General features: G+C 62.1%; 95 protein-coding genes and 5 pseudogenes (1 of these 100 cut by a window edge). 41 read left to right on the top strand and 59 right to left on the bottom strand.

Annotated features, from left to right (window positions below; all coding sequences use genetic code 11):
- Positions 1 to 265: pseudogene (locus QZ613_RS10935) on the top strand (hypothetical protein); the annotation flags it as partial.
- The gene (locus QZ613_RS10930; RefSeq protein WP_291982424.1) at positions 262 to 411 is read left to right on the top strand and encodes a hypothetical protein; all 150 of its coding nucleotides are present in this window, start codon (positions 262 to 264) and stop codon (positions 409 to 411) included. The pseudogene QZ613_RS10935 and the gene QZ613_RS10930, both read left to right, overlap by 4 nt.
- A gap of 20 nt (positions 412 to 431) precedes the next feature.
- On the opposite strand, the gene QZ613_RS10925 is transcribed toward QZ613_RS10930, so the two are convergent.
- A complete protein-coding gene (locus QZ613_RS10925) occupies positions 432 to 1,193 on the bottom strand; it encodes a glycosyltransferase (protein WP_291982423.1) in 762 nt (253 codons plus the stop codon).
- A gap of 257 nt (positions 1,194 to 1,450) precedes the next feature.
- On the opposite strand from QZ613_RS10925, the gene QZ613_RS10920 reads away from it, so the two are divergent.
- On the top strand, positions 1,451 to 1,936 hold the full coding sequence (locus tag QZ613_RS10920; RefSeq protein WP_291982421.1) for a hypothetical protein: 486 nt from the start codon (positions 1,451 to 1,453) through the stop codon (positions 1,934 to 1,936).
- Positions 1,937 to 2,174: 238 nt separating this feature from the next.
- On the opposite strand, the gene QZ613_RS10915 is transcribed toward QZ613_RS10920, so the two are convergent.
- Positions 2,175 to 3,359 (bottom strand): transposase, encoded by a 1,185-nt coding sequence (locus QZ613_RS10915; protein ID WP_291903873.1) that lies wholly within the window; start codon positions 3,357 to 3,359, stop codon positions 2,175 to 2,177.
- A gap of 150 nt (positions 3,360 to 3,509) precedes the next feature.
- On the opposite strand from QZ613_RS10915, the gene QZ613_RS10910 reads away from it, so the two are divergent.
- Together QZ613_RS10910 and QZ613_RS10905 are read left to right on the top strand one after the other, a co-directional pair.
- Positions 3,510 to 3,974 carry a hypothetical protein gene (locus QZ613_RS10910; protein ID WP_291982419.1) on the top strand — a complete coding sequence of 155 codons (465 nt, stop codon included), beginning with the start codon at positions 3,510 to 3,512 and terminating at the stop codon, positions 3,972 to 3,974.
- Complete coding sequence (locus QZ613_RS10905) at positions 3,974 to 4,555, top strand: DDE-type integrase/transposase/recombinase (RefSeq protein WP_291982417.1); 582 nt, start codon at positions 3,974 to 3,976, stop codon at positions 4,553 to 4,555. Before QZ613_RS10910 ends, QZ613_RS10905 begins: the two co-directional genes overlap by 1 nt.
- 25 nt (positions 4,556 to 4,580) lie before the next feature.
- Here QZ613_RS10905 and QZ613_RS10900 read toward each other — a convergent pair.
- Positions 4,581 to 6,145, bottom strand: a protein-coding gene (locus QZ613_RS10900; RefSeq protein WP_291982415.1) for an IS3 family transposase whose coding sequence is annotated in 2 segments (ribosomal slippage) — positions 4,581 to 5,704 and positions 5,704 to 6,145 — 1,566 coding nt in all. Because the reading frame shifts where the segments join, the coding sequence is not laid out codon by codon here.
- Between the two features lie 72 nt (positions 6,146 to 6,217).
- Between QZ613_RS10900 and QZ613_RS10895 the strand changes: the two are divergent.
- From QZ613_RS10895 to QZ613_RS10885, 3 genes and pseudogenes are all read left to right on the top strand, one after another.
- Positions 6,218 to 6,682: pseudogene (locus QZ613_RS10895) on the top strand (integrase core domain-containing protein); the annotation flags it as partial.
- 36 nt (positions 6,683 to 6,718) lie between these two features.
- Complete coding sequence (locus tag QZ613_RS10890; RefSeq protein WP_366144454.1) at positions 6,719 to 7,438, top strand: transposase; 720 nt, start codon at positions 6,719 to 6,721, stop codon at positions 7,436 to 7,438.
- Between the two features lie 158 nt (positions 7,439 to 7,596).
- Entirely contained in the window at positions 7,597 to 8,850 is a 1,254-nt protein-coding gene (locus QZ613_RS10885) for an ISL3 family transposase (protein WP_291982413.1), read from the top strand.
- A 284-nt stretch (positions 8,851 to 9,134) separates the two neighbouring features.
- On the opposite strand, the gene QZ613_RS21135 is transcribed toward QZ613_RS10885, so the two are convergent.
- The 3 genes from QZ613_RS21135 to QZ613_RS10875 form a co-directional block, all read right to left on the bottom strand.
- Positions 9,135 to 9,485, bottom strand: coding sequence for an acyltransferase (locus QZ613_RS21135; protein WP_366144453.1), 351 nt, complete (start codon positions 9,483 to 9,485; stop codon positions 9,135 to 9,137).
- 350 nt (positions 9,486 to 9,835) lie between these two features.
- Positions 9,836 to 10,822, bottom strand: coding sequence for an IS5 family transposase (locus tag QZ613_RS10880; RefSeq protein ID WP_042335901.1), 987 nt, complete (start codon positions 10,820 to 10,822; stop codon positions 9,836 to 9,838).
- Positions 10,823 to 10,980: 158 nt separating this feature from the next.
- Positions 10,981 to 11,748 carry a hypothetical protein gene (locus tag QZ613_RS10875; protein WP_291982409.1) on the bottom strand — a complete coding sequence of 256 codons (768 nt, stop codon included), beginning with the start codon at positions 11,746 to 11,748 and terminating at the stop codon, positions 10,981 to 10,983.
- A 419-nt stretch (positions 11,749 to 12,167) separates the two neighbouring features.
- Here QZ613_RS10875 and QZ613_RS10870 point away from each other — a divergent pair, with 419 nt between their 5' ends.
- Positions 12,168 to 13,421 (top strand): ISL3 family transposase, encoded by a 1,254-nt coding sequence (locus tag QZ613_RS10870; RefSeq protein ID WP_291982407.1) that lies wholly within the window; start codon positions 12,168 to 12,170, stop codon positions 13,419 to 13,421.
- A 483-nt stretch (positions 13,422 to 13,904) separates the two neighbouring features.
- Here QZ613_RS10870 and QZ613_RS10865 read toward each other — a convergent pair whose 3' ends face one another.
- From QZ613_RS10865 to QZ613_RS10855, 3 genes and pseudogenes are all read right to left on the bottom strand, one after another.
- Positions 13,905 to 14,225, bottom strand: a complete 321-nt coding sequence (locus tag QZ613_RS10865; protein ID WP_291982405.1) for a hypothetical protein — start codon at positions 14,223 to 14,225, stop codon at positions 13,905 to 13,907.
- A gap of 34 nt (positions 14,226 to 14,259) precedes the next feature.
- Positions 14,260 to 15,303 (bottom strand): hypothetical protein, encoded by a 1,044-nt coding sequence (locus QZ613_RS10860; protein ID WP_291982404.1) that lies wholly within the window; start codon positions 15,301 to 15,303, stop codon positions 14,260 to 14,262.
- Between the two features lie 29 nt (positions 15,304 to 15,332).
- Positions 15,333 to 16,364: pseudogene (locus QZ613_RS10855) on the bottom strand (ISAs1 family transposase); the annotation flags it as partial.
- A 38-nt stretch (positions 16,365 to 16,402) separates the two neighbouring features.
- Here QZ613_RS10855 and QZ613_RS10850 point away from each other — a divergent pair.
- Positions 16,403 to 16,576, top strand: a pseudogene (locus tag QZ613_RS10850) (transposase); the annotation flags it as partial.
- Between the two features lie 52 nt (positions 16,577 to 16,628).
- Here the strand turns inward: QZ613_RS10850 and QZ613_RS10845 are convergent.
- The 14 genes from QZ613_RS10845 to QZ613_RS10780 form a co-directional block, all read right to left on the bottom strand.
- Entirely contained in the window at positions 16,629 to 17,570 is a 942-nt protein-coding gene (locus QZ613_RS10845; RefSeq protein WP_291982402.1) for a nitroreductase family protein, read from the bottom strand.
- A gap of 40 nt (positions 17,571 to 17,610) precedes the next feature.
- Positions 17,611 to 18,741 (bottom strand): polysaccharide pyruvyl transferase family protein, encoded by a 1,131-nt coding sequence (locus tag QZ613_RS10840; protein ID WP_291982400.1) that lies wholly within the window; start codon positions 18,739 to 18,741, stop codon positions 17,611 to 17,613.
- The gene (locus QZ613_RS10835; protein WP_291982398.1) at positions 18,722 to 19,540 is read right to left on the bottom strand and encodes a hypothetical protein; all 819 of its coding nucleotides are present in this window, start codon (positions 19,538 to 19,540) and stop codon (positions 18,722 to 18,724) included. The genes QZ613_RS10840 and QZ613_RS10835 overlap by 20 nt, the downstream gene beginning before the upstream one ends.
- Before the next feature lie 28 nt (positions 19,541 to 19,568).
- The gene (locus QZ613_RS10830) at positions 19,569 to 20,534 is read right to left on the bottom strand and encodes a hypothetical protein (RefSeq protein ID WP_291982396.1); all 966 of its coding nucleotides are present in this window, start codon (positions 20,532 to 20,534) and stop codon (positions 19,569 to 19,571) included.
- A 263-nt stretch (positions 20,535 to 20,797) separates the two neighbouring features.
- A complete protein-coding gene (locus tag QZ613_RS10825) occupies positions 20,798 to 22,045 on the bottom strand; it encodes a glycosyltransferase family 4 protein (protein WP_291982394.1) in 1,248 nt (415 codons plus the stop codon).
- 174 nt (positions 22,046 to 22,219) lie between these two features.
- Positions 22,220 to 22,981 (bottom strand): acylneuraminate cytidylyltransferase family protein, encoded by a 762-nt coding sequence (locus QZ613_RS10820; RefSeq protein WP_291982392.1) that lies wholly within the window; start codon positions 22,979 to 22,981, stop codon positions 22,220 to 22,222.
- Positions 22,982 to 22,987: 6 nt separating this feature from the next.
- Positions 22,988 to 24,037 carry a nucleotidyltransferase family protein gene (locus QZ613_RS10815; protein WP_291982390.1) on the bottom strand — a complete coding sequence of 350 codons (1,050 nt, stop codon included), beginning with the start codon at positions 24,035 to 24,037 and terminating at the stop codon, positions 22,988 to 22,990.
- Positions 24,038 to 25,216, bottom strand: a complete 1,179-nt coding sequence (gene neuC / locus QZ613_RS10810) for a UDP-N-acetylglucosamine 2-epimerase (RefSeq protein ID WP_291982388.1) — start codon at positions 25,214 to 25,216, stop codon at positions 24,038 to 24,040.
- A complete protein-coding gene (gene neuB / locus QZ613_RS10805; protein WP_291982386.1) occupies positions 25,213 to 26,220 on the bottom strand; it encodes an N-acetylneuraminate synthase in 1,008 nt (335 codons plus the stop codon). The genes neuC and neuB overlap by 4 nt, the downstream gene beginning before the upstream one ends.
- The gene (locus QZ613_RS10800) at positions 26,217 to 26,834 is read right to left on the bottom strand and encodes a NeuD/PglB/VioB family sugar acetyltransferase (protein WP_291982384.1); all 618 of its coding nucleotides are present in this window, start codon (positions 26,832 to 26,834) and stop codon (positions 26,217 to 26,219) included. The genes neuB and QZ613_RS10800 overlap by 4 nt, the downstream gene beginning before the upstream one ends.
- The gene (locus tag QZ613_RS10795) at positions 26,831 to 28,006 is read right to left on the bottom strand and encodes a LegC family aminotransferase (RefSeq protein WP_291982382.1); all 1,176 of its coding nucleotides are present in this window, start codon (positions 28,004 to 28,006) and stop codon (positions 26,831 to 26,833) included. Before QZ613_RS10795 ends, QZ613_RS10800 begins: the two co-directional genes overlap by 4 nt.
- Before the next feature lie 8 nt (positions 28,007 to 28,014).
- The gene (locus QZ613_RS10790) at positions 28,015 to 29,010 is read right to left on the bottom strand and encodes an NAD-dependent 4,6-dehydratase LegB (protein WP_291982380.1); all 996 of its coding nucleotides are present in this window, start codon (positions 29,008 to 29,010) and stop codon (positions 28,015 to 28,017) included.
- A 379-nt stretch (positions 29,011 to 29,389) separates the two neighbouring features.
- A complete protein-coding gene (locus QZ613_RS10785) occupies positions 29,390 to 29,608 on the bottom strand; it encodes a hypothetical protein (protein ID WP_291982379.1) in 219 nt (72 codons plus the stop codon).
- Between the two features lie 195 nt (positions 29,609 to 29,803).
- A complete protein-coding gene (locus tag QZ613_RS10780) occupies positions 29,804 to 30,142 on the bottom strand; it encodes a MarR family EPS-associated transcriptional regulator (protein ID WP_291982377.1) in 339 nt (112 codons plus the stop codon).
- Positions 30,143 to 30,441: 299 nt separating this feature from the next.
- Here QZ613_RS10780 and QZ613_RS10775 point away from each other — a divergent pair.
- Positions 30,442 to 30,689 (top strand): annotated as a pseudogene (locus QZ613_RS10775) (type II toxin-antitoxin system prevent-host-death family antitoxin).
- 53 nt (positions 30,690 to 30,742) lie between these two features.
- The gene (locus tag QZ613_RS10770; RefSeq protein ID WP_291982374.1) at positions 30,743 to 31,120 is read left to right on the top strand and encodes a type II toxin-antitoxin system VapC family toxin; all 378 of its coding nucleotides are present in this window, start codon (positions 30,743 to 30,745) and stop codon (positions 31,118 to 31,120) included.
- A gap of 364 nt (positions 31,121 to 31,484) precedes the next feature.
- Here the strand turns inward: QZ613_RS10770 and QZ613_RS10765 are convergent, their stop codons facing one another.
- The 9 genes from QZ613_RS10765 to QZ613_RS10725 all read right to left on the bottom strand — a co-directional run bounded on the left by QZ613_RS10765 (position 31,485) and on the right by QZ613_RS10725 (position 40,018).
- Complete coding sequence (locus tag QZ613_RS10765) at positions 31,485 to 31,808, bottom strand: DUF4351 domain-containing protein (RefSeq protein ID WP_291982372.1); 324 nt, start codon at positions 31,806 to 31,808, stop codon at positions 31,485 to 31,487.
- Positions 31,809 to 32,009: 201 nt separating this feature from the next.
- On the bottom strand, positions 32,010 to 33,008 hold the full coding sequence (locus tag QZ613_RS10760) for a DUF4351 domain-containing protein (RefSeq protein WP_291982370.1): 999 nt from the start codon (positions 33,006 to 33,008) through the stop codon (positions 32,010 to 32,012).
- A gap of 624 nt (positions 33,009 to 33,632) precedes the next feature.
- Positions 33,633 to 35,315 carry an IS66 family transposase gene (locus QZ613_RS10755; protein ID WP_291982368.1) on the bottom strand — a complete coding sequence of 561 codons (1,683 nt, stop codon included), beginning with the start codon at positions 35,313 to 35,315 and terminating at the stop codon, positions 33,633 to 33,635.
- The gene (locus QZ613_RS10750; RefSeq protein ID WP_291982365.1) at positions 35,312 to 36,190 is read right to left on the bottom strand and encodes a DUF4338 domain-containing protein; all 879 of its coding nucleotides are present in this window, start codon (positions 36,188 to 36,190) and stop codon (positions 35,312 to 35,314) included. Before QZ613_RS10750 ends, QZ613_RS10755 begins: the two co-directional genes overlap by 4 nt.
- Before the next feature lie 39 nt (positions 36,191 to 36,229).
- On the bottom strand, positions 36,230 to 36,577 hold the full coding sequence (tnpB, locus tag QZ613_RS10745) for an IS66 family insertion sequence element accessory protein TnpB (RefSeq protein ID WP_291982363.1): 348 nt from the start codon (positions 36,575 to 36,577) through the stop codon (positions 36,230 to 36,232).
- Positions 36,574 to 36,993 (bottom strand): hypothetical protein, encoded by a 420-nt coding sequence (locus tag QZ613_RS10740; RefSeq protein WP_291982361.1) that lies wholly within the window; start codon positions 36,991 to 36,993, stop codon positions 36,574 to 36,576. The genes tnpB and QZ613_RS10740 overlap by 4 nt, the downstream gene beginning before the upstream one ends.
- A gap of 386 nt (positions 36,994 to 37,379) precedes the next feature.
- Positions 37,380 to 37,826 carry a transposase gene (locus QZ613_RS10735; RefSeq protein WP_043563271.1) on the bottom strand — a complete coding sequence of 149 codons (447 nt, stop codon included), beginning with the start codon at positions 37,824 to 37,826 and terminating at the stop codon, positions 37,380 to 37,382.
- A gap of 58 nt (positions 37,827 to 37,884) precedes the next feature.
- Entirely contained in the window at positions 37,885 to 38,403 is a 519-nt protein-coding gene (locus QZ613_RS10730) for a transcription termination/antitermination NusG family protein (protein WP_291982359.1), read from the bottom strand.
- A gap of 82 nt (positions 38,404 to 38,485) precedes the next feature.
- Positions 38,486 to 40,018, bottom strand: a complete 1,533-nt coding sequence (locus tag QZ613_RS10725) for a helicase HerA-like domain-containing protein (RefSeq protein WP_291982357.1) — start codon at positions 40,016 to 40,018, stop codon at positions 38,486 to 38,488.
- A gap of 140 nt (positions 40,019 to 40,158) precedes the next feature.
- On the opposite strand from QZ613_RS10725, the gene QZ613_RS10720 reads away from it, so the two are divergent.
- Entirely contained in the window at positions 40,159 to 40,887 is a 729-nt protein-coding gene (locus tag QZ613_RS10720; RefSeq protein ID WP_043563265.1) for a YebC/PmpR family DNA-binding transcriptional regulator, read from the top strand.
- Positions 40,888 to 41,266: 379 nt separating this feature from the next.
- Here QZ613_RS10720 and QZ613_RS10715 read toward each other — a convergent pair whose 3' ends face one another.
- On the bottom strand, positions 41,267 to 42,625 hold the full coding sequence (locus QZ613_RS10715) for a hypothetical protein (RefSeq protein WP_043563264.1): 1,359 nt from the start codon (positions 42,623 to 42,625) through the stop codon (positions 41,267 to 41,269).
- A gap of 490 nt (positions 42,626 to 43,115) precedes the next feature.
- Positions 43,116 to 45,017, bottom strand: coding sequence for a potassium transporter Kup (locus tag QZ613_RS10710; RefSeq protein WP_043563263.1), 1,902 nt, complete (start codon positions 45,015 to 45,017; stop codon positions 43,116 to 43,118).
- Positions 45,018 to 45,368: 351 nt separating this feature from the next.
- Between QZ613_RS10710 and QZ613_RS10705 the strand changes: the two genes are divergently transcribed.
- Positions 45,369 to 46,754, top strand: coding sequence for a CorA family divalent cation transporter (locus tag QZ613_RS10705; RefSeq protein ID WP_291863502.1), 1,386 nt, complete (start codon positions 45,369 to 45,371; stop codon positions 46,752 to 46,754).
- Between the two features lie 67 nt (positions 46,755 to 46,821).
- Here the strand turns inward: QZ613_RS10705 and hemL are convergent, their stop codons facing one another.
- Genes hemL through QZ613_RS10690 form a run of 3 tightly spaced genes read right to left on the bottom strand, consistent with a single transcriptional unit; the run spans position 46,822 to position 49,586 of the window.
- Entirely contained in the window at positions 46,822 to 48,102 is a 1,281-nt protein-coding gene (gene hemL / locus QZ613_RS10700; RefSeq protein ID WP_291982354.1) for a glutamate-1-semialdehyde 2,1-aminomutase, read from the bottom strand.
- Positions 48,074 to 48,742 (bottom strand): thiamine phosphate synthase, encoded by a 669-nt coding sequence (gene thiE / locus QZ613_RS10695; RefSeq protein ID WP_291982352.1) that lies wholly within the window; start codon positions 48,740 to 48,742, stop codon positions 48,074 to 48,076. The genes hemL and thiE overlap by 29 nt, the downstream gene beginning before the upstream one ends.
- On the bottom strand, positions 48,735 to 49,586 hold the full coding sequence (locus QZ613_RS10690) for a hydroxymethylpyrimidine/phosphomethylpyrimidine kinase (RefSeq protein WP_291863507.1): 852 nt from the start codon (positions 49,584 to 49,586) through the stop codon (positions 48,735 to 48,737). Before QZ613_RS10690 ends, thiE begins: the two co-directional genes overlap by 8 nt.
- Before the next feature lie 119 nt (positions 49,587 to 49,705).
- On the opposite strand from QZ613_RS10690, the gene QZ613_RS10685 reads away from it, so the two are divergent.
- The 6 genes from QZ613_RS10685 (at position 49,706) to QZ613_RS10660 (ending at position 58,999) form a co-directional block, all read left to right on the top strand.
- The gene (locus QZ613_RS10685; protein ID WP_043563259.1) at positions 49,706 to 49,894 is read left to right on the top strand and encodes a rubredoxin; all 189 of its coding nucleotides are present in this window, start codon (positions 49,706 to 49,708) and stop codon (positions 49,892 to 49,894) included.
- Between the two features lie 90 nt (positions 49,895 to 49,984).
- The gene (locus QZ613_RS10680; protein ID WP_043563257.1) at positions 49,985 to 50,380 is read left to right on the top strand and encodes a response regulator; all 396 of its coding nucleotides are present in this window, start codon (positions 49,985 to 49,987) and stop codon (positions 50,378 to 50,380) included.
- Positions 50,381 to 50,394: 14 nt separating this feature from the next.
- Positions 50,395 to 50,757 carry a response regulator gene (locus tag QZ613_RS10675; RefSeq protein ID WP_042330025.1) on the top strand — a complete coding sequence of 121 codons (363 nt, stop codon included), beginning with the start codon at positions 50,395 to 50,397 and terminating at the stop codon, positions 50,755 to 50,757.
- Between the two features lie 14 nt (positions 50,758 to 50,771).
- A complete protein-coding gene (locus QZ613_RS10670) occupies positions 50,772 to 51,281 on the top strand; it encodes a chemotaxis protein CheW (RefSeq protein WP_043563256.1) in 510 nt (169 codons plus the stop codon).
- Positions 51,282 to 51,351: 70 nt separating this feature from the next.
- Positions 51,352 to 53,517 carry a methyl-accepting chemotaxis protein gene (locus tag QZ613_RS10665; protein WP_043563254.1) on the top strand — a complete coding sequence of 722 codons (2,166 nt, stop codon included), beginning with the start codon at positions 51,352 to 51,354 and terminating at the stop codon, positions 53,515 to 53,517.
- Between the two features lie 40 nt (positions 53,518 to 53,557).
- Complete coding sequence (locus QZ613_RS10660) at positions 53,558 to 58,999, top strand: Hpt domain-containing protein (RefSeq protein WP_291982350.1); 5,442 nt, start codon at positions 53,558 to 53,560, stop codon at positions 58,997 to 58,999.
- On the opposite strand, the gene QZ613_RS10655 is transcribed toward QZ613_RS10660, so the two are convergent.
- Positions 58,977 to 60,428 (bottom strand): deoxyribodipyrimidine photo-lyase, encoded by a 1,452-nt coding sequence (locus QZ613_RS10655; RefSeq protein WP_291982348.1) that lies wholly within the window; start codon positions 60,426 to 60,428, stop codon positions 58,977 to 58,979. The two genes, QZ613_RS10660 and QZ613_RS10655, sit on opposite strands and share 23 nt — an antisense overlap.
- A gap of 44 nt (positions 60,429 to 60,472) precedes the next feature.
- Here QZ613_RS10655 and QZ613_RS10650 point away from each other — a divergent pair, with 44 nt between their 5' ends.
- Genes QZ613_RS10650 through QZ613_RS10630 form a run of 5 tightly spaced genes read left to right on the top strand, consistent with a single transcriptional unit; the run spans position 60,473 to position 64,219 of the window.
- On the top strand, positions 60,473 to 61,033 hold the full coding sequence (locus QZ613_RS10650; protein WP_043563251.1) for a YqgE/AlgH family protein: 561 nt from the start codon (positions 60,473 to 60,475) through the stop codon (positions 61,031 to 61,033).
- Positions 61,026 to 61,517, top strand: a complete 492-nt coding sequence (ruvX, locus tag QZ613_RS10645) for a Holliday junction resolvase RuvX (RefSeq protein ID WP_043563250.1) — start codon at positions 61,026 to 61,028, stop codon at positions 61,515 to 61,517. Before QZ613_RS10650 ends, ruvX begins: the two co-directional genes overlap by 8 nt.
- Entirely contained in the window at positions 61,504 to 62,010 is a 507-nt protein-coding gene (gene pyrR, locus QZ613_RS10640) for a bifunctional pyr operon transcriptional regulator/uracil phosphoribosyltransferase PyrR (protein ID WP_291982346.1), read from the top strand. Before ruvX ends, pyrR begins: the two co-directional genes overlap by 14 nt.
- Positions 62,003 to 62,962: an aspartate carbamoyltransferase catalytic subunit gene (locus tag QZ613_RS10635; RefSeq protein ID WP_291982344.1), complete on the top strand. Its 960-nt coding sequence runs from the start codon at positions 62,003 to 62,005 to the stop codon at positions 62,960 to 62,962. The genes pyrR and QZ613_RS10635 overlap by 8 nt, the downstream gene beginning before the upstream one ends.
- 3 nt (positions 62,963 to 62,965) lie before the next feature.
- Positions 62,966 to 64,219, top strand: a complete 1,254-nt coding sequence (locus QZ613_RS10630; protein WP_043563247.1) for a dihydroorotase — start codon at positions 62,966 to 62,968, stop codon at positions 64,217 to 64,219.
- A 3-nt stretch (positions 64,220 to 64,222) separates the two neighbouring features.
- Here the strand turns inward: QZ613_RS10630 and QZ613_RS10625 are convergent, their stop codons facing one another.
- From QZ613_RS10625 to QZ613_RS10610, 4 genes are read right to left on the bottom strand one after another with little or no spacing between them, the layout of a single operon-like run.
- Positions 64,223 to 64,483 carry a DUF167 domain-containing protein gene (locus QZ613_RS10625; RefSeq protein ID WP_291863523.1) on the bottom strand — a complete coding sequence of 87 codons (261 nt, stop codon included), beginning with the start codon at positions 64,481 to 64,483 and terminating at the stop codon, positions 64,223 to 64,225.
- Positions 64,484 to 64,516: 33 nt separating this feature from the next.
- Positions 64,517 to 65,056 (bottom strand): YggT family protein, encoded by a 540-nt coding sequence (locus QZ613_RS10620; RefSeq protein ID WP_043563243.1) that lies wholly within the window; start codon positions 65,054 to 65,056, stop codon positions 64,517 to 64,519.
- Positions 65,056 to 65,871 (bottom strand): pyrroline-5-carboxylate reductase, encoded by an 816-nt coding sequence (proC, locus tag QZ613_RS10615; protein ID WP_043563242.1) that lies wholly within the window; start codon positions 65,869 to 65,871, stop codon positions 65,056 to 65,058. Before proC ends, QZ613_RS10620 begins: the two co-directional genes overlap by 1 nt.
- Positions 65,868 to 66,557, bottom strand: a complete 690-nt coding sequence (locus tag QZ613_RS10610) for a YggS family pyridoxal phosphate-dependent enzyme (protein ID WP_043563240.1) — start codon at positions 66,555 to 66,557, stop codon at positions 65,868 to 65,870. The genes proC and QZ613_RS10610 overlap by 4 nt, the downstream gene beginning before the upstream one ends.
- Before the next feature lie 69 nt (positions 66,558 to 66,626).
- Between QZ613_RS10610 and QZ613_RS10605 the strand changes: the two genes are divergently transcribed.
- Both QZ613_RS10605 and QZ613_RS10600 read left to right on the top strand, forming a co-directional pair.
- The gene (locus tag QZ613_RS10605) at positions 66,627 to 67,673 is read left to right on the top strand and encodes a type IV pilus twitching motility protein PilT (protein WP_043563236.1); all 1,047 of its coding nucleotides are present in this window, start codon (positions 66,627 to 66,629) and stop codon (positions 67,671 to 67,673) included.
- 27 nt (positions 67,674 to 67,700) lie between these two features.
- On the top strand, positions 67,701 to 68,837 hold the full coding sequence (locus QZ613_RS10600; RefSeq protein WP_291863528.1) for a PilT/PilU family type 4a pilus ATPase: 1,137 nt from the start codon (positions 67,701 to 67,703) through the stop codon (positions 68,835 to 68,837).
- A gap of 104 nt (positions 68,838 to 68,941) precedes the next feature.
- Here QZ613_RS10600 and QZ613_RS10595 read toward each other — a convergent pair whose 3' ends face one another.
- Genes QZ613_RS10595 through QZ613_RS10585 form a run of 3 tightly spaced genes read right to left on the bottom strand, consistent with a single transcriptional unit; the run spans position 68,942 to position 71,430 of the window.
- Positions 68,942 to 70,105, bottom strand: coding sequence for a THUMP domain-containing protein (locus QZ613_RS10595; RefSeq protein ID WP_291982426.1), 1,164 nt, complete (start codon positions 70,103 to 70,105; stop codon positions 68,942 to 68,944).
- A gap of 9 nt (positions 70,106 to 70,114) precedes the next feature.
- On the bottom strand, positions 70,115 to 70,531 hold the full coding sequence (locus QZ613_RS10590; RefSeq protein WP_291982343.1) for a CopD family protein: 417 nt from the start codon (positions 70,529 to 70,531) through the stop codon (positions 70,115 to 70,117).
- Positions 70,522 to 71,430: an NAD-dependent epimerase/dehydratase family protein gene (locus QZ613_RS10585; protein ID WP_291982341.1), complete on the bottom strand. Its 909-nt coding sequence runs from the start codon at positions 71,428 to 71,430 to the stop codon at positions 70,522 to 70,524. The genes QZ613_RS10590 and QZ613_RS10585 overlap by 10 nt, the downstream gene beginning before the upstream one ends.
- Before the next feature lie 39 nt (positions 71,431 to 71,469).
- Here QZ613_RS10585 and QZ613_RS10580 point away from each other — a divergent pair, with 39 nt between their 5' ends.
- Both QZ613_RS10580 and QZ613_RS10575 read left to right on the top strand, forming a co-directional pair.
- Positions 71,470 to 72,540 (top strand): CDP-6-deoxy-delta-3,4-glucoseen reductase, encoded by a 1,071-nt coding sequence (locus QZ613_RS10580; RefSeq protein WP_291982339.1) that lies wholly within the window; start codon positions 71,470 to 71,472, stop codon positions 72,538 to 72,540.
- Complete coding sequence (locus QZ613_RS10575) at positions 72,537 to 73,703, top strand: HDOD domain-containing protein (protein ID WP_291982337.1); 1,167 nt, start codon at positions 72,537 to 72,539, stop codon at positions 73,701 to 73,703. Before QZ613_RS10580 ends, QZ613_RS10575 begins: the two co-directional genes overlap by 4 nt.
- A gap of 79 nt (positions 73,704 to 73,782) precedes the next feature.
- Here the strand turns inward: QZ613_RS10575 and QZ613_RS10570 are convergent, their stop codons facing one another.
- From QZ613_RS10570 to ilvD, 7 genes are all read right to left on the bottom strand, one after another.
- A complete protein-coding gene (locus tag QZ613_RS10570) occupies positions 73,783 to 74,487 on the bottom strand; it encodes an ABC transporter ATP-binding protein (protein ID WP_043563225.1) in 705 nt (234 codons plus the stop codon).
- 15 nt (positions 74,488 to 74,502) lie between these two features.
- Positions 74,503 to 75,279, bottom strand: a complete 777-nt coding sequence (locus tag QZ613_RS10565) for an ABC transporter ATP-binding protein (RefSeq protein ID WP_043563224.1) — start codon at positions 75,277 to 75,279, stop codon at positions 74,503 to 74,505.
- A 2-nt stretch (positions 75,280 to 75,281) separates the two neighbouring features.
- The gene (locus QZ613_RS10560) at positions 75,282 to 76,358 is read right to left on the bottom strand and encodes an ABC transporter ATP-binding protein (protein WP_291863539.1); all 1,077 of its coding nucleotides are present in this window, start codon (positions 76,356 to 76,358) and stop codon (positions 75,282 to 75,284) included.
- On the bottom strand, positions 76,355 to 77,278 hold the full coding sequence (locus QZ613_RS10555; protein WP_291982335.1) for a branched-chain amino acid ABC transporter permease: 924 nt from the start codon (positions 77,276 to 77,278) through the stop codon (positions 76,355 to 76,357). Before QZ613_RS10555 ends, QZ613_RS10560 begins: the two co-directional genes overlap by 4 nt.
- 161 nt (positions 77,279 to 77,439) lie before the next feature.
- On the bottom strand, positions 77,440 to 78,681 hold the full coding sequence (locus QZ613_RS10550; protein WP_291982332.1) for a branched-chain amino acid ABC transporter substrate-binding protein: 1,242 nt from the start codon (positions 78,679 to 78,681) through the stop codon (positions 77,440 to 77,442).
- A gap of 168 nt (positions 78,682 to 78,849) precedes the next feature.
- Positions 78,850 to 79,152 (bottom strand): c-type cytochrome, encoded by a 303-nt coding sequence (locus tag QZ613_RS10545; protein ID WP_291982330.1) that lies wholly within the window; start codon positions 79,150 to 79,152, stop codon positions 78,850 to 78,852.
- A gap of 249 nt (positions 79,153 to 79,401) precedes the next feature.
- Entirely contained in the window at positions 79,402 to 81,258 is a 1,857-nt protein-coding gene (gene ilvD, locus QZ613_RS10540; protein ID WP_291982327.1) for a dihydroxy-acid dehydratase, read from the bottom strand.
- Positions 81,259 to 81,340: 82 nt separating this feature from the next.
- Here ilvD and lgt point away from each other — a divergent pair, with 82 nt between their 5' ends.
- From lgt to ppk2, 4 genes are all read left to right on the top strand, one after another.
- On the top strand, positions 81,341 to 82,138 hold the full coding sequence (gene lgt / locus QZ613_RS10535) for a prolipoprotein diacylglyceryl transferase (RefSeq protein ID WP_291982324.1): 798 nt from the start codon (positions 81,341 to 81,343) through the stop codon (positions 82,136 to 82,138).
- Positions 82,139 to 82,177: 39 nt separating this feature from the next.
- Positions 82,178 to 83,560 carry a malonyl-CoA decarboxylase gene (locus tag QZ613_RS10530; RefSeq protein WP_291982322.1) on the top strand — a complete coding sequence of 461 codons (1,383 nt, stop codon included), beginning with the start codon at positions 82,178 to 82,180 and terminating at the stop codon, positions 83,558 to 83,560.
- Between the two features lie 50 nt (positions 83,561 to 83,610).
- The gene (locus QZ613_RS10525; protein WP_042330078.1) at positions 83,611 to 84,087 is read left to right on the top strand and encodes a VOC family protein; all 477 of its coding nucleotides are present in this window, start codon (positions 83,611 to 83,613) and stop codon (positions 84,085 to 84,087) included.
- A 1,009-nt stretch (positions 84,088 to 85,096) separates the two neighbouring features.
- Complete coding sequence (gene ppk2, locus QZ613_RS10520; RefSeq protein ID WP_043563348.1) at positions 85,097 to 85,900, top strand: polyphosphate kinase 2; 804 nt, start codon at positions 85,097 to 85,099, stop codon at positions 85,898 to 85,900.
- Positions 85,901 to 86,075: 175 nt separating this feature from the next.
- Here the strand turns inward: ppk2 and QZ613_RS10515 are convergent, their stop codons facing one another.
- Positions 86,076 to 86,519 (bottom strand): cache domain-containing protein, encoded by a 444-nt coding sequence (locus QZ613_RS10515; protein ID WP_043563204.1) that lies wholly within the window; start codon positions 86,517 to 86,519, stop codon positions 86,076 to 86,078.
- Positions 86,520 to 86,734: 215 nt separating this feature from the next.
- Between QZ613_RS10515 and QZ613_RS10510 the strand changes: the two genes are divergently transcribed.
- From QZ613_RS10510 to QZ613_RS10485, 6 genes are all read left to right on the top strand, one after another.
- Positions 86,735 to 87,673 carry a pyridoxal-phosphate dependent enzyme gene (locus QZ613_RS10510; RefSeq protein WP_291982320.1) on the top strand — a complete coding sequence of 313 codons (939 nt, stop codon included), beginning with the start codon at positions 86,735 to 86,737 and terminating at the stop codon, positions 87,671 to 87,673.
- A 76-nt stretch (positions 87,674 to 87,749) separates the two neighbouring features.
- Positions 87,750 to 90,530 (top strand): phosphoenolpyruvate carboxylase, encoded by a 2,781-nt coding sequence (gene ppc / locus QZ613_RS10505; protein WP_291982318.1) that lies wholly within the window; start codon positions 87,750 to 87,752, stop codon positions 90,528 to 90,530.
- Between the two features lie 307 nt (positions 90,531 to 90,837).
- On the top strand, positions 90,838 to 92,061 hold the full coding sequence (locus tag QZ613_RS10500) for an efflux RND transporter periplasmic adaptor subunit (protein WP_291982316.1): 1,224 nt from the start codon (positions 90,838 to 90,840) through the stop codon (positions 92,059 to 92,061).
- The gene (locus tag QZ613_RS10495) at positions 92,058 to 95,126 is read left to right on the top strand and encodes an efflux RND transporter permease subunit (RefSeq protein WP_291982314.1); all 3,069 of its coding nucleotides are present in this window, start codon (positions 92,058 to 92,060) and stop codon (positions 95,124 to 95,126) included. The genes QZ613_RS10500 and QZ613_RS10495 overlap by 4 nt, the downstream gene beginning before the upstream one ends.
- A 219-nt stretch (positions 95,127 to 95,345) precedes the next feature.
- The gene (locus tag QZ613_RS10490; protein WP_291982312.1) at positions 95,346 to 96,707 is read left to right on the top strand and encodes a DUF3300 domain-containing protein; all 1,362 of its coding nucleotides are present in this window, start codon (positions 95,346 to 95,348) and stop codon (positions 96,705 to 96,707) included.
- 34 nt (positions 96,708 to 96,741) lie between these two features.
- Entirely contained in the window at positions 96,742 to 97,704 is a 963-nt protein-coding gene (locus QZ613_RS10485) for a DUF2950 domain-containing protein (protein WP_291982310.1), read from the top strand.
- A 436-nt stretch (positions 97,705 to 98,140) separates the two neighbouring features.
- Here QZ613_RS10485 and rlmD read toward each other — a convergent pair whose 3' ends face one another.
- Complete coding sequence (gene rlmD, locus QZ613_RS10480) at positions 98,141 to 99,451, bottom strand: 23S rRNA (uracil(1939)-C(5))-methyltransferase RlmD (protein WP_291866353.1); 1,311 nt, start codon at positions 99,449 to 99,451, stop codon at positions 98,141 to 98,143.
- A 212-nt stretch (positions 99,452 to 99,663) separates the two neighbouring features.
- Between rlmD and QZ613_RS10475 the strand changes: the two genes are divergently transcribed.
- Entirely contained in the window at positions 99,664 to 100,143 is a 480-nt protein-coding gene (locus tag QZ613_RS10475; protein ID WP_043563186.1) for a hypothetical protein, read from the top strand.
- A 133-nt stretch (positions 100,144 to 100,276) separates the two neighbouring features.
- On the top strand, positions 100,277 to 101,191 hold the full coding sequence (locus QZ613_RS10470) for a DMT family transporter (RefSeq protein WP_291982307.1): 915 nt from the start codon (positions 100,277 to 100,279) through the stop codon (positions 101,189 to 101,191).
- Between the two features lie 26 nt (positions 101,192 to 101,217).
- Here the strand turns inward: QZ613_RS10470 and QZ613_RS10465 are convergent, their stop codons facing one another.
- The 5 genes from QZ613_RS10465 to QZ613_RS10445 all read right to left on the bottom strand — a co-directional run.
- The gene (locus QZ613_RS10465) at positions 101,218 to 101,982 is read right to left on the bottom strand and encodes an amino acid ABC transporter ATP-binding protein (protein WP_291866359.1); all 765 of its coding nucleotides are present in this window, start codon (positions 101,980 to 101,982) and stop codon (positions 101,218 to 101,220) included.
- A gap of 12 nt (positions 101,983 to 101,994) precedes the next feature.
- Positions 101,995 to 102,753, bottom strand: a complete 759-nt coding sequence (locus tag QZ613_RS10460; RefSeq protein WP_043563183.1) for an amino acid ABC transporter permease — start codon at positions 102,751 to 102,753, stop codon at positions 101,995 to 101,997.
- A 15-nt stretch (positions 102,754 to 102,768) separates the two neighbouring features.
- The gene (locus QZ613_RS10455; protein WP_043563182.1) at positions 102,769 to 103,542 is read right to left on the bottom strand and encodes an ABC transporter substrate-binding protein; all 774 of its coding nucleotides are present in this window, start codon (positions 103,540 to 103,542) and stop codon (positions 102,769 to 102,771) included.
- Between the two features lie 295 nt (positions 103,543 to 103,837).
- Positions 103,838 to 105,457 carry a PAS domain-containing sensor histidine kinase gene (locus QZ613_RS10450; protein ID WP_291866364.1) on the bottom strand — a complete coding sequence of 540 codons (1,620 nt, stop codon included), beginning with the start codon at positions 105,455 to 105,457 and terminating at the stop codon, positions 103,838 to 103,840.
- Positions 105,458 to 105,461: 4 nt separating this feature from the next.
- On the bottom strand, positions 105,462 to 106,404 hold the 3' portion of the coding sequence (locus tag QZ613_RS10445) for a transporter substrate-binding domain-containing protein (RefSeq protein ID WP_291901840.1). 560 nt of this gene lie beyond the right edge of the window; the window shows 943 of its 1,503 coding nt (coding positions 561-1,503); its start codon lies off the right edge, out of view; the stop codon is at positions 105,462 to 105,464.

Raw genomic sequence — 106,404 nt, 5'->3', positions numbered from 1 at the left:
CGACTTCGTGCGCTGGTACAACACGGAGCACCGCCATAGCGGCATTCGCTACGTCACCCCAGAGCAACGTCATGCCGGCGACGATGAGCCACTCTTGGCGGCCCGTCATTTACTCTACCAAGCAGCGCGTGCGAAGCACCCAGCGCGCTGGAGTCGACACACTCGGAACTGGTCACCCATCGCTGCCGTGACGCTCAACCCGGAACGGGATGGCGTGGTGGCTGCGGTCACCACTACTAGCAAGAGTATGCCATTGGCAGCATGAACTCAGGCGACAACTGTCTTGACATCTACCGCTATCGCCGCGTCGAAAACTTCATCGCCATGGCCTACCTCATCGCTGGAAAGCTCACTCATTTGCCCGCCTCGCCCTTCGCCCCATTCTTGCCCGTTCCACAGAAAACGACCTAAACCCTCATTTGATCAGCGTTTTACCGAATAACAGCTCGAACGGCATAAAATAAAAAACAACGGAAACTCTTTACGAAAGACAGGCCTTCCAGTTTCCGGTATATCTCCCATTGCCGTTTTGCTTTTTTTAACTTGTTTCTAGATATGGAATTTGGCGTAATTCGATAGTGCGTTAGTGCTTCAGGAAGCAAGTATGCATTCTTCCCAGATTTTAGAATTTTAAGCCAAAGCGCATAATCTTGCCCCGTGCGGACCAAAGGCATCTTCAAATTGGCAAATTGACTTCGTCGCAACATGACCGTTGAACAACCAAGCGTGGCAGCTTTACACAGCATATCCTCATACGTAAAAAAACGAACACGCTGCTTATCGACAATCTTGCCAATGCTCCCACCTACATTGTCTATAATCTCATAGGCAGTAAATGAAAAGTCTATTTCCGCCCCCATAAAGTCGATCTGCCTTTCCAATTTATCCGGCATCCAAATGTCGTCGCTATCAATAAAAGCAACAAATACCCCGCTAGCGTTTGCGATCGACAAATTTCTCGATACCGCAGCACCTGAATTAGTGGGGTTTTTGAGAACTGTGATCCTCTTATCCCGCATTACTAAATCTTCAAGAATAGAAATTGTGTTATCGGTTGAACAATCGTCAGTTATTAGCCACTCCCAGCATTCGTGTGACTGATTCGCAATTGACCGATATGTCTCAAGAATATAATTCGCCGAATTATACGTCGGAGTAATGATTGAAACGAGACTCGTTCTGTATGAATCCATTATTTTAGGCTCTATGTCGTTTCGTATGGAACCGGCGATGGGTTTCGCGTTTTGAGGGAGCGGCGATGTCAAGGGCGGACGCAGTCCAATCCTCTCAACTTAGCATAAATGCATAGCGGCGATCGTGGCTTGAATGGCGTTCATTTTAATTGCATAATTGAGGTGTAACGTATTGTTTATAAATGGTAATTGCATGACGCCCTTCATATGCGAAAGTAATTAACGGGCTTGCCAACTATCTGTTTTCACAGGAGTTATTGGAAGGCGCCCGTCTCAAGCCGAAGTATTTCACCCGCGACCGCACGCTCAGCTTCCCAACCGTCCTGACGTTCTTGCTGTCCGGCGTACAAGGTGCGGTCCAGGCTGAACTGGACCAGTTCTTTGCCAACCTGAGAAATCGTGCGGACTCGGTCCGCTTGGTGAGCGCCCAGGCTTTCTGCAAGGCGCGCTACAAGATTAGTGCTTTGGTGTTCGGTGACGTCAATCGAAAGTTGATGGACCTGGTCGAGGAGCATCTGCCGGTGCCGCGATGGCAGGGTCTGCGGATAGTGGCTAGCGATACCGCGGCGGTCCGGCTGACGACGATGAAAGAAAGTGTACGTTCGATCGTCACGGGCGTGGCGTTTGGCCTGTACTTGCCGGGAATTGAGATGTTCCTTCACTTCGCGTTGCAGCAGGGCGCGTGTGACGAGCGCCAGATGCTCTTCGAGGTGATCGAGCGGCTGCCCCCTGTGCCAATATGACCTGAGACACCTACCCCTGACGAATTAGAGTAGAAAGGTAGGTTTCCATCATGAGCCTCTTGCAAAACTCCCCCGCGGGAACTGCTGAGCCGCGGGATTCGCTCTCTGGGAGCGATTTTTGTCGCGAGGGAAGCTGCCTTGGCCGAGCGGCTAACCTGATGGCATTATTTGTCTCATTGGGGGCAACGACCGCCCTGCATCATCGGATGCACCGCGGTCGGAGAGGAAACACAGGCGGTCATTCTCGTAATCGCATCAACTGGTCGGCGGTCAGAGCCAGGATACCGAACATCAAGTGTGCCATCACCTTGGCGTCGCCCTTGACCATGATGGTGTTGCCGCCGAATTCGTCCTTGAGCCGCGCATTGCTGCGCTCGGCGACGGTGCGTTCGTTGTAACGAATGGCCTCGGCCGGTGCGAATTCGATCTTCTCGCCGCGACGCGGGTTGTGATCGATCAGCGGAACGTGGCCGAGACTCCGGCAGTGCTCACGCAATTCGGTGCTGCAATAGGCCGCATCCATGACATCGTAGAGGTTGGTCACCCGCTCGGCACTGATCAGTGATAGCGGGATGGCGGCACGGCTGTCGTGCATCGAGGCGCTTGAAAGCAGCGCCGCGATGGGCACGCCACAGTCGGCGGTGTCGAGATGCAGCTTATAGCCGTTCCAGCTGACCTTGTAGCCTTGGGCGTTGCACTTCGTGCCGCGATCACACGCCGTCGGAATCTCATCGAGCATTTGCGCCAACGTCTGCCCGCGTTGGCGCTGGATCGGCGACTCCTTCGCGGGTGGTCGTGTCTCGCCGCGCCGAGGGCGGCCACGTCTCTTCGCCGGTGGCGGCGTTTCTGCCGCTGGCGCACTCGCTTCGGAAGGGCTCTCTTCCTTGGGGAGCACCGAGGGCTGCGCCGCCGGGACCTCTTCGGGCACGGCCGCCTCGCTCCGGGACGGATGTTCGCGTGCTTCAATGGCCGTGCCGTCGCGGCTGATATGTCCGATCAGTTCATCCCCGAGATGTGCCTTGACGAGGGCTTCATGAACTCGCAGGCCCAACTCCCCCTGGGCAAACTCGTCGAAGGCACGCGAGAAGGTGGCTTCAGAAGGCAGTTTCTTGCACAGAGGAAAGCCACAGATGCGTCGCAGCGCACGGTCTATCGTCAGGCGCTCAATCAGCCCTACCGTGGTATTCAGCCCCAATACCGACTTGGCCACGAAAGCGTTCGCCAGCCACGCCCGCTCTACCGGCGGACGCCCCACGCCACACCAGTTTGATCCCGTGAATTCCTCAATGCGCACCCATTCCAGGATGTGCACGACCTTCTCCAACTTCGGTGTCAGCGGACCTTCAGCCCTTAACTCGGGCAGCAGTTCGTGCTGAATCACGTTCCATCGTTGCATGATCAGGTCGCGTTGGGTAGTATCCATTTTGCAGGCGTTATGATGTTGGTCTTGAGAAACCCATCATGCCAGAAATGGCCGCCTGCGTCCTCCGCTTTCGCCCCCAGCGGCAAAAAAATCAGCCCTGCAGTGTCAGTCTTGCAAGAGGCTCTCATGACAAACGACACGAAGGATCTGATGAACGGACAAGCCGCACAGGCGATGGATGACGCGTTGGAAGGAGCCCGTAGGGCGACTGGAAACGCGTCATCCATCGCGCCGCCGAACCCCGAGGTGGTGGCGACGGCGCGCCGCCGCCAGTTCTCCAGCGCTGACAGGCTGCGCATCCTGGCACTCGCCGACGGCTGCACGAACGTGGGCGAGATTGGCGCCCTGTTACGCCGGGAGGGCATCTACTCCTCCCTGCTCGCCACCTGGCGCAAAAAGCGCGCGGCGATCGAACAGGCCGCACTCGAACCGCAAAAGCGTGGGCGTAAGGCCGACCCGGCGCTGGCCGAGGCGCGGCGGCTGGAGCAGCTCACCCGGGAGAACGACCGCTTGCGTCGCCAACTCGCCCAGGCCCACACCATCATCGATGTCCAAAAAAAAGTTTGTATGCTGCTGGGGCAGCTGACGGACGACGCGCCGGACGGGAGATCCTGATGCGCGCGGTCAATGTCCTGGCGTCCGAGGTGGGGCTGGCACCCGCCTGCTCCGCCCTGCGTATCCCTCGCAGCACGGTCTATCGGGATGATGCGCGTCGGCGGTGCTTGAGCGTTTCGCCGCTGACGTCATCGCTGCGACCGGCGCCACCGCTGGCCTTCAGCCCTGCTGAGCGGCAGGCGCTGCGCGACGTGCTGTGCAGCGAGCGCTTTGCCGACTGCGCGCCGCCGAGCATCTACGCCACCCTGCTCGACGAAGGCCGCTACCTGGGCTCGGTGCGCACCATGTACCGCCTGCTGGCCGCCGATGGTCAAGCACGCGAAAGGCGTAATCAGCTTACTCATCCTGCCTACTTCAAACCCGAACTGCTGGCCACCGGACCGAATCAGGTCTGGAGTTGGGACATCACGAAGCTCAAGGGGCCGCTCAAGTGGACTTGCTTCCAGCTGTACGTGATCCTCGACATCTTCAGCCGCTATGTCGTCGGCTGGTTGATCGCGCCGCGTGAGAGCGCCGAACTGGCCAGGCAGTTGATTGCCAAGACCGTCGCCAAACAGGGCGTTGAGCCACGAACGCGGTAGATGTCAAGACAGTTGTCGCCTGAGTTCATGCTGCCAATGGCATACTCTTGCTAGTAGTGGTGACCGCGGCCACGACGCCATCCCGTTCCGGGTTGAGCGTCACGGCAGCGATGGGTGACCAATTCCGGGTGTGTCGACTCCAACGCGCCGGGTGCTTCGCACGCGCTGCTTGGTAGAGCAAATGACGGGCCGCCAAGAGGCCCTCATCGTCGCCGGCATGACGTTGCTCTGGGGTGACGTAGCGAATGCCGCTATGGCGGTGCTCCGTGTTGTACCAGCGCACGAAGTCGCGACCCCAGACGCGTGCTTGCTCGATGCTCGCGAAACCCCGTGCCGGGAATTCCGGCCGGTACTTCGCCGTGCGAAAGAGCGCTTCGGCATAAGCGTTGTCGTCGGACACGCGCGGTCGCGAGTAGGACGGTTTGATCCCCAGCCAATGCAGCATCGCCAGGACCGTGGTGGCCTTCAGGGTTGAGCCGTTGTCACCGTGCAGAACCGGTTTGGACGCCAGGGAGTGAATACCCTCGGCCAAGGCCGTGCGTTTGACCAAGTGTGCGGCATGGTCAGAATCGTCCTTGGTCTCGACCGTGAAGCCGACGATCTTGCGGCTATACAAGTCCAGGATCAGGTAGAGATAGAACCACTGCCCGATGACCTGGGTGGGCAAATAAGTCATGTCCCAGCACCAGACCTGACGCGGGCCGGTAGCGATCTGCGTCGTGGGCGGCTTGGGGCTGGCCGTTGGCGCCTGAGCGCGACCGCGGTGGTGCACTTGATCGTGTTCACGCAAGACCCGGTAGAAGCTTGATTCGCTGGCGATATAACGCCCTTCGTCGGCCAAGGCGGGGACGATGCGGGCAGGTGGCAATGCCGCGAAGCGGGGCTCATTGGCGACGCTGACGATCTCAGCACGCTCGGTATCGGTCAGTGCGTGCGCCGGGATGGGGCGCTCCGCCAGTGGCCGACCATCACCGTCTTGCAGGCCGGCGCCCGCCTTCCAGCGCTGGCAAGTGCGCGCATCAATGCCGACAATCTCGCACGCCTTGGCGAGCCGAGCGCCGGCCTGGCGTGCGCTGTCGATGTGGGCCACGAGGGTTCGGCGATCTTCCAGGCGGATCATTCGTCCGCGCCCCCCGGGAAGATCGCCGAGAGCTTTTTTGAGAGCACCAATAGCGCGGCGGTTTCGGCCAGGGCCTTGTCCTTGCGCAACAGCTCTCGTTCCAGTTCCTTGATGCGCTTCCTGTCGGCTCGAGTTTCGCCGTGGCTGGCCCGTGCTTCGCCCGGCTCGGCGAGTGCTTCGGTGGCGCCTTGCCGCCAGCGTTCAAGTTCGCTGGGATACAGTCCGTGCTCCCGGCACCAGGCGTTCTGTCCCACCTTATCCAGCGCCGCCGTGGCCACTACCGCCTCCAGCCGGGCGGCCGCTGACCAGGCCCGCTCGCGAGCGGGCCTGGTCAGCGCCTCGCTCCGCCAGCGTTCCAGCGTCGTCACCGAGATGCCTACCTCTTGCGACAAGGCCTCTATCGCCAGACTCTCCGGCGGCAGCAACCTCGCCACCACTCGATCCTTCATCGCTTGTCCGTATCGTGCCATTTCGCTACCTCGCTATCGCCCCCAAGTTTCAGATTCTATCGAGGCGGCAACTACTCTGACACAGGGGGAACGCTCACGGTCCATGCCGACCGCGGGACCAGCATGCGATCCAAGCTTGTGGCAGAACTGCTGGTGGACCTCGATGTGGCCAAGTCCCACAGCCGCCCCTACGTCTCCGACGACAACCCCTTCTCGGAGGCGCAGTTCAAGACCTTGAAGTACCGCCCTGACTTCCCCGAGCGCTTCGGCAGCATCGAAGAAGCCCGCGCTCACTGCCAGCGCTTCTTCCAGTGGTACAACGAACAGCATCGCCATTCCGGCATCGGCTTCATGACTCCGACCGCGGTCCACCATGGCCAGGCTGCACAGCTGTTCGAGCAACGGGCCGACACCCTGAACACTGCCTTCGCTGCTCACCCGAGGCGATTCAAGGGCCACTGCCCGCAACCTCCAACGCTGCCCAGCGCCGCCTGGATCAACCCACCCAAGCAGGAGAACTCGCCGACGAAAACACCCGATCCATGCTCACTAAATTAATGTGCATCGGTGTCTCAAAGTCATTGACACGTTCCGCTGCAGGTCGACGACCTGCTGGTCCTCGACCGCGGCTTTCCTTGCCGCTGGCTGGCGGCAGCACTCACCGCGCGCGGGATCCCTTTCTGTATTCGCTGTGACATTTCCCGTGGATTCAGGGTGGTACGCGAGTTCATGCGCTCGGGGCAGAGCGAGCAGCTGGTGAGCCTGCGTGCGCCGAATGCGCGCGATGCGCAGGACTACGAGTGCCCGGCGACGCCGACAACGGTTCGCTTGGTGCGGGTGACCACGCCGAACGGGCGGCAACATGTGGTGATGACTTCGCTGCTTGACGCCGTCGCTTTCCCGGCGGCCGTCTTTGGCGCCTTGTACCACGGCCGTTGGCGGATCGAAGAAGCGTTTCGCCGGCTCAAGCATCGCTTGGGGCTCGAACATACCTCCGGCTTGTCCTGGCAAGCGGCCAATCAGGATTTCGGTGCCAAGGCCGTCTTCGACAACCTCAATGCCCTGGCTGCCTACGTCGCCACCGACGCGCATCTGGACGCCGATTCGCCATGGAAGATCAACCGTACCTTGGCGATCGACAAGATCAAGCGCCAGATCGGCCGTTGGTTGCTCGCCGCCGGTGCGACGACGCGGCGATTGAAGCCCCTCATTCACGAGATTGCCGCCAACCTTCAGAAGTTTGTCGCTGGCCGCTCCAAGCCTCGAACGCCGCAGCGAAAACCGCATCGCTACCACGCCTACAAGCCGGTATGACGGAATGCTAAGTTGAGAGGATTGGGACGCAGTCCGGGCGCAGCCGAACCCTTTACATCGCCACCCCCTCGCTTACGCTCCCTCTGGGCCGAGGAAGGCAGTCTGCCGCCCTCGGCATGAAGGACAATGGCGGCCTTTCCTCTCGCGGCTGCTTCCTCATGATTGAAACGCTGTTCACCCAGGCTCTGGGTCTCGTTGCTCCTTGGCAGGTCGATGAAGTCATCTTCAAGCCAGAGAACGGGCGGATCGACTTCCAGGTCCGATTTGGCGCGGCCGTCCATGCCTGTCCGGCCTGTGGTGCGGCGGCGCAGCCGCTCCACGACCGCTTGGCGCGCTCTTGGCGCCATCTGGATTTCTTCCAGTACGAGGCCCACCTGCATGCCGAGGTGCCGCGAGTGGCCTGTGCCGGTTGCGGCAAGGTGACGCAGATCGCCGTACCCTGGGCGCGTGAAGGCAGTCGCTTCACCCTGCTGTTCGAGGCCTTGACGCTGATGCTGGCGCCGACCATGTCGGTCCTGGCGGCCGGCCGACTGCTGCGTGTGCGCAGTCGCCGACTGTGGCGCGTGATCAATCATCATGTGGGCCGGGCGCGCGCCCGGGAAAGTCATGCCAGGGTTCGCGCGATCGGCGTCGATGAGACCGCGAGCAAGCGCGGCCAGACGTACCTCTCTGTTTTTTATGACCTCGACGCACAGCGTCTGCTGTTTGCGACGCCGGGCCGGGACAAGGCCACGCTCGGGAAGTTCGCCAGCGACCTCAGGGCGCATGGTGGCCAGCCCACCGCGATCACCCATGTCAGCATGGACATGAGCGGCTCGTTTCAGGCCGGCGCCGCCGAGCACTTTCCAGCAGCCGAGGTCTGCTTTGATCGCTTTCACGTCGTTGCTCTGAGCAGCACGGCGCTGGACGAGGTGCGACGCGCCGAGGTCAAGACCGCGCCCGAACTCAAAGGCACCCGCTGGGGCCTGCACAAGAAACCCGCCGACTGGACCGTCAAGCAAACCGACACCATGTACTGGTTGCAGCGCTCGAACCTCAAGACCGCACGGGCCTGGCGGATCAAGCAGGCGCTGCGCTCCATCTACGCCACCGCCACGACACCTGACGAGGCCAACCCCCTGCTCAAGCGCTGGCTCAGTTGGGCCAGCCGCTGCCGACTCGAACCCTTCAAGCGCCTCGGCCGGACGATTAGCAAGCATCTTCCTGGCGTCCTCAACGGTTTTCACCCCGGCAAGCACAATGGCCGGGTCGAAGCGATGAATCGAGCGCTCCAGGAGGCGCGCGCAAGGGCACGTGGCTATCGCCGCGTCGAAAACTTCATCGCCATGGCCTACCTCATCGCTGGAAAGCTCACTCATTTGCCCGCCTCGCCCTTCGCCCCATTCTTGCCCGTTCCACACGAAACGACCTAAACCCCAAATTGCGCCTGCGGCATGAAGCAGGACGGGGATAGGGAGAGTTCGCGCCAAAACCGGTGGGAATAGTCATATTGTCTATTAGTATTTACTAATAGTACACCAACGCCTTTTTCCAGCTATAGATCCGCCGGCAGCTCCTTCAGCCACTCCTCGTCCATCTGGAAAAGTCATATTTGTTTAGGCGCATCCCGTCGTAGCTATCGCGCATCGTCAAGCCCAAGAATTCCGCCGCGCAACCATGTCCGCGGCCGTCTTTCTGAAGCAAACGTTAACGTTACCTAACCCCGTTTAATCTGCTCTTCCTTCAGACGATAGTAATGAGCAGAATCACGTGTCTTGAAGGACAAAGCAGGGTTGCCTCCTGCTATTGCAAGTGGAGCGATGTCGCGAGAAACAACGGATCCTGCTTGAATTATTGCCCCCTCACCAATCTTGACGCCGCCCAATATGATAACTCGATCACCAATCCATACATTCTCTTGGATATGCACCTCCTTATCAACATTCAAGTTGCCATAGGGAAGTTTGTTCGCCCGTCGGTAGTCATGAAATGCCGAAATTATTAGGCAGCCTTGCCCAGAGTGGAAGTGACTTCCAATCGTAACTCTGCCACTTCCTCTGACTCGCATTCCATTGAAATGCGTATCATGTCCCAAATGCGTATTCCGACTGAAGATGGTGAAACCATTAACCGTTGGCCTCGCCGCGTATGAGCCAAGACGTGCCATCGCTATCGATGTGAACAAAAAGCGGACTATCACCCTAACGAGCTTCACTTCGATATACCTTTCGATATCCGTACGAGATACCCATCATAAAATTCGTCCGAGTTAGGGAAGCGCTGATCAATCAACCGCCGATGCGTCACCGACCCGCTCGGCAGTGTTTTTTTTGAATCCCGCCGCGATTTTCGTCAGACTGGCAAAAAATTCCGCGGTTTTCTACCCTTTTTGGCCCATTTCCGGGCCTTTCGTCCTATTCAGGACGCAACTTGGCCATCAAGTGCCAATAGCTTTCGCTTCGCAATCATGAGATTGGCCAAAGCGAACAGCGTGTGCAGCTGTGCCGTGTTCTTGTCCAGCCCCTTGTAACGAACCTTCTTGTAGTGAAAGAGGTTCTTCACGATGTGGAAAGGATGCTCGACTTTGGATCGGATGCTGGCTTTCAGCGATTCCAGTTTGCGTAGCAGCTGACCAAACCCGCTCTCTTCCGAGACGGCCTTGCGCTTGCCGCGCTTCATGGCGATCTCCCAGTTGACGTCCCGGTCCTTCAGCTCTTCCCGCTTGTCGGCGTCGACATAGCCCGCATCCAGAAAGACGTCCTTCTCCTCGCCGTGCAGCAGATGTTCGGTCTGCGTTACGTCCGCTTCGTTCGCCGAGGTGCCGACGACGGTATGTACCAAGCCGCTCTCGGCATCGACACCAATGTGGGCCTTCATGCCGAAGTACCACTGGTTGCCTTTCTTGGTCTGGTGCATGTCGGGGTCACGGGCATTGGCCTGGTTCATGACCGACGGCGGGGCGGCGATGATCGTGGCGTCGGCGATGGTGCCTTCGCGCATCATCAGTCCCGCTGCAGCCAGCACAGTGTTGACCGCCTCGAGCAGCTTCTTCGCCAGTCCATGCTGCTCCAGCAGGTGGCGGAACTGCAGCACGGTGCTCGCATCCGGAGCCGCCTCTCTGGACAGGTCGATTCCGACAAATCTCTGTAACGCCTGACTGTCGGTGATGGCGTCTTCGACACCTTCATCCGACAGCCCATTCCACTGCTGTACGAAGTACATCCGCAGCATTCGCTCCAGTCCTACCGGCGGCCGGCCTCGCTTGCCCTTCGGGTAGTGCGGCTCGACCACCGCGAACAATTCTGCCCATGGCATGACCTGTTCCATCTCGTCGAGAAAAACCTCGCGTCGCGTCCGTCGCTTCTTCCGTTGAAACTCGGCCTGGGAAAAACTGATCTGCTTCATCTGGGGTGGCTCGCGCAGGATTGATGGGTGAATTATACCATACATATATCTGGCGATTAAATCAGCGTTTCCCTAGGGCCACAAAGCGTTGGTCGCCGTTAGTAAAACCTAACCTACTATTAAATTAAGCCCGCCATTTTTGGCTGTACCCTATCAGGTCACAAGTTATCTATATAATAATCATATACCGCAAGAATGCTCGCCCTGTGCTTTTGAGGGTCAATCCTTATGTACTTAACCTGACATCCATATATTTTTTTTAAAGTGTATAATGCGGTCGAATAAAATGATATCACCTCTCCTGGGCACTTTCCTTCGTTAAACGCATATAACTCTATTGGGTAACTTATTGGTTTAATGCTCACACCCCAAATACCGCTAATCAAATCAAGCTTTAAAGCCGATTCATTTCGGTGAGGTATATAAATCAGCACTTTTCCCGGGCAGGCATCCGCAGCTTTTTTTACATGCGAAATATACTCAACCTCAGATATTATGTCATTTTCTGACAATGGGCACCCAAGAAACATTTGGCCCGCCAATTTGCCAATATTTGCCTCATTTTGAATCGCCATTTTCAGCTGCGCAAAAGTATTTTCGACGAAACTTTCTTCTCCCACTTTCCATGGCAACTTAAATACCGTAAATATTGTGGCTGGACTCTCTAGATTGTCTCTAGCGTTGCCAGCACGCAATTTAGAGAGCGTCTTTGTTCCGTCATCTACAAATATGAGCTTTCTTTTTGGCGTCCATAAACAGACAAGGCTCAGAAGACGTGACTCCCGGTTTCCAATAATTACCTTGTCGCAATTTATGGTCTTTAAAAACAAGAACATAGAGTAGACCGGGGCAATCATTTTTTCTGTTATTGTGTTTCCCACAGTGATGATGCAAATCTTGGCCAACGGTATGTTCAGCAGCTCCACCGTTCTCTTTATTTGCCGATTATTTTCACGAAATGAATTTAGTCGACAAACGATTTGCCATCTTTCGAATCCAAAATGCTGTATAGCCTCGATCGCGCATAGTAATTGAAATGGCGATTCTATAAATGCGATGGCGGATTGTTCATATGGCGGTTTATTCAAGTCCTTCATCCCCTAGTGCATCTCGTTATACACAACTCGCTCAACATAACTTGGGGGTCTATGCCGTTTTGTGTGGAACGGGCGCTGGTTTTGTCAGTTTGAGGGGACGGCGATGTCAAGGGCGGACGCAGTCCGGGCGCAGCCGAACCCTTTACATCGCCACCCCCTCGCTTACGCTCCCTCTGGGCCGAGGAAGGCAGTCTGCCGCCCTCGGCATGGAGGACAATGGCGGCCTTTCCTCTCGCGGCTGCTTCCTCATGATTGAAACGCTGTTCACCCAGGCTCTGGGTCTCGTTGCTCCTTGGCAGGTCGATGAAGTCATCTTCAAGCCAGAGAACGGGCGGATCGATTTCCAGGTCGGATTTGGCGCCGCCATTCACGCTTGCCCAGCTTGCGGTGCAGCGGCGCAGCCGCTCCACGACCGCTTGGCGCGCTCTTGGCGCCATCTGGATTTCTTCCAGTACGAAGCCCATCTGCATGCCGAGGTGCCGCGAGTGGCCTGTGCCGGTTGCGGCAAGGTGACGCAGATCGCCGTACCCTGGGCGCGTGAAGGCAGTGGCTTCACCCTGCTGTTCGAGGCGTTGACGCTGATGCTGGCGCCGACCATGTCGGTCCTGGCGGCCGGCCGACTGCTGCGTGTGCGCAGTCGCCGACTGTGGCGCGTGATCAATCATCATGTGGGCCGGGCGCGCGCACAGGAAAGTCATGCCAGGGTTCGCGCGATCGGCGTCGATGAGACCGCGAGCAAGCGCGGTCAGACGTACCTCTCTGTTTTTTATGACCTCGACGCACAGCGTCTGCTGTTTGCGACGCCGGGCCGGGACAAGGCCACGCTCGGGAAGTTCGCCAGCGACCTCAGGGCGCATGGTGGCCAGCCCACCGCGATCACCCATGTCAGCATGGACATGAGCGGCTCGTTTCAGGCCGGCGCCGCCGAGCACTTTCCAGCAGCCGAGGTCTGCTTTGATCGCTTTCACGTCGTTGCTCTGAGCAGCACGGCGCTGGACGAGGTGCGACGCGCCGAGGTCAAGACCGCGCCCGAACTCAAAGGCACCCGCTGGGGCCTGCACAAGAAACCCGCCGACTGGACCGTCAAGCAAACCGACACCATGTACTGGTTGCAGCGCTCGAACCTCAAGACCGCACGGGCCTGGCGGATCAAGCAGGCGCTGCGCTCCATCTACGCCACCGCCACGACACCTGACGAGGCCAACCCCCTGCTCAAGCGCTGGCTCAGTTGGGCCAGCCGCTGCCGACTCGAACCCTTCAAGCGCCTCGGCCGGACGATTAGCAAGCATCTTCCTGGCGTCCTCAACGGTTTTCACCCCGGCAAACACAATGGCCGGGTCGAAGCGATGAATCGAGCGCTCCAGGAGGCGCGCGCAAGGGCACGTGGCTATCGCCGCGTCGAAAACTTCATCGCCATGGCCTACCTCATCGCTGGAAAGCTCACTCATTTGCCCGCCTCGCCCTTCGCCCCATTCTTGCCCGTTCCACAGAAAACGACCTAAACCCACGAAAGGAGGTTCCCGTAACCGTTCTGTTGCCTCAGCCAAGCCCCTCTTGGCGCCACTATCCTTAGTCGGCGAGCCGACCACCCCGCCTCAAGATATTTTATGATACCGGGTAGCCGCCTGCCGGGTTTGTGTCGTTTCGTGTGGAACGGGGCCGATGCCTGTGCCGAGCCCTTCGGGCGCCCCCACCCCTGACCCCGCCCCCGAGGGCGGGGAAGTCCTCGCCGCCGGACGGGCTCGGGGGCTGGCCGCGGAAAACCGCAACCAGCCCCAAGCCCTTGAGCTTACTAGCGTTGATGGCGCAGTAAAGGGTCCGCTTCGCCGGGCTTTGCCTGCCCTTGACCGCGCCATCAACGCTCGCAACGCCGCTGGTCACGGTGGCTATGCCTGCGCAGCGGCGGAGGTCGGTCGTGGCCCGTTCCACACGAAACGACATAGACCCCGCCTGCCTTTCAACTTGACCGTTAGCCACACTCCCGCCTAAATCCCAACGGGATCTGTCCTTTTCAGAAAATAATGCGCGCATTTGAAAAGCACAATAAATACCCCCACTTCAACTACAAATTTAACCCAAACGGGGATGGCCGCAACCGCGAGAATGACGCCTACCATACCAAACAGTGACAGCCCGGTCCAGATGACAACAAGATGCAGCCTCGACAAGCCGGCATGCTCCACCGATTCGAGCGCCTTAAAGAAAGCCACTATGCTATTTACAAACAGCAAGCTCCCAACGGCACCCGTGACTCCAAAAAAATGCACACCAAAAGGGGTCGCGACAAGGTTAATCACCACCCCCATCACACTAATCCTCGATAGCTTACTCAAGCCTTGTCTATCGTAATATAGAAAAAAAAACCCAAAGCGAACCTAACCCAAGAACCGTTGCACTCAACACGAGACATGGGGCAATATATACATTTACTAAATAGGCCTTAGGCAATATAAACGGCATAACATCATTAGAAAAGGTTGCAACAGCCACGCCGACTCCCGTCAATGATATAGAAACATACACCAAAGACTTCCTTATCGCTCTCAGAACGTCCATATTACCGGAATTTTTCCTGGCGTCATAAATTCTCGGTTGCATCACGTTTACAGCAACATCCGATATGGCACTCACAACGGAGTACATATAGAGACCCGCGCCCAGCAGACCCGCCGAATAGGTCCCCAAAACACTCGCAACATAGTAGGTGGTGAAACCTACAAACCCCCACCCGACAACAGTATGCGGCACCGCAGACGATGCCTCCCGCAAAATACCTTTTACTGCCACAAAATTTGGCCGCCAGCCCCCTTTTTTTATGAAATAGACCGCCACACTGCTACCGAACACAAACTGAACAACTCCTTGGGCAACAAAATAGGCTTGAATCGATGAATTTGAATATGTCAACGCAATTAGCGCGCCACCGCCCAACAGAAAACTGTAAGAAATATTGAAAAGCGCTAACTGCGTTGTCTTATCACTTGTACGGAGTATTTTTTGAGCTATTGACACAAGCGGCGCGAACAGTACGAACACCGCGCCAAACATATACACTAACTCTAACTGGCTGGCCCTACAATACGCTGCAAGAGCCACAAATAGAACACATATACTGGTCCCTATAACATATATGCACACATATTCAGAGATCCGCAAATATCCCTCGCGTGCGCAACCCGCCAAATGATAGATTCTTGCAATGATTTCGTCTGCCGCAAATGTCACGACCAGCACCGCTAAAGACAACACCACGACAATTTGCGATATTTCACCGTATTGAGCTGGCGTTAACATCCGCATGATCAACGGCTGCACCGCCACGGAGATGAGCTTCTGAACAGCCACCAGGACGACGTATATACCGATACGTGCCGATTGGTTCATACCTGCCTTAGGGCTTCCGCACTCGGATGTCATCTTTGTGAGAGTCCTAGCATGCTGATCCAGAGATCGTCATCCCAAGCGGCGGCTTTACGCTTCAGGCGTAAGCTGCCTTTGGTCTTGTGAGTCGTATCGAGGCGGATCATGTTGAGCACGATTTTCTTCAGGAGCGAGAGGTTCTGCGGCGCGCTGTCTTTGCGGATGGTGCTGCCATCCTCGCCGAAGCTGACGTCGAGAATCCAGTGAAGCCGGTTTTCCACACCCCAGTGCGCACGCGCGGCTACCGCCAGTTGTTCGGCGGTCAATACACGCGAGCTGATGTAGTAACGCCGCTCCAGGTCCGACTCTTTGTCGCCGATCTTGCGCAGAGAGTCGATACGGCCAATGGTCTTACACTCGGGCCAATCGGCGGGAGTCACGATCCCTTGCGCAGGCAGGACCGATGCGATCTGCTCAACCAGCCGACCATGACCCTTTTGAACCTCGTGGTGACGATCGACGCCTTCGACTTGGCACTGGTCGATGAACGCCGTCTCCACGGCCTCCAGCAGCGTCGGTTGATTGCCTTTGACCGCCAGCAGGTAGTCGCAACCCTGATCCGTGATCTGCGAAGCAATCTTCTTCTGGCAACCCATGGCGTCGATGCTGACCAGGAAACCCTTGAGGTAAAGGGCTTCGAGCAATTCCGGGATGGCGGTGATCTCATTGCTCTTGCCACTCACCTTCTCCTGGCCAAGAACGATGCCCAGGTCCGCGGCGGAGGCACTGACCATGCGGCTAGCGCTCTCGCCACCACTGCCCGACCCGCGCACCGTCTTGCCATCGACAGCAATGCTGCCGTTCAAGGCACCGACAATGCCACCCACCCAGCGCCGGAAGGCACTTTCGAATTGCTTCGGGTCGAGAACCCGAAAGACGCGAAGAAAGGTCTCCTCGGAGGGAACACCATTCGTGAGCGCAAGAAATTTGCGTAACCACGTCTCCTTCGCCCGGGCCCAGTACGCCATGTCTTCGACCGTGTCGCAATCCGACACTACCGCCGAAACAGCTATCACCAGCATCTCCAGATTGGTTGAGTAACTATATGGCGTGGAATACACACAACGGCTGGGTCGAAGCCATGAATCGAGCGCTTCAGGAGGCTCGCGCAAGGGCACGCGGCTATCGCCGCGTCGAAAACTTCATCGCCATGGCCTACCTCATCCCTGGAAAGCTCACTCATTTGCCCGCCTCGCCCTTCGCCCCGTTCTTGCCCGTCCCACAGAAAACGACCTAAAACCCCTCTGTGTCAAGCCTGAATTTCCGTCTACCTACGACCTCCATAAAACCTATTCTACAAGCCGTATAATGGCATCTGGATCAGCCCTCGGCGATACAGTTACCGCGTATTTCTCTTTAAGCCACCCAAAACCAACAATCATAATAGGCACCTCATCACGGCGAAGACCCGCAGCACGCCTGAACTTCTGCGATGACGAAAGCGAAAACGCCGTATTTAATGGGCAGGTGCCGATCCCCTGTGAGTGAAGCGCATAGATCAGCGACATCGCAAATAAACCTCCATCTATGTAGACTTGATTTCTCTCCTGATTAGAGTAAGAACTCAATACCCCTACAATCAGGACCGCCTGCTCAAGCAAATGACCGAATCCTCGATTGCCGTTCTGGACCTCTAGGATCTTCCTCAAACGCTCACCCTGATACATATTAACCCGCCACGCTCTCCTATTACATACCGACGGCGATTTCATTGCAATATTCACCGCGGCCTTGAGATATGAATGGGGAATTACTCCCGGACCAAACGAACGCACTGAAGAGCGTGCATTCGCAAAAGCAGCGAAATCAAACGATAGAACAATGCCGAGAATATCAGACTTTTTAACCGTTTTTACACCGCCCCAGCTAACTGAATCGGTTTTAACATGCCTCGCCACGGCCGACAACACTTCTATTTTTTCGGTCAACGAAACCTCTAATTCAAACGAGTGCTTAATATGATACTGCCTATAGTAGTTTAGTACGCCCACTGCATTCGACACAATATCATCGACACCATACTTAATAATATAAATGTTACAGCGCTCGATCAAGAGATGGCAATTAGTGCTTCCAAAGCCAAGGCGCACATCGGGTAGGGAGAACGCTTTTTCAAGACCATGTGCCGTCCTAACGATTATAGCTCCGAGTTTTCTTTTGCAGCCTTCTGGTTTTATAGAAGTGTTGTAGACCGAAAATCTCCATAAATCTCCCGCGTAGTCGATAACCAACCGAGCTAAAGAACGGAGATATCTGTATACTCTTCTCATATTAGCCAGCCAAAGCATCTCTCAAGAACAAATAAGCTTCATCTATCAGATTCGTCATATCGGAATCTCGCTCCTCAAACCCAACGTCCGCATCAGCTACCGCAGCCTCAGGCGCGATATCCTCCGTTATTAATCGATGGTGCATTCGATAGCGCCTCATGATGGTTTCGTGTCGAGTAGAGCGGCGACTATTCGCGACAACTGTCATTTTTCTTTTGAAAATCAACCCAAAGGCAGTTGCATGAAAAGAACTCGTGCAGACGTGTTCTGCATTAGCCAGCAACCATATAAATTGCCGCGGCCCCAAGTCGGTAAATACATATTCTGAATTGTATTTATTATAAGGACGGCTATTAATGTTGACAATTGGCAGACGCGTCCTAGCCTGCAACGCCTTAAGAATAGCTCCGTAACGCTTATCACTGGCTATCTCGTAGCTAAGAATGTACTTTTGCGGAACATCAACGGGAGTCATCATGCTACGCCAATGATCTTCGCTTAACAAGAATACCGGGTCCACGACAGTCTTAACTTCCCGCCCCACATAATTTGACAATTTGCAAGCGGCCTCCTCTTCCCTCACGGATAAAGCTTTAAAACCTCGCACCCTCTCTGCAATCTCCTTGTATTGATGCTCCGATAAAATTTCAGCAATGCTAGGCGCATAAGCAACCTTTTGTATTTCTCCAGCCTTTCCAAACGGTAGATAAAATACTTCGTCGCTAAATATGTTCCGATTCCAGATTTGATCCGACCCACAGATCAAGACGTCGCACCTCTCTGCGGCTTCCCTCAACTCAGCTAACCCCACTGGCACTTTAGGATCGAGCTTGATGTAAAGATCATCAAATTCCTCAAACCTAGCTTCTCTCCGCCTCAAGGCGCTCCGATAGGAATGATTGACAATTTTTAGAATGCTATTTACTGACGACTGCAAACTTTCGAATGAATACGTTATGCCGCGCCCATGGAGTCCGGCAATAGGCTTATAGTTGAGGACAGCACAGTCATACCCCAACTCGTGTATGGCCGTCATCAGGGCGAATTCCTGCAACCTCGCACCATAGTTAACTGCAAAATTTGTGGTAACAATTCCCACTCTTCTTTGGGTATTATTCATATCGCGCATCATTAACGATATCACTCATGAGTACAAAGACGGCACCTTTTGATCTAGCATATTCCACAAACCTCAAAAGCATGTCACGCTTGCGCTGGTTATCACGCAGGTCCCAATAGTGGGTATTGATCACCATTGGAAGAGAAAATTTTGCACAGACGTTGAACAGGTGAACCAAATACTCAAGAGAATGCATGCCACAGGCATTTAGTTCGCAATGGTCGGCATACCTAAGTACACCAGGGTAAGGGTAACGATAGCGGCCACGGAAAAACCATCTCGAAAGATATTTTCTAACACTCAGCACATCGATAGTCCTGTTCAATTTCCAACCAATTATCCCTGACAAATCCATCCCGGCACAAACAACTGCGCGTACTCCCGCCCCTTCAATCTTGTTGCTCGGCGGAACAAACCATTTAACTTTACACTGAAACGTCATAGCCAAATGGTGCCGAGCGAATAGCAATTTCTCCGGAAGCGCCGGATCGCTTTCGCGCCATTGCATTTCAGCAATACGTCGGCCCGATTGGTAGCGATACTCATGGCTTATACCATGTAATAACACCTCAAAATGAGAATTTCGCACTCCATCAGAAACATACTGCACCAGGGCACAGTTATGAGAGATGTCATGTGGCCCGTCGACACCCGCACAAGCAGATTCCGGACAATCACCGTTGTTCCCAGTCACAAAGGGGATTACCGCTAGTGAAATCGGCAAACTTTCCATCCCTCTATACGCCAGTTCGATAGCGCCCGGTTCCGTGAAATAATTTGTATCGTCGTCACGAATAGCTATTTTAACCAAAAAGATATTTCTCCCGAATTAGATCGACTCAAGAGGATTTGAAGCGCAATGTCAAAGCACATGGCCGAATGGCAGAATCGCGGTTACTTATATACATCAACACATAGTAAAAGATAAACCAAGCATTGAATAAGACTGTGTTCGAGAAGTTTGCAATTACGATCATCGCAAAAAGCAGTCTCGACAATTTGGTGCTGGACGAGACGTACAATCTATAGAGAAATCCGACATATAGCGCCAAGCCCACGATCCCAAAATTGACCAGCACATAAGAAAATGTCGTCAGGTATTCAAGCAAGTGTTCAGCATCTGACCCAAGATATGCGTTGGCCCAATCAAAATCCCTGATATTGCGGACAACGTAGTCGGTTACAGTATCCATTGTTCCGAATAGTTGGGCGCGGAGAGAAAAAGTCGAAAAAACTTGCAATCCCTTCCCAGTTCTGATCGATGTTTCATAGTCGGTTAGCAAAATCTTATTTAGGGCTTGCTGGCCTAAATCCGTAAAGGTGATAGTAAAATAACCAACGGACACCATCGCTAAGACAACCAGGACAAATCGTGATTTACTTCCCGACATCAAGCCATATGCCACGATCAGCATTGCTGCGCACAATATTCCAAAACTCGAGGTCGAGACAATTAACACTCCAAATAGCAAAGCCGCCCGGAGGAAGTGACGTGAAACAAGATAATTCGCGTACATCGGCATAACAAATGAAGCATAAGCTTGCGGCTCTGTAAAAAACGATACAGGTCGGTCTAATTGTCTTGAAAAAATATCTAACTGGTCGATCGGCAAAATAGCAATCGGCGTAACGCTACCATGCGACAGAACAAGAACAAAGGAATGGTATAAAATCCCAACGCTTGTTGCAATGACTACCCACTCGTAGTATTGAAAAAATTTGCTTCGGTCAATTGTTAATGATGCCGTTGTGATTCCGATGATCATAACGAAAGGCCCAATTAATCGATTGATGGTGACACTCAAATCAATTTCTCGCGATATTAAATTGTAGCCCTCCAAGAGAGAATATACGACGACCAAAATAAATAGGTCTCGGTAGACCGAGACATATCGATTTCTAAGTATAAAAACTATCACTCCGAAATATATTATATTTAATCCATAACTTGCCAGCCCGATACTCGTACGATATTGCGCTAATATAATAAATACAGGAAAGAAAACCGTGAAGTAAGATACGCAAACTTTAGAGCTCAATAGAGCATTTGGTCGATTATCTAAGTTCACTATGTTAATTTACCGCTATGGTCGCTGGAATCAGAGTTGCCAACCACATTCCTGAATACATTCAGATATGTCTCTGCCATACGCTCTTGTGAAAACGGCTTTGAACACCTGATCGCCTCGACCCGATCCCATGATCGGTAAGAGAACGACAGCATCGCCTCGGCTAGCGCGCCGTCACATCTTTCTTTCATCAACATGACAGCCGCTTCGTCATAAATGTCCGCGACAACATCGAGATCACTGTAGAGGAGACTGGGTATTCCATACCTGAATCCTTCACACACAGACATCCCGAAACCTTCCATGTGGCTTACGACAAGCACACCGTGTGCTGCCTCATAGAACTTGGCCAAACGCTCCCGCGCCACATACCCGTGGAGTATTACCACTTTACCTAGATCGTAGTTTTTGACGTATCTTCGCAGTTCGCCATCATCGTGTTCGGCGCCTATTATATCGATGACGACTGATCGCCTGAGATTGGGCGACATTTTATTTACCGCCTTAGCGATTTGAATTTGGTTTTTGTTTCTTGTTATGTTCCCCACACAAACGAACCGAAACGGGTTACTACCGGTGCGCTGATGCTTTGCGCGTCTTTGATTAGGTACTGAATCACGTTCCGAAAACACGCCATTTGCAACCACGCTGATTCTTCCTAACCATACCGGTGCCGCCAACTGTTGTTCTAGTTTTCGCATTACCCCCGTACTGGTTACGGTAACTGCGCCACCATTTGTAAGACATGCGCGGACAACGGGAATTTCCGCAAACTCATTGGAAATATTGCCATCGCGAAGCCCATGGAGAGTCAACACGATCTTTCGACCCTGTTCGCCAGCTCTCGCTATAATTGCACGGTTCGCTTCGGTGGCGCCATGGAGATTAATCACATCGCAGCTCTCTTTTTTGCATTTTCTCAAAAACACATCCGCGAATGCTTGACTGTAAATGCATTTTATGGCGGATGGCTCTAAGCGGGTTGGCTTTACCGCGAGCATGCTAAACAATCCCCCGTGTTTAATTGCCCGCCACAGAACTTTCCATGGTTTGCATTCTTCGATGTTGACATTATCTATTGTGCACTTTGTGCCAATGCCACTAACCGTCTGCAGGTTCACGTCATGATTTCCAACGGCTAAGGCTTTCGCGATCGTCCAGACCATATAGCCCAGACCGGTACGAACTTTGGAAAATCTCTTAACGTCATCCATGCTTACGTACTGTGCAGAAATTATTATCTTCATACAACGGAGTCCGGTTGTGCTTCATAGGTACGCCAACAACAACGGCCGTAGCCATGCCTCACAGAGCGCCTGCGAGGCAGATTTGTGAAAACAGTGCGTTGAAAAACCGCAGGACGTGGCGACTCACCTTGGAGGGGTAGCGAAACACCGCCCAAGGGCTTTTCCCGGCCATCCTTAGGGGGGGGTATCAATGTGGTCATCGGTATGCGTGTAGGGCGCGTCGGTCGGCGGCGACGAAACATTGGCCGTCGCACGCCCCGCGATCGCGCGCTGAAACGCCATGAAATCCTCTCGTGTGTCGATGTCTATTGAACGGGACCGCGGCATTACATAGCCGATCGTTTCGGGAGAAATGAACGTCTTGTTGCGGTAGAACCAGTCCGTGCGGGCGAGGTAAAGGGCGCCGTTCAGCGAGTAAACCGGCGGCAATTCCTGCCGCCGGTGGGCGCTTGGGGGCGGCTCGAGCAACTTGGCCATCCGATTTTCCGCATCGACCCGGAACATCCAGTACGGCGACTCCTCAACCGGACAGAGCGATACGCAGGCCGGTGCGGCGCTAGCCATCATCGCGGCGAAGGCCGCGTCGATGTCGGCCGCGGTACGTAGCGGCGACGTGGGCTGCAACAACAGCAAGTAATCATAGCCAGGGATCTCGGCGAGGGCGTGGAGAACAACCTCTATGCTGGTAGCCTGATCGGTCGCCAACTCAGCGGGCCGCCGAAAGGGTACTTCGCAGCCGTTGGCACGTGCAGCCAAAATTATTTCATCATCGTCAGACGAAAGAATCACCCGGCTTACACATTTAGCGCCAAGCGCAGCGGCGACGGTCCAGGCGATTAGAGGTCTCCCGTCGACGAGCAGCACATTCTTGCGTGGCAAGCCCTTAGAGCCTCCACGCGCAAGGATCATCGCGAGGACGGTCGGCGTTGTTGACATGGCCACTCAGAGGGTTGCTTCGTTGGCTTGCTGCAGATCCTCTGGACGGCCCACATCCAGCCACGGCTCATGCATTGGATATGCCACGGTGCGCCTGGCACCCGCCTGAAGGCGCTCGAAAAGGGTAGGCATATCACACGGGGCATCACGATCCAGAACATTCAGCGCATCGGGATCGAGTGCATAGACACCCGCATTGATATGGCTACGGGCAACTGGCTTTTCCTCGAATCCGACAATATCCACACCGTTGATCTGAACTACGCCGAAGGGATGCTGCCATTCGTGCACCCGCACGGCCATGGTAGCCACAGCCGTATGGCGTACATGAAAATCCAGCAACTCCCCATAGTGAATATCGGTAAGAACGTCACCATTCGTCACCACGAATGGTGCATCCGGGCGCGGATCAAGAAGACCCAAGGCCCCAGCCGTGCCTAGGGGCGCCTGCTCACGCAGATAATCAATTTTCACCTGAAGGCGTGCGCCATTACCAAAATGGTCCTCGATCATATGTCCAAGGTAACGAATCGCCAACACGAAATGGGAAAATCCTTCTAGCTTGGCACGCTCGATGATATGCTCCAGCATCGGCTTTCCGCCAACGACCATCAATGGCTTAGGGCAATTTTCCGTGTGTGGGCGTAGCCGAGTACCCATGCCTCCTGCCATGATCACCATCATATTGCGTCGAACAGGTTGTGCGTGAAGTTCATCCCACAGGTGCAAACCGACAACTTGGTGTAGTTCGTTGACCACAGGAATCTGATGAATCTTGTTGGCAACCATGATCTGCCTTACCGTCTCACGGCCCATGTCTGGTGGTACAACCAGTGCACTGCGGTGGATAACGCTTGTGATCGGGCTACTAAGCGCCAGCTCCCTTAGCAGGCCACGCCGAATGTCGCCGTCAGATATCGTGCCTTGAAGCTCGCCCCTTTCATCAACCACCAAGACAATCTTGATCGCAACCTGATCGAGGTTGCGGATCGCCTGCTGTATCGTAGCATTGGCAGGAAGAAGGGCTTGCCGCCAGATCTCTTCAGCAGATTTCACTTATTGCTTCCCAAGACATACTGCCGGTAGATCATAAAAACGCTTCTTGACCAAACCGTTGATCGAATAATGCTTTATCGCGTCGACGACTTTTTCGCTGGCGCCCCCCTCCCCGTAGGGGTTACGCACATGCCTGAGGCTTCCCTGAAAATCAGCGCTATAAAGCCTTTTCAAGGCAGCTATGACGCTCAGCCGATTCGGTTCGCAATTGATCACGCTTTCGGCATGCAGCCGGCCCCGTTGGCGATCACCGATGTTGACCGTTCCCTTCTTGAAGCTAGGCACTTCCGCCAGCCCGCTGGAAGAATTGCCCACAACACCATCAACCTGAGCAATGCAAGATAAATAACGCAATTGGCCAAGCGAAGTATAAGCCCGTGCATTCGCATGCTGCGCCACGAATTGATCGACCATCTTTATGAGTGCGCGGCCCTCGGTATCAGCGTTCGGCATGGTAAAAATAAGCTGCGTATTCCGCAGCTCGGCCAATGCAGCCAACAGTTCTGTCATCTGGTCTGTAGCGGTCCCTGTCTCAAGCGTGACGGGGTGAAAGGTAATCATCAAGTTTTGCTGACGTAGCTTGACTCCAAGTGAGACCTCCAATTCTGCGCGATTGAGAAGTTTCAAGCGTTTGATGTTGTCGATACCCAGCCCACCTACCAGGAAAACACGTTCAGGCTGCTCGCCTAACTGGATCACGCGCTGCCGGTATTCTTCCGCTGCCACGAAATGCAGGTGCGACATCTTGGTGATCGAGTGCCGAAGCCCCTCATCAAAAGCGCCCTCCGTAGTCTCGCCGCCGTGCAAATGAGCAACTGGTATGCGGGCAACCAACGCGGCGGCCACTGCAGAGAAGATCTCGAAGCGGTCGCCGAGCACCACGATGAGATTGGGCTGCAGTTCCGCCAAGGCATCGGCAAAGCCGATCAACCCCAGACCCATAGATTTGGCAATGCCCGCGGGTGTGTCGGAGCTGACCAGCATTTCCACCTTGCGGTCGATGCGGAAGCTATCTTCCTCAATCTGGTGGTAGGTCAAGCCGAATTCGGGGGACAGATGCATGCCCGTGGCGATGATTTGTAGCGTCAGATCTGGATCATCCTTGATGCCTTGCATGACCCAGCGCAGCAAGCCATATTCGGCACGGGTACCGGTGATGACGCAAATCTTGCGCGTCATAGTTCGATCAACTCATCTGCCGCAAAAGCGCGGGGCGCGCGACGGCCAATGACTTCATCCCAGCGCATAGGGGAGATGCCAGTGCCGGGTCGCTTGGCGGTAACGTTCTCGGCACTGAATGCTTCTCCAGCATGAATCGCCTGGCTGGCTACCAGTGATTTTCGGGCAACGGGTTTGTTCATGGCTTCACTCGGGGTTAGACGTTTGATGCCATCACCCAATGCGACTTCTGTGTTCCGGATGGCTGCCACCATGGCCTTGAGTTCAGCAGGCTCGAGACTGGCCTTGTGGTCCGGGCCGGGCAGGTTGCGGTCCAGCGTGAAGTGCTTTTCGATGACGGAAGCGCCCATGGCCACAGCGGCAATCGCCACCTCGATTCCGGGCGTATGGTCGGAATAGCCTACGCGCACCCCGAAGGCCTGACCAATGCTTTGCATGGCGCGCAGGTTGACCTCGTTCATGGGGGTGGGATATTCCGTGGTGCAATGCAACACCGTGAGCCTGGAACGAGGGGTGCCCGCCCGTTCTAGCGCCTCGATAGCCGCTTCGATGTCGGCTAGGGTGGCCATGCCGGTAGAAAGAATGATCTCCTTTCCGTAGTGGCCCATGTTACGCAGGTAGGGCAGATTGGTGATCTCGCCTGAGGGAATCTTGAATTTGTCCTGGCCCAGGCTGGCCAGGAAATCGACGCTTTCGTTGTCGAAGCCGGTGGAGAAGAAGCCGATCCCCCGCGCCTGGCAATGAGCGATGAGTTCATGGTGCGCTTCGGCGTCCAGTTGCAGGCGATGCAGCATTTCATACTGGGTTTCACCGCCGCCGCTGTTGCGGGTCTGGTAATCAGCCTTCCGTGCCGTTGCGGTGACCAGGCGGTTGGCATTGAAGGTCTGGAACTTGACCAGATCGGCGCCGGCTTCTCCCGCCACGTCGATCAGGCGTTTGGCTATGGCGAGGTCGCCGTTATGGTTGACGCCTGCTTCGGCGATGATGAGTACGTGCTCGTTCATTGAGTGATCCGGGTATGGGCGGTGTGGCTTGTTCGCACGGCCATCCCCATGCCGACCAAGCAGTGCTCACCAAGTTGGATGCCTTCGCGCAGCACACTGCCGCTGCCGACGAAACAGCCCGTGCCGACCCGCACGCAGCCATTCACCAGTACGCCGGTGGAAATGTGGCAGTGGTCTTCGACAACGGCGTCGTGTTCGATGAGCACCTGGCTGTTGAGAATGCAGTTCCGTCCAATTCGGGCGCCGGCATTGACGATGACGCCGTGCATGACAATGCTAGCGGTTCCCAGGCTGGCATGGCGCGATACATGGGCCCGCGGGGAGACGATGTGGGGCAGGACAAAGCCGAGACCGGTCAGCAGGTCGAAGAGGCGCATGCGTGGCTCCGGCGACTTGATCTGGCCGACCGTGACCAAGGCGTTGGGACAGGTGGTCCTGAGTTCCGCCAGTTGCGCATTCGTGCCCAGAATCGGATAACCGAGAACCTCGCCGCCCATTTCTTCGGGTAGTCCGACTAGGCCGCTGATGGCATAGCACCCTTCCTGTTCGATGACGTCGATACAGGCACGCGCATGGCCCCCCGCTCCAACCAGGAGAATGGGCGGCCGTTTCATGCGCTGGTCTCCGCCAGATGCGCGCTGCTCGGCACGTTGATGATGCGCCGGGCCAACGATTCGGCCGTTTCCAGGCCCATCGCCGGGCAGTCCTGATAAGGCTGCAAGCGGTTCATCAATGTCCACGCCGGCCGCGTCATAAGCCCGGAATAATTGCTGGCTTCCAGGATGGCCGCCTGCTGGTCTGACTGCTCCGGGGAGAGCAGCAACGTTTGCAGCCAGTAGTTGCTCTGGCAGCCCTCGGGTTCCTGGAAGATGGTCGCTCCCTGGATCGGTGCGAAGGCTTCCTGGTAACGCTCGAATAAGTGGCGCTTGGCTGCCAGGAAGCCTGGCAGTTGTTCCAGTTGGGCACACCCCAGCGCCGCATTGATATTGGGCAGGCGGTAGTTGTAAGCGATCCGGTCATGCTCAAAGGCCCAGCGGTGCGGCAGCTTGGCGGTGGTGGTAAGGTGTTTGGCTGTGCGCGCCAGTTCCGAGTCGTTGGTGAGAATCGCGCCGCCACCGCCAGTGGTGATGGTCTTGTTGCCGTTGAAACTGAGCGTTCCCATCAGGCCGAAGGTGCCGGTGTGGCGGCCGTAGTAATAGCTGCCGAGCGACTCCGCCGCGTCTTCGACCAGAGCAAGCTTGAAGTCGTGTGCCAGGGCCATCATCCCATTCAGATCGACCGGGTGGCCGAAGGTATGCATCGGCACCAGGGCGCGGATGACGCGGCCGCTGGCGCGGTTGATGCACTGGCCGTTGCGCTGTTCCGTGGTCGCCACGAGATGCTCGCGCAGCTTGCGGGGGTCGACACCCAAGGTGCCTTCCTCACTGTCCACGAAGTGGCAGTTCGCGCCGCAATAAGCCACGGCATTGGCTGTGGCGACGAAGGTCAGGGCAGGAATCAGGACTTCGTCACCGGCTTCGACGCCGGCCAGTTTCAGGGCGATGTGCAGGGCGGCGGTGCCGTTGACCACGGCTACGGCATGTTTGGTGCCGGTGAAGGCGGCCAGATCGGCCTCGAAGCGATCCACGAACTTGCCGACGGAGGAAACAAAAGTGCTGTCCAGACATTCCTTCAGGTAGGCCCATTCCTTGCCGGCGAAACGCGGTTCATGGAGGGCGACGGGGGCGGGGCCAGCCACCTGGCGGATGGCCTCGACGACCTGTTCGACGAAAGCGGATTCAGCCACGGTCGCGCTCAAAGGTTGTAAATGTCGGATTTGTAGCCGCGTAGGTTCTCGGGCTGAGTAAACCATTCCGCGGTTTCCGCCAAGCCACGTTTGAAACCTTCGCGACCGCCATAGCGGGGCTGCCAGCCGAAAAGTTCCCTGGCTTTGGCGTTATCTGCCCAGAGGCGCTCGACCTCGGATTTTTCCGGACGCAGGCGCGCTTCGTCGGTGATGATTTCGATATCGGTGTTCATGGCTTCGGCGATCAATCGCGCCGTGTCGCCGATGTTGATCTCGAAATTGCTGCCAAAGTTGACCACCTCGCCCAGGCCTTGGTCGGAGTTCAGTGCGGCAATAAAGCCCGCCACAGTATCCTTCACGAAGTTGAAATCGCGTGTGGGTGAGACCGCGCCCAGCTTGATCTGGCGTTTGCCGTTGGCGATCTGCGTGATGATGGTCGGGATCACGGCGCGCGCGGATTGACGCGGACCGTAGGTGTTAAAGGGGCGGGCGATGACCACCGGCAGGCCGAAAGCGGCATAGAACGAATAGGCCAGTTGGTCCGCCGCGATCTTGGTGGCCGAATAGGGCGACTGGCCCTGCAAGGGATGTTCTTCAGTGATGGGGACGAAGCGCGCTGTGCCGTAGACCTCACTGGTAGAGGTATGGATCACCCGTTTCACACCCAACTCGCGTGCCGCCTGCAACACGTTCAGGGTACCTTTGACATTAGTGTCGACATAGGTGTCTGGGGAGTGGTAGGAGTAAGGAATCGCGATCAGTGCGGCTAGGTGCAGCACGGCATCGCACCCTTTCATCGCTTCCTTCACTCCGTGCGGGTCGCGGATATCGCCGGCGAACACATCCAGATTAGCGCGAATATCCTTGGGTGCACGATCAAGCCAACCCCAGGAGTTGAAGGAGTTATAGAGCACAAAGGGACGCGCATTGTATCCCTCGCGGACGAGGGCTTCAGTGAGATGCGAGCCGATGAAGCCATCGGCACCAGTAATGAGTACTTTCATTTGCGTTTCAACCAATGATTAATTCTGTAAAGCGTAATCGGAAACCCAGCGGCGTTCTTCCCAAGCTCAGAGGTGGCCCAGGGCCTCGTCACTTGGCTGTCATAGGTGGTTATCGCCCGATAAATCGCGCTCCTACAGGTGAGGTTCGGGGGTCATCGCTACAACTGGCGTGGGAGGCTCGACGGCTCATGAGCGTTGTGGGCGGCGCATCGGCATTCTGGCCAACGCTGGCCCGTCCGGAGGAGCCGGATTCATCTGGCAACCTTTTTTGGGCGCCTGCGCCTCATCCAGACACGCTACCGCCATACCAGAATGCTTGGGCATTCAGCATGTTGCACGGCTTCGCCGGTGGGCACTGCGCTCACCCGGGTTCGACCGATTACGGCGGGGTTCTGATCTTCTTGTTGGCTTGGGCATCAGTATCCACGAGGGCGCCCGGATGGGCTGTGACATTGAGCACGATTCTTGCGATCTGGCTGACGGCGTGCGACGGGACGGCGTTGGTGGCGTTGTACCGGGCGATGGTACCTGATTTGCTGGCGAGTGGTTTGTCGCCCGATTCATCGAGCGACCCTCTATTCACCAGACTGCGCAACATCCAGGCACGCTACCGCCATGCCAGAATGCCTGGGCATTCAGCAGATGGTGCGCCTTGCAGGTGAGCACAGCCCTCCCCGGGGTTTGGCCGCCTCCGGCGCTTCGCCGGAGCGGCGGTTTTTTCGTGCCTTGCCGCTGTTTACTTTTTCGGGCAGCCTGGCGGCTTCTTCAAGTTGGCACTACGGTTTGTCGCGGTTCAGCCTTGATCGTCCTGCGCGGCCAGCTCGGCGCGCATACCTTCGATTTCCACTTTCATCGCGACATACTCCTCTTCCTTGCGGGCAAGGTAGTCGCGGGTCAGGCACAGCCTGGCACGGATGCCTTCGGGAGTCAGCAGGTAGGCGTATTTCAGCTTGTCTTCGGCGCGAAGGAAGCTGCCGGCTTTGATGTAGCCTTTTTCGAGCAGCGCCTTGAGCAGGTAATTGGTCTTGCCCAAACTGGCGCCAAGCCGTTCAGCAAGCTGCCGCTGGCTGATCTGTGGCTCTTCCTCGACGATTCGGAGGATACGCAGGTGCACTTGCTCGGCCGGGGTCATGGTTTCTTGTTCAACAAATGAACGCGGATGATAGGGGATGTTGGCGCAAGGGGCAAGGGCGATTGCGGTTTCATGTAGGAGCCCGATTCATCGGGCGATTGGCGGGTGGGTGACCTCGGGGCGCTTCGACGGGGTGGCAGGTCGTCATCGCCCGATAAATCGGGCTCCTACAGGGGGGAGCGTGACGGCGGATCGCGCGATGACGGCGCTCGTGGCGGCTTACAGCTGGCGGGTTTTGCGATGCTGGGCTACGCACTCTGGCTCGACTAGACTCATCTCGTCATTCAACGGAGGTAGCCATGGCGACCGTGAACATGCTGGAGGCGAAGTCGAACTTGTCGCGCCTTGTTGAAGCCATCGAACAGGGCAAGGAACGGGAAATCGTCATTGCCCGGAACGGACGACCAGCAGCGCGCCTGCTTCCGCTCGCGGAGCAACCGCCAGAGCAGCGCATTGGCGTGCAAGGGGCGCTTTCGACGTCCCGGACGATATCGACGCGAACAATGAAGACGTGGCTCGGCTGTTTCTGCAGAGGATTGGATCTTGAAGCTTCTGCTCGACACCCATGTCGCATAGTAGGCTGTTGCCGATCATCCCGGCTTGTCGGCAAAAGCTCGCGAACTGATCCTCGCGCCAAAAAACACGATCTGGGTCAGTGCTGTGACGATATGGGAAATCAGCATCAAACACAGCCTGGGACGAGGTGACATGCCGGTGTCTGGAAAGCTTGCGCTGGAATATTTTCGCCAGGCGAGATACCGCCTGCTTCCTGTAGAACCCGAACATGCTGCTGCGATCGAAGGGCTCCCCGCACACCACCAGGATCCCTTTGACCGCCTTCTTGTGGCGCAGGCCCTGACCGAAACGATGCGACGGGTCACGCACGATGGCCTGGTCGCTCGTTTCAGTGATGGTTTTCTTTGCATCCGAGTTGAGAGGCAACGCCGCTGGTGGCGGCCGCCGCCGCGCTTGAGCTGACCTGGAAGCGTTGGCGGAACACCTGCCGACATGTAGGAGCCCGATTCATCGGGCGATTGGCGGGTGGGTGATCGCGGGCGCTTCGACGAAGCGACACGTCGTCATCGCCCGACAAGTCGGGCTCCTACAGGGGGATGGTCGGCTATAGCGAAGCGGGCAGGTCAGAGATCCAGCCGCGCCGCCCGGCTTCGGCAAGAGCCAACATGTAGGAGCCCGATTCATCGGGCGATTGGGCGGCTGGGTGACCTCGGGCGCTTCGACGGAGCGACGCGTCGTCATCGCCCGATGAATCGGGCTCCTACAGGGGGTGAGGTGCGTGGATGTTTTCGCCTGACGGATTGGGCGGTGGCGGTGTTTGTCTGCTTCAACCCTGATCGAAAATTTCGTCCAGCGATCGCGCGTCGAGCACCTTGATGGCCCAGCTTTCGAGCTGCTCGACGGTGGCCCCGCCCAGTCGGATGCGTACAGAGTCGGGCAGCGCACCGAAGCGACGGGCGAGAAGGCTCTGCAGGAGTGCGGCCTCGCCTTCCTGGCGGCCTTCCTGGCGACCTTCCTGGCGACCTTCCTGGCGGCCTTCCTGGCGACCTTGTTGCAATCCTTGCTGCAAGCCTTTTTCGATTCCGAAGCGTTCGGCAGAGGTGACGTAAGGCATGGTGACGTTCCTTTCCAATGTGTAGACTTCGTCCATCAGCCGCTTCTCGGGCTCGGTCGGCAACGCGCCTGCCAACATGTAGGAGCCCGATTCATCGGGCGATTGGGCGGCTGGGTGACCTCGGGCGCTTCGACGGAGCGACGCGTCGTCATCGCCCGATGAATCGGGCTCCTACAGGGGGCGAGGTGCGTGGATGTTTTCGCCTGACGGACTGGGCGGTGGCGGTGTTTGTCTGCTTCAACCCTGATCGAAAATTTCGTCCAGCGATTGTGCGTCGAGCACCTTGATGGCCCAGCTTTCGAGCTGCTCGACGGTGGCCCCGCCCAGTCGGATGCGTACAGAGTCGGGCAGCGCACCGAAGCGACGGGCGAGAAGGCTCTGCAGGAGTGCGGCCTCGCCTTCCTGGCGGCCTTGCTGGCGACCTTCCTGGCGACCTTGCTGCAAGCCTTGTTGCAAGCCTTGCTGCAAGCCTTTTTCAATTCCGAAGCGTTCGGCAGAGGTGACGTAAGGCATGGTGACGTTCCTTTCCAATGTGTAGACTTCGTCCATCAGCCGCTTCTCGAGTTCGGTCGGCAAGCGCATCAGCCAGTCGATGACGCTGAACAGGTCGATGATGCGCTGCTTGTCCCAGTTGCGTTCGTAGAGGAGCTTGGCCAGCCACCATTTTGCCGCATAACGTTGTTCAGGGTCACCTTTCGTCTTGCGGGTGAATAGGTGCGCGGCGGTAACCAGGGCAAAGGGATTGGTATCGGCCAGCAGAGCTTCGACCTGATCCGCGTAATCGAGGAGCTTTACGGTCGGGAAGCGGATACCCATTTCGCAGCCGAACAGCCGGTAGCCGAAGTGAGTGGGTTTCCAGTTTTCGCCATCGTCGGCCAGCACGGCGAGGGTGGCGACTGGCCGGCGGTAGCGGTCGTAGAGCCGGTAGTTGTAGGTAAACAGGCGCTCAGGGAAATTGGCGTCGTGCTGTCCCTGGACCTCGACGTGAATGTAGACCCACTGCTCGCCCGCGTCGCGAATACTTACCTGGACGAGGCGGTCCACCAGCCGTTTGCCGAGTTCGGCATCCTGCACGATCTGGGCGAGTTCCTGATCGAGGAAGACGTGTGCTTGCTGCCAGTCTATTTCAGCGTGGGCGAGCGGGAAATAGAAGGCCATGAACTCGGGAAAGTAGCGCGTGATCGCGTCTTTCCACGGGGTGTCGTAGTCGTCGCTCGCTGGTACCTCGTTGTCCATGGGTGGCTGCTCGACGCAAGATGATCACGATAACGCGACTGAAAGGACGGTGGGTTCCATTCGTTGCAGACATGGCGATGATGCGATTTTTTGCCTCGGAGCTCAACGATTTTCGCTACCGAGGATAGCGGTGGGTTCTCGAGCGGCTGGGTGAGCTTGGGCGCTTCGACAACATGGTGCGTCGTCATCGCCCGATGAATCGGGCTCCTACAGGGGGAGGTGCGTGGCGGTTGTGGCCTGGCAGATCGGGGCATCGGCATGTTCGTAGGCGTACGGCAACGCGCCGGCCAACCTGTAGGAGCCCGATTTATCGGGCGATTGGCGCTTCGTGTAATCGAGCGCCTTTGACAGCACGGTGCGTTGTCATCGCCCGATGAATCGGGCTCCTACAGGGGGGAGGTGCGTGACGGTTGCGGCCTGTCAGATCGGGGGATAGGCATATTCGTAGGCGTACGGCAACGCGCCGGCCAACCTGTAGGAGCCCGATTTATCGGGGTGTGCTTTCGGCAACGCTGCAACGCCCCCCCGCAACCGCGCGCACGCCGCCCGAGCGCGGGGGCAATCTAGCTTCTGGAGGATGCTCGGGCGAGCAAGAAGAGCGGCGGAACCCTGCCGCTCGGCGACTCAGTCCGGCGCCGCTTCAGCCTCGGCGTGGGCCAGCGCCTCGGTATAGTTCCAAGGCATCCACGCCGACGGATCGAGCGCAACGGTCGCCACATGGCGCTGTAGAGTGACGAGGTAGTCGAACGGCTCGATCTGGTGCAGTTCCGCGGTATGAATCAGGCTCATGAACAGATCGCCGACCCGCGCCCCATTCAAGGTCCGATAGAACAACGCATTCTTCCGATGCAGGATCGCCTTCTTGAGGATTCTCTCGCAAACATTGTTGTCGATCGGGGCGCCCGCCACGCGCAGGAAGAGCGTCAGCTTCTGCCAGTGATTCTGCATGTACGAGATTGCCTGCCCGAGCCCCGAGTGAGGCTCCACGGTGTGTTCCGCGAACTGCCGGGCCATCCAGTCCTCGAGCGCCTGCAGGCGCGGGGCGCTCTCCTGCTGGTGCAGGCGCAGGCGCTCCGGCGGCGAAAGACCTTTCCGCCGCGCCTGCTGGTCGGTGCGGAAGACCTCGCGTAGCGTCGTGAGGACGAAGGCGACTTCGTCGGGAAAGGCATTGGCCACGTCGACGTACTTGCGTCGCGCATGCGGAAGACACGAAGCGGCCAGGGTCGGATGATCGCCCGGCTTGTTGCGAGACAAACCATCGGACATCTGGATCGGCGGATCCGGCGCCTCACGGCGGTCGAGCACCTCGGCGAGGTGTTCGCCGGCATGGCAGGGCCCGGTCTTGAACAACGCGATCGGACCGTGTGCCGTCTCGGCGACCAGCCCGGAAGTGAACACCCCGGTGCGATCCGCGCGGGCGCCCGGCGGCAGCGCCTCGGTGCGCGCCTCCTGGGTGAAGTTGAGAATACGCATCGTCGTATCGTCGTTGTAGAGCACCGACCCCTCGGCCGCCTGCTCGGCCAGTTCCGCAAAGGCCGGCGTCAGGCGGGCCGCCGCTTGCTGCACGACCTCCCACTGGGTCGCCGCCGGCAACGGAATGGCCAGCGCCTTCTCGAGCCGCGCGATGCGGTGGAACGGCAAACCGCAGCCGTACTTCAGGAGCGCGATCATCGCCGCGGCGGTCTCGTCGTATTTCGCCTCGCCGACACCTGCCGGTGGCTCGGCTGTGAACACCGTGCCACAGAGTCCGCAGCGCAACCGTTCCAGTTCATAGACCTGCGCCGCCAGGGGCGCCACCCCGGTCACGCGAACCAGCAGCGCCGGCGCTCGTCGTTGCCCGTACAAGCGACCCTCACAACCCGGCTCGGGGCAGGGATCGCCGTGCTTCAAGCGCGCATGGGCGACCGCGATGCGTGGCGCGCGGGGATAGTCCTCGGCCCCGTTGCGACCGTGCCCGGGGCGCTTCTTCCTCTCGCGTCGCGGGTCCGGATCGGCCGTGCCTGTCGCCGCACCAGCGGGGGCCGTTTCGCCGGCCGCTGCCGGCGGACGCTCGCCCGTCTTCTCTTCCCCGAGAACCGCAGCGGTGCGCTCGCTCGGCGAGCCGAAGACGATCCGCTGCACCCGTGCCAGCGTGGTCTGCGTCGACTCAAGCTCGGCGGTCACCCGCGCGAGGGTGTCCACCGCCGCCTTGAGGGTGGCCTGCTCGGCCTCGGGCAAGGCGCCGTCGCGGGTGCGCTCGACAATGGCGTTGAGCTCCTGAATCGGGACCTGGATCCGCCGGGGCGGTTTCTGCCGGCGCCGGGTCATGCCAGAGCCCCGAGGCGGCGACGGAAGTCCGCGTGCAGCGGGTAAGCGAGGACTTGCTTGCGGGAACGATTGGGGCGATGGCTCAGGTCGTCCTTGCCGCGACCGGTGGTCAGGCCCAGTTCCTGCCAGTTGGCCGCCCGGTAACAGGTCCCCGCGTAGCGCTCGGGATCGACAAAGGTCTCCAGATAATGCACCGGATGGCCATAGAGCGTCTGCCAGTCGGCGCCAATCCGGCGCGCGACTCGGCCCAGGAGGTGCGAGGCCAGATGCGGGACACGCACCCAGGGCAGGATCAGGAAGCGGCTCTGGTAGGCGATCTCGTGGACATGCGCCCGGCGCACGGCCGGCGACCAACCGATGAAGCCGTCACGCGGAGCGAGGTGGCGGGGCGCCGAGGTGAAGCCCAGACAGGCGAGCGGTCGCCCTTGGCTGAACGCCAGGTACTTGAGCTGCTCGCCGACACCCTGCATCGGGCCGAGGTAATGCGCCTCGGCGATCAGGTGATCGAAGAGTCCTTCCAGTGGCGTGCGGCGGACCGCCACCAGTTCGACGGGGCGCAAGGCGCGAAGAGGCTGTTCCAGCGGCGAGCGGTCCACGGCCACCGGCGGCGGCCGGCGGCGGACAATGGCGTTGTTCGGTGGGCGGTGGCGGACTTCTGGCAGGCAGATGTGCTCGGCCCGGTGCAGGGCGAGCAGCAGGCTGCGGCAGACCATGTCGCGCAGCGCGCCATTGGGCTGACGCCAGTCCCAGTGTTCGCACAGGCGTTGCGAGAAGGCCCGGCGGCTGGCGTCGGGATGCGCCTTGAGCAGGGCGCGGATGGTGTCGAGGTCGCCGGTAGTGACCGTGCGGCCGCGGTAGCAAAGGATCGTGGACACGCCGACCGTTATACCGGCTCCGGGCGTGGAACGCAAGCGTCAGGCGAGTACCCGCCAGGGCGGCATCCCCCCGGCCGCCGCGTAATTGCCTCCCGAGAGCAGCACCGCCAGGGCGTGCGGGGCGAGCACCTGTCCCGGCGAGTCCCGGGGCCAGAACCGGAAGCGGCCCTGCGAGAGGCGCTTCTGACACAGCCAGAAACCTTGACCGTCATAGACCAGGAGTTTGACCGCCGTGTGCCGGCGGTTGCGAAAGACGAACAGGGCACCGCTGAAGGGGTCTTCGGCCAGGACCTGGCGCACGCGCTGGGCCAGGCCGTCGATGCCGCAGCGAAAGTCGGCCGGCTCGGCGGCGACCCAGACGCGCAGGCGCGGGCTCAGCGCGATCACGAGCTTGTCTGCCACAGGCTGCGCGCGACCTCGGCGATGTCGCTGTTGGCCGCACGCGGCAGTTCGATGCGCAGCGCCCGGCCGTGCCGGTCAGAGAGAACCAGGACGCACGGCGACGGGGCAAGCGGCAGGCCAAAGTCGAGTTCGACGAACTCCGCCGAGGGCGCCGATGAGCGCACGCCGGCGGCGGGTCGCTTGGCTGTGACTGTGCTGGCCAGCCGGCGCTTCAGGCTGGTGTAGTCGAGTTTCAGGGCAACGGCGACCTTGGCGATGCCGTACCGCTCGGCGAGTTCGATCGCTCGCGACCAGAGGTCTTCCGGGATACGCGGACTGCGCGGGCGGGTCTTCCGCCATTCAGCGAGGGTGGCCGCGGTGTCGGCCAGTTGGGGGTCGGACAAGGGTAGGGACGGCGCCATCGGGAGGCCTCTGGATCAGTGAATACGGGCCTACCACGCTACCAGACCGCCTCGGCGATTTCATGCAGCGTTGCCGAAAGGACACGATTTATCGGGCGATTGGCGCTTCGTGTAATCGAGCGCCTTTGACAGCACGACACGTCGTCATCGCCCGATGAATCGGGCTCCTACAGGGGGGAGGTGCGTGACGGTTGCGGCCTGTCAGATCGGGGGATAGGCATATTCGTAGGCGTACGGCAACGCGCCGGCCAACCTGTAGGAGCCCGATTTATCGGGCGATTGGCGGCTGGGTGACCGCGGGCGCTTCGACGCTGCGAGGCGTTGTCATCGCCCGATGAATCGGGCTCCTACAGGGCGTGAGTGCGTGACGGGTCGGGCGATGGGCTCTAAATCCAGACGGCATCCCAGTGCGGGTAGTCTCCCAATCGCTCAACCAAGCCGGCGCGCACGGGGTTGTGGACGACGTAGCGTGCCACGGCCGCAAGATCTTCATCGCGGCGCACGGCGCGATCGTGGAATCCTTTTTGCCAGATTCGGCGGCCCAAGCTCAGACTCACCTTGGCGCGGTAGATGCGCACAGCGTCGCTGACGCTGACCTCCGACGCCAGCTCCAGCAACCAATGGACATGGTCCGGCATGACCACGAAGGCCAGCGTCGTGCCGTAGCGGCGCACTGCTCGCTCATTGAAGCAGCGAGCAGCCTGGTGTGCCGTGGCGAAGTGCTCGAAGACGCGCGCTCGTTCGGCGGTCACCAGGGTTAGCAGGTAGACCTGCCCGGATTGTGAGCAGCGGCCCTGGCGGAGATCTTCGGCGTGGGGTTGGCTGGGGGGCATGGCTGCGGTTCGCTGCGTGTCGTGGTTTCGCCCGATGCATCGGGCGATGACCGCTGCCTCACGTCAGCGTCACGTGTCCAGCCGGCACAGCGATTGCCTTTTCGCGACCGAGCAGGCTGAGCATGACGACGACCCGCTCCTCGGCGATCGCGGACACGATGCCGGACAGGCCCTTGAGCGGCCCGGCAGCGATCTCGACGCTGTCACCGGCATGAAAAGGGTGCACTTTCTCGTCCACTGCCGCGGCCTGACGTTCAGCCAGTGAGCGAATTGCGGCCAGCGTCGCCTCATCCAGGGTGGCGGGGATGCCGCCAAAGCTGACCAGTCCGCTGACGCCGGGCGTGCTGCGAATCGGGCCGATGCTCTGTTCGGGGCGACCGCAACGGACAAAACTGTAGCGCGGGAACATCACCTGCTGCCGCTTCGTCCAGCCAGCCCTGGCTTTTTCCCATTGCGTGAGCATGGGCAGGAAGACCTCGTAGCCCTGCTCCTCGAGCTTGCGCACGGCCAGCGCCTCGCGACGAGGCTTGCAGAGGCAGACATACCAGGGATTGATTGGAGATAGATTGGTAGACATGGGGCGACAGTGACAGAGGGCTCGGAGGGTGCAGGAGCGGTGATGGATGAGGAGGACAGGAACTCAGCGGGAGGACAGAAACTCAGCGCCGCCGCGAGCCGCCGCCGAGCAGCGAACCGAGCACGCCGCGAATGAGCTGACGACCGACTTGCGAGCCAATCGCTCGCGCCGCGCTCTTGGCGGCCGTGGTGGCGACCGAATCGCCGCCACGCGAGCGACCGCCGCTGGAACCTCCTCCGAAGAGGTCGGCGAGGCCGCCGAGCCAGCCGCCGCTCGACGACGAGTCTGGCTGCGGCTCGCTGGCCGCCGGCTGCGGCGCGCCAGCAGCGTCTGCGGGAGCGGCGGCCTGAGCCCGCAGCATCTCGTAGGCCGACTCGCGATCGACCACCGCCTCGTAGTGCCCGTAGATCGTCGACGCCTTGATCACCGCCTGCCGCTCGTCGGCGGTCTGCGGCCCCATGCGCGAGGCGGGTGGCAGGACGAAGGCGCGCTCGACGACGTTCGGCCGCCCTTTTTCGTCGAGAAAGGAAACCAGCGCTTCGCCGACGCCGAGTTCGGTGATCGCCGTCTCGGCGTCGAAACGCGGATTGGCGCGCAGCGTCTGCGCTGCCGCGCGGACGGCTTTCTGGTCGCGCGGCGTGAATGCGCGCAGCGCGTGCTGGACGCGGTTGCCGAGCTGGCCAAGCACGCTGTCGGGGATGTCGAGCGGATTCTGGGTGACGAAATAGACGCCGACGCCTTTCGAGCGAATCAGCCGCACCACCTGTTCGATCTTTTCCAGCAAGGCCGCCGGCGCTTCGCTGAACAGCAGATGCGCCTCGTCGAAGAAGAAGACCAGCTTCGGTTTCTCGACGTCGCCGACCTCGGGCAACTGTTCGAAAAGCTCGGCCAGCAACCAGAGCAGGAAAGTCGAGTACAGCCGCGGCGAAGTCATCAGCTTGTCGGCGGCGAGGATATTGACCACTCCCCTACCGTTGTCGGTCTGCATCAGGTCGGCGATGTCGAGCATCGGTTCGCCGAAGAAGACGTCGCCGCCCTGGTCGCCAAGGTTCAGCAGGCCGCGCTGGATGGCGCCGATCGACGCCGCCGAGACATTGCCGTACTCGCTGCTGAAGGTCTTGGCGTTCTCGCCGACGTGCTGCAGCATCGCCCGCAGATCCTTGAGGTCGAGGAGCAGCAGGCCGTTGTCGTCGGCAATCCTGAATACCATTTGCAGGACGCCGGTCTGGGTGTCGTTGAGATTCAGCAGACGCGCCAGCAGGACCGGCCCCATGTCCGAAATCGTCGCCCGCACGGGGTGGCCCTGCTCGCCGAAGACGTCCCAGAAAGCGACCGGGCATTTGCTCGGCGTGTGCTCCTTGATGCCCAGCGCGTCAAGGCGCGCCTGCATCTTTGTCGACACGCTGCCCTCTGCCGCCAGACCCGAGAGATCCCCTTTCACGTCGGCCATGAACACCGGCACGCCGATCTCCGAGAAACGCTCGGCGAGAACCTGCAGGGTCACCGTTTTTCCGGTACCGGTGGCGCCGGTAATCAGGCCGTGCCGGTTGGCAAGCGCCGGCAACAGGGCCAGTTCGGTGTCTTCGTGCTTGGCGATGGCGAGGGGTTTGCTCATGGGCGACTCCGGAAAGTAGGGACTGGGAGGGATGAGAATTCGCGAGGTGCTAGAATGCCGACCTTGATTATCAACCATTTGCGGCCAGGTTTGTTGCCCCGGCAACGCCTGCAGCAAGATCGCGATCAGTAGAGGTGAGCATGGCAGGACATTCCAAATGGGCAAACATCCAGCACCGCAAGGGTCGCCAGGATGAAAAACGCAGCGCTTCATTCTCCAAGCTTGCCAAGGAAATCACCGTTTCGGCCAAGATGGGCGGCGGCGACGCGGCCTTCAACCCGCGCCTGCGCGTGGCCATCGACAAGGCCAAGGGCGTGAACATGCCCAAGGACAAGATCGACAACGCGATCAAGAAAGGCACCGGCGAACTCGAAGGCGTCGATTACGTCGAGATTCGCTACGAAGGCTACGGCATCAGCGGCGCGGCGGTCATCGTCGATTGCCTGACCGACAACCGCACGCGCACCGTCGCCGACGTGCGACACGCCTTCAACAAGTACGGCGGCAATCTCGGCACCGATGGCTGCGTCGCTTTTCAGTTCACCCACTGCGGGCAGTTGCTGTTCGCCCCCGGTACCGACGAAACGGCGCTGATGGACGCGGCGATCGAAGCCGGCGCCGAAGACGTGCTCAACAACGACGACGGATCGGTCGAAGTGATCACCGCGCCGGGCGACTATTTTTCGGTCAAGGACGCGCTCGAAGCCGCCGGCTTCGTAGCCGAGTACGGTGGCGTGACGATGAAGGCCGAGAACGAGACGCCGCTCACCGGCGACGAAGCGCAGCGCATGCAGAAGCTGATCGACGCCCTCGACGCGCTCGACGACGTCCAGGACGTCTATACCAACGTCGTCATGGACGAAAACTGAAGAGCGAGCAGCCCGGCTGACTGAAAGTCGCGTCGGGAATGCGCAATGCGTAATGCGAATGCGCAATGCGGACTGCGGACTGCGGACTGCGGCGCCACGCCCGCCTGCCCGTCATTGCGAGGAGGCGTAGCCGACGCGGCAATCCAGAGGTCTTGTTTTTCGCCTGGCTGATGCGACGAACCATTGGTCAGAGAATGGAACTGGATTGCCGCGTCGGCTGCGCCTCCTCGCAATGACGGGGGCGGGGGCAACGGTGTGCGCCGACCGAGGTGCAGTCACACAGGCACCACAGGGATTTCGCGCCACTTTCAGTAGTTGCCGAAATACTCGTCAGGAATGCAAGACCACACTGGCGAGCACAGGGCCTGACGACGGAAATCTACTGCAGTGCGCCCGCGGTCAGGGGGATTCCGGCGGGCAGCGGGCGGGTTCCGGCGGGTAGTTTGAATTCGGCGCTGGGGGCCAGGCTCTGCTGACGCGCAAAGCCGGGCGGTGTCGCCGTGCCGCGCAGGGGCGAGTTGTTGGGCAGCCTGAACGCCAGCCCGGCGCCATCGACCAGCAGCGAGCGATCGACGACCAGGTTGCCGTCATGGCGACCGGGCCCCAGTGGCGCGAAAACCGCATGCCCAACGAGCAGGTTGTTGACCGCCCAGACTTCGGTGCCGGGCGGCATCTTGTCGCTCCAGACGTGCAGGAAGCGGCCAACGAGCAGGGGATCTACGAGCGTGTTGTGGGCCAGGTAGAGCGCGTTGTCGGGCCAGTGCGGACCTTCGGCGCCGTAGGAAACCAGCTCCCGGTTGTCGGTGTTGTCGCTTTGCCCGATGATGTTGCCGATCACCCACGCCAGGCCGCCGTTCGGAAACTCGAGCTCGTACGAGGCCCGGCCGTCGGGACCGTCGACCAGCAGGTTGTAGAGGATGGAACTTTCGCGCGCCCGCGACTTGATCAGGTGACCGCGAAAACCCTGCTGGAAGCGACTCCCCCTGACGCTCAGCCGCGCGATCTGGCCCGCGTAAAGCAGGTGATGCAGCGCGCCGGCGTGCTTCGGCGCCTCACCGAACTCGCTGTCCTCGACTTCGAGTTCGGCGTCGGCGAAATTGCTGGTCAGGATGCCCATCTCGTTGTCGAAAAACGCGCAGCGAACGACTTTCAGATGGCCTTTTTCGAAGCGGATGCCGGCGCCGTTACCGTCGGGGACGCGAGCCCCCCTGAATTCGACGTTCTCGATCAGCATGTTGGCGTTGCGCACCACCCACAGGGCCTTGCCCTCGGCGTGGTCGCCGTCGGCGATCAGCCGCGGCCGCTTGCCGATCCCCCGTATGGTCAGCCGCGCCTGCGTCCACACGACAGCCTGCTGCCGGTAGTCGCCGGAGCGAATCTCGATGGTGTCACCGTCGCGCGCCATGCGCGCCGCTTCCGGGATGCTGCGCACCGGCTCCTGTGGACCGACGACGATGGTCCGGCCACCCGCTGCAGCCGCCGGCGCTTTCTTCCCGCCGAGCTGAGCCGGCGCCGCCGGCTGGCTAGCGGCAGCGTCGGCCGGCCCGGATGACGCGCCTGATGCGCCGTCCGGCGGCGTCTTGACCACTTCCAGCTGGCCTTGATCATTGCGCCGGATGCGGCCCAGATCGGTCGATTCGAATGGCCGCGGGTCGGCGAGTGCGGTGAGTGCGGTGAGCGTGGTGAGCGCCAGCGCGCCCAGTGCCAGCGCTGTCAGACAGCGTCTTGCGAAAGCCATTTCTTTCTCCCCGTTCGGTTGCCCGGTGACAGTGCCGTCCCGATTCTCGCCGATCGGCGGGCAGCCGTGCAATCACCGCGGGCGAAGCGACGGGCGCTGGTGGAACGTCTGCCCGGATCTGGCGACGCCGGCAGCCGTAGGAAACGGGCGAAATCCGGCCAGCGCACGGGTTTCACGTGCTGTCAGGGGCTTTGAGAGTCGCATCGAAAACGCGGCGCGACACCCGCCCGCACGTCATTGCGAGGAGGCGCAGCCGACGCGGCAATCCAGAGGTTTTGTTTTTCGCCTGGCCGATGGGGCGCACCCGTCGTCAGAGAATGGAACTGGATTGCCGCGTCGGCTGCGCCTCCTCGCAATGACGGGGGCTGGGGGATGGTTGCCCGGATCTGGCGACGCGGGCGCGGGAATGGAGCGGGCAAAATCCGGCCACCGCACAGGTGTCACGCGGCGGTCAGAGGCGCTGAAAGCTCATCAAGAATGTCGCACTACCCTACAGCTCGACCTGCGAGCCGAGCTCGACGACGCGGTTGGGCGGGATCCTGAAATAGGCGGTGACGCTCTCGGCGTTGCGGAACATCCACGTAAACAAGACCTGCCGCCAGCGCGCCATCTGCGAACGCTGGGTAAGCGGGAGCCTGACGACCGTCTCGCGACCGAGGAAGAACGAGGTTTCCATCATCTCGAAGGGCAGTCCCTGTTCGGCGCACAGCTCCAGGGCGCGCGGCAGGTTGGATTCGTCACTGAAACCATAGCGGACATATACGCGATGGAAGCCGCCGCTGAGCGCTTCGACGCGTACGCGCTCGTCGTCGGGGATGTGCGGCACGTCCTCGGTGTCCACGTGCAGGAGGACGACGCGCTGGTGCAGGACCTTGTTGTGGTACAGGTTGTGGAGCATGGCCCGCGGCACACCATCCGGTGAGGCGGTGAGAAAGACGCTGGTGCCGTCGACGCGCTGCGGCCCACCGGTGGCGATACTGGCCAGGAAGGCGTCGAGCGGCATCGAATCCTGCTGCAGTCTCTCGCTGAGCAAGCGGCGACCAAGCTTCCAGGTGGAGAGGAGCAGAAAGACCGCCAGCCCAAGCACAAGCGGAAACCAGCCACCATCGAGGATCTTGATCACGTTGGCCGAGAAGAAGGCAAAATCGACGACGACGAAAAACACCAGGAAGAGGATCGCACGCGGCCAGCTCCAGTTCCACAGCGCGTGCACCACGACAAAGGCGAGGATGGTATCGATCATCATGGTCAGGGTAACGGCGATACCGTAGGCCGCGGCCAGGTTCGACGACGAGCGAAAACCGAGCACGACGGCAATCACCGCCAACAACAGCAGCCAGTTGATGTTCGGAACGTAGATCTGGCCTTTTTCGTGCAGCGACGTGAACTTGATCTGGATGCGCGGACAATAGCCCAGTTGCATGGCCTGGCTGGTGAGCGAGAAGGCGCCGGAGATCACCGCCTGCGAAGCGATCACCGTGGCCAGGGTGGCCAGGACGACGAGGGGGATGAGCAGGACCGGATGCGGCACCAGCCGGAAAAACGGGCTGCTGATCGCCGTTGGATCGGCGAGCAACAAGGCCCCCTGGCCGAGGTAGTTGAGGTAGAGCAGCGGAAAGACGCAGGCGAACCATGCCCACTTGATCGAGCGGCGACCAAAGTGACCCATATCGGCGTAGAGTGCTTCGCCGCCGGTGATCGCCAGCACCACCGATCCCAGCGCCAGGAAGGCCATTCCCTGGTGGTCGAAGATGAAAACCAGCGCGTACCAGGGATTGATGGCCACGAGAACGTACGGATGCTCGATCACGTTCCACAAGCCGAGCGCGCCAAGCGTGGCGAACCAGAACATCATCAGCGGGCCGAACAAGGCGGCAACGGCAGCCGTTCCGTGCCGCTGAAAGGCAAACAGCACCACCAGAATGCCGACGGTGACGGGCAGCACGTAGGGCTTGAGCAGCGGCGTCACGACTTCAAGCCCCTCGACGGCCGAGAGCACCGACATCGCCGGAGTGATCACGGCGTCGCCGTAAAAAAGCGCGGCGCCGAAAATTCCCAGCGCCGACAAGGCCCACAACAGGCGTGGCGAGGCATTGGCGGTACGCAGGGCGAGGGCGGTCAGGGCCATGATGCCACCCTCGCCCTTGTTGTCGGCGCGCATGATGAACAGCACGTACTTGAGGGAGACGGTGATCGTCAGCGCCCAGAAAACCAGCGACAGAATTCCCAGGACGGTGTCGGTGTCGATCGGCAGCGGATGGTGACCGCCGAAGACCTCCTTCATGGTGTACAGCGGGCTGGTGCCGATGTCGCCAAAGACGACGCCCATCGCCGCCAACGCGGTCGCTGCCAAACGCGGACTCGCGCCCTGTTCTGCGTTCTCGGTGCTCATTGCCCCTCCGTGAATTCTGCTCGCGATGCGATTGCCCGGTTCTTCCTCGCCCTGGCGGCGGGTCGGGCAGGCAGATGCAGCCTGTCACGGCTCAGCGTTGGGAAGTCACCCCCAGAAGTTCTCTTCGCCCCCTGCAGGGAGGCGACGAAGGCGCGATTCTAGGGCCAATTCAAGGCGACAACAAGGAGCAAAAAAGGCCCTTTCTCAGAAGCGACGGAGGCGCTGGCGCTGGCGCGATTTCATCCTGTTTCGATTGAGGAAAAAAGCTTCGGAGAGGGTGCATCCTGTCCGCCCGGCAGTGCTACACTCGCGCGCTTTGTAGTACGGCATTCACATCGGCGAGGTGAGACTTTGAGCGACGAAAACAAGCGGCTGGCGCCCGATGCGCTGGAAAAAGGCATCGCCGACGTGCATCTCAGCGAGGTGCGCTCGCTCCTCTCGCTGCAAAAACGCGTCGAGGAACTCGTCGAACCGTTGTTGCGCGAGCAGGACACGCCAGCGCTCGACGACGCCAGCGCCGAGATTCAGCAACAGTATCGCCGCGAATTGCGCCAGAAGCTCAAGCTGATGCCGGCAAAGGAGGTGGCCTATATTCTTGAGTCGCTGGAAGCGAATGAGCGCCTGATCGTCTGGGAAGAAGTCAAGGAAGGCGCCGATCCGATCCTGGCCATCCTTTCCGACGACGTCCTCGAAGAGCTGATCGACGACAGCCACTACCGCAACGAGAAGACGGTAGTCACCGCTTTCGAACTGGTCGACGGCCACCTGCGCCAGATCGCCATCACCCGCCCCGAGGAACTGCAGGGCCTGAACCCGATCTGGGTTGACCTGATCGCGCCGACGAAGAAGATCCGCGGCTGGATTGGCCGCCGCTTCGACGTCGACCTGCCCGATCCCGGCAGCCTGACCGACCTCGAAGCCAGCGCCCGCTTCTACGTCGACGAAGAAGGGCATACGCACCTGCATTCGGACTTCCTGCTCGACACCAAGGAAGAGTCGCGCAACGTCCCGGTGGCCCTGATCCTCAAGAACGACATCCTGTTCACGATACGCACCGAGGAACTGCCGGTGTTCCGCCTGCAGCGCGCGCGTGCGCGCACCCGGCCCGGCTACGTGACCGACGGCAAGGACGTCCTGCTCGACCTCTACGCGGCCGACGTGGAGTACTCGGCGAACGCGCTGGAGGATGTGTACGCCGAGCTGGAGCGGGTCGGCAGGCAGGTGCTGCGCTCGCATATCACCGACCAGGAAGCGACCCAGATCCTGGCCGCCGTTTCCGAAGCCGAGGACCTCAACGGGCGCACGCGACGGAACGTGCTGGATACGCGGCGGGCGCTGTCGTTCCTGCTGCGTGGCCGCTTCCTGTCCGAGGAGCAACTCGCCGACGGACGCGAAATCCTGCGCGACATCGAATCACTCGACGGCCACACCGCTTTCCTGTTCAACAAGATCAACTTCCTGATGGACGCCACGGACAGCGCGATCAACATCAACCAGAACAAGGACATCAAGCGACTGACGGTGCTCAGCGTGATCTTCATGCCGATCAACGTCCTCGCCGGCATGGGGGGAATGTCCGAGTTCTCGATGATGACCGAGGGCATTCCCTGGCCGGCCGCCTACGCGGCCTTTCTGGTCGCCATGATCTTCGTCGGCAGCTGCATGTATGTCGGCGTGAAGTATTTCGAGAAGCGCCGAATCAAGAGCAATCGCGCTGCCAACCGCAGGACCGCCTGACCAGGGCGGTCCTGCGCCAGCGGGCGCTGCGTCGTCGCGCGCGCCCTGCCCGCCTCTCCCCGGCCAGCTACCAGGCCTTGAAAACCGCTTCGGCAGCAGCGACCGTCGCCGCAATGTCGGCCTCGGCGTGCGCCGCCGAAACGAAGCCCGCTTCGAAGGCCGCCGGAGCAAAATAGTGGCCGGCGTCGAGCATGCCGTGAAAGAAGCGGTTGAAGGCCTGCTGATCGCAGCTCATCACCTCGCCGTAGCTTTGCGGACACTCGGGACGAAAGTAGAGGCCGAACATGCCGCCGACGGCCTGCGCCGAAAACGGCACGCCGTTCCTTGCCGCCGCCGCGCGCAAGCCGTCGGTCAGCTGTCGGGTACGTTGCGTGAGCTGCTCGTAGAAACCGGCCGCACGGACACACTTCAGCGTCGCCAGACCAGCGGCCACGGCGACCGGATTACCGGACAGCGTGCCCGCCTGGTAGACCGGCCCGAGCGGTGCGACCTGGGCCATGATCTCCCGGCGACCGCCGAAAGCGCCCACCGGCAGGCCACCGCCGATCACCTTGCCGAGCGTGGTCAGGTCCGGCGTGATCCCGTACAGGCCCTGCGCGCACCCGGCGCCGACCCGGAAACCGGTCATCACCTCGTCGAAAATCAGCACCGCGCCGTGCTCGCTGCACAACTTGCGCATCGCCTGCAGGAATTCGGGCCGCGGCATGACCAGGTTCATGTTGCCGGCGACCGGTTCGACGATCAGCGCGGCAATCTGCGCGCCGTGCTCGGCAAAGGCGGCTTCCAGTCCGGCCGTGTCGTTGTAGTCGAGAACCAGGGTGTGCCGGGCAAGATCAGCGGGTACCCCGGCGGAACTGGGGTTGCCGAGGGTCAGCATCCCCGAACCGGCCTTGACCAGCAGACTGTCCGAATGGCCGTGGTAACAACCTTCGAACTTGATCAGCAGGTCCCGCCCGGTGTGGCCGCGCGCCAGGCGGATGGCACTCATCGTCGCCTCGGTCCCGGAACTGACCAGGCGAACCATTTCCAGAGACGGCAGCGACTCGCACAGCAGCTCGGCCATGTCGACCTCGCTTTCGGTCGGCGCGCCAAAGGACAGCCCCTTGCGCGTCGCTTCCTGAACCGCCGCCAGCACCCCGGGATGCGCGTGGCCGAGAATCAAGGGTCCCCACGAGCCGACATAATCGACGTAGCTCTTGCCGTCCGCGTCGGTGACATGGGCGCCGGAACCGGCGACGAAGAAGCACGGCGTACCGCCGACCGACTTGAAAGCGCGCACCGGCGAGTTGACGCCACCCGGTATGTGCTTCTGGGCACGCTCAAAAAGTTGTTGATTGTGGGAGATCACGAGCATTTTCCTCGAATAATTGGTAATAGGCGGCGGCGCGCGACGCCACGTCAGGCGCCTCGAAGAGATCGCTGATCACGGCCAGCAAGTCGGCGCCGGCGGCGAGCAGAGGCGCGGCGTTCTCGACCGTGATACCACCAATGGCGCAGGCCGGCACCTGCAATTCGGCGCGACAACGGGTCATCAGCGACGGCGAGGCACGCACCGCCAGCGGCTTGGTCGACGACGGGTGCATGGCGCCAAAGGCAAGGTAATCCGCGCCGAGCGCAGCCGCCGCCCGGGCGCGCTCGAAGTCGTCGTAGCAGGATGCGCCGAGCAGGCGAGCGCCACCCAGCGCCTCGCGCGCCGTCGCCAGCTTGCCGTCGGTGGCGCCCAGGTGCACACCGTCGGCGCCCACCGCCAGCGCCAGTGCCAGATCGTCGTTGATCAGCAAGCGGGCGCCGAACTGCCGGCAAAGGGCGAGCAAGGCGCGCGCCGTCTCTGCCTGGCGGGTCGTGTCGCCACCCTTGTCGCGATACTGGACAAAGGCCGCGCCACCCTGCAGCGCCGCCCGAACGCGGTCAAGAAGGACGTTGGCGGCGAGGCAATCCGGGGTGATCGCGTAGAGGCCACGCAGCGACTCGCGCACGGCGTCAGGCAAGGGGATCACCGCCACCGGCGCGCAGCCGGAAGAAGCGATCCGGCAGGTACTGGCCCATGCCGACCCGGAAACCGGCAGCCAGCGCTTGCCAGGTGTAGTCCTGCGCGGCCTGCGCGGCCTCGCAGACCGGCATGCCGCGGGCGAGATGGGCAGCTATCGCCGAGGCCAGCGTACAGCCCGACCCATGGTAGCTGCCGGGCAGGCGATCCCAGCTGTCGCTGCGCAACAGACCCGCGTCGCGTCCGTAAAGCCGATTGACGACGCGCGGCGTGTTGTCATGCGTTCCGGTCAACAGCAGGTACTCGCAACCAAGGGAGAGCAGGCGCTGCGCACAGACGTCGACATCGACAGCCTGATCGCCGTGCGCAGCTTGCGCCGGGTCGGCGAGTCGGCGAGCTTCGAGCGTATTCGGCGTCAGGATCGTGGTCAGCGGCAGGAGGAGCTCGCGCAAGGCGGCGATCATTTCGTCATCCGCCAGTTCATCGCCGCGCCCGGAGGCCAGGACCGGGTCGAGGACGACCGGCAGCAGCGGGTAATCGGCGAGGATATCGGCGATGATCAGGATGTTGTCGGCGCTGCCCAGCAGGCCAATCTTGAACGCCGCTACCGGCATGTCCTGGAGCAGGGTGCGCGCCTGATCTTCGACCCAGTCGGCATCGATGGCGAGAATGCCGGCGACGCCGAGCGAATCCTGGACAGTCAGCGCCGTGGTCACCGAAAGGGCGTGGCAGCCGAGCGCCGAGACAGTCATCAGGTCGGCCTGCAGGCCCGCTCCGCCGGAGGGGTCGCTGGCCGCGAAGCTCAACACGATCGGTGGCGGCATTCGGGCAGAAAAGGAGTTCATCGGTGCAGGGCCGCGGTCAGCCAAGATTTTCCGTCAAAAGAAAGTCTTGGCAGCAAGAGAGGGGTTTGGCTAGAATCTATCGGATTTTCGCCGATTCTAACCGAAAACCGACGGTAGCCATGAACACAGCAAACGACCAACAGTACCTGACCTGGATGTGCCTCACCTGCGGCTTCATTTATGACGAGGCGGCGGGCCTGCCAGACGAAGGCATCGCGCCCGGGACCCACTGGCAGGACGTGCCGATCAACTGGACCTGTCCGGAATGCGGTGCGCGCAAGGAAGACTTCGAAATGGTCGAGATTTGAAGACAATGCGTTATAGTAATGTCAGCAGGAGATGACGTCGGAAAAGTGACGCCCTCAAGATAAAAACCTGACGCACTCGGGAGGAGACAATTGGCTGAAGCGGCAAGTCTGCGCGGCGTCAAGGTCATGGTCATTGACGACAGTAATACCATACGTCGCAGCGCGGAAATATTTCTTGTCCAGGCCGGCTGCCAGGTATTGCTGGCGGAGGACGGTTTCGATGCCTTGGCAAAAATCGCAGATCATCAGCCAGCAGTCATTTTCTGTGACATCGTAATGCCGCGACTCGACGGCTATCAGACCTGTGCGCTGATCAAGAAGAACCAGCGTTTCCGCGCCACGCCGGTGATCATGCTGTCGTCCAAGGACGGCCTGTTCGACCGCGCGCGCGGTCGCATGGTCGGCTCGGACCAGTATCTGACCAAGCCATTCACCAAAGACAGCCTCCTGCAAACGGTGGCGAATTTTGCACCGCGGTCAGCCTGAGAGAGCCAGACACCATGACCATCAAGAAAATCCTCGTCGTTGACGATTCGCCCACCGAGCGCCATGTCATGAAAGCCTTATTGACCAGCAGTGGCTATGAGGTCATTACGGCGGACAGCGGCGAAGAAGGAATCGCCAAGGCGAAGAGCGAACTGCCGGATCTGATCCTGATGGACGTGGTCATGCCCGGCCTCAATGGCTATCAGGCGACCCGCACCCTGACCCGCGACGAGGCGACGCGCAACATTCCGGTCATCGTATGCACGACCAAGGGGCAGGAAACCGACAAGATCTGGGGCCTGCGCCAGGGCGCGCAGGATTACCTGGTCAAGCCCGTCAACGGCCCTGAGCTGCTGGCCAAGATTGCGGCACTCTGACTGCCCGCAAGCGCATGACCAAAAAGATCAGCCTGCACGATTTTCAGTCTTACCTGGCGGCACGGCTGGCCGGCACGGGCAATCAGAGTTCGGCAGGCTTGCTCGGCATCCAGGCGGGCCCCGACTACTGGCTCCTGGACCTGGCCGACTCCGGCGAAATCGTTCCGCTGACCCCGCTGACCAGCGTGCCGTTGACGCTGCCGTGGTTCGCCGGCGTCGCCAATATTCGCGGCAACCTGTACTCGGTGGTCGACCTGGCGGCCTTTCTCGGCAAGGAGGCAACGCCGCAGAATGCCAGCTCCCGGCTGCTGTTGATCGGTACCCGCCACGGCAGCAACGCCGCCTTGCTGGTCACGCGCATGATTGGATTGCGCAATGTTGAAGCCTTGCATCCGGAGGCGGCCGACGCGGCAGCGCCAACCTGGGCGCAGGAGTCCTACAGCGACAACGAGGGGCGGCGCTGGAAGAAGCTCAAGGTCCGGGAGCTGCTGGCTGACGAGGCGTTCATGGACATTGGCGTATGAGCCGCTTGATCGAGCAAGGGCATCGACGACCATCAGTCACCCCGTAGCGACCGTGTAACCGGAGAGAAATATGACGTTGAAGTCCAAGCTGCCGAGTTTTTTGTCCGCTACGAAAGACCCGGCAGGCGAGACCCTGGGGGCTCGCACGGTGATGGATTCCGATGCCGAGATGGGCGACGAGGAGCCTCCGTTTTCGCTGCCCCTGGTCGGCCGCTACCCGGTGGCCAAACAGCTGCAGATTCTGGGTGGCGCACTGCTGCTGGTCATGCTGATCATCGCCGTCGTGGTTTATCGTGACGACCGGCAGTCGACCTACGGCACCGCCTACATTGCCGCCGCCGGCGACATGGGAATGCTCTCGCAGCGACTGGCCAAGGCATCGAGCCTGGCTTTGCTGGGCGATCCGGCAGCATTCAAGCAGCTCCGGGATTCGCGTGACAGTTTCGTGACCAGCCTCGACCGCCTGATCAACGGTGGCGAACTGGGCGCCACGCTGGTGCCCGCTTCGCCGACAAGCGTGCACCCGCAGCTGCTCTTCCTGAGCGAGGCCTGGGCGAAGACCGACAAGAATGCCGGGCGGCTCCTGGAGATGGAGAAGAACCTGATCTCGCTGGGCAAGGACGTCGCCTCGATCAACGACAAGAACCCGCAGCTACTCGAGCGCTCGGAGCAGATCGCCGCACTCAAGCTGCAGAGCAGCGCCGGCATCCGCGATATAGCCGCCGCCAACCAGCTGGTGATGCTCACCCAGCGAATCGCCAAGAACGCCAATGCGCTGCTCGTCGGCGACGCCATCGACGCGGAAATCGCCTTCCTCCTGGGCAAGGACACGAACACTTTTCGCGATCTCATCAGCGCCTTGAGCAAGGGCAGCGAGACGCTACGCATCGCCGCCACCACGGACACGGAGACGAAACAGAAGTTAGGCGAACTGGATGCCAGTTTCAGCGAGTATCGAACCGCTGTTGGCGGCATCCTCGGCAACCTGCAGCGGCTGGTCATTGCCAAGCAGGCGGGTTCGCAGATCTTTCGTGACAGCGAAGAGCTGCTTGGCGCCACCGACCAGCTGGCCAGGGCCTACCAAACCAACGTCATGGAACGTAGCGGCTACGGTTTCGCCCTTGGCGGCCTGATCGTGCTCGCCATCAGCCTGCTGTTGTTGCTCGCCAGGACCTATCTGGCGGAGAGCAAACGACAGGCCGAGACTGCCGAGCGCGGCCGCCGGGAAACGGAGTTGGTCAACCGCCAGAACCAAGGTGCCATCCTGCGCCTGATGAACGAGCTTGGCGACCTCGCCGACGGTGACCTGACGGTAACCGCGACGGTCTCCGAGGACATCACCGGGGCCATCGCCGACTCGATCAACTACACCATTGAAGAACTGCGCGTACTCGTCGGTCGTATCAACGATGCTGCCAGCCGGGTTACCGTGGCGACGGGAATGGCGCAGCAAATCTCCGTCGAACTGCTCGCCGCGGCCGAGCAACAGACCGCCGAAATTAAATCGGCCGGTCAGTCGGTACTGAACATGTCAACGTCAATGACCAACGTTTCCAGCGACGCCAAGCAGTCGGCCACCGTCGCCCGCCAGTCGCTGGCGGCGGCCGCCAAGGGAACCCAGGCCGTCGAAGACTCGATCAAGGGCATGAACAAGATCCGCGACCAGATTCAGGAAACCTCGAAGCGTATCAAGCGCCTCGGCGAGTCGTCGCAGGAAATCGGCGAAATCGTCGAGCTCATCTCGGACATCACCGAACAGACCAATGTCCTGGCGCTCAACGCAGCCATCCAGGCCGCTTCGGCCGGCGAGGCGGGGCGCGGCTTCACCGTCGTTGCCGAAGAGGTGCAGCGCCTCGCCGAACGTTCGGGCGAAGCGACCAAACAGATCGGGGCGATCGTCAGAACCATTCAGACCGACACCCAGGACACCGTTTCGGCGATGGAGGAGTCCACCCGCGGCGTCGTCGAAGGGGCCCGACTATCCGACGCCGCAGGTCAGGCGCTGGCCGAAATCAGCGAGGTTTCGCGGGAGCTCACGGCCTTGATCGAAACCATCGCCGGCGCCACGCGGCAGCAATCGGAACTGGCGACCAAGGTGACCCGCAAGATGCAGGACATCCTGCTGGTCACCGGACAAACGACGACCGGCACGGAAAAGACGGCGACGGCAATTGGCGAGCTGGCCGGTCTGGCTACCGAGCTGAAAGGCTCGGTCGCCGGTTTCAAAGTCAAGTGAGCGCCCGCGCCTATAGACTGGAGTGGAGACCCCTTCCCGGATGAATGCCCAGACGGACTTCGATATCGGCCCGCTGACCTGGGTCAAGAGCGAGATCGACCTCGCCCTGGAGCGCGCCGACCAGGCGCTGCAGGAAGTTGCGGCGAGCCTGGCCGTCGACAGCGCCGATCTCGGCCAGGTCAGATTCTGTCGCACCCACCTGCATCAGGTGCAGGGCGCTCTGACCATCGTCGGTCTCGACGGAGTCACGCAGTTTACCGAGGCGCTGGAATCCTTGCTCGAGGCGATCGAGCGGCAGGAGCACGCGTGCAGCTTGGAGCGCGTCGAGCTGGCACAACGCGCCATGGCCAGCCTTCGTCATTACCTCGATGACCTGATCGGCGGCCAGCCGAACCAGCCACTGCGCCTCCTGCCCCTCTATCGGGAGCTGCAGGCGGCACGTGGCCTGCAACGCGCGCTGGCCACCGATCTCTTCTTCCCCGACCTGCGCGTACGCCCGCCACGGCGCGCAAGCGGCACGGCGAAAGCCGGTGCTGGCGAGATCCAGGGCCGCCTGCGGCAGCAACGCGCTCACTTCCAGCGCGGCCTCTTGTCATGGTTGCGGGCACCGCAGAGCGGGACGGGCGTGCCGGAAATGCTCGACGCCGTCAAACGCATCGAGGCCATCCAGGAATTGCCTTCGGCGCGCGCTTTCTGGTGGGTGGCCACCGCCTTCCTGACCGCGCTGGGTGAACGAGCGCTGCCGCCGGATGCCGATGCCAGACAACTGTGCACGCGCATCGACCTGCAGATTCGGCGACTCCTCGAAGGCTCTAACAATGTCGCCGAGCGCCTGATGCGTGACGCGCTATACCTCGTCGGCAACGCCAACAGCAAGCATCGCGCCATCCAGCGCGTCCAGAAAGCCTACCAATTGGCCGCGCTGCTGCCCGGCACAGCACCGGAAGCCGCGGTCGCCGAGGAGTCTGTCCGCCGCCGCCTGCGTGAGGCGATCGCCAGCACCGAGGAATCCTGGAACAAGTTCTGCGCCGGAACGACGCAGGCGCTGCCGACCTTCGCGAGCAGCAGCATGGCGCTGGCGGCAGTGGTCGAGGAGCTTGGCCAGGACGACTTTCGCCGCCTGGCTCAGGCCATCGCGGAGGTCGCCGAGTTCCTCCGCAAGGCGCCGACGATGCACAACGAAGTGCTGGCCATGGAAACTGCCACGGCCATCCTGCTGGCGCTGAATGCCCAGGGAAACATCCAGTACCTGGACAGCAGCTTCACGCACCAGGTCGATGTCATGGTCGATCGAATTCATGCCTGCCTGGCCGGGAAGTCGCTGGCCGCCGAATCCGAACTGCCTTCGCTCGACGCGATGTCCCGGCAGGCGCAGGAAAAATTGCTGGTCAGCCAGGTCGCCAGGGAGATCCAGAGCAACCTGACGCAGGTCGAACAGGTGCTTGACGGGTTCTTCCGGGACGTCGACAAGGGGTCCGATCTGGAAGGCCTGGAAACGCCGATGCGCCAGGTCATCGGCGCGCTGACCATGATGCGCCACGAAGGGGCGGTTGCCGTCCTGAAGAAGTGCGCCGCCGAGATACAAACCTTCTCCGCCCCGGACTATGTCCCGCTGGAGAGCGATTTCGAGCAACTTGCCGAGAAGCTGTCGCTGGTCGGTTTCTTTGTCGACGCACTGCAACACGGCGCGACTGACTTCGATGCCTTCGTCCGCAAGATGGAGTCCAGTGTTGGCCGCGAAGCGCTCGTCGAGGCGCCCGCGGGGACAGTGGAGAAGGAAGTCGAGGAGCAGAAACTCGAGGCGCACGCCCTGTTGCAAGCGCTCAAGGATCGGCCGGACGAGGCGCAGTTGCGCCAGCAGGTCGCCAGGCATCTCGCCGCGCTGCAGAAAGACGGCGATCTGGTTGGCGACCGGCAGGTCGAGCCCCAGATCAAGGCTCTGCTGTCGGCGCTCGCCGCTGGCGGCGACGCCAGCGCACAACTCGACGCACTGATGGCTGCGCTCAAGCCGCAAACCGCCGAGACACCGCAGCCCTCCGCAGAAACGATCCAGCTCGCGCAGTCCAGCAGCGAGGAAGTCGACGCCGAAATCCTGGAGATCTTTCTTGACGAGGCGCAAGAGGTGCTGGCGAGCATCGACAGAAACTTCCAGTCACTGAAAACGCAGCCACAAGCCGCAGAATTGCTGACCGCCATCCGTCGTTCCGTACATACCCTCAAGGGCAGTGGCCGCATGGTCGGACTGAGGGATTTCGGTGAAGCGGCGTGGTCGGTGGAACAGGTTCTCAACCTGTGGCTGCGCCAGGAACACGAGGTCACGCCGGCGATCATCGACCTCGTCGGCCAGGCCTACGCGCTCTTCGTCGCCTGGGTCGAGCATCTGAAAACCGGCCAGGCGCAGGCACCCGATGCCGCGCCAATGATGGCGCTTGCCACGTCGCTTCTGCGCGGCAGCGAGGAGGGCGGCGGCGAAACGCCGCAGCCGGAAGCGGCAGCCGCAGCGGATGACAGCGCTGCAGGGGCGCCGGACGGAGGCGCCGAGGCGCCCGGCGAAGGCGCGGGCAACGAGCCCGGCCCACGCCTGCGACTGACCATCACCTCGGCGCTGGCCGAGATCTTCAACGAAGAGGCCGGAACACATCTGGCAACCCTGCGGCATGAGTTCTCGGTGCTCGAAAGCGACCCCGCGGCGCCAACCACGCACGAGATGTATCGCGCAGCGCATACGCTGGCCGGCATCGCTGGAACGGTCGGCATCGAGCCGGTGAATCGCCTGAGCATGGCCCTCGAACACGCCATCTCGCGGCGCAATCACGCAGCGCATCCGGACAGCGCCGAAGCGCTGGAAGCCATCCGCCAGGCGATTGCCGGACTGGCCCTGATGCTGACCGACATCGTCGGCCAGCACGAACCCGACGCGGCTCCCGTGCTGATCGACACGCTCGACGCACTGTATCTTGAGCAGACCGCCGAGAAAGAGGCCGAGCTGGCTGCAGAGCAGGCGCGCGGCGACGGCGATACCGGCGACGAAGCGAGCAAGGAAGCGCTCACAGCGAAAACGCCGGACCTCGACACACCGCCATCGCCGGCGACTGCCGGGCCGCAATCGATCACCGCGACGCAGGCCACTGCGGCAGCGCCGAGCGGCAGCGCGCTGGCCGTCCCGGAGATGCACGATGAGCTCGACGAGCAGCTGCTGCCGCTGTTCCTGGAAGAGGCGCTCGACCTCACCCAGAACATCGCCACGCAACTGCGCGCCTGGCGCAGCAAGCCTTCCGACAGCGACGTCCTGCGCCGCCTGGCGCGCCTGTTTCATACCCTCAAGGGTAGCGCACGCATGGCCGGAGCGATGAACCTTGGCGAGCTGACGCACGCCATCGAAACGCGCATGGCGGAAGCACAGCAGACGGAGAACTCGCCGCTCGAACTGATCGACGATATCGATAATGCGTTCGACGTCATCGTCCAGATTGTCGAACGGCTGCAGCGCGGCGAGCTGGCCGACGCGCCGGTCGAAGTTCCCGACGCCGCCGCCGAGGATATCGCGTCAGACGCTGTCGCCGGCGCCGAAATCGCGCTTCCCTCTGCCGACCAGAGTGCGCCTGCAGGACAGCCCGAAGCGCAGGAAGGCGAAAGCGAGAGCGGCGGGCAGCGCGCCCTGCTGCGCGTGCGTGCCGACCTCATCGACCGCCTGGTCAACGAAGCCGGCGAGCTGTCCATTGCGCGTTCGCGGATTGAGGGCGAAATGCGGGCCATCAAGGGATCGCTGCTCGATCTCACCGAGAACGTCATCCGACTGCGCCGCCAACTGCGCGATATCGAACTGCAGGCCGAATTGCAGATGCAGTCACGCACGGCGCACAGCGATGAACGCCGCCCGATCGATTTCGACCCCCTCGAATTCGACCGCTTTACGCGTTTTCAGGAACTGACGCGGATGATGGCCGAGTCGGTAAACGATGTCGCCACCGTGCAGCAGAACCTGCTGAAAAACCTTGACGACGCCAACGCCGCCATCCTCGCGCAGTCACGTCTGAACCGCGAAGTTCAGCAGGAGCTGATGTCGGTGCGCATGGTGCCGTTCAGCAGCATTGCCGACCGCCTCTACCGAATTGTTCGCCAGGCAGGCAAGGAGCTGGGCAAGCGGGCCAACCTGGAAATCAGCGGTGGCCAGCTGCAGCTCGACCGCATGGTCCTCGACAAGATGCTGGCGCCGCTCGAACACATGCTGCGCAACGCCGTCGCCCACGGCCTCGAAAACGCCCAGCAGCGCCGGGCCAAGGGCAAACCGGAGATCGGCGAGCTGTCTCTGAAACTGACCCAGGAAGGCAACGAGGTCATTGTCGCCTTTGCCGATGACGGCGCCGGACTCGACCGGCAGCGCTTGCGTGAGCGCGGTCTGGCCGCTGGCCTGCTGACCGAGGAGCAGGCGACGGACGACGCGCAGGTCGTCGAGATGATCTTTGCGCCGGGAATCTCGACCGCCAGCGGCGTTACGCGCCTGGCCGGGCGCGGCATCGGCATGGACGTCCTGAAGAGCGCCGTGGTCAGCCTTGGCGGGCGCATCGAAGTGCTGTCCACGCCCGACCAGGGAACCACTTTCCGCCTCTATCTGCCGCTGACGCTGGCGGTGACCAAGGCCTTGCTGGTGCGCTCCGGCCAACGCGAGTACGCGATTCCGGCGGCAATGATCGAGCAGGTTCTCGACCTCAAGGAAAAGGGCCTGACGCGCATTCGCGAAGCCAATGCGGCGCTGTGGAGCGGCAACCCCTATCCCTTCCACTATCTGCCGCACCTCCTCGGCGCACCGCAGGCGCTCCCGGAAAAACATCCCCAGTACTGGGTCCTGCTCCTGCGCAGTGGTGCGCGCCGGGTGGCGCTTCAGGTCGATGAAGTGCTGGGCAATCAGGAAATCGTGGTCAAGAACATCGGCCCGCAGCTGGCGCGGGTCATCGGCGTGGCTGGAGCGACGGTGCTCGGCAATGGCCAGGTGCTGCTGATCCTGAACCCGATCGCGCTGGTCAGTCGTCCGCGCACGGCGACACCGGTTTCGCCGGTCCCGACGCTACGCCAGGCCGCGAACGCCGGCGGCGTCGCGGCCACGCTGCCGACGGTGATGATCGTCGACGATTCGCTGACCGTGCGCAAGATCACCAGCCGGCTGCTGGCCCGTGAAGGCTACCAGGTGATGACCGCCAAGGATGGCATGGATGCTCTCGAACAACTGGTGGCGATCATCCCCGATGTGCTGCTGGTGGACATCGAAATGCCGCGTATGGACGGCTTCGAGTTCACCCGCAACGTGCGCGGCGACGAGCGCTTGCGCGGCGTCCCGATTGTCATGATCACCTCGCGAACGGCGGACAAGCACCGGCAGTACGCCTTCGAGCTGGGCGTCAATCACTACCTCGGCAAGCCCTATCAGGAAGAGGAACTGCTACGCCTGGTGGCCGCGCACGTCAGGGAACAGCGGGGCTCTTGACGACCGCGTAGCGTTCCAGGGTCAGCTGCCTGGCCTGCTGATGGTCGACCAGCGGTGCCGGCGTCTCGCGCCCGATACGCACTCCGCAGGCTTCCTGCTCGGCCGGACTCATCCGCCACGGCGCGTGGATGAAGCGGTCAGGAACGGCGGACAGTTCCGGCAGGTAGCGACGGATGAACTTGCCCGCAGGGTCGAAGCGCTCCGACTGCAGGACGGGATTGAAGATCCGGAAATAGGGCTGGGCATCGCAACCACTCGACGCGGCCCATTGCCAGCCACCGTTGTTGGCAGCGAGATCGAAGTCGTTCAAGCGGGCGGCGAAATAAGCCTCGCCGCGCCGCCAGTCGATGCCCAGGTCCTTGCTCAGAAACGAGGCGCTGACCATGCGCAGACGATTGTGCATATAGCCCGTGCCGTTGAGCTGGCGCATCGCGGCGTCGACCAGCGGATAGCCGGTGCGTCCTTCGCACCAGGCCGCGAAGGCCTCGTCCGCAGGCGCCCCCTGCTCCCAGGCGACGGCGTCGTAAGCCGGCTTGAAGGCGCGCTCGGCGACGTAGGGAAAGCGATCGAGGATCATGAAGTAGAAGTCACGCCAGACGAGTTCCGAGAGCCAGGTCGCAGCGCCCTCGTTACCCGCCCGCAGGGCCCCCGCGGCGATCGCCCTGGACACCAGTTCGCGAATCGAGACGGTCCCGAAACGCAGGTGGATCGACAGATAGGACACCCCTTTCAGCGCCGGAAAGTCGCGCTGCTGGCGATAGCGGGAGATGCGCCCGAGAAAATCGTCGAGCAATTGCCGTGCCCCGGACATCCCGGGGACGAAACCCAGCGCGCGCAGGTCGGTCGCGGCAAATCCGAGTTCCGCCAGCGCGGGCACGCGCTGCGCGCCCGGCGGCGTGGCCAGCGTCCCGATTTCTCCTTCACCGGGCTGCCAGTCGTCCTCGGTCAGGCGCTTGAGCCAGGCTTTCTTGTACGGGGAAAACACCGTAAACGGTCGCCCGGACTGGGTCAGCACTTCGTCGCCGTCAAGAACTGCCTGATCCTTGAAAGACTCGAAGGCGATTCCGCCGGCGTGCAAGGCAGCGCTCACCGCGGCATCGCGACGCTTGGCTTGCGGCTCGTAATCGCGGTTGGCGAAAACCGCCGCGACGCCAAGCTCGCCGGCCAGTTTCGGTATCTCCTCGGCGGCCCAGCCATGGCGGACCCACAAACCGCCGCCACGCCGGCGCAGGGCGGTGTCCAGTTCGAGCAGCGATTGGCGAATGAAGTCGACGCGCCGGTCGTCACGCCTGGGCAGCGGATCGAGAATTTCGCGGTCGAAGAGAAACGCGCAATGGACGCGCCTTCCCCTGCGCAGCGCTTCACCCAGCGCGACGTGATCGCTGTCACGCAGATCGCGCCTGAACCAGACCAGAATTGAGTCGAGCATGGATTACCTTTGTGTCCCCAGCCACCGCCGATTAGAATGAGGCCATGAAAAGCATCAACCTCACCGACCATTTTCTCATTGCCATGCCGGCAATGGCAGATCCGTATTTCTCCAGGACGCTGGTCTATATTGCCGAGCACAACGAGCGTGGCGCGCTGGGGGTGATCGTCAATCGCCCGATCGACATGAGTCTGGGAACGCTGCTCGGCAAGATCGACGTCGTGCTCGAGGCCGAGGGCTTCGCCAACCTGCCGGTTCTGTTCGGCGGGCCGGTGCAGACCGATCGCGGCTTCGTCCTGCACCGACCGGTCGGCCAATGGCAATCGACACTGGTGGTCAACGATCACGTCGGACTCACCAGTTCGCGCGACATTCTGCAGTCGGTGGCCGAAAAAGGCCAACCGCAGGACCTGATGGTCACGCTCGGCTACTCCGGCTGGTCTGCCGGCCAACTCGAACACGAACTGGCCCAGAACGCGTGGTTGACCGTCGCGGCCAAACTGCCGATTCTCTTCGAGTTGCCCTACGAGGAACGTCTGGCCTCGGCGCTTGACCTCCTCGGCGTCAGCCTCACCAACCTTGCCGACCAAGTCGGTCATGCCTGAGGCGACCGGCGGACCGACTGGCGCCGTGCTCGCTTTCGACTTCGGTGAAAAACGCATCGGCGTCGCGACCGGCGAGTGGCAGCTGCGACAAGCGCATGCGCTGACCACCGTCCATGGCGAAGGCAACGCCGCGCGCTTCGCGGCCATCGCCGCCCTGATCGAAGAATGGCAGCCGCGCAACCTGGTCGTCGGACGGCCCTTGTCGCTCGACGGCAGTGTACATGCCATGACCGCCCGCTGCGAACGTTTCGCCAATCAACTGCGCGGCCGCTTCAGGCTGAGCGTCGATTATGCCGACGAACGGCTTTCCTCGCTCGAAGCACAGGCGCGGCTGCGCGCAGCCGGTCACGACTCGCGCAAGGCCGGCAGGCATCTTGACGCCGTCGCCGCGCAGCTCATCCTGCAGGACTATTTCGATAGCACCCGCGGCGACTCATCCACGCTTTCTCCCACCCCCGACGAGCCAACCGATGCCAGCCATTGAACTTCCCGACGCCAACGTGCAATGCAGAGAACTCGCTGAACTCATCCGACCCCGGCTGCTCGCGAACACGGTCCTGGTCGGCATTCACAGCGGCGGCGTCTGGGTCGCCCGACGATTGCACGATCTGCTGGCACTGGACAACGAGATCGGCCTGATCGATGTCTCTTTCTACCGCGATGACTACGGCGAAAAGGGTCTGCATCCGCGCGTCCGGCCAACATCGATCCCCTTCGATGTGGAAGGCCGGCCGCTGATCCTGGTCGACGACGTGCTGTACACGGGTCGCACGACGCGTGCGGCGATCAACGAACTGTTCGACTACGGTCGACCGGCGAGCATCCAGCTTGCCGTTCTCGCCGACCGCGGCCAGCGGCAACTGCCCATCTGCGCCGACTTCTGCACCTGGCGGGTCGACCTCGACGCGACGCAGGAACTGGTGCTCTCTGCGGACGGCGGCGCCCACCTGCGCTGGAGCCTGGCTGCCAATGCATAATCCGCAACTCAACGCCAATGGCGAGCTGACGCACCTGCTGTCGATCGAGGGCTTGCCGCGCGAACTGATTCATCAGATTCTCGATACCGCATCGAGCTTCCTCGAAGTGTCCGACCGCGACGTCAAGAAGGTCCCCCTGTTGCGTGGCAAGAGCGTGTTCAACGTCTTTTTCGAAAACTCCACGCGTACGCGAACGACCTTCGAGATTGCCGCCAAACGCCTCTCCGCGGACGTCATCAACCTCGACGTGACGCGCTCGTCCACCGCCAAGGGCGAAACCCTGCTCGACACGGTCGACAACCTGATCGCCATGCACGCCGACATGTTCGTCGTCCGCCACGCGGCCAGCGGTGCGCCGCACCTGATCACCGAGCATCTGCGCCGCCTCGGGCGGAACGACGTGCACGTGGTCAATGCCGGCGACGGACGTCACGCCCACCCGACGCAGGGCCTGCTCGACATGTATACCATCCGTCACTACAAGAAGGATTTCAGCAATCTGGTGGTGGCGGTGGTCGGCGACATCCTGCACTCGCGCGTGGCGCGCTCGGACATCAACGCGCTGACCACCCTCGGCGCCGCCGAGGTACGCGCCGTCGGCCCGCAAACGCTGCTGCCCACGGCCATCGAAAGAATGGGTGTGCGGGTCTGCCATGACCTGCGCGAAGGGATACGCGATTGCGACGTGGTCATCATGTTGCGCCTGCAGAACGAGCGCATGAATGGTGCGCTGCTGCCCTCGGCGCGCGAGTACTTCCACTGTTACGGGCTGACGCCGGCAATGCTGGCGCTGGCCAAAGCGGACGCCATCGTGATGCATCCGGGGCCAATGAATCGTGGCGTTGAAATCGACTCTGATGTCGCCGACGGACCGCAGGCAGTGATTCTGCCGCAGGTGACCTTCGGGATTGCCGTGCGCATGGCGGTCATGGGCATTCTGGCAGGGAACTGAACGATGAACAGGCAGAACCTCCACATCCGCAACGCGCGGCTGATCGACCCCAGGAACGGCCTCGATGAGCAGCTCGACCTGTTCGTCGCCGACGCGCGCATTGCGTCGATAGGCCAGCCGCCGGCCGGCTTCTCGGCTGACCGCAGCATTGACGCCAGCGGGCTGATCGCCTGCCCCGGTCTGGTCGATCTGTCGACCCGGCTGGGCGCCATCGAACCCGAACTCGCCGCCGCCGTCGCCGGCGGCGTCACCTCGCTGGCCTGTCCGCCAGACACCAAACCACCGCTCGATGAACCGGGGCTGGTCGAACGCCTGGTACGGCGCAGCGAAACGCTTGGCCTGGCACGCGTCTATCCGATCGGCGCCCTGACCCACGGGCTGGCTGGCCAGCGGCTCGCTGAAATGAACGCGCTCGCGCGTGCCGGCTGCATTGGCTTCTCGCAGGCCAACGAGCCCATCGACACGCAGCTGCTGCTGCGAGCCATGCAGTACGCGGCAACTTTTTCGTACGCCCTGCGCCTGCGGCCACAAGACCAGTTTCTCGCCCGTGAGGGTGTCGCCCACGATGGTGAAGTTGCGTCGCGGCTGGGACTGACCGGGGTACCGGTATCGGCGGAAACCGTGGCCATCGCCACAGCCCTGCACCTGGCGTCCGAAACCGGTGTCCGCCTGCATCTTTCGCGGCTTTCTTCAGCCGCCGGCGTGGCACTTGTCCGCGAAGCCAAGCGTTCGCGGATGCCGGTCAGCTGTGACGTGTCGATCCACCACCTGCATCTTTCGGAAATGGACATCGGCTACTTCGACAGCAACGCTCGCTTCGACCCGCCGCTACGCGCGCAAAGCGACCGTGACGCGCTCCGTGCCGCCGTTCGCGAGGGGGTCGCGGCAATCTGTTCGGACCACACCCCGGTCGATGCGGATGGCAAGCAACTGCCGTTTGCCGAAGCCGTCCCCGGCGCCATCGGCCTGGAAATCCTGCTCCCCTTGACGCTGTTGTGGGCGGAACAGGTGCAGCTTCCCTTAGCCGAAGCGCTGGCCCGCATCACCTGTGATCCGGCAGAAATTCTCGGCATCGACGCCGGCTCGCTGAGCGTCGGCAGTCGTGCCGACATTTGCGTCTTCGACCCCTGCGAAGCCTGGCGGCTTACCCCCGAGACCTTGCGCAGCCAGGGCAAGAACAGCCCCTACCTGGGTTACGAAATGATCGGCAGGGTGCGCATGACGCTGGTCGGCGGACGAATCATCTTCGAGGCTTGAGCCTCACTGCCCGAGAAGGCGCCGTAGCGAACTCGCTGACACCCCGCTCAGGGTCAACCGCTTGCGCCGCGACTGGTGGCCACTCTTCAGCTCGATCAGCGACTTGGCCAGCCCCAGCCGCTGCGCAAAGAACTCGATCAGGGCGGCGTTCGCGCGCCCGTCGATCGCCGGCGCCGCGAGGCGGACTTTGAGCGCGTCGCCGTGCAGGCCAACGATTTCGCTGCGCTTTGCCGCCGGCTGAACATGGACGCTCAGGGTCAGCACAGCACCGTTTTCATGTAGCCAGTCGGCCACGGCTTACAGAAACATGAGGACCAGCTGCGCCAGGACAATGGCGATAAACGGCGACAGATCGACCGCGCCGATGCGTGGAACGAGACGCTGGATGGGACTCAGGAAGGGCCGGGTCAGCTGCCCGACCGGCTGGGTCAAAGGAGAATACGGACTGACCCACGAGAGCACGGCCTGCACAACCAGCGCAGCGATCAGCAGGTAGATGCTCATGCGCAGGGTCGCCAGCACGCCCTGCCACAGCAGTACAGGCCACAGGCTCAGCGGTGACCAGGCTTCGCTGCCACCGTGCAGGGAAACGACGGCGACGGCAAGAACGACCTGGAGCAGATACGCGGGCAGCAGGCTCGCCAGATCGAGTCCCCACAGGCCGGGCAGCGCCTTGCGCAAGGGCTTGACCAGCCAGTTGGTCAGGTCGACGACGAAAGTACCCACCTGGTTGTTGAACGACACCCGGAAAGCCTGCATGTAGAAACGCAGCAGCAGGGCAAAGCTCAGGAACCCGGTCACCACCTGGAGCAGAAACAAAACCGCTTGTGCCGCCATCAGCTATCCTTTCCCAGCAGCTCGCCCAATTCACGACTGCGGGCGTTGGCCGCCTGCACGCCAGCGATGAAGCCTTCCCTGACGCCACGCTCTTCCATCATTTGCAGCGCGGCTTCGGTCGTTCCGCCTTTCGAGGTGACGCGTTCACGCAAAACGGCAGCGGCTTCATCGGACTGCACGGCCAGCTTGGCGGCGCCGAGTACCGTTTCTATCGCCAGCTGGCGCGCCTGCAGTGGCGTCAGACCCAGTTCGGTCCCCGCCTGCTGCAAGGTCTCGATGAACAGGAAGACATACGCCGGGCCGCTGCCCGAGACCGCGGTCACGGCGTCCATTTGCGCCTCATCGGCGACCCACAGGGTACTGCCCACGGCCTGCAGGATGCGCTCGGCACCGAGCCGCTCGGCCATCGATACCGCAGGCAAGGCGCACAGCCCGGTGATGCCGGCACCGATCAGCGCCGGGGTATTGGGCATCGCGCGCACGATCTTGGCATAGCCGTCGAGCCAGCGGGCGATGTCTGCCAGGCGCAAGCCGGCCGCGATACTGATGACGAGTTGCTGCTTGAGGCGCTTGGGAAGCGACGCACAGGCATCGTGCATCTGCTGCGGCTTTACCGATAGCAGCAGCGCATCGCAGTCGAGCGCGGCGGCAGTCGGCGCCTCGTAACAGCGCACCCCGTACATCAGGCGAAGCTTGGCACGCCCCTGCGCACCGACCTCGATCACCGCAATGTCGGCAGCCGAAAATCCGGTTTTCACCAGGCCACCGATCAGGGCGCTGGCCATGTTGCCGCCACCCAGGAAAGTAATTCTCATGCTTTGTGTCTCTCACCAAAAATCGCGCTACCCACACGCACCACGGTCGCCCCCTCGGCGATCGCCGCGTCAAGATCGTGCGACATACCCATCGAAAGGGTATCAAGCACCAGGCCGTCGGCCTGCAGCTGCTCGAACAGCTGGCGCAACAGGCGGAACGGGCGACGCTGTTCGAGAAAGGCGTCACTGCGCGCGGGAACGGCCATCAGACCGCGCAAGCGCAAATTTGGCAGCGCAGCAACTGCCTGCGCCAGCGCCGGCACGTCGGCAGGCGAAACCCCACCTTTGCTGGCCTCGCCGCTGACGTTCACCTGCACACAGACCGACAGCGGCGGCAGCGACGCAGGTCTTTGTTCGGCAAGACGTTCGGCAATCCGCAAGCGGTCGATAGAATGCACCCAGTTGAAATTCTCGGCAAGCAAACGGGTCTTGTTGCTCTGCAGCGAACCGATGAAATGCCAGTCCAGCGCCAGGGAACGGAGCTGATCCATCTTATCGAGGGCTTCCTGGACAAAGCTCTCGCCGAAGGAAGTCTGCCCGGCAAGCGCCACCTCGCGAATGCACGCGACAGGCCAGGTCTTGCTGACCGCGACCAGGCGAACATCCCCCGGGTCACGTCCGCATTGCCGTGCCGCGCCGGCGATTTGCGCGAGAACGGCTTGCAGCTTGGCGGAGAGTGAGGTCATAATCGGGCGCTACGCAGGTTGCCCCGAGTATAGCACCGCGCCCTGCCCACCGCCCGAGGACCGAACCTGATGGACATCACCGAACTGCTGGCCTTCAGCGTCAAGAACAAGGCTTCCGACCTCCACCTGTCATCGGGCCTGCCGCCAATGATCCGCGTCAACGGCGACGTGCGGCGCATCAACCTGCCGGCCATGGAGCACAAGGACGTGCACGCCAGGGTCTATGACATCATGAGCGACGGCCAGCGCAAGCAGTACGAAGACACCCTGGAATGCGATTTTTCCTTCGAGATCCCCAATCTGGCGCGCTTTCGGGTCAATGCGTTCGTGCAGAACCGTGGCGCCAGCGCTGTCTTTCGGACGATTCCGTCGAAAGTGCTGAGCCTCGAGGAACTCAACTGTCCGAAGATCTTCAAGACCATCTCCGAATTTCCCCGCGGCATCGTACTGGTCACCGGACCTACCGGCTCAGGCAAGTCGACCACCCTGGCGGCGATGGTCAACCATGTCAATGAGAACATGTACGGGCACATCCTGACCGTCGAGGATCCGATCGAATTCGTTCACCAGTCGAAGAAGTGCCTGATCAACCAACGCGAAGTTGGACCGCATACGCTGTCATTCCAGAATGCGCTGCGCGCGGCGCTGCGCGAGGACCCGGACGTCATCCTGGTTGGTGAAATGCGCGATCTGGAAACCATCCGCCTGGCACTCTCGGGCGCCGAAACGGGACACCTGGTATTCGCCACTCTGCACACCTCGAGTGCGGCGAAGACCATCGACCGGATCGTCGACGTGTTCCCGGCAGCCGAAAAGGAAATGGTGCGTTCGATGCTCTCCGAGTCGCTGCGCGCGGTCATCTCGCAAACTCTGCTCAAGAGCAAGGATGGCCAGGGACGGGTCGCCGCGCACGAAATCATGCTCGGCACGCCGGCAATCCGCAACCTGATCCGGGAGAACAAGGTCGCCCAGATGTACTCCGCGCTGCAGACAGGGCAGCAGCATGGAATGCAGACGCTGGACCAGAATCTGGTCGAACTCGTGCGCCGCAACATCGTGTCGGCGGTGGAAGCCAAGACCAAGGCCGCCAACAAAGACACCTTCCCCAGCGTCTAAGCCCGCTTCGCGAGCAGGAGAATAAGCATGGAGCACGATCAAGCGCTGAAGTTCATGCACGAACTGCTACGGCTGATGACGCAGAAGAACGGTTCCGACCTGTTCATCACCGCGCATTTCCCGCCGGCAATCAAGATCGACGGCAAGGTGATGCCGGTATCCAATCAGCCGCTACTGCCGCAGCATTCCGCCGAGCTCGCACGCTCGATCATGAACGATCGGCAAGCGACCGAATTCGAAGAGAAGAAGGAATGCAACTTTGCCATTTCACCGTCGGGCATCGGCCGCTTTCGGGTCAATGCCCTGGTGCAACAGGGGCGGGTCGCGGTGGTCTGCCGAACGATCAACCTGGTGGTTCCGACGCTGGACGAACTGGCGTTGCCAGCGGTACTCAAGGACCTCTCGCTGACCAGCCGCGGCCTGGTGATCTTCGTCGGCGGCACCGGCACCGGCAAGACGACTTCACTGGCCGCGCTGCTTGATCACCGCAACCGCAACAGTCATGGCCACATCATCACCATCGAAGACCCCATCGAGTTCGTGCACGAACACAAGAAGTGCATCATCACGCAGCGCGAAATCGGCGTCGACACCGACTCCTGGGAAATCGCGCTGAAGAACACCCTGCGCCAGGCGCCGAACGTGATCATGATGGGCGAGATCAGAGACCGGGCGACGATGGACTACGCCGTCGCTTTCGCCGAAACGGGCCATCTGTGCCTGGCGACGCTGCACGCCAACAGCAGCAACCAGGCGCTGGACCGGATCATCAACTTCTTCCCCGAAGAACGTCGCCACCAGTTGCTGATGGACCTTTCCCTGAACCTGCGCGCCCTGATTTCGCAGCGCCTGCTGCCGAAGAAGGACGGCAAGGGACGGGTGCCGGCGATCGAGGTGCTGCTCAATTCACCGCTGATTTCGGACCTGATCTTCAAGGGACAGGTGCACGAGATCAAGGACGTCATGAAGCGCTCGCGCGAGCTTGGCATGCAGACCTTCGACCAGGCGCTTTTCGACCTTTACGAGGCCGGTCAGATCAACTACCAGGACGCCTTGCGCAACGCCGACTCGCTCAACGACCTGCGCCTGCAAATCAAGCTGCACGGCAAGGAGTCGCACGATCGAGACCTCACCGCCGGCATCGGCCACCTGGACATCGTCTAGAGCCGCTTCCGCCCGCAGCGACGCTGCGCAGCCGCGGCGGCGGCACAGCCAGTGTGCCGCGAGCGCCGGCGCAGGCATGCTTGCACGAGCGCAAGCAATCGACCCTACGCGGGGGTTGCCCCGCTCTTGCCGCGGTTACTGCCGGCGACCATCCTGAATTCGTACAGGCGGCAGTCAAGCGCACCGTTGAACAGCGGCGTCTTCTTGCTGGGTGTCAGGCGCACCATTTTCGGCAGGCGCGTGTCGGCGCTGATCAGGTAACAGGTCCAGCCCGCGAAGCGTTGCTTGAGCGCCTGGCCGAGCAAGGGGTAGAAGGCGGCCAGTTCGTCATCGCTGGATACCCGCTCGCCGTAAGGCGGGTTGCTGACCATTATCCCGCTGCTCGCCGGTGCGTCGATGGCGAGCAGATCTCCCGAACGCAGGCTGACCGCGGGCAGCAGCCCGGCACGGTCGAGGTTGGCCAGCGCAGCGCGCACCGCCACCGGCGAGACGTCGCTGCCGAAGATCCGTGCATCGACAACCGGTTTCTCGCCGGCCCGCGCTGCATCGTGCAGCGCTTGCCAGGCCGCGGCATCGAAATTGAGCAGATTCTGGAAAGCGAAATCTCGCCTGGCGCCCGGCGCCAGGCCGAGCGCAATCTGGGCGGCCTCGAGCAGAAAAGTGCCGCTGCCACACATCGGGTCAAGCAGCGGGATGCCCGGCTGCCAGCCACTGAGGCGCAGGATGCCCGCCGCCAGGTTTTCGCGCAACGGCGCTTCTACGGTCTTCTGGCGAAAACCGCGCTGGTAAAGCGGAGCACCCGAGGTGTCCAGATAGAGCGTGCACTCGTCGCTGCTGATGAAACCCTGGATACGCACGTCCGGTTGGCGCGTGTCGACGCTTGGCCGGCGGCCGAAGTCACGGCGAAAGCGATCGCAAATGGCGTCCTTGATGCGCAGAGTCACAAAGTCGATGCTCTTCAATGGGCTTTTCACCGCATTGACGTCGACCCGAATCGTCTGTTCCGGAACGAACCACTTGGGCCATGCCGTCTCGAGCGCCAACTGGTAGATGTCTTCCTCCTTCGCGTAGCGGGCGTGCGCGACGCGGCAGAGGACGCGGGTGGCAATCCGCGAATGGAGATTGAGCCGGTAGCAAACCGGCCACTCGGCGAAAAAATGCACGCCGCCGGAGATCTGCTTCAGATCAGACGCGCCAGCCATCGCCAGATCTTCGGCGAGCAGGGTCTCAAGACCACGCGGACAGCTGGCAAAGAAGGTTTCCAAGATTGTCTCCGACTAAAAAGGCTTCAGGACGGCGAGGTAGATCGCCGCCAGCAACAACAGCACCGGTACTTCGTTGAACCAGCGGAACCAGACATGACTACGTTTGCAGCGACCATCCCTGAAACCCTGCAACAGGCGACCACAATACGCGTGATAAACAATCAGCAACCCGACCAGCGCGGTCTTGGCGTGCAGCCAGCCGCCCGAAAAACCGTAGCCGAACCACAACCAGAGACCAAGAGCGACCGCCAGAAAGCCGATCGGCGTCATGAAACGATAGAGTTTCTCTGCCATCATCAAAAGACGCTTGCGCTCCTTCTCGCTATCGGGATCGACCATTGCCAGATTGACAAAAATACGCGGCAGGTAGAACAGACCGGCGAACCAGCTGACGACCATCCACAGATGCAGAACCTTGGCTACGAGCACTGACTCTTCCTTTCCCTTGCCGCCGCTGCGACGCCATCCTCGACGCGTGCATAGCGCAGCCTGACACGAAGCTCTTTCTTGAGCCGCTGGTTGAGCAGCCGACGTGATTCACTCATGAACGACAATTGCAGGGCCGAGAGCTGCTCCTGCGCCTCGCCACGCGACAGGCGGGGCACCCGGGGATAACCAAAACGATCGGCAACGAGATCAAAATAGTCGCCCATGGTGATCTCCGAATCATCGCTTGCGTTGTAGCTGCGGTTGCTGCGCCCATGGCGCAGCGCGGCACAGGTGATCATCGCCAGATCGTCGGCATGAACGTGGTTGGTATAGACATCGTCGGCCGTGCGCAGCGCTGGGACGCCGCGCCGCAGGCGTTCGATCGGCAAACGGTCGGCGGCGTAGATCCCGGGCACACGCAGGATGCTGACGACGACCCCGCGCCGACCGAAAGCTCGCAACTGGCGCTCGGCGTCAACCCGGCGGTGGGCGCGGGCAGTGCCTGGGCAGACCGCACGCGTCTCGTCCACGCGTTCGCCGGAGCAGTCACCATAGACACCCGAGGTGCTTATATACACGATCCGCTGTGGTAGACTCATCCCGCTGGCAAGTGCGGCAAGCAGCCAGCGGGTGCGTGTATCGCGCCGGTCGCCGGTCCCACCTGTCGGCTTGAGCGTGGCGGGCGGAGCCAGGTGGACGATGATCTCGGCCAGACCGGCAATGCGCTGCAGCGTGGCGCGTCGATCGAGGTCGGCAAGCACCGGTCGGGCACCTTTGTCGCGCCAGAAGGCGGCCTGCTCCGGGTCGCGGACCAGGGCGAAAACGCGGTAGTGGCCAAGCAGCCGTGGCAGCAGACGGCGGGCAACATCTCCACAACCGACGATCAATAGTTTTTGCACCGCGCAATTTTACCGGATTCGTACAGCAGTGGAGACGCAATGGGTTTTCAGGTCAGCGTACAGCCGAGCCAGCACAGTTTTCAGGCACAGCCGGAGGAGACGATCCTCGACGCCGCACTGCGCCAGGGGCTATGCCTTCCCTACGGCTGTCGCGATGGCGTTTGTGGCTCGTGTCGGGGCAAGGTGCTGAGCGGCCAGGTGACACATGGCAAGGCCGGCCTCGATGTCCTCAGCGAGGCTGACCGCGACGCCGGCTATGCCCTCTTCTGCTGCGCCATGGCGCGCAGCGACCTGGACATCGAAAGCCGCGAGGTTCGTTCGCTCGAGGACATTCCGATCAGGACCCTGCCCGCCCGCGTGCACAGCCTCACCCGCGCCGCCCCGGATGTAATGATCATCAAACTGAAACTCCCGGCCAGCGATCGCCTGCAGTTTCTCGCCGGGCAATATGTGGATATCCTGCTCCGGGAAGGTAAGCGGCGGGCATTTTCCATCGCCAACGCGCCGCACGAGGACGCTTTCCTGGAATTGCATGTCCGCCACATGCCAGGCGGACAGTTCACCGGGCAGGTGTTCAGCACCATGAAGGAGAGAGATCTTCTCCGCCTGCGTGGACCGCAGGGCAGCTTCTTCCTGCGCTCCGACTCGCCGAAACCCATGCTCCTGGTCGCCGGCGGTACCGGCTTTGCGCCGATCAAGGCCATCGTTCACCAGGCGATTGCGGAGGGCGACGAGCGCCCGATGGCCGTCTATTGGGGTGGACGGCAGAGCGCCGACCTCTACCTCCTGGAACTCGCCCAACAGTGGCCTGCGCAGCATCCGAACCTGCGCTTCGTCCCGGTGCTCTCCGACGCGCCCGCAGACGAACACTGGAATGGCCGCCACGGCCTCGTTCATCAGGCAGCGATGGCGGACCATCCCGACCTTTCCGGCCATCAAGCCTACGTTTGCGGGTCGCCGGCGATGGTCGCTGCCGCCAGGGAGGATTTCCTGACCCGCTGTCACTTGCCAGCCGAAGAGTTCTTTGCCGACTCTTTCGACTTTGCGTCGGACACCCTCGCGGCGATCGACACCCTCCATCCTTCGGACCGAAAGGTCGACCCCCTATGAATAAGGTCTTCATGTCCCGCCAGCCTCTGCTCAATCGTCAGAGCAGGATCATCGCCAGCCGCTTGACGCTACACCTCGGCGAGGATCAGAGCATGCAGGATGCCGCGACTGCCCTTGACGACATCTGGACGCGAAGCGAAAAATCGGTGTTCATCAGTTGCGGAGCGAGAAAAATCGACGCCGGCTTGCTGGACTGGTCGGCACCCGAGAATGCAGCCATTGAAATACCGGCCGCAGCGCTCCTCGACGCCGACGGAGCCGACCTCATCGGTGCCCTGCAAACCTGGCAGCCGACCGCCTGCCTGCTCTTTGACGCGCAGGCAACGAAGGCGCTGGCGGTGGACGTACCGTTTCGCTTCATCGGTTTTGACGCCCAGCAGTTCACGCTTGCCCAGCTGAAACTGCTCGCTGCGCGCACCCGCAGCTATGGCATGGGCATCGCGTTCGATGTCAGGACCAGCGAGGACTTCCGGGCATGCATGGATGCCGGCATGACCGCTGCTGCGGGATGGTTCTTCACGGCGCCGACGAGGCAGCCGGCCAAGACGCTCAATCCAGCGCAGACGAACATCGTGCGGGTGCTCAACCTGGTGCGCCAGAACGGCGAGATTCGGGACATCGAAGCCGCACTCAAGCACGACGTAGCGATGTCCTACAAGCTGCTGCGTTACATCAACTCCGCAGGCTTTGGCCTGTCCTGCGAGATTCAGTCGTTCCGCCACGCGGTCAACATGCTCGGCTACGACAAGCTCAATCGCTGGTTGTCACTGCTCCTGGCGACCGCCAGCAAGGACCCGATGGCGCCGGCATTGATGTACACCGCGGTGCTGCGCGGCCGGCTGATGGAGTTGCTCTCCGCGGGTCTGGTCGACAAGGCTGAGTACGACAACCTCTTCATCACCGGGGCTTTCTCCCTGCTCGACGTGCTGCTCGGCGTCAGCATGGAGCAGGCACTCGATGCCATGCGCCTGCCAGACCCGATCTGTGACGCCCTGCTGGGAAATGGTGGTCGCTATCAGCCCTTCCTCGAACTGGCGCTGAGCAGTGAAGGCGACCAGGGCGAGCGCATCGCCGAGCAGGCGGCGATGCTCGGACTGACAGCGGACCAGTTCAATCGCGCGCAGCTACAGGCACAGGCATTCGCCGAGGCGATGGAGTTCTAGGCAGAGCAGCAGGGGGCGGCACGGGTACTGGGCAACTGCCGCCACCCTCGTCGTGGCGATGACGGCAAGGCCACCCTTCTTACTCGCCGAGATAGGCGGCGCGTACCTTCGGGTCGGCGAGCAGCTTCTTCGACTCGTCGGTAACCGTGATTTCGCCGCTCTCCATGACGTAACCGCGCTGACTGACTTCGAGTGCCAACTTGGCGTTCTGCTCGACGAGCAGAATGGTCATGCCTTCCAGCGACACCGTGCGGATGACCTCGAAGATCTTCTGCACCATGATCGGAGCGAGGCCCATCGAAGGTTCGTCGAGGAGCATCAGCTTGGGTTTGCTCATCAGCGCTCGACCGATGGCCAACATCTGCTGCTCGCCACCGGAAAGCGTCCCGGCAGTTTGCTGTGCGCGCTCCTTGAGGCGCGGGAAGAGCCCTAGAACATGCTCGAGATCGCGTTCGATTTCGGCCTTGTCGTTGCGTGCATAGGCACCCATGCGCAGGTTTTCCAGGCAGCTCATGCGCGGGAAGACGCCTCTGCCCTCGGGTACCAGCGCAATGCCCTCGCCGACCAGCTGATATGGCGGCAGGGAAACAAGCTCCTTGCCGCGGTAGCGAACACTGCCGCCCGCAGGCTCGAGCAATCTCGCCAAAGCGCGCAGGGTACTGCTCTTGCCGGCGCCATTGGCCCCGATCAGAGCGACCATCTCACCCTCGTTGACGTGAAAGGTGATGCCGCGAACGGCCTGGATCCCACCGTAGGAAACGCGCAATCCGGTAACTTCAAGCATTGTTTGTCCGTTCGTTCAAGCGACCGACCCGCCGAGATAGGCCTCGATGACGCGAGGGTCCTTCTGGACCACCGCTGGCACGTCCTCGCAGATCTTCTCGCCGTAGTCGAGTACTGCCACCCGCCCGCACAAGCCCATCACCAGCTTGACGTCGTGCTCGATCAGCAAGACCGTCACGCCATCCTTGCAGATGCCTTCGACAAGGACGCGCAAGGCTTCGGTTTCGGTGCCGTTCATCCCCGCAGCGGGCTCGTCGAGCGCCAGCAACTTCGGTTCCGTGGCCAGAGCACGGGCAATCTCGAGTCGGCGCTGGTCGCCGTACGAGAGATTCTTGGCATGGTCGTGCGCGCGTTCATGAATGCCGACGTAGTGCAAGAGCTCCTCGGCACGACGAGTAATCGCGGCCTCTTCGGCCATCGTCGCCCGGTTGCGAGTGATCGCACCAAGCACGCCGGCATGGGTACGCAGATGCCGTCCGACCATCACGTTCTCAATCGCCGTCATGTTGCCGAACAGGCGAATGTTCTGAAAGGTCCGCGCAATTCCCACTTCCGCCGCCTTGTGCGGGGCGTCGGCGGTCAGCTTCACGCCGTCAAAGACGAAATGGCCGCTCTCGTTCTTGTAGAGCCCGGTCAGGCAATTGAAGAATGTCGTCTTGCCCGCGCCGTTGGGCCCGATCAGGCCGTAGATCTCGCCCCGCCGAATCGTCAGCGAGACGTCATGCAAGGCCTTGACGCCGCCAAAATGCTTGGCCACGTCGTGCGCCTGGAGCAGGATCTGGGGTTCGCTCATGGTCAATTCGCGCTCTCGGCAAGCTCGCGACGGCGTTGTGGCGAGGGCCACAGACCTGCCGGCCGAAAGCGCATCACGAGCACCATCGACAGGCCGAAGATGAGCATTCGCAAGCTTTCCGGATCGATAATCATGCGCCCGAAGAGTGCATCCTGCAGCGGCTCGATGCCATAGCGCAGGACCTCGGGAAGCGCGGTCAGCAGGATGGCCCCGAGGATGACGCCGGGGATATGCCCCATGCCGCCGAGAACGACCATCGCCAGGATGGTGATCGACTCCATCAGCGAAAAGCTCTCCGGGCTGACGAAGCCCTGCATCGCCGAAAACACGCCGCCGGCGACGCCACCGAATGACGCCCCCATGGCGAAAGCCAGCAGCTTGATGTTGCGGGTGTTGATCCCGCAAGCCTTGGCGGCAACCTCATCCTCGCGAATGGCTTGCCAGGCGCGACCGACGCGAGAATTCTGCAGGCGGATATTGACGATGATCACCATGATCGCCAGCGCGACGAGCAGAAAGTAGTACTTCTGTGGCCCGGAGATGGCCAGGCCAAAAATCGTGGTCGTGTCGGCAAACGAGAAATCACCGATTCTGATCGGGTCGATCAGGGTAATCCCTTGTGCCCCGTTGGTGACATTGATCGGGGCATTCAGATTGTTCAGGAAAATGCGGATGATCTCGCCAAAGCCGAGCGTAACGATGGCCAGGTAGTCACCCCGCAACTTCAGCGTCGGCGCACCGAGCAACATCCCGAAGAGACAGGCGATGGCGGCACCGAGCGGCAGAATCACCCAGAAGGGCAGGTGCAAGCCGAAGTGTGGCGATGCCAGCAAGGCATAGACGTAGGCGCCGACCGCGTAGAAGGCAACGTAACCGAGGTCGAGCAAGCCCGCATAGCCGACGACGATATTCAGCCCCAGCGCCAGGAAGATATAAAGAATCGCGAAGTTTGCGATGCGTACCCACGCCTGGCCGCCAAGGGCAGCAACGAAAGGAACGGCGAGCAGGACGACGCCGATGAGCACCACTGCCAGCCAATGCCGCTGCCAGGGAGCGGCCTTCTTGAGCTGTTCGTTCATGCGCGATCTCCCGTGCGCTCGCCAAAGAGACCCGAGGGGCGAAACATCAGCACCACGATCAGGACAATGAAGGCAAAAATATCCTGGTAGTGGCTACCAAGAAAGTCGCCCGTAAGCTGGCCGATGTAGCCCGCACCAAGCGCTTCGATCACGCCGAGCAGGATACCCCCGGCCATGGCGCCGGCGAGGTTGCCGATGCCGCCGAGGACGGCTGCCGTAAAGGCCTTCAGCCCGAGCATGAAGCCCATCTGGTAGTGGGCAATCTCGTAGTATGAACCGACCATACAGCCGGCAACGGCACCGAGCGCCGAACCGATGACGAACGCCATGGCGATGACACGATTGATATCAACGCCCATCAGCGAGGCCACCTGCGGGTTCTGCGCCGTTGCGCGCATCGCCATGCCGAGGCGTGTGCGGTGAACCAGATAGATCAGGCCTAACATTACCAGCGCCGCAAGGGTAACGATGGCAACCTGCACGTTGGTGAAGGTCGCCCCGCCGACATGGAAAATGTGCTTTTCGATCATCGGCGGAAAGGTGATGTAGTTCCGGCCCCAGATGATCATCGCCACGTTCTGCAGGACCATTGACATGCCGATGGCGGTGATCAGCGGGGTCAACCGTGGCGCACCGCGCAGAGGGCGATAAGCGACTCGCTCCAGGGACCAGCCAAGCGCCATGCAGACGACCACCGAAATCAGCAGCCCGATGCCGAGGATCATTAGCGGCGGCATGCCGGAACCCGCAAGAGAAACAATGACCGTGAAAGCGACCATCGTGCCGATCATAACCACCTCGCCGTGGGCGAAGTTGATCAAGCCGATGATGCCGTAGACCATCGTGTAACCGAGAGCGACAAGCGCGTAGACCGCGCCGAGGGTAAGGCCGTTGATCAGTTGCTGGAGGAGAGTGTCCATGGTCGAGCTTTCCGCAACAAGGTGCGTGGGGCGAACCGCAGGGTCCGACTCATGGCGCCAGGAATCGGGCGTGCGGGCGCAGGGCCCGGCTCATGCTGAGCGGATGCAGGTAAGCGCGGGGATGGCGCAAAGCGGCCATCCCCTCGGTGCCGGTTGCCGGTTTACTGCTTGGCTTCCGTGGCTGGAGCAGCTGCAGGCGCAGCGGCAGCCATGGCGCCGCCTTCACTCTTCAGAGTGACCAGCTTGCCATCCTTGATCTCGAAGACGGTAATTGCGCCATTCTTGATGTCGCCCTTCTCATCAAATTCGACCTTGCCGGTCACCCCGTCGTACGAGGTCTTGCCCACCTCCGGCAGATACTTGACGGGATCGACCGAATTGGCGCGTTTCATGGCGTCGACCAGGACCATCACGGCGTCGTAGCTGTATGGCGAGTAGATCTGGATCTGACCATACTTGCTGGTGAAGTCGGCGAGGAACTTCTGACCATTCGGGAGCTTGTCGGCGGGCAGGCCGGCCTGGGTACAGATCACGCCTTCCGACGCCTCACCGGCAAGCTTGATCAACTCGGGCGAGCAACCACCGTCACCGGTGGTGAACTGCGCCTTGATGCCGAGTTCCTTCATCTGCTTGAGCATCGGACCACCGACCGCGTCCATGCCGCCGAGGAAGATCACGTCGGGCTTGGTGGCCTTGATCTTGGTGAGAATGGCCTTGAAGTCGATGGCTTTGTCGTTGGTGAACTCGCGGGCGACCACTTTCGCACCATTGGCCTTGGCCGCTTTCTCGACCTCGTCCGCCAAGCCCTGCCCGTACGCGGTACGGTCGTCAATGATGGCGATCGTCTTGGCGCCCAGGTCCTTCGCCGCGTAAGTACCGATCACCGACCCCTGCTGGATGTCGTTGGCCATCACGCGAAACGCGGTGTTGAAGCCCTGCTGGGTGTACTTCGGATTGGTGGCCGACGGCGAAATCTGCGGCAAGCCGGCCTGGTTGTAGATCGCGGACGCGGGGATGGTGGTCCCCGAGTTCAAGTGACCGACGACGCCGGCGACCTTGGCGTCCACCAACTTCTGGGCGACGACAGTACCGGTTTTCGGGTCGGCCTGATCGTCCTCCCCGAGGAGTTCGAACTTGACCAGCTTGCCGTCGATGGTGATCTTCTGCGCATTGGCGTCATCAACCGCCAGACGAGCGCCGTTCTCGTTATCCTTGCCGAGGTGGGCGATCGGGCCGGTCAGCGGCGCAACGTGACCAATCTTGACGATCACTTCCGCCGGCGCAGGCGCAGCGGCTGCCGCCACCGGCGCAGCGGCTTTGGGTTCTTCTTTCTTGCCGCAACCAATCAGCGCCACGGACGCGGCCAGAGCTATCAATACACCGGGCATACGCACTTGGTTCATAGGTTTCATCTCCGATATTGTGTTCTTAATGGGCTAGCGAACGGGCGATTGTCCAAGCACATCAGACGCTTGTCAACATGCATATTCTCTTTCAAGATGCATATCGGTTGCCTGGCGGCGGCCAAAAAAAGAAAACCGGCGCTTGGCCGGTTGTCCTTCATGCGACGATCACTTCAAGCTCAAAATCCACTTGGCCAGCTTGTTGGCCTCGTCGGGCGTCACCTTGTTCGGCGGCATCGGCACCGGGCCCCAGTTGCCCTTGCCACCCTTGATGATCTTTTCGGCGAGCATCGGCTCGTCCTTGGCAGTGTACTTGTTGGCGACGTCCTTGTATGCCGGACCGACGACCTTCTTGTCGACCTGGTGACAGGTCAGGCAGTTCTTGGACTTGGCCAGTGCCTCATCGGCCTGTACCACACCAGCAGACATCACGCCGGCAGCAGCCAGCAGGCTCACGTAGATCGCTTTCATACACTTACTCCGTTCAGAATGAAGGTTTGGAACGTACCGATATTATTTCAGTTTGGCCCACTTGCAAAGCCTCTTGAGCCAGTCGCTCAAGGCCTTGCCGCGGGACGAAGGTGCGACAAAGCATTCAACGCACGGGCCGCGCAAAGCGTTGACCGCAGCACCCGCCACGCCGCCTCCATGACGGCGGGCGGCGAACACGATGGTCCGCCGCCTGCCGACCGCCGCACGGGGCCGGCGCGCAGCACGGGCTCACCGTTTCTTCAGCCGCTCCAGGTCACGCACAGCGCCGGTGGCCGCCGAGGTAGCCATCAGCGCATACGCCTGCAAGGCCTTGGAAACGACCCGCTGGCGCACGCTTGCCGGTTGCCAGGAAGCCTCCCCGCGGGCCCCCATTTCGGCACGGCGCCTGGCCATTTCGCTCTCCGTTATGGCCAGATGAATGCGGCGACCTGGAATGTCGATCTCAATCACGTCACCCTCTTCGACCAGGGCTATCGCGCCGCCCTCAGCAGCCTCCGGCGAAGCGTGCCCGATCGACAGCCCGGAAGTCCCGCCCGAAAAACGGCCATCGGTGAGCAGGGCGCAGGCCTTTCCGAGTCCCTTCGATTTCAGGTAGGAAGTCGGATAGAGCATTTCCTGCATGCCCGGGCCGCCTCTTGGCCCTTCGTAACGAATGACCACCACCTCGCCCGCAATGACCTGGTCGCCAAGAATCGCCTGCACGGCATCGTCCTGGCTTTCGAAAACCCGCGCCTTGCCGGTAAACACCCAGATGCTCTCGTCAACGCCGGCTGTTTTCACGATACAGCCGTCCATCGCCAGATTGCCATAAAGTACGGCCAGGCCACCATCCTGCGAGTACGCGTTCTCCCGGTTGCGAATGCAGCCCTGTGCGCGATCCAGGTCGAGATCCGGATAACGCCTGTTCTGCGAGAAAGCAGTCTGCGTCGGGATGCCGCCGGGCGCAGCCCGGAAAAATTCGCTCAGCGCCGGGTCCTGGTTGCGAATCACGTCCCAGCGGTCGATCGCCTCGCCGAGCGTGCTGGCATGCACCGTCGGCTGCTGGCGATGGATCAATCCGGCGCGATCGAGTTCGCCGAGAATGGCGAAAATTCCGCCGGCACGGTGAACGTCCTCGATATGGTAGTCAGGGGTCGCCGGCGCCACCTTGGCGAGACACGGCACCTTGCGCGAAATACGGTCGATGTCGTCCATGGTGAAGTTCACCCCGCCCTCCTGCGCCGCCGCCAGAATATGCAGCACGGTGTTGGTCGACCCGCCCATCGAGACGTCGAGCGTCATCGCGTTCTCGAAAGCCTCGAAACTGCCTATCGAACGCGGCAGCACCGTGCCATCGTCGCGCTCGTAGTAGCGGCGACAGAGCTCGACGATCTGCCGGCCCGCCTCGAGAAAAAGCCCCTTGCGGTCGGCGTGGGTGGCAAGAACGGTCCCATTCCCGGGCAGGGAAAAGCCGAGCGCCTCGGTCAGACAGTTCATCGAGTTGGCGGTGAACATGCCGGAACACGAGCCGCAGGTCGGACAGGCCGAACGCTCGAAGGAGTCAACCTCCTCGTCTGAGCAATTGCTGTCGCCGCCCTTGACCATCGCGTCAACCAGGTCGATGGCAATCACCTTGCCACCCCAATCTATCTTGCCGGCTTCCATCGGGCCGCCGGAGACGAAGATCGTCGGGATGTTCACCCGCATCGCCGCCATCAGCATCCCCGGGGTTATCTTGTCGCAGTTCGAGATGCACACCATGGCGTCGGCGCAGTGGGCATTGACCATGTATTCGACGGAGTCGGCGATCAGGTCGCGCGAGGGCAGCGAATAGAGCATTCCGTCGTGCCCCATGGCGATGCCATCGTCGATGGCAATGGTGTTGAACTCCTTGGCGATGCCGCCAGCAGCCTCGATCTCGCGGGCCACCAGCTGGCCCATGTCCTTGAGGTGCACGTGGCCGGGGACGAACTGGGTAAACGAATTGACGACGGCGACGATCGGCTTGCCGAAGTCGCCATCCTTCATGCCCGTTGCGCGCCACAGGGCGCGCGCGCCAGCCATGTTGCGACCGTGGGTCGAGGTGCGGGAACGATAGTCAGGCATTGCCAATCTCCAATCCGGAACGCGCCCGGGGGTGGCGCGATATAATGCGGATTCTATCCGAAAGCCTCGGAGTCCTCGTACCGTGTTGACCCATCCCCAGTTCGACCCCGTCGCGCTTTCGCTCGGCCCGCTGAAAGTGCACTGGTACGGACTGATGTACCTGGCAGCCTTCCTGCAGTTCTGGTGCCTGGGTCGTTACCGCATTCTGCACCATGCGCAGCTTTCGGCCAGCGGCTGGACGGTGCGCCAGCTTGACGATCTGCTCTTCTATGGCGTTCTCGGCGTGATCTTTGGCGGTCGTCTGGGTGAGGTTCTCTTCTATCAGCCGGGCTACTACCTTGACCATCCGCTGGAGGTACTCGCCGTCTGGCGGGGTGGCATGTCCTTCCATGGCGGCTTCCTCGGTGTCCTCGTCGCGATGGGCCTGTACGCACGCAAGATCGGCAGGACCTGGTTCGACATTACGGATTTCATTGCCCCGCTGGTACCGCTCGGTCTGGCCACCGGACGCATCGGCAACTTCATCAATGGCGAGCTGTGGGGCCGTGTGGCGGACCCGTCGCTGCCCTGGGCGATGGTCTTTCCCTGGGTCGATAACTTGCCACGCCACCCCTCGCAGCTCTATCAGGCGAGCCTCGAAGGCGTGGCGCTGTTCGTGGTGCTTTGGCTGTACTCGACGCGAGCGCGACCACGCGGCGCCGTTTCGGGGGTTTTTCTCATCGGCTACGGCAGCCTGCGCTGGCTTGCCGAGTATTTCCGGTCTCCCGATGATGGTATCCTTGGCTTGTCGTTTACGGTCAGCATGGGGCAGTGGCTGTCGCTGCCGATGATTCTGTGCGGTCTGCTTTTGGTCGTTCTCGCCCATCGCCAACGCATCTGAGTTGGACGCGCCACCTGCCGCGGGACGAAGGAGAAAAGAATGTCAGAGGGCTTCGTTGTCCGTGGGCTGCGCCGGGTGCGCAAGCTGCTCGAGAGTCCCGGCCCACTCGAGCTGGAAGGCAAACACCTGGGACGCGTTCGCGATCTGCTGCGCGAGTGCGCCGGAGGTGTTGGCGGCGAAGTCTCGGTTCGCCAGCGCGCCGCCCTGCTCGCTGAAACCTACCAGCACCTCAATGACGACGGCCGCACCACCTTCCTGAGCACGATCGCCAACGACTTCGGCCCCGACCCGGAATCGGTTGCCAAGGCGCACGCCGACTACCAGGCGGCGGTCGGTACCGACCGGCAGTGGACGGCCGAATCGGCCCTGCGCAAGGCCATGCGCTCGTCGCGACTACGCATCCTCACGCAGTTCAACGCCCTGCCGCAGGGTGTCAAGTTTCTCGTCGATCTGCGCGCCGACCTGCTGCGCCTGCTGGACAAGGATCCCGCCCTGCGCTCACTGGACCGAGAGCTCGAGTCCCGCCTGAGCGCCTGGTTCGACGTCGGCTTTCTCGAACTGCAGCGCATCACCTGGAATTCGCCGGCCGCACTACTGGAAAAGCTGATCCAGTACGAGGCCGTGCATGAAATCCGCTCGTGGAGCGACCTGAAAAACCGACTCGATTCCGATCGCCGCTGCTACGCGTTCTTTCACCCGCGCATGCCGATGGAACCGCTGATCTTTGTCGAGGTCGCGCTGACCGAACACCTCGCTGACAACGTCCAGGCACTCCTCGACGAACATGCGCCGGTATTTGACGCGCAGCGTGCCAGTACAGCGATCTTCTATTCGATCTCCAACACCCAGCCTGGACTGCGTGGCGTGTCGTTCGGCAATTTCCTGCTCAAGCGCGTGGTCGACGATCTGAAGCGCGATTACCCGCGCCTGACCAGCTTTGCGACGCTTTCGCCTCTGCCCACCTTCAGACGCTGGGCCGAGAGCAATCCGGAGGCCTGGCCAAAAGCCTTCACCGATTCGGACCTGGCGAAGATCAAACGGCGGCTGCCACCGGAGATGGCCCCCGTTGCCAGCGCTGGCGATCTTGCATCGCTGCTTTCCGCGCACAACTGGGCGGCTGACGAGCAGTTGTCCAGCGCCCTGCGGAGCGGCCTGACACGCCTCGCCGCGCGCTATCTTCTGGCGGCCCGCAAAGGCGACCAGCCCTATGACCCCGTCGCCCGCTTTCACCTCGGCAACGGTGCGCACATCGAACGCCTCAACTATCTGGCCGATACCTCGTCACGCGGCAGCCATCAGTCCTACGGGATGATGGTGAATTATGTCTACGACCCTGATACCATCGAAGAGAATGTCGAAGCGTTTTCCCGCAGTGGCGAGATTGCAGCAGCCACCGCCATACGTCGCTCTGCTCGCGACTGAAGTCGCGAAGCGAGCGCTTTTTCCCTTCCGCTACAGAGAAAGAAGCCCCTATGAGCCAACGTCCCTTCAAAGTCCTCGGTATCCAGCAAATCGCCATCGGCGCCCCTGACAAGATGAAACTGCGCAAGTTGTGGATCGACATGCTTGGCCTGGAAATCACCGGCAACTTCGTCAGCGAACGCGAGAACGTCGACGAAGACATCGCCGCGATCGGCTCCGGCCCGTTCAAGGTCGAAGTCGACCTGATGCAACCGGTCGACCCGGAAAAGAAACCCGCCGTCCATGTGACGCCACTCAACCACATCGGTCTGTGGATCGACGACCTGCCGAAGGCGGTCGAATGGCTTTCGGCCAACGGCGTGCGCTTCGCACCGGGCGGAATCCGCAAGGGAGCCGCCGGCTTCGACATCACCTTCATGCATCCGAAAGCCAATGACGAGTTCCCGATCGGTGGCGAAGGCGTACTGATCGAAATGGTCCAGGCCCCGCCTGCGGTCATCGAAGCCTTCGCCAAACTGGCCTCCTGAGGGCCGGGCGTCATCTAGAGCACCTTTTCCGGCAACTTGTTCGCCGACGCGGGCAAGGCATTCGCGCCGCCGCCGCAGAGAAAGCAGGCCTGAGCACGGCGCCGACCGACACCCCGGACGTCGCTAAAACATTGACGAGCGCCAGCCCAGCTGGCGCTCGTTTTTTGTGCCGAAGCGTCGACCGCAGCGCCACGATACGCAGCGCACGGCTGCGGCCCTCGGGTGAAGGCCCGCCATTGCCCACCGGAGCGGCCGGAAAAACTGCCCGGGTCGCAAGCGTTCTCGGCGCCGAGGCGGCCATCGGGCAACAGGGAACCCACGCTATTTGTAGTTCTCGAATCAAATCGCACGTTTCGTGCGCCACAATGTTCATCTCTGCAGAAAAATGCATGATAATTGCCGGCCGCGGCCCATTCAGGCGCAACGAGGAAATGAAACATGCCAGCAATTCAAGATCGCGTTGAATTGTCCGATCTTCAGGGCAACGAGAACCTGGTCGCCGCTTGCTCCTGCAGTGGGCCGGCATCGGCACTCGGCGCGGTCTCCCGGCGTCGCGTTCGTACCTGGAGCCTTGATCCGCTCACCCACACCATGTGGAACGTAGTGGACGCAGCCGTTCGCGCCGCCCGAGATTGTCCGGTTGCAGCGTCACCAGCAATGGAATACAACATTTCCATAAACTGCCGCGCCCTTGCCAGGAAACACTTTCAACCCCTATCCGCTTTTTAGCCACACCAAGGAGGCATCAATGAGTGAAGTCAATACCGAGCAAACAGAGGTCGCACCCGCGAGCGATCTAGCCGACACCAAAGGCGTGACCGTGGAACAGGCCGCGCCTCCGGCAAGCCCCCCGGCCAAGGCCGCAGCAAAGCCAGCGGCGAAGGTGCCCGTCAAAAAAGAAGAAGCCAAGAAGGCGCCGGAAAAGGCTAAGGAGGAGAAAGCAGTGAAGACAGCCAAAGCAAAGCCCGCCGCGCAGAAGCCCGAGCCAGCCGCTGCGGCGACCAAGGAAGTGGAAAGTGTCAAGAGCGCGCGCAAGACGCCGCTGAAGACGAAGCACTACGAGAAAGCCCTGGCGAAGCTGCAGGTCGAACTCGTCAAGCTGCAGGAATGGATCAAGTTCAAGAAGCTGAAAGTCGTCGTCCTGTTCGAAGGACGCGACGCCGCCGGCAAGGGCGGTACGATCAAGCGCATCACCGAAAGCCTCAGCCCACGGGTCACCCGTGTCGCCGCTCTGCCGGCGCCGACCGACCGGGAAACCGGCCAGTGGTATTTCCAGCGCTACGTGCAGCACCTTCCCGCCGGCGGCGAAATGGTGCTCTTCGACCGCAGCTGGTACAACCGGGCGGGCGTCGAACGGGTGATGGGCTTCTGCACCGACGAGGAATACCGTGAGTTTCTGCGCAGCTGCCCGGAGTTCGAACGTATGCTCGTGCGCAGCGGCATCATCCTCATCAAGTACTGGTTCTCGGTCAGCAACGAAGAGCAGGAGCGCCGTTTCCAGAAACGCATTTTCCATCCGGAAAAGCACTGGAAGCTCAGCCCGATGGACCTGCAATCGCGCGCGCGCTGGGTCGAGTACTCGCGCGCCAAGGACAATATGTTCGCGCACACCGACATCAAGCAGGCGCCCTGGTACGTCGTCGATGGCGACGACAAGAAGCGCGCCCGCCTGAACGTGATCACGCACCTACTGAACATGATCGACTACGAGGATCTCACCCCCGAGCCAATCGTCCTGCCGCCCCGACAGGAAGAAATTGGCTACGTACGCCCGCCGATGTCGGATCAGACTTTCATTCCCGAAGTGTATTGACCTCCTGAGGTCGGGCATCCTGACCAAGCCGCTCAGGATTGCCTGCATCCGGCCCGCCGCTGACGAGCGGCGCGGCAATCGCAAAAAACCCCGCTACGGCGGGGTTTTTCTCGTCACACCGGTCGCGGCGCTAGCCCATTGATGACCGCCAGCCCCCGGTCCGGCTTCGCGGAACTTACTTGTAATAGCCGACCGCGCAGACCTGGTCGCCGACCTTGGTCACGTAGACCACCTTGTTCACCGGATCGGTCTGGCCGGGACGTGGCCACATGTACGAAACCTCGACGATCACGCCGTCCTTGGCGGCAGCGTAGACCTCGACGCCCAACGGCTTGCCGGCCTTGTCCTTGAGGTCTTTCAGGCTCTTGCCGACAAGGGACGGATGGGCGGTGAAGTTTCCGTCAGGCCCGCCGCAATAGGGGTAAAGGTCCCGGTCCTTGAAACCGCCCTCGCCCTTGGTAAACATCGCGAGCGCCTGAGCCTTGTCGGCATTCACCGCGGCAACCGCTTTTTGGAGCATGGCCTTGGCTTCGGCGGGAGTACCGTATTCTGCTGCCCATGCGGCACCAGCGGAGGAGAAGACTGCTACTGCTGAGGCTATGGCTAGTTGACGTAACATCGAAACTCTCCTTATCAAGTTCAAGTTATCAGACAACAACAACGACTTGCGAAAGTAGCGCGGGTGAGGGGCAAAGCCACTCACCCAGCATGGTAGATCAAATAGCGGCGAAGGATGGCAAGAATTGGCCGAGCGCGGCGGGCATGCTTTCTTGCCCATTGTCCTAGCGGCTGCTTATCATCGGTGGCTGATCACCCGGGAAGGCCACGACCAGAATGCCCCTGCACATTGAAACCCCGCTCATCGAATCGCGCTCGCTGAGCAGCGCTGGCCATTGTTCCGTCTGGCTCAAGCTGGAAGCGCTGCAGCCACCCGGATCGTTCAAGATTCGCGGCATCGGTGCGGCCTGCGAGGAGTACAGCCGACGAGGCGCGCGGCGCTTCGTGTCCTCATCCGGCGGCAATGCCGGCCTGGCGGTTGCCTATGCGGGCCGCCGCCTGGCGACCCCGGTCACCGTGGTGGTGCCGGAAACCACTTCCGCGAGAGCCAGGGAGCTCCTACGGCAGGAGGCTGCCAAGATCATCGTCCACGGCGCCTCCTGGCACGAAGCCAATGTCCTGGCGCTGTCGATGATCGAGGAATCGGACGCCTTTCTCCACCCCTTCGACGACCCCCTGCTGTGGCACGGCCATGCCACCATGGTCGACGAGCTTGCGCGCTCGATGCCCGCTCCCGATGCCGTGGTCCTCTCGGTTGGCGGCGGCGGCCTGCTCTGCGGGGTCATCGAAGGCCTGCATCGCAACGGTCTCGGGCGGGTCCCGGTGATCGCCGTCGAGACCGCCGGCGCGGCGTCGTTCAATCGCTCGCTACTGGCCGGTCAAAGGGTCGAACTCGAAGCCATCAGCAGCGTCGCCACGTCTCTCGGCGCCAAACGCGTTTGCGAGCGCGCGTTTCAATGGTCGACAGAGCACCCGATCCACAGCGTCGTCGTCTCCGACCACGCTGCGCTCGACGCCTGCGAGCGCTTTCTCGCCGACCACCGGCTGCTCGTCGAGCCAGCTTGTGGCGCCGGCCTGGCGCTGGCTTATGCAGGCTCGCCAGTACTTGCCGGCTTTGCCAGAGTGGCATTCATCGTCTGCGGCGGCGCGACGGCGACCATCGATCAGATCCGGGAATGGTCGGCGAACGCAGCTGAGGAGCAGGAAGACCTATAATCGCCTGCTGCGGCCTGTCCGGGCAGGGCCGCCGGCCTTCCCCCGACCGCCCTCCTCAACGGAAGAGCATCAACACATGAGTTTGCTGGATTCAATGGATACGACCGCCACCGAAACCGACAAGGACCTTCCCCTGCGCGAGGACATCCGGCTGCTCGGCCGAATTCTCGGCGACACGGTCGGTCAGCAGGAGGGTGGCGAGGTCTTCGATGTCGTCGAACGCATCCGCCAGAACTCGGTGCGCTTCGCTCGCGATCTCGACGAAGGCGCCCGCGCCGAGCTGGAGAAAATCCTCGCCGAACTGCCACGCGATACGATGCTGGCCGTCATCCGCTCGTTCACCTATTTCCTGCATCTCGCCAACATCGCCGAGGACGAGCACCACGTCCGCCGCCGCCGAGCGCACGAGATGATCGGCTCGCCGGCACGCGACGGCAGCCTGGAACTGGCGCTGACGCGGCTGCAGGCCGCCGGCGTCAGCGGCGAAGGGCTGCGCGCCTGCCTCGAACAGGCGTTGATCTCGCCGGTGCTCACCGCGCATCCGACCGAAGTCAGTCGCAAGAGCATCCTCTTCTGTCAACACGAGGTCAGGGGCCTGCTCGACGACCGCGACCGGCAACGCCTGACGCCGGGCGAACTCGCCGACAACGAGGTCGCGCTGCGCCGTGCCGTGCTGACGCTGTGGCGGACGCGCATGGTGCGTTCGACGCGCCTGGCGGTGATCGACGAGGTGAAGAACGGGATCAGCTATTTCGACGAGACTTTTTTCGTCGAGCTGCCCCGCCTCTACTGCCAGTTCGAAGACCAGCTCAGGCAGGCCTTCCCTGGCCAGCGCTGGGCGCTGCCCAACTTTTTCCGCGTCGGCTCGTGGATCGGTGGCGACCGCGACGGCAATCCCTTCGTCACCGCCGAAGTGCTGCGTGAAAGCGTGCGCCGGCAGTCGATCGCCGCTTTCGACTTCTATCTCGGCGAAATCCACGCGCTCGGTCGCGAGCTGCCGCTGTCGCATACCCTGGTCGATGTCTCCGAGGCCCTCGCAGCGCTCGCCGAAGCTTCGCCGGATAGCGCGCCGCAGCGCCTCGACGAGCCCTACCGGCGGGCGCTGACGGGCATCTACGCGCGCCTGGCGGCAACCTCCAGCACGCTCGACCAGCACGAATCGCCGGAGCACGCCGTCGGTGTCGCCGACGCCTACGCGACACCCGAAGAGATCGTCGCCGACCTGCAGGTATTGGTCGATTCGCTGATCGCCAACGGCGCCGAACTGATCGCCGCTGGCCGCCTGCGCAGCCTGGTGCGGGCCATCGGCGTCTTCGGCTTTCATCTCGCACCGATCGATCTGCGCCAGAATTCCGAGGTGCACGCGCGCACGGTCGGCGAACTGCTGGCGCGGACACAGCGCTGCGCCGACTACTCCGCCCTCGACGAGCCGGCACGGATCGCCCTGCTGAGCGACGAAATTGCCAGCCCGCGGCCGCTCTACTCGCCGTACATCGACTACTCGCCCGAAACGCGGGGCGAACTGGCGATCTTCTTCGCCGCTCGCGAGCTGCGCCAGCGCTACGGCGCCACCGCCTTGCCGAACTGCATCATCTCGAAAACCGACGGCGTCTCCGATCTCCTCGAAGTCGCCCTGCTGCTCAAGGAAGCCGGCCTGCTGGTGCCCGGAGAAGCGCCGAAACTGGCACTGAACATCATCCCGCTGTTCGAAACCATTGACGACCTGCAGCGCGCACCGGCAGTGATGCAACAACTCTTCGCACTGCCCGCCTACCGCGCGCTGGTCGCCGCGCGCGGCGACGAACACGAGGTCATGCTCGGCTATTCGGACAGCAACAAGGACGGCGGCTTCCTGACCTCCGGCTGGGAACTGTACAAGGCCGAAATCGGCCTGACCGCGACCTTTGCCGAGCACGCCATCCGCCTGCGCCTGTTCCACGGCCGTGGCGGCAGCGTCGGGCGTGGCGGCGGTCCGAGCTACGACGCCATCCTGGCGCAACCACCGGGAGCCGTCGCCGGCCAGATCCGGATCACCGAGCAGGGCGAAGTGATCGCCTCGAAGTACGCCAACCCGGAAGTCGGCCGCCGCAACCTCGAAATTCTCGCCGCCGCGACGCTCGAAGAAACCTTGCTCGGGATCGACCGCGACGATCTGCCGACCGCCGCTTTTCACCAGGCCATGGAAGAGCTCTCGACGCTGGCTTTCCAGGCCTACCGCCAGCTCGTTTACGAAACGCCCGGCTTCACCCGCTACTTCCGCGAATCGACGCCGATCCTCGAAATCGCGACGCTGAACATCGGCAGCCGGCCGGCCGCGCGCACCGCCTCCGACCGAATCGAAGACCTGCGCGCGATTCCCTGGGTCTTCTCCTGGGCGCAATGCCGGCTGATGCTGCCCGGCTGGTACGGCTTCGGCAGCGCCGTCAAGCGCTGGCGCGCGCAACGCCCCGACGCCCTGCCACTGCTGCAGGAGATGCACCGCGACTGGCCCTTCTTCCGCACCCTGCTGTCGAACATGGACATGGTGCTCGCCAAGTCCGACCTGGCCATCGCCTCGCGTTACGCCGAGCTGGTCAGCGATGCCGAATTGCGCAGCAGCATCTTCGCGCGCATCAGCGAGGAATGGCAGGCCACGCGCGAAGCCCTACTGGCCATCAACGGCCAGGACGAACTGCTCGCCGACAACCCGCTGCTGCAGCGCTCGATGCGTAACCGCTTTCCGTACATCGACCTGCTCAACCACCTGCAGGTCGAGCTCCTGCACCGACTGCGCGCCGGCGACGACGACATCCGCCTCAAGCGCGGCAGCCTGATCACCATCAACGGTATCGCGGCCGGACTGCGCAACAGCGGCTGAGCCGGCGCAGCGGTGGGCGCTGGCGCGACCTCGCACGCGCCGCGCTCCGCGCAACCGAGATTTTTCGCCGCCGCGTCTTTACCTGTCTTTGCAAACGGCGACGGCAGTTAACCTGGCAGTGGCGATAATGTCGGCCTGATGTCCACGAACGCCATCGCTGTCCGAGCTTGACAGCGGCCCGACCAGCCAGCAGCGGGCCAGGACGCCAGGCAACCGGCAAGAGCCCTGGCCGCGGCACAAGGCCTTTGCCAACGACCGCCGCGCAGCCGCCCAACGCCAGTCCCCCTGAAAACCGATCCTCTCACCGATGCCCACCCCGACCCCCTCCCCGACCCCCGCCGCCTCCAGCGCCAGGATTCGCCTGCTTCTCATCCTGATCGCCGCCGTACTCGTGCTCGGCGGCGCTTTCGCGGCCTTCCATTTCGCTTCTCGCGGCGCCGACGGCGCCAGGAGCAGCGACGCCAAGGCGGCCACCGCGACGCCTCCGACAAGACGTACCGCGCTGGCGGTGAGCACCGTACACCCGCAACGGGCGACCTGGTCACAGCAGCTCAGCGTCAGCGGCGGCATCTTCCCGTGGCAGGAAGCCGTAATCGCCGCCGAGACCAGCGGCCTGCGCGTCGTCAAGCTCGCAGCGGATGTCGGCAGCGTCGTTCGCGCCGGCCAGTTGCTCGCCGAACTCTCGCGCGACAGCGTCGAAGCCAGCCTGGCTCAGCAGGAGGCGAACCTTGCGAAGGCCAGGGCCGCCGTCGCCGAAGCGACGGCGAATGGCGACCGCGCGCGCCGGGTCAAGGGCAGCGGGGCGATGTCCGAGCAGCTGATCAACCAGTACCTGAGCGCCGAACAGAGCGCGAAAGCATCCGTCGCCGCAGCCGCGGCAGCGCTCAGGAGCGAACGCGTCCGCCTCGCGCAGACGCGCATCGTCGCTCCTGACGATGGCGTGATCAGCAGTCGCAGCGCAACGCTGGGCAGTGTCGTGCAAGCCGGCAACGAGCTGTTTCGCATGCTGCGCGGCAATCGCCTCGAGTGGCGCGCCGAAGTGTCTGCCGAGCAGCTGGCACGCCTCGCGCCGGGGCAGAAGGCCCAACTTCGCCTGGCCAATGGCGCGCAGCTCGACGGCAGTATACGCATGCTGGCGCCGACGCTCGACCCCGCCACGCGCAAGGCACTGGTCTACGTCGACCTGCCCGCCGACAGTGCCGCCCGCGCGGGCATGTTTGCCAGCGGCGAGATCCTCACCGGCAGCACGACGGCCAGTGTGCTGCCATCGTCGGCGGTGATTCTGCGCGACGGGCACAGCTATGTTTTCCAGGTCGGCGCGCAGGAAATCGTGCGCCAGATAAAGGTCGACCCGGGTCGCCGTCAGGGCGGCGACGTCGAAATCCTCGACCCGCTGCCGGCCGACGCGCGCATCGTCGTCAGTGGCGGCGCCTTCCTGAACGATGGCGACGCGGTGCGCATCGAAGCGGCAGCGCCGGCCGCGGGGAACGCGGACGCGCCGGGCGCAGGACCGGCACAGGCGGCGAAATGAACTTTTCCGCGTGGTCGATCCGCAACCCGGTTCCGGCGCTGCTGCTCTTTGCCCTGCTGACTTTCCTGGGCATCAGCAGCTTCCGCTCGCTGGGCATCCAGAATTTCCCGGACATCGAACTGCCGACGATCACCATCGCTGCCACCTACGAGGGCGTCGCGCCGGCACAGATGGAAACCGAAGTGGCGCGCAAGATCGAGGATCAGGTCGCCTCGCTCGGCGGCATCGAGCACATCACCACGACGCTGACCGATGGCTCGGCGTCGATCAAGGTCGCTTTCAACATCGACAAGAACGCCGAGGTGGCGCTCAACGAGGTGCGCAACGCGATCGACACGGTGCGCGCCGACCTGCCGGCGGCGATGCGCGACCCGGTCGTCTCCAAGGTCACCACTTCGGGCAGTGCCATCCTCACCTACGCACTGCGCTCCACGCGCCTGGACGAAGAGGCGCTGTCGTGGTTCGTCGACAACGACGTCGCCAAGGCCATGCTGGCGGTCAAGGGCGTCGGCAAGGTCGCCCGCATCGGCGGTGTCAATCGCGAAGTGCAGGTCGATCTCGACAGCGCCCGCCTGGCCGCGCTGGGCGTCACCGCCGGCGACGTCTCGAACGTGCTGCGACAGGTGCAGCAGGACGCCTCCGGTGGCCGCGGCGACATCGGCAGCGGCATCCAGTCGGTACGCACGCTGGCCGCGGTCGGCAGCGTTGCCGACATCGCCGCGCTCGAGATTCCGCTCGCCGGCGGGCGCAGCGTCCGCCTCGGCGACGTGGCCAGGGTCCGCGACGGGGTTGCCGAACGCAGCAGCATCACCCTGCTCGACGGTCAGCCGGTGGTCAGCTTCGAAGTCACGCGCATCAGGGGCGCCAGTGAAGTGGCCGTCGCCGATGCGGTACGCAAGGCGGTCGCGCAGCTGCAGGCGAAGCACCCGCAAGTGCTCATCGAGGAGGCCTTCAACACCGTCGCGCCGGTGCAGGACAACTTCGACGGCTCGATGGAACTGCTCTACGAAGGCGCCTTCCTGGCCATTCTGGTCGTCTGGTGGTTCCTGCGCGACTGGCGTGCGACGCTGGTCTCGGCGGCGGCGCTGCCGCTGTCGATCATCCCCACCTTCGCCGCGATGTACTTCTTCGACTTCAGCCTCAACACGCTGACCCTGCTGGCCCTGGCGCTGGTCGTCGGCATCCTGGTCGACGACGCGATCGTCGAGATCGAGAACATCGTCCGCCACCTGCGCATGGGCAAGACGCCGGTCGAGGCGGCCACCGAGGCGGCCGACGAGATCGGCCTGGCGGTCATCGCCACCACCTTCACGCTGGTCGCCGTCTTCCTGCCGACCGCCTTCATGGGCGGTGTGCCGGGCAAGTTCTTCAAGCAGTTCGGGATCACCGCGGCGGTCTCGGTGCTTGCCTCGCTGCTCGTCGCCCGCCTGCTGACGCCGATGATGGCCGCCTACTTCCTCAAGCCACACGGCGCACAGGAAGCCGACAGTCGCCTGATGACCCGTTTCCTCGCCTCGGCCAGCTGGTGCCTGCATCACCGCAAGACGACGGCACTGGCGGCGATCGTCTTCTTCGTCGGCTCGCTGGCGCTGCTGCCGCTGCTGCCGACCGGCTTCGTCCCGGCCGCCGACCGCGCGCAGACCAAGGTGAGCATCGAACTGCAGCCGGGCAGCACGCTCGACGAAACGCGGGCCATCGCCGCCCAGGCGCGCCGTCTGCTCGAACAAATGCCCGAGGTGACGCGCGTCTTCAGCGCCATCGGCCGCAGCTCGGGCGGCAACGACGGCCCGTTCGCGGGCAGCGCCAGCAGCGACGTGCGCAAGGCGACGCTGAACGTCAGCCTGGTCTCGCGCCACGAGCGCGCCAAGCAGAGCGCCGTCGAAGCCGACATTCGCCAGCGCATGGCCGTCCTTCCCGGCGCCCGGATATCGGTCGGCGCCGGCCAGACCGGCGAAAACCTCAAGCTGGTGCTCGCCGGCGAGGACCCGGAAGCGCTGCGCCTCGCCAGCCAGTCGATCACCTCCGAACTGCGCACGCTCAAGGGCATCGGCAACGTCACTTCCGGCGCCAGCCTGCAGCGTCCCGAGATCCACATCACGCCGGACTTCGCCCGCGCCGCCGACCTCGGCGTCACCGCCGCCGCCATGGCCGGCGTCATCCGCGTCGCCACCGCCGGCGACTACGACGCCAACCTGCCCAAGCTCAACCTTGCGCAGCGCCAGATTCCGATCCGCGTCCGCCTCGACGAGGCTCTACGCCAGGATCTCGACGCCGTTCGCCAGTTGCGCGTACCGGCCAACAAGGGCGCCGTGCCGCTCGACACCGTCGCCGACGTCCGCCTGGGCAGCGGCCCGGCGCAGATCGACCGCCTCGACCGCCAGCGCAACGTGACCATCGACGTCGAACTCGGTAGCCGCGACCTCGGCGCGGTCGTCGCCGAAGCCAACGAACTGCCGGCGCTGAAGGGCCTGCCGCCGGGAATCAGCCGCCCGCCGTCGGGCGACGCCGAGCGCATGGCCGAACTGTTCGGCAGTTTCGGCTCGGCGATGCTGATCGGCGTGCTGTGCATCTACGTCGTCCTGGTGCTGCTCTTTCACGACTTCCTGCAACCGGCGACCATCCTCGCTGCGCTGCCGCTCTCGGTCGGCGGCGCCTTCTTCGCCCTGCTGGTCACCCACAACAGCTTCTCGATGCCGTCGGTGATCGGCCTCCTGATGCTGATGGGCATCGTCACCAAGAACTCGATCCTGCTCGTCGAGTACGCGGTAATGGCCCGGCGCGAGCACGGCATGGCCCGCTTCGAAGCGCTGATCGACGCCTGCCACAAGCGCGCCAAACCGATCCTGATGACCACCATCGCCATGGTCGCCGGAATGGCGCCGATCGCGCTGGGGATTGGCGCCGAGCCGAGCTTCCGCTCGCCGATGGCCATCGCCGTGATCGGCGGGCTGCTGACTTCGACGGTGTTGAGTCTGCTGGTGATTCCGGTGGTATTCACCTACGTCGATGATCTGCTGCTGTTGCTGAAGCGGGTTGGACGACGCCTGCAACGGGCGAATCGGTGATCCGCTTCGCGAGAGCGCCATGCGCCTGCTCCGGATCGGCCAGCGTCTGGTCGCTGTTCAGCGCGGCAGACCTGAAAAGTCGACTTGGCAAGCCACGCTCGCAGCAGATATGCTGACACGGTAGTCACTTCCTGGTCGGCCGTATCCGGCCCGGGCGCGGTGCCACTCGACCCCTGTCGCTTCGCTGGTAAATCGTTGTTTTCAATCCGAGGATGCTTGATGAACGAAAAAACCTCCCGATCCTGCGCGCTGCTCACGGCACTCGTGTTTGCGGTGTCTCCGACGCTGGCGCAGCAAGCGCCGGCGGCGCCGGCGCAGGCGGCGTCAGCCAGTCCGGCACAGCAGACGTTCTCGCAGGAAGACCTTGACCGGCTGCTGGCACCGATTGCGCTCTATCCGGACGCGCTGCTCGCGCAAGTCCTCATGGCCTCGACCTATCCGCTGGAGGTGGTCGAAGCGGCCCGCTGGGCCAAGGCCAACCCCAAGGTCACCGGCAAGGCGCTGGAAGACGCAATGGTCAGGCAGCAATGGGATCCAGCGGTCAAGTCGCTGACTTCGGTGCCCGAAGTGCTCAAGCAGATGAACGAAAACCTGAGCTGGACGCAAAAGCTGGGCGACGCCTTCCTCGCCCAGCAGCCGGCGGTGATGGACACCGTGCAGTCATTGCGCGCCAAGGCCGACGCCAACGGCAACCTGAAGACAACCGAACAGCAGGTCGTCAAGACCGAGACCCAGGGCAGCCAGACGATCTATGTCGTCGAGTCGCCGAAGCCGGACGTGGTCTACGTCCCGACCTACAATCCGAGCGTGGTCTACGGTAGCTGGTGGTACCCGACGCCGCCCTACACCGTCTATCCGCCGGCCTACGTCTATCCTCCCGGCCTGGCGTTTGCCACCGGCATTCTCGTCGGCGCAGCAATCTGGGGAGCCTGCAACTGGGGTTGGGGCCGCGGCTCGGTCGATATCAACGTCAATCGCTACAACTCGTTCAACCGCACCAACATCAGCAACCGGAACTGGAATCACAACGTCCAGCACCGTCGCGGCGTCGCCTACCGCGATCAGAACGTGGCGCGCCAGTACAATCGCGGCGGCAACGCCTCTGCCGCCCAGGCACGGGACAATTTCCGCGGCCGCGCCGAAAGCGGGCGCTCGGAACTCAAGGGCATGGATCGCAGCCAGCTGAATGATCGCGTGCAGAACGCCAACCGTGGCGCTCAAGCGGGGACGCGCGACAGACCCGATGGCTTCGGTGGCGGAAGGGCAACGGCCAGCGACCGCATGGCCGGCGGGGACGCCAGGGCGTCGGCAGGCAACCGCATGGACGGTGGGGGCGACAGGGCGTCGGCAGGCAACCGTATGGACGGCGGTAGCGCACGCAGCAACGCGACGAGCAGCGCCAGGGGTAGCGGCTTCTCCGGTGCCGGCAACGGCCACTCGACGCGCGAAGCCAGCCAGCGGGGCCAGAGCAGCCGCTCACAGATGAGCCATGCGAGCAGCGGAGGCGGTCGCGCAGGCGGCGGGGGCGGACATCGCGGCGGCGGCGGACGTGGGGGTGGAGGTGGCGGACGTGGTCGCTGAACAGCCCTGCCCACCCCTTTCTGCGGAGAAGAAGATGATGAAAGTACTCAAGCACACGCTCACGACGCTCGCGGTCGCCGTGTGGGTCGCCACCGCGCCTGCCGCCCTCGCCACGGCAAAGGCGAAACCGGCCGCGCAGGTGGTCCACAGCGCCTTTGCAACGCCTGACGACGCCGCCCTGGCGCTCGCTGAAGCCGTACGCAGCGGGGACCCGAAAGCGCTGCTGGCGGTCGTCGGCCCGAACGCCGGCAGTTGGCTGTTCAGCGGCGACAACGTCGCCGACCGCGAAGACTGGAAGCGATTCCTGGCCGAATACGATCAGAAACACAGCATCAGCAACGAGGCCGACGGCAGGGCAGTGCTGCTCGTCGGGGACAGCGACTGGCCTTTCCCGGCACCACTGGTGCGCCAGGAAGACGGCTGGGCGTTCGACGCCGAAGCCGGCCGCGAGGAGATCACCAACCGGCGCATCGGTCGTAACGAGCTGGATACCGTCCAGACCCTGCTGGCGATCGTCGATGCGCAGCGTGACTATGCCAGCGACGATCCCGACGGCAACGGATTCAACGACTACGCACGCCAGTTCGTGTCCACCAAGGGGCAACGCGATGGCCTTTACTGGCCCGTCGCCGACGGCCAGCCGCCGAGCCCCCTGGGGGAACTGATCGCCGAGGCCACCGGCGAAGGTTATGCCGTCAAGCAGTCGAAAGCCAGGCGCCACGAGCCGAGGCCCTATCATGGTTATCTCTATCGCATGCTTACTGCAGAAGGCAGCAACTCACCCGATGGCGGATACAGCTACCTCGTCGGCGACAAGATGATCGGCGGCTTCGCCGTTGTCGCCTATCCGGCCAAGTACGGCGCCTCGGGAGTGATGACTTTCATCGTCAATCACAATGGAATCGTCTATCAGAAGGATCTCGGCAAGGGCACGGCGAGTTCGGCAAGGGCGATGCGCAGCTTCAATCCCGACACCACTTGGACAATGGTGCACTAGACGCCGGCGGCAGGCATGACGGCGATCGTCATGCCTGCCGGGCGCCGCGCAGCCGCTTCCGGTCCCTCAACCGGCTAGTGTGGTGGCTGCATTCTTGATGAGACTTTCAGCGACGCTGACGGCCGCGTGAAAGCGTAGGGTGGCTGGAGTTCGCCTGGCCCATAGCGCTGCCCGCGTTGCCAAATCCGTGCAACCATTCCCCAGCCACCGTCATTGCGAGGAGGCGTAGCCGACGCGGCAATCCAGTTCCATTCTCTGACTGCTTGTCCGCCACATCAGCCAGGCGAAAAACAGAACCTCTGGATTGCCACGTCGGCTACGCCTCCTCGCAATGACGTGCAGGCTGCTGTGGCGGCGCAGTTCCGACGAAACTTCCAGCAAGCCGGGCAGCCGCTTGAAACCAAGTCGTCGCCGAAATTCGCCGGTTCCATTCTTCTCAACACGACACTGGCGGGCGCTCGAATAGGGCGATCGACTCGACGTGCGAGGTGTTGGGGAACATGTTGACCACGCCCGCGCCGCGCAAGCGGTAGCCCTGCTGCCTGACGAGGATCGCCGCGTCGCGTGCCAGGCTCGGCGGGCTGCACGAGATGTAGACGATCCGGCGCGGGCCGTCGGCGGACAGCGACTTGACCAGTTCCAGCGCGCCATCGCGCGGCGGATCGATGAGCATCTTGTCCAGCCGCCCGAAGGCAGCGACGCTCTCGGTGGTCGCTGCGAACAGGTTGGCGACACGGTACTCGACGCGTCCGTCGAGGCCGTTCGCGGCCGCATTCCCGGCCGCACGGGCGACGAGTTCGGCGCTGCCCTCGACCCCGAGAACCTGCGCGCCCGAACGCGCAATGGCCAGGGTGAAGTTGCCCAGGCCGCAGAACATGTCGCCGATGCGCTCGCCCGCCCGTGGCTCGAGGAGAGTCATCGCGCGCCGCACGAGCACGCGATTGATCGCGTGATTGACCTGCGTGAACTCGGTTGGCGAGAAGAAATGCTCGACGCCGAAGTCGGGCAGCAGGTAGGAAAGCGGCGGCCCCTCCGGCGGATGAAAGCGGTAGGCGGTCGCCGGCCCCTGCGGCTGCAGATAGAAGACGAGCGCGTGGCGGTCGGCAAAGTCGCGCAGCCGGATCTCGTCATCGGCACTCGGCGCTTCGAGAACGCGCAGCACGAGAGCCGTCACTCGCTCGCCGACGGCCACCTCGATTTGCGGCAGGCGATCGCGGATCGAAAGTCCGCCGATCAACTCGCGCAGCGGCAACAAGAGCGCCGACAGCTGTGGCGGGAGAATCTCGCACTGTCCCATGTCGGCAACGTAGCTGCCCTTGCGCTCGCGAAAGCCAACCAGCACGGCGTCTTTCTTGGCCACGAAGCGAACCGAGAGGCGGGCGCGATAGCGATACCCCCACGCCGGACCATGAATCGGCGCGTACAGTTGCTCGGCCCTGATCTCGCCAAGATGGCGCAGGGTGTCCTCGAACAAGCGCTGCTTGGCGGCCACCTGCGCAGCGCTATCGAGATGCTGCATGCTGCACCCACCGCAAACGCCGAAATGCGGACAGCGTGGAGGCACGCGATCCGACGACGGCTCGAGGACGCGCAAGGTCCGCGCCTGCTCATAGGTCGGCTTGCGGCGGTAGACGGCATAGTCGACGCGCTCCCCCGGCAGGGCGCCGTCGATGAAGACCGTCTTGCCGTCGACCACGATCAGCCCGCGCCCCTCGTGGTCCAGCGAAGCAATGACTCCTGTGGGCATCGTGTCCATCCGCAAAAGAACGGGCGATTCTACCGCAATGGAAATGACTTATCCGGGCGGCGTGACTTTCGCGGCCCCGCCCGATTCGCCCAGCCGACAAGCCGCGACAACACGCGGCGGCACGCTTCAGACTTGCCGACCCCGGGCCAGGCCTGCTATCTTCGCCAGGAAATTCCCCGGAAGATTCGCCACACGTACGCGGAGCTCTCCTGATGAGCAGTCGCCTGATCACCCACTGGGCCGAGCACGATAGCGCGGTTCAGGAAATCCTCGAACGGTCGCCAAGCCGACTCCTGATCTTCGACGAAGATCTGTCAGCCCTCAAGCTCGAACGGCCGGAGAGAATCGCCGCGCTGAGTCGCCTGCTGAGTTGCGAGCAGGCCAGCAAGCAACTGACCATCGTCGTCCAGAAGGCGGAATTCGTCAGGCAGTACAGCCCGCGCCTGATGGCCCTGCTGGCCGTGCATGCGCCAGTGCTGACCATCATCCACGCGCCGCCCCATCTCGAAGCACTCACCGACTCCTTGCTGATTGCCGACGGCAAACACGCGCTGGTCCGCTTCCACCGCGATCATGCCCGCTGTCGACAGATCATCGACGACGTCGAGGAGTGCCAGCCCTACGCCAAGCGCTTCGACGAGATTCTCGGCGAAGGCGGCGACCGGCTGAGCGCGATAACCCTCGGTCTGTAGGCACCGGCGCAGGCTTGGCGCGGAAACGGTCAGCGCCGCCTGAACGACGCCAAGCGAGGCATGGACAGCGGCGCGCAGCCACAGCTGGCGCGATTTCGGCTACACTCGCCGGCTTTTTGCGGAGGCGATCGCCGTGACACGCGCCCAGGCCAATCTCCTGCTACTCGCCGTCGCCCTGATCTGGGGTTCGGCGTTTGTCGCTCAGGCTGCGGGCATGGTCGGTGTCGGGCCGCTGACCTTCACCGGCATCCGCTTCCTGCTCGGCACCGCCGTGGTCGCCCCGCTCGCCTGGCGCGAGTGGCGCCTGCTCGCCGTGCGTCAGGCGCAGCCCTTGCCCCGCGATGCGCTCGGCATCGGCGTCCTGGGCGTGCTGCTGATGCTCGGCGCCGTTTTTCAGCAGATCGGCATCACCAGCACGACGGTGACCAACGCCGGCTTTCTTACCGCATTGTACGTGCCGCTGGTGCCGCTGCTCTGCTGGCTGCTGCTGCGCACACCGGCACACTGGTCGGTGTGGCCGACGTCGCTCGGCTGCCTCGCCGGCACCTGGCTGCTCTCCGGCGCGCAGAGCGTAGACCTCGTCGTCGGCGACCTGTGGGTCATGGCCAGCAGCGTCTTCTGGGCGCTGCATGTGATTTTCGTCGGGCGCATCGCCGAGCGCCTGCACGCGCCCTTCCTGATCGCCGCCGGGCAGTTCCTGGTCTGCGGGCTGCTCAGTCTGCTGTGCGCCGCGCCCACCGAGACACTCACCCTCGACGGCCTGGCGCTGGCAGCGCTGCCGATTGCCTACGCGGGACTGGTCTCGGTGGGCGTCGGCTACACCACGCAGGTCGTCGCGCAACGCTATGCACAGCCTGCCGACGCGGCGATCATCCTCTCGGCCGAGACCGTCTTCGCGGCCATGTTCGGCTTCCTGCTCATGGGCGATCGGCTGAACGCCGAAGGCATCGCCGGATGCGTGCTGATTCTGGTGTGCATCGTCGCCGTGCAGATCGCGCCCCTGGCTGCGGCCGGCAGACAGGCGCTGGCCGCGCGACGCGCACCATAGGGGGCAGCCAACCGGGCTGCCGCGCCTCAGCCGCGGCGAACCTGCGACAGAAAGGCCTGCGCGCGCGCGTGGTCCGGATTGGAGAAGAAGTTCTCCGGGGTGGTGTCTTCGAGAATCACGCCTTCGTCGAAAAAGATCAGCCGATCGGCGACTTCGCGCGCGAAACCCATCTCGTGCGTCACCGCCAGCATGGTGATGCCGCTGTGCGCCAGCTCGCGCATCACGGCCAGCACTTCGTTGACCATCTCCGGGTCCAGCGCCGAGGTCGGCTCGTCGAACAGGAGCACCTTGGGGTCCATGGCCAGCGCCCGCGCGATGGCCACCCGTTGTTGCTGGCCGCCGGAAAGCTGCACCGGATACTTGTCCGCCTGGTTGGCGAGGCCAACGCGCTCGAGCAGCTTGTGCGCCTTGGCCTCGGCGTCGGCCCTGCTCATCTTGCGCACGCGCATCGGCGCCAGGGCGACGTTGCGCAGGATGCTCAGGTGCGAGAAGAGATTGAAGCTCTGGAAGACCATCCCGACCTCGCGACGAATGGCGTCGAGATTCTTCACGTTGTCGTTGAGGACGATGCCGTCGATGACGATCTCGCCCGAATCATGCGCTTCGAGGCGATTGAGCGTGCGCAGGAAGGTCGACTTCCCGGAACCGGACGGCCCGACGATGGCCGTCACCTGCCCCTCGTAGAAAGTGGCCGAAACGTCCTTCAGCGCGACGAAGGAACCGAAACGCTTGCCGATCGCCCGCGCCTCGATGATCGGTCGCAGGCTTGCCTCGGCGGCGGCTGTGTTCATGCGCTGCGCCCCCTAGCGCTTCTGTCCGACGTCGAGCCGTGCTTCGAGAGCGGCGGTGAGCGTCGTGAAAGCGGTGGTCAGGATCAGATAGATGGCACCGATGGTCAGGAATACCGGAATCGGCTGATAGCTCTGCGCCTGCACCCGGTAGCCGATCATGGTCAGCTCGACGACGCTGATCGCGTAGGCCAGCGATGAATCCTTGACCAGCGACGCCAGGTTGTTGGCCAGCGCCGGCAGCGCGACGCGCATGCTCTGCGGCAGGACGACGTCCATGAAGGTCTGCAACGGGCTCAGCCCGAGGGCACGCGCCGCTTCCACCTGGCCATGCGGAACGGCGAGGATGCCGGCGCGAACGCATTCGGTGTTATAGGCGCCGATATTCAGCGACAGGGCGATCGCCGCGCAGGCAAAGTCGGAAAGGATGACGCCCTCGGGCATCAGCTCGGGCGCTGCCAGCCAGACAAAAAGAATCTGCAGCAGGAGCGGCGTTCCGCGTATCAGCCACACGTAGGCGTCGCAGAGCACGCGCAGTGGCCAGAACTTCGACACCTTGCCGAGCCCGGCCAGGACGCCGATGACCACCCCGACGGAGCCGGCAATCAGCGTCAGCCAGACAGTGATCCGCGCCCCGTCGGCGAACTGCTGCGCCGCCGGGCCGACCGGCGCCGGCATTGCTGAGAGCGGGATGGCCATCCCCCAGAGAAAGGCGAGCAGCCCGATCATCGCGCCGAACATCGTCCATCCGGGGTTGTTCCTGGTCCAGTTCATGCTGCCTCAGTCAACTCAGGGGCGGCAGGAAACGTCTTCCTTGAAGTATTTCTGCGACAACGCCTGGTAGCTGCCGTCCTTCATCACCTCGGCCAGCGCGTGGTTGAGTTTCTCGGCAAGTTCCTTGTTGCCCTTGGGCATGATCATCGAAACCTTCTCGACGAAAACCAGCTCGCCGCCGACGATACCCGCGTCGGGATTCTTGTCGAGCGTGCCCTTGACGGTGAACTTGTCGGAGATCCAGGCATCGACCTTCTTTGCGCGCAGCGCCGAGAAAGCTTCCGGGTCACCCTTGTAGGTCTTGATCGCCTTGATGCCCTTGATCTTCTGCGCGGCACCCGCGTAGGTGGTCGCCAGTTGCACGCCGACGGACTTGCCGTTCAGCGCGGAAACGGTCAGCGGGCCTCCCTTGTGCGCGGCGATCTGGCCACCGGTGCAGTAGTGCGGATTGGCGAAATCGACCGACTTCGCCCGCTCTTCCGTAAAGCCATGCGAGGCAATCGCGAAGTCGAAACGATCCTGCTTGAGCGCCGCAATCTGGGCGTCGAAAGGCACCACGCTCCATTCCAGCTTGAGGCCCAGCTTCTTGGCGATGACCTCGGCGAGCTCGACTTCGAAGCCGGTAAGCGTCGAACCTTCGTAGTAATTGAACGGCTGGAAGGCGCCCTCGGTGGCCGCCTTGATCGTCCCCGACTCCTGGATCGCTTTCCAATCACGCGCGTTCGCGGCACCTCCAATCAGCAGCGTTAGCGGAATAACGACACTCAACAACCTGGCTAGAAATCGCATGACACCTCCTGTCGATAAAGGTCGGACGCCCGAAACAAGGCTTCGCCATCGCCGCCGTACCGTGTGCGCCCGGCCATGGCGGTGAAAACGGAGCACAGAGTACAACAAACAGCGGCAAAAGAGAGCAACTACCGCGCCCGGCGGCCAGCCCGTCATTGCCAGCGCAGCGAAGCAATCCAGGGCTTGGCAATGGCGGCGGTCGGAAAACACTCGGCAAACCGGTGGAAACGTCACTGACAGGAGGCGTTGTGAGACGCCACAGAAAACCGCGGGAAGCAGCCGCCGGCCTACCGAGTCACGCCTCCGCCGCGCCCGCCTTGCCGTCGGGAAACTCCAGCCGGAACACCGAACCCTGGCCGGGCGTGCTTTCGGCGTACACGCGCCCGCCCATGCGCTGCATGGCTTTCCTGACCAGGGCCAGGCCGACGCCGGTGCCGGCGTAATCCTCGCTGCGCTGCAGGCGCTGGAACATCTCGAAAATTCGGTCGTGGAAACGCATGTCGAAGCCGATGCCGTTGTCTTCGATGGCCAGCTTTGTCGAATGGCCGCAGCGCTGCCCGCTGATGCGGATCAGCGGCGACGGCACAGCGGCGCTGAACTTGACGGCGTTGTCGATCAGGTTGCGCACGACCACGGTCAGCCCCTGCGGGTCGGCGCACACGGCAAGCTGGTCAAGGTCGATTTCGATTCTTGCGCCCTGCTGGCCGATGACCCCGTGCAGGTCGGCGAGCACCTCGTCGACGAGCGGACGCAAGGCGACCGTCACGCACCGCAGAGCGCAGCGTTCCAGGCGCGAATAGGCGAGCAGATCGTCGATCAGGTCGTTCATCTGCTCGATGCCACGCGCAATGTTGGCGAGGAACTGCTGCCCGTCGGCGTCGAGTTGCGCGCGGTAGTCGTCGGCCAGCATGTGGCTGTAACCGGCGATGCCCCGCAGCGGCGCCTTGAGATCGTGGGCGACGGCGTAGGCAAAGGTCTCCAGCTCGCGGTTGGCGGCGGCGAGCTGGCGGGTGCGTTCCCGCACCCGCTCTTCGAGTTCGTCACGGGCGCGGGTCAGGTCGGTCTGCACGTCCTTGAGCAGCGAGACGTCACGGGTGATGCCGAATACGCCGCGCACTTCGCCGGCGATGATCAACGGCCCCTTGGTGGTCAGATACGGCGCGCTCCGACCACCCACGCGCACGTTTTCCTCGTAGCTCTCGACCTGGCCGCTGGCCATGATGCGCCGGTCATCGGCGCGAAAACGTTCGGCGACCTCGCGCGGGAAGAGTGCGAAGTCGTCAGCGTGCACGACGGCGTCCGGCGACTGTCCGACCAGATCGGCCAGGGCGCGGTTGCCGATCAGGTAGCGCCCGTCCTCGTCCTTGACGAAGATGGCGTCGAGCGAGCCTTCCACGAGAGCCGCCAGCATGCCGTGGAGGTGCTCCAGTTCCGCGGCCTTGGCGACCCGTTCGCTGATGTCCTGCACCGTTCCCAGCCGGTACAACGGCGAACCGTCACTGGCGCAGACCGTTTCGCCGCGTTCTTCCACATGCTTGACCCGAGCACCGGGAAAAAGCAGGCGATGGACGATGACGTAAGGCGCGCGCGTGGCCAGCGACTGACGCCGTGCCGCGTCGACCGCTGCGCGGTCGTCCGGATGGATGACGTGGAGAAAGTCTTCGTACGAGGCGACGACGGACTGCGGGGCGATCTCGAAAATGCGGTAGAGCTCGGCGCTGCCGCTCAGGCGGCTCGTTGTCAGGTCCAGCGACCAGCTGCCAACATGCGCCAGACGCTGCGCCTCGTTCAGGCGCGCCTCGCTCGCCCGCAGCGCGTTCTCCGCCTGCTGCTGGTCCTCCAGAACACTGAGCAGGGCCCGCCGCGAACGCTCGCCATGGTCGGGGTTGTCGGGGTGCTCTGGCGGTTCCGTCACGGCTTCAGTTCCGCGCAGTCGACCCATGCACGGCCTGGCTGGGATAACGCGGCGGCTGTCCGTGTTCGGCAAGCAAGGCGTTGATCTCGACCTTGAGTTCCTGCACGCGGTGTTCGCGACCGAGCATCACGGCCTGCCAGCGGGTCAGTTCGTCGAGCTGGCTTTGCAGCTTGCGCTGCATCGCGCGCCAGTCGGTGACGTCCTGGATGGCGCCGAACAGGCGACTGGGCTTTCCCGTCTCGTCGTAGTCGATATCGACGCGCACGCTGACCTCGCGCACGCTGCCGTCAGGACGCAGCAGCCGATACCAGAGTTCGCCGATGTCGTCGCCTGGCCGACTGTCGAGCATGCGCTGCAGATAGGCGTCGTGGAGATCGCGGTCATCCGGGTGGACGCGGGCGATCAACTCCTCATAGCTCAGCTGCAGCGACTGCGGCTCGAGGCCGAAGAGGCGATAGGTTTCGTCGGACCACAGGATGCGTCCGTCGGCGACGCGGAATTCCCAGTGGCCCAGGTGGGCGAGGGCCACCGAGGCCTTCTGCCGCTTCTCGCTGGCGTCGAGGGCGTGCTGGCGGCGGGCCAGTTCGCGCTTGAGCTGGCGATTCCAGCCGAGGATGACCAGATAGGCGACGAGCGCCAGCGCCAGCGCGCCGAGCAACCAGGGTACCGCGCGGACCAACAGCGTCGGCTTGCTCAAACGCACAAGCTGCTCGGCCTGTTGCGGCACCCAGCGCTGAAGGATCGCGTTCCTGCGCTCCACCGGGATGGCCGCGAAGGCCTTGTCGAGAAGTGGCGCGAGTTCTGGCCAGTCCTTGCGCACGCCGAAGCGCTGATTGTTGTCGGCCATGTCGAAAGCGACGTTGACCTTGAGATTGGTGATGCCGTTCTGCGCCGCCAGGAAGATGTTCACGCCGATCACGCCGACATAGGCGTCGGCAGCGCCGGAG

Origin of the sequence: Candidatus Accumulibacter sp. ACC005, assembly GCF_907163215.1 — a bacterium.
Classification (GTDB): domain Bacteria; phylum Pseudomonadota; class Gammaproteobacteria; order Burkholderiales; family Rhodocyclaceae; genus Accumulibacter; species Accumulibacter regalis.
This window is presented reverse-complemented; position numbering and strand designations above follow the sequence as displayed.

Coding starts and splice junctions, on each gene's coding strand:
- QZ613_RS10930 (WP_291982424.1), top strand. CDS start 262: ATGAACTCAGGCGACAACTGTCTTGACATCTACCGCTATCGCCGCGTC.
- QZ613_RS10925 (WP_291982423.1), bottom strand. CDS start 1,193: ATGGATTCATACAGAACGAGTCTCGTTTCAATCATTACTCCGACGTAT.
- QZ613_RS10915 (WP_291903873.1), bottom strand. CDS start 3,359: ATGGATACTACCCAACGCGACCTGATCATGCAACGATGGAACGTGATT.
- QZ613_RS10910 (WP_291982419.1), top strand. CDS start 3,510: ATGAACGGACAAGCCGCACAGGCGATGGATGACGCGTTGGAAGGAGCC.
- QZ613_RS10905 (WP_291982417.1), top strand. CDS start 3,974: ATGCGCGCGGTCAATGTCCTGGCGTCCGAGGTGGGGCTGGCACCCGCC.
- QZ613_RS10885 (WP_291982413.1), top strand. CDS start 7,597: ATGATTGAAACGCTGTTCACCCAGGCTCTGGGTCTCGTTGCTCCTTGG.
- QZ613_RS21135 (WP_366144453.1), bottom strand. CDS start 9,485: ATGCGAGTCAGAGGAAGTGGCAGAGTTACGATTGGAAGTCACTTCCAC.
- QZ613_RS10880 (WP_042335901.1), bottom strand. CDS start 10,822: ATGAAGCAGATCAGTTTTTCCCAGGCCGAGTTTCAACGGAAGAAGCGA.
- QZ613_RS10870 (WP_291982407.1), top strand. CDS start 12,168: ATGATTGAAACGCTGTTCACCCAGGCTCTGGGTCTCGTTGCTCCTTGG.
- QZ613_RS10865 (WP_291982405.1), bottom strand. CDS start 14,225: ATGGGGGTGGTGATTAACCTTGTCGCGACCCCTTTTGGTGTGCATTTT.
- QZ613_RS10860 (WP_291982404.1), bottom strand. CDS start 15,303: ATGAACCAATCGGCACGTATCGGTATATACGTCGTCCTGGTGGCTGTT.
- QZ613_RS10840 (WP_291982400.1), bottom strand. CDS start 18,741: ATGATGCGCGATATGAATAATACCCAAAGAAGAGTGGGAATTGTTACC.
- QZ613_RS10825 (WP_291982394.1), bottom strand. CDS start 22,045: ATGAAGATAATAATTTCTGCACAGTACGTAAGCATGGATGACGTTAAG.
- QZ613_RS10820 (WP_291982392.1), bottom strand. CDS start 22,981: ATGTCAACAACGCCGACCGTCCTCGCGATGATCCTTGCGCGTGGAGGC.
- neuC (WP_291982388.1), bottom strand. CDS start 25,216: ATGACGCGCAAGATTTGCGTCATCACCGGTACCCGTGCCGAATATGGC.
- neuB (WP_291982386.1), bottom strand. CDS start 26,220: ATGAACGAGCACGTACTCATCATCGCCGAAGCAGGCGTCAACCATAAC.
- QZ613_RS10800 (WP_291982384.1), bottom strand. CDS start 26,834: ATGAAACGGCCGCCCATTCTCCTGGTTGGAGCGGGGGGCCATGCGCGT.
- QZ613_RS10790 (WP_291982380.1), bottom strand. CDS start 29,010: ATGAAAGTACTCATTACTGGTGCCGATGGCTTCATCGGCTCGCATCTC.
- QZ613_RS10785 (WP_291982379.1), bottom strand. CDS start 29,608: ATGTTGCGCAGTCTGGTGAATAGAGGGTCGCTCGATGAATCGGGCGAC.
- QZ613_RS10780 (WP_291982377.1), bottom strand. CDS start 30,142: ATGACCCCGGCCGAGCAAGTGCACCTGCGTATCCTCCGAATCGTCGAG.
- QZ613_RS10765 (WP_291982372.1), bottom strand. CDS start 31,808: ATGGACGAAGTCTACACATTGGAAAGGAACGTCACCATGCCTTACGTC.
- QZ613_RS10760 (WP_291982370.1), bottom strand. CDS start 33,008: ATGGACAACGAGGTACCAGCGAGCGACGACTACGACACCCCGTGGAAA.
- QZ613_RS10755 (WP_291982368.1), bottom strand. CDS start 35,315: ATGACCCGGCGCCGGCAGAAACCGCCCCGGCGGATCCAGGTCCCGATT.
- QZ613_RS10740 (WP_291982361.1), bottom strand. CDS start 36,993: ATGGCGCCGTCCCTACCCTTGTCCGACCCCCAACTGGCCGACACCGCG.
- QZ613_RS10735 (WP_043563271.1), bottom strand. CDS start 37,826: ATGCCCCCCAGCCAACCCCACGCCGAAGATCTCCGCCAGGGCCGCTGC.
- QZ613_RS10730 (WP_291982359.1), bottom strand. CDS start 38,403: ATGTCTACCAATCTATCTCCAATCAATCCCTGGTATGTCTGCCTCTGC.
- QZ613_RS10725 (WP_291982357.1), bottom strand. CDS start 40,018: ATGAGCAAACCCCTCGCCATCGCCAAGCACGAAGACACCGAACTGGCC.
- QZ613_RS10720 (WP_043563265.1), top strand. CDS start 40,159: ATGGCAGGACATTCCAAATGGGCAAACATCCAGCACCGCAAGGGTCGC.
- QZ613_RS10715 (WP_043563264.1), bottom strand. CDS start 42,625: ATGGCTTTCGCAAGACGCTGTCTGACAGCGCTGGCACTGGGCGCGCTG.
- QZ613_RS10710 (WP_043563263.1), bottom strand. CDS start 45,017: ATGAGCACCGAGAACGCAGAACAGGGCGCGAGTCCGCGTTTGGCAGCG.
- QZ613_RS10690 (WP_291863507.1), bottom strand. CDS start 49,586: ATGAACTCCTTTTCTGCCCGAATGCCGCCACCGATCGTGTTGAGCTTC.
- QZ613_RS10685 (WP_043563259.1), top strand. CDS start 49,706: ATGAACACAGCAAACGACCAACAGTACCTGACCTGGATGTGCCTCACC.
- QZ613_RS10675 (WP_042330025.1), top strand. CDS start 50,395: ATGACCATCAAGAAAATCCTCGTCGTTGACGATTCGCCCACCGAGCGC.
- QZ613_RS10670 (WP_043563256.1), top strand. CDS start 50,772: ATGACCAAAAAGATCAGCCTGCACGATTTTCAGTCTTACCTGGCGGCA.
- QZ613_RS10665 (WP_043563254.1), top strand. CDS start 51,352: ATGACGTTGAAGTCCAAGCTGCCGAGTTTTTTGTCCGCTACGAAAGAC.
- QZ613_RS10660 (WP_291982350.1), top strand. CDS start 53,558: ATGAATGCCCAGACGGACTTCGATATCGGCCCGCTGACCTGGGTCAAG.
- QZ613_RS10655 (WP_291982348.1), bottom strand. CDS start 60,428: ATGCTCGACTCAATTCTGGTCTGGTTCAGGCGCGATCTGCGTGACAGC.
- QZ613_RS10650 (WP_043563251.1), top strand. CDS start 60,473: ATGAAAAGCATCAACCTCACCGACCATTTTCTCATTGCCATGCCGGCA.
- ruvX (WP_043563250.1), top strand. CDS start 61,026: ATGCCTGAGGCGACCGGCGGACCGACTGGCGCCGTGCTCGCTTTCGAC.
- pyrR (WP_291982346.1), top strand. CDS start 61,504: ATGCCAGCCATTGAACTTCCCGACGCCAACGTGCAATGCAGAGAACTC.
- QZ613_RS10635 (WP_291982344.1), top strand. CDS start 62,003: ATGCATAATCCGCAACTCAACGCCAATGGCGAGCTGACGCACCTGCTG.
- QZ613_RS10630 (WP_043563247.1), top strand. CDS start 62,966: ATGAACAGGCAGAACCTCCACATCCGCAACGCGCGGCTGATCGACCCC.
- QZ613_RS10620 (WP_043563243.1), bottom strand. CDS start 65,056: ATGGCGGCACAAGCGGTTTTGTTTCTGCTCCAGGTGGTGACCGGGTTC.
- proC (WP_043563242.1), bottom strand. CDS start 65,871: ATGAGAATTACTTTCCTGGGTGGCGGCAACATGGCCAGCGCCCTGATC.
- QZ613_RS10610 (WP_043563240.1), bottom strand. CDS start 66,557: ATGACCTCACTCTCCGCCAAGCTGCAAGCCGTTCTCGCGCAAATCGCC.
- QZ613_RS10605 (WP_043563236.1), top strand. CDS start 66,627: ATGGACATCACCGAACTGCTGGCCTTCAGCGTCAAGAACAAGGCTTCC.
- QZ613_RS10600 (WP_291863528.1), top strand. CDS start 67,701: ATGGAGCACGATCAAGCGCTGAAGTTCATGCACGAACTGCTACGGCTG.
- QZ613_RS10580 (WP_291982339.1), top strand. CDS start 71,470: ATGGGTTTTCAGGTCAGCGTACAGCCGAGCCAGCACAGTTTTCAGGCA.
- QZ613_RS10575 (WP_291982337.1), top strand. CDS start 72,537: ATGAATAAGGTCTTCATGTCCCGCCAGCCTCTGCTCAATCGTCAGAGC.
- QZ613_RS10570 (WP_043563225.1), bottom strand. CDS start 74,487: ATGCTTGAAGTTACCGGATTGCGCGTTTCCTACGGTGGGATCCAGGCC.
- QZ613_RS10565 (WP_043563224.1), bottom strand. CDS start 75,279: ATGAGCGAACCCCAGATCCTGCTCCAGGCGCACGACGTGGCCAAGCAT.
- QZ613_RS10560 (WP_291863539.1), bottom strand. CDS start 76,358: ATGAACGAACAGCTCAAGAAGGCCGCTCCCTGGCAGCGGCATTGGCTG.
- QZ613_RS10555 (WP_291982335.1), bottom strand. CDS start 77,278: ATGGACACTCTCCTCCAGCAACTGATCAACGGCCTTACCCTCGGCGCG.
- QZ613_RS10550 (WP_291982332.1), bottom strand. CDS start 78,681: ATGAACCAAGTGCGTATGCCCGGTGTATTGATAGCTCTGGCCGCGTCC.
- QZ613_RS10545 (WP_291982330.1), bottom strand. CDS start 79,152: ATGAAAGCGATCTACGTGAGCCTGCTGGCTGCTGCCGGCGTGATGTCT.
- ilvD (WP_291982327.1), bottom strand. CDS start 81,258: ATGCCTGACTATCGTTCCCGCACCTCGACCCACGGTCGCAACATGGCT.
- QZ613_RS10530 (WP_291982322.1), top strand. CDS start 82,178: ATGTCAGAGGGCTTCGTTGTCCGTGGGCTGCGCCGGGTGCGCAAGCTG.
- QZ613_RS10525 (WP_042330078.1), top strand. CDS start 83,611: ATGAGCCAACGTCCCTTCAAAGTCCTCGGTATCCAGCAAATCGCCATC.
- QZ613_RS10515 (WP_043563204.1), bottom strand. CDS start 86,519: ATGTTACGTCAACTAGCCATAGCCTCAGCAGTAGCAGTCTTCTCCTCC.
- QZ613_RS10510 (WP_291982320.1), top strand. CDS start 86,735: ATGCCCCTGCACATTGAAACCCCGCTCATCGAATCGCGCTCGCTGAGC.
- ppc (WP_291982318.1), top strand. CDS start 87,750: ATGAGTTTGCTGGATTCAATGGATACGACCGCCACCGAAACCGACAAG.
- QZ613_RS10500 (WP_291982316.1), top strand. CDS start 90,838: ATGCCCACCCCGACCCCCTCCCCGACCCCCGCCGCCTCCAGCGCCAGG.
- QZ613_RS10495 (WP_291982314.1), top strand. CDS start 92,058: ATGAACTTTTCCGCGTGGTCGATCCGCAACCCGGTTCCGGCGCTGCTG.
- QZ613_RS10490 (WP_291982312.1), top strand. CDS start 95,346: ATGAACGAAAAAACCTCCCGATCCTGCGCGCTGCTCACGGCACTCGTG.
- QZ613_RS10485 (WP_291982310.1), top strand. CDS start 96,742: ATGATGAAAGTACTCAAGCACACGCTCACGACGCTCGCGGTCGCCGTG.
- rlmD (WP_291866353.1), bottom strand. CDS start 99,451: ATGCCCACAGGAGTCATTGCTTCGCTGGACCACGAGGGGCGCGGGCTG.
- QZ613_RS10475 (WP_043563186.1), top strand. CDS start 99,664: ATGAGCAGTCGCCTGATCACCCACTGGGCCGAGCACGATAGCGCGGTT.
- QZ613_RS10465 (WP_291866359.1), bottom strand. CDS start 101,982: ATGAACACAGCCGCCGCCGAGGCAAGCCTGCGACCGATCATCGAGGCG.
- QZ613_RS10460 (WP_043563183.1), bottom strand. CDS start 102,753: ATGAACTGGACCAGGAACAACCCCGGATGGACGATGTTCGGCGCGATG.
- QZ613_RS10455 (WP_043563182.1), bottom strand. CDS start 103,542: ATGCGATTTCTAGCCAGGTTGTTGAGTGTCGTTATTCCGCTAACGCTG.